The sequence below is a fragment of the Kitasatospora sp. NPDC015120 genome (assembly GCF_043080305.1).
GTDB lineage: Bacteria > Actinomycetota > Actinomycetes > Streptomycetales > Streptomycetaceae > Kitasatospora.
The window spans coordinates 236,503-347,299 of sequence record NZ_JBIBVJ010000003.1; the positions used below are offsets into that span (position 1 = coordinate 236,503).

Sequence of the window (110,797 nt, forward strand, 5' to 3'; positions counted from 1 at the left end):
GGCCGGGGCGCGGGGGGGGCGGCCCCGGGGGCCCCCCCCCCCCCCGCCCCCCCCGGGGGGGGGGGGCGGGGCGCCGGGGGGGGGGGGGGGGGGGCCCCCCCCCCCCCGCCGGCACCCGTTTCGGAGGTGTGCGAACCGATCGGCGCGGCAATTGGCGGACAAATGTCCCCGTTGATCTATGTTTGGAGGGCAAGGGAGCACGTCGAGCAAGGAGCAGCGGCATGGCCAACAGCGCGAACCCCAGGATCGTCGTCGGTGTGGACGGCTCGCCCGCCTCGGAACGGGCGCTGCGCTGGGCGGTCGACTACGCCCGGCTGAGCGGCGGCACCGTCCACACCGTCGCCGCGTGGGAGTACCCGGCGTTCTACGGATGGGCCGGGGCGAGCGTGCCCGCCCCCGAGTTCAACCCCGAGGAACTGGCCGGCAAGACCCTCTCCGACACCGTCGCCAAGACCGTCGGCGACCGGTCCGACGTGCGGATCACCGAGTCGGTGGTCCCCGGCAACGCCGCCCAGGCCCTGCTGGAGGCGGCACGCGGCGCCGCGCTGGTCGTGGTCGGCAGCCGCGGCCTGGGCGGATTCACCGGCGCCCTGCTCGGCTCGGTCAGCCGCCACCTCACCGAGCACGCCCCCTGCCCGGTGGTCGTGGTCCGCCACGGCGCGGGCGGCGAGGAGGCCGCGGCGTAGGCGCACCTGCGACGGGCCGCCGGGCGGGGGGAGGATGGAGGCATGCCAGAAGGTGACTCCGTCTACCGCGCGGCGGCCCGCCTGCACGCCGCCCTCGCCGGGCAGGTGCTGACCACCGGCGAGCTGCGGGTGCCCGCCCACGCCACCGCCGACCTCGCCGGGCGGCGGGTGCTGGAGGTCGTCCCGCGCGGCAAGCACCTGCTCGCCCGCCTGGAGGGAGGCCTCACCCTGCACACCCATCTGCGGATGGACGGCCGCTGGGTCGTCTTCCGCCCCGGCGAACGGTGGACCGGCGCGCCGCTCCACCAGGTCCGCGCCGTCCTCGGCACCGAGCGCGGCACCGCCGTCGGCTACCGGCTGCCCGTCGTCGAACTGCTGCGCACCACCGACGAGCAGCGCGCCGTCGGCCACCTCGGGCCGGACCTCCTCGGGCCCGACTGGGACCCGGCCGAGGCGGTCCGCCGGCTGCTCGCCCATCCCGGGCGGCCGGTCGCCGAGGCCCTCCTCGACCAGCGCAACCTGGCCGGCATCGGCAACGTGTACGCCAACGAGCTCTGCTACCTGGCCGGTGTCACCCCGTGGACGCCGGTCGGCGAACTGGCGAGCGCCGACCGCCTGGTGGCCCGCGCCCACCAGCTGCTGGACGCCAACCGGCTGCGCTCCGGCCACGTCACCACCGGTGACACCCGGCGCGGCCACCAGCAGTGGGTCTACGGCCGGGCCGGCCGGCCCTGTGCGCGCTGCGGTGCCACGGTGCTGACCGCGGACCACGGCGCGGCGCCGCGGGAGCGGCCCGCCTACTGGTGCCCGTCCTGCCAGCGCGGCCCGGCCCCGGCGGTCCGGCCGGGCCCGCCCGGACGGCGCGGGCGCTGAGGGCCGGGCCGCGCCCCCGTCAGGAGCGTTCGACCAGGGCAGGGTGGCGCGGGTCGTCCAGCCGGACGGTGAGGTCGGCCGCCCCGGCCGGTCCGGTCTCGGCCTCGTAACGGGCGAAGGCGGGCAGCGTCCACTGCTCCTGCGGCGCGGTCCGCCGGGCCAGCGCCGCGGGGGAGAGCGCCAGGTGGACCGTCAGCTCCAGCGGCAGCCACCGGCCCAGCAGCAGCGCGCCGTCCAGCAGCAGCACCCCGCCGGGCGCCAGCTCGGTGTACGGCGCGCGGGTGGCGCGGTCGGTCACCGGGTCCCACAGCGAGGGCAGCACCCGGCCGGAGCCGCCCGGCTCCAGCGGGTCCAGCACCTCGCGCAGCAGTGCGCCGTCGTCCAGCCAGAGGTCGTGGAAGGCGTCCGCGTCGTACCGGCCGTACTCCAGCCGGACCGAGGCCGGGCGCAGGAAGCCCGCCGCCGAGACCCGCAGCGCCGGCAGCCCGCGCAGCCGCAACGGCTCGACCAGGGCGTCCGCGAGCACCTCCGGCCGGGCGGCCGCGGCGCCGTCCACGGCCACCCGCAGCCACCGGTCCCCGGCTCCGGGCAGCGCGGTGATCCGGTCGGCGAGCAGCTCGACGAGACGGTCGGGCGAGATCGGGCGAATCGACACGGCATCATCCTGCGGTCGGGGACGGCGGGGGGTTCCGGGGCGGCGCGGGATCCGGCGGCGCGGACCGGGAGGGCCGGCGCTCGTCGTCGAACGCCCCCGGCGTTCACGGCACGGGCAGCGCGCCCAGGCAGTAGAGCGTGCTGTCGTGGCCCGCGAACAGCCGGGTGCCGTCGCTGGCGACCGACCAGACGTCGACCCCGGGACCGGAGTCGGTGAAGGTCGTGAACGCCCGCCCGGACTCCGTCGCGACGAAGTGCACGCCCGCGTCGGCCGGGCCCGGCACCACCAGGGTCGTGCTGGTCAGCAGCGGGCGGCAGCGACGGTCCAGCCGGAACGGCAGCCGCAGCCGCCAGACCTCCTCGCCGCCGTCCGCCGCGTGGGCGGTGACCAGCCCGTTGTCGCGCAGCACGTACAGCCGGAAGTCGTCGCTCACCGGCGGCAGCGCCCGCCACTCCTCACCGGCCGGGGGGAGCACCGACCAGCGCGGCGAGCCGTCCTCCAGCCGCAGCGCCCGGACGCCCCCCGAGCCGGCCGGGAGGTAGACGTGCCGCTGGTCGACGCCGGACCAGGCGGTCCCGCTGTTCTCCGCGGTCCACAGCGGGCGGCCGGTGGTGCCGTCCAGCAGCGAGACACCGGCCGAGGGGTCGCCGTCCACGGTGAGCAGCCGGCCGGCGCCGGTGTCGAGCACGGTGACCGAGGTCTCCCCGCGCTCGGCGGCCGGGCGGGACCAGACCAGGGCGTTGCCGGTCGCCTCCACCGCGAACAGGCTGCGGCGCAGGGTGCCCCTGGTGGCGACCGAGCCGTACACCAGCCGGCCGTCGCAGCCGTACAGGGTGATCAGGTCGCCCAGCTCCGCGGGCAGCGGCAGGCTCCAGCCGGCGGCGGGGCCCACCAGCGTCCGGGCGTCGACGTGGCCCGGCGAGGCGGTGAACAGCCGGCCCGCGCCGACGACCAGCGGGGAGTCGTCCGGAAAGCCCTTCGGCGGGCCCGCCTCCACGGTGGCGGTGACGTCCCCGGTCGCCGGGTCGAGCAGCCGCACACCGCCGCGGGAGACGTAGACGGGGGCGAACAGCCGGCCGTTCAGCCGGCCCGGCGTCATCGGCTCGGAACCGCGGTGGACCCACGCCGGCTCCGGCCCGCCGACCCGGGTGGGCAGCGGCTGCGGCTTCGGCGGCGCGGGCCGCGAACCGCCGAGGGAGCGCGACACCCCCCAGACGGCGGCACCCGCCGCCAGCACCCCGGCCCCGGTGAGCAGCCGTCGCCGGGTGGTCCACGGCCCGCCGCCGTCGCTATCCGCACCCCCGGTCAGCACGTCACCGGGGGCACCGGCGGCGCGGTCCCCGTCGTCCCCGTCCCACTGCCAGGACGCCTCACCCGCCGGACCCTCGGACGGTGTGGTCCCCATACGTCGCTACTCGTCTCCCCCGGGGCAGCCGTTTCGCGCTGCGCTGTCCAGGGAGAATACCCAAGTCAGCGCTCCGTCCCCCGGTCGTCGCCCGGGGCCGGCGGCCGGGTGGGGCGGCCGGGGAGGCCGTGGTCGGCGAGGTCGGCGAGGACGTCGGCGTGGCAGGGCAGGGGCGCGCACCAGCAGCCCAGCCGGTGGCCGCGCAGTCCCGGGACGAGGGCGAGCAGCTCGGGGTGGCCGAGCAGGTGGTCGCGGTACCTGACCAGCATCTCCTCGCGCGAGAGGCCGGGGCCGGGGCGGTAGGGGCAGTGCAGCGGGGAGGCGTCGAGGTGCCAGCCGCCGCGGTGCATCGCCCGGCCGACGTAGACCACGTCGGCGAACGCGGGGTCGTCGCGGTGGCCCTTGAGGTTGACCACGGTGGTCGGGCCGGGGCCGGAGGAGCGGGGCGTCATGGGGTCGATGGTCGCGCGCCGGGGGCCGGCGGGCACCCCGGGGCGGGCCGGGGGCTCGCCTTGACAGCCCCCGGGGCCCGGCGTAGCAAGGGAAGATGCGCGAGGGTGTGCCCGCGGACCCGCCCGGTCCGCGACCGAGCGGCGGCGGTGCCCGGGCGGGGCGACCCGGCCCGCACCGCCTGCACGAGCACGCCGCGCCGTCCCCGCAGGAGCAGCTGGTCCGCGACCGGGACACCCTGGTGACCTCCGCCGTGCGCACGGTGCTCGGCGGCACGGACGCCCACGGCGCCACCCTCCACCTGCGCTCCCGCGACCGCCGCTCACTGGTGCTGTGCGCCGTCGCGGGCGTGCCGCTGTCCGTCCTCGGCCCGTTCCGGCGGATCGCCGCCGCCGGGCCGCTGCCGGTCGCGGTCGGCTACCGCACCGGCCGCACGGTGCTGCTCGCCGACACCGAGGACACCATGCGGCGCTTCCCGCAGTTCGCCCTCGGCCTGCCGTACGACTTCGCCTCCGCCTGGGTCCCGGTCCGGGCGGGCGAGGAGACCTACGGGGTGCTGGGCGTGCTGTGGCCGGCCTCGGGCGACGGCGTGCCCGAGGGCGCGCGCCGCCACCTGCGCGCCGTCGCCGACCGGCTGGCCGCCGGCCTGGCCGGGCTGGCGGCGGACGGCCGGCCGGTGGAGCCCAACGGCGACACCACGGTCGTGGAACTCACCCCGCCGTCCGCGCCGACCACCCGGGTGGGCCTGTTCGACTGGGACGTGCTGGCCGGCGCGGTCACCGCCGACGACCAGTTCTGCGAGATCTTCGGCCTGGCCCCCGGCGACTTCGACGGCCGCGCCGACACCCTCTCCGCCCGGATCGCCCCCGGCGACCTGCCCGAGTTCCGGGCCGCCGTGCGCACCGCCCTCGACGGCGACCGGGTGCTCGCCGCCCGGCTGCGGGTGCTGGACCGCGACGGCCACCCCTATCCCGTGGAGCTCTGGGCCCGGGTGCCGCACGACCGCCCGGACACCTGGGGCCGGCTGGTCGGCGCCGTCCTCGACACCCGGACCGGCACCGCCGCGGCCGCCGCCGTGGAGCGGCTGCGCGAAGGCGTCTTCTCGCTCGACCCGGACGGCCGGATCACCTACGCCAACCACAGCGTCGAGCTGCTGCTCCGGGCCCGCCGCGAGGACCTCGTCGGCCACCAGCCCTGGCAGGTGCTGCCGTGGCTCTCCGACCCGGTGTACGAGAACCGCTACCGGGCCGCGCTGCTCTCCCAGCAGCCCACCGCCTTCCTCGCGCTGCGCCCGCCGGACAGCTGGCTGGCGTTCTCCCTCTATCCCGACGCGCACGGCGTCACCGGCCGGGTGGTCGCCGCCGAACCGCCGCCGGACGCCGCCGCCCCGCCCGCCGAACCCGCCCCGCCCGGCGCCTGGACCGGCCTCGGCGCGATGTACCACCTGCTCCAGCTGGCCAGCGCGCTGAGCGAGGCGGTCACCGCCCGCGAGGTGTTCCGGGCGGTGGCCGACCAGATCCTGCCGGCACTCGGCGGGCAGGAGCTCGCCATCTACGCGGTGCGGGACCAACGGCTGCACCTGGTCTCGGAGAGCGGCTACCCCGACGGCTTCCTGGACCGCTTCGAGGGCATCCCGGCCGCTGCCCGGGTGCCCGGAGCGGAGACGATCAGCAGCGGCACCCCGATCTTCTTCGAATCCGTCGACGAACTGGCCGCCGCCTATCCCGGACTCACCCTGGACGACATGGGGGCATGGGCGTTCCTGCCGCTGATCGCCTCCGGTCACCCGGTCGGCAGCTGCATCCTGGGCTTCGACCGGCCCCGGGTCTTCACCCCGGAGGAGCGCGCGCTGCTCACCGCGCTGGCCGGGTTCATCGCCCAGGCGCTGGAGCGGGCCCGGCTGTACGACGCCGAGTTCACCCTGGCCCGCGGCCTCCAGCAGGCGCTGCTCCCGCACCGGCTGCCGCGCGTGGAGCAGGTCCGGATCGCGGCCCGCTACCTGCCGGGCACCCAGGGCATGGAGATCGGCGGCGACTGGTACGACGCCATCGTCACCGGCAGCGACCTCTGCCTGGTCATCGGGGACGTCGAGGGCCACAGCGTCGGCGCGGCCGCCACCATGGGCCAGCTGCGCAGCGCGGTGCGCGCCTTCGCCACCGGCGGCCACCCGCCGGACGAGGTGCTGGCCCGCACCAACCAGCTGCTGCTCGACCTCGACCCCGGGCTGCTGGCCAGCTGCTGCCTGGTGCGGCTCACTCCCGGGGACGGCACCGCCCTGGTCGTCCGGGCCGGGCACGTGCCGCCGGTGCTGCGCCATCCGGACGGGCGGGCGGAGGCGCTGGAGGTGCCCGGCGGGCCGCTGCTCGGCGTGGACGCGGCGGCCTCGTACCCGGTCAGCCCGTTGACGCTGGAACCCGGCTCGGTGCTCGCGCTGTACACGGACGGGCTGGTCGAGGACGCGTCGGCGGCGATCGACGTGGGGGTGGAGCGGCTGTGCGCCGCGCTGGCGGGCCCCGCCGCCGGCCGGCCGGCGGCGGAGGGGCCGGACGGGCTGGCCGAGCGGGTGCTGCACGAGCTGGGCTCGACGCACCGGGTGGACGACATCGCGTTGATGCTCACCGCCTACCGGTGAGCGCCCACCGGTGAGCGCGTCGGCGGGACCCCCCCGGGGCCGCGGCGCAGCGACTTTCGTCGGCCCCGGTCGCGACGAACGGTGGCGGTGGCCGGCGCGGCCGCTTCGTTAGCCTCGACGGGTGGACGTCATAGCGAGGGCCTGGTCGAAGGCGGTACGGACGGCGCTGCCCGGGCCCTGGCGGTTCGGGACCGTGGTCCGCGAGGCGGTGGGCGCGCTGCTGCTCGGCGGGCTCGCCGCGCTGATCGAGGTGGCCAGCCGCTCCGGCCTGGCGCCGGAGATGGGGGCGGCGGTCGCCGTCCTCTTCCTCCTGCGCCGCGGGCTGCCCGCGCCGGTGCTGGTGCTGACCGCGGCGGCCAGCGGGTTCGGCGGCGGGCCGCTGCCGCTGATGGTCTGCGCCGGCTGGTCGGCCGGGGCCCGGGTGCGCCGGGTCGGGGTGCTGGTCGGCTCCTTCGCCGTCGGCTGGCTGCTGATGACGGCGCTGGGCGTGACGAAGGACGCCGGTGAGCTGCCGGCCAAGGTCATCGTCGGGTTCTCGCTGGGCGGCTACCTGCTGTTCGCCGTGCTGCCCGCGCTCTGGGGCCGCTACCGGGCGCAGCGCCGGGAGCTGCTGGACGCGCTGCGCGAGCGCAACGCGCAGCTGCTGCGCGAGCGCACGATGGTCGCGCACCAGGCGCGGCTGCGCGAGCGGCACCGGATCGCCCAGGACATGCACGACAGCCTGGGCCACCAGCTGGCCCTGATCTCGGTGCACACCGGGGCGCTGGAGGTGGACCGGACCCTCACCGACCGGCAGCGGGAGGCGGTCGGGGTGCTGCGGCTGGCGGCGGTCGCGGCGATGCGCGAGCTGCGCGAGGTGGTGGGGGTGCTGCACGACGAGTCGACGGCGGCGCCGTCCGCGCCGGGCGCCGCGCCGGCGGGGGCCGGTTCGCCGGCGGCCGCGGCGGGCGCCGGGGGCGCCGGGACGGGCGGGGTGGACGGGATCGAGGGGCTGGTCGCCTCCTCCCGGGCGGCGGGCACCGTCGTCGCCCTGGTCCGGGACGGTGAGCGCCGTGCGCTGACCGCGTCCGCCGGTCACGCGGCGTACCGGGTCGTTCAGGAGGCGCTCACCAATGCGCACAAGCACGCTCCCGGCGCGCCGATCACGGTCGCCCTGCGCTACGAGCCGGACGCGCTGGTGGTGGAGGTGGTGAACCCGGCGGCGCCCGAGCCGGCGGGGGTGCGCGCCGGCGGCGCGGGGTCGGCGGTCAGCGGCGGCCAGGGGCTGACCGGTCTGCGCGAGCGGGCCCGGCTGGTGGGCGGCATGGTGCACGCCGGTCCGACGGCGGAGGCCGGGTTCCGGCTGGCGGCCGTGCTGCCCTACGAGGGCGCGGAGGGACCTGCCGGCCCCGGGAGCGCGGAGGCGGACACCGGCGCGGACGGCGCGTGGAGCGCGGAAGGGGCGCCCGCCTGGGCGCTCGACGGCGTGCCGCCGGCCGGGGCCGCTCCGGCGAAGCGGCGCAGCCCGGCGATCGGCTGCGCGGTGGGCGGTGTCGCGGTGCTGCTGGTGCTCCTGGGACTGCTGGTCTGGGGCATCGTCGGGTTCGTCCGCTCCGCCCAGGACTCCACGGTGAAGCAGTCGGTCTACGAGCAGATCCAGGTCGGCACCCCGGAGGAGGCGGTGAAGCGGCGGCTGCCGCCCGGCAGCTCCTTCTTCACCGACAACCTGCGGGGCACCGGCCCGACCCCGCCGGAGGGGTCGGTCTGCCACTACTTCCTCTCCGACGGCACGGGGGACTCCTGGGACGAGGAGAGCGCCATCCGGTTCTGCTTCAGGGACGGCGTGCTGGCCGACAAGCAGCACTACCGGGTGAAGCAGTGACCGGGGCGGGTGTGAGGATGGTCCCCGGCGCCGCCGGCCGTTCCGGTGGCGCGCCGTCAGGACCAGCGCAAGGGGATGACCAGCAGTGATCCGAGTCCTCGTCGCCGACGACGAGCCGCTCATCCGGGCCGGGATCAGGATGATCCTGTCCTCCGCCGACGACATCGACGTGGTGGCGGAGGCCGCCGACGGCCGGCAGGCGCTGGAACTGGCCCGGGCGCACCGGGCGGACGTCGTCCTGCTGGACATCCAGATGCCGGTGATGGACGGGCTGACGGCGCTCGCCGAGCTGCCGAGGGCCGCCCCCGGCGCGCGGGCGCTGATCCTCACCACCTTCGGAGAGCGCGAGAACGTGTTGCGCGCCGTGAGCGACGGGGGCGCGGGTTTCCTGTTGAAGGACACCGCGCCGGCCGAGCTGATCCAGGCCGTCCGGGCGGCGGCCACCGGGCACGCCTTCCTGTCGCCCGCCGCGACCCGGCACATCGTGGACTCGCTGGCGGGCGGGCACGCCGGGCCGGCCGCGGCCCGCGGGGCGCGGGCCCGGCAGCGGCTGGAGGTGCTGACCGAACGCGAGCTGGAGGTCCTGGCGCTGCTCGGGGAGGGTCTGTCCAACGCGGACGCCGGCGCCCGGATCCACATGAGCGAGGCGACGGTGAAGACCTACGTCAGCCGGATCCTGGCCAAGCTGGGGTGCGACAACCGGGTGCAGGCGGCGTTGCTGGCCCGGGACGCGGGGCTGGACGGCGCCGGCTGAGACGGTCCCCGGGCCCCGTTCGGTCCGTACCCGGACGGATCGTGTGCCATGCGCTGAGCGATTTTTCGCTGACGCTGCGTAGCGGAGGTGGTGAACGCCACATCGACGGCGGATGGAATCGGGAACTCCGATCCGTGCGGTGACGGCGCGTCAGGCGGCCGTAGCGATTTGTCGACGACGGGGCCGGCGGGGCGGCCGGCCGGGTGTGAGTGACGGCACGGATTTCGACCGTTTGGGCCGGGAAATACGGTCAAAGCCGGTCGTTTCCCGGTCGATTACATGATCGATACCGCCGGTAACCGTCAACTGACCTGCGGCGTCCAAGAATTGCTTGATACGGCCCGGCGGCCGCCCTTAGCTTCTTTGGCGGTGCAACGAGCACCACCCGGGTTCACCCCCGACGCACGGCCCGCCGACTGACCACCGGCGCGAGGGCGGTGCCCGTCGACGCGACCGGCTCGAACAGGCCGTCGGCGAGCGGAGGGTGGCCGGGGCGGCGCGGCACGTCGGACACGTGCCCGGCCGCCCATCGAGTGAGGGAGCGACAACCGGCCCCGGCAGGGGCCTGGTTCCGCACGCCTGCCCGGGGCTTGTCGAGAGGACTTCCATGAATCCCCGTCACGAGACCGCCGCTTCCACCACCGTCGACAGCTCCACCTCCGGCACCAACGGCACCGCCAGGCGCAACCGGGTCCGGCTGGCTGTCGCGGCGGGCGCCGCCGTGGCGGCGCTGCCGGTGGCCGGCCTCGTCACGGCCACCTCGGCCTCGGCCGCCCCCACCTCCTCCTGGGACGCCGTCGCCCGGTGCGAGAGCGGCGGCAACTGGAGCATCAGCACCGGCAACGGCTTCTACGGCGGACTCCAGTTCACCCCGTCCACCTGGCGGGCGTACGGCGGCACCGCGTACGCCCCGCAGGCCCACCAGGCGAGCCGCGAGCAGCAGATCTCGGTCGCCGAGAAGGTCCTGGCCAAGCAGGGGCCGGGCGCCTGGCCGGTCTGCTCGGCCAAGGCCGGCCTCAACCGGGGCGGCGCGCCCGCCGTCGCCGACGCCCCCGCCCCGGCGCCCCAGGCGCAGCAGCCGGCCAAGGCCGCCCCGGCCCAGAAGCCGCCGGCCCGCAGGGCGCCGTCCCAGGCGCCGTCCCAGGGCTCCTCGCAGGGCGCCGCCAAGCCCGCCGCGCCTGCCGCGCCCGCCGCGCCCTCCACGGGTGCGAGCTACACCGTCCGCAGCGGTGACACCCTGAGCAGCATCGCGGCCAAGTTCGGCCTCGGCCCGGCCGGGCTGCACGCCAAGAACCTCAAGGTGATCGGGACCAACCCGGACCTGATCTTCCCGGGCCAGACCCTGTCCTTCTGACGCCGTCCGGAACTCCCTCCGGCCGACCCCGCACTCCCCGGCACCCCCTGCCCGGGGTCCCGCACGGCCGCCCCGGCCCCCGGGGGCGGCCGTGCGGCGTGCACGCGGAAGAGCCGGAGCCGTGCCGGACCGACGGTAGTTGAACGTTGAACGCGACGTCCGAATACCGCCGGAACCGCAGGTCCCGCGGGCCGAGGATCGAGTCATGTCCGCGAACGACCTGAGGAGTTCTGACACCATGACGACGACCACGCCCGCGAAGCTCGACGGCAAGGCTGCCCTGGTGACCGGCGGCAGCCGGGGGATCGGAGAGGCCGTGGCGCTGCGGCTCGCCGAGGAGGGCGCCGATGTGGCGGTGACCTACCTGGGCGGCGCCGAACGGGCCGAGGCGGTCGCGGCCAAGATCACCGCGATGGGCCGGCGCGGCTGGGCGGTCCGGGCCGACAGCGCGGACCCGCAGGAGGTGCGCGCGGCCGTCGCGGCCGTCGCCGAGCGGTTCGGGCGGCTCGACATCCTGGTCAACAACGCCGGGGCCGGCTTCGTCGGGCCGATCGAGGAGACCGGCCCGGCGGACGTCGACCGGGTGCTGGAGGTCAACGTCCGGGCGCCGTACCTGTACGCCCAGGCCGCCGCGTCCCGGCTGACCGAAGGCGGCCGGATCGTGACCATCGGCAGCTGCATGGCCCAGCGGGCCGCGTTCCCCGGCGGCAGCCTCTACGCCACCAGCAAGGCCGCGATGACCGGGCTCACCAAGGCGCTGGCGCGTGAGCTGGGCCCGCGCGGGATCACCGTCAACCTGGTCCACCCCGGCCCGATCGACACCGACATGAACCCGGCGGACGGTCCGTCCGCCGCGTTCCAGGCCGGCTTCACCGCGCTCGGCGGCTACGGCCGGCCGTCCGACGTCGCCGCGACCGTCGCCCACCTGGCGGGCGAGGAGGGCCGCTACATCACCGGCGCCGAGATCGCCGTGGACGGCGGTTTCGCCGCCTGACCCGCCGCACCGGCGGCCGGCCCGGGGTGTTGCTCCGGGCCGGCCGCCGGTGCCTCCGTCTACGATCGGCCGGTCAGACCCTGTGGGCGGGCGCGTGCCGACGGCGCGCACCGGCGCACGGGTCCCGAGCGCGGGCCGGTGCGGCCCCGACGACGGAGAGGTGGGTCATGACCGGAACGGAAGACCCGATCGAGCTGCTCGCCCGTGCCCTCGCCCAGACGGCCGGCCTGATCGACGGCGTCGGCGCCGAACTGGCCGGCCACCCGACGGCGTGCCGGTCGTGGGACGTCGGCCGGCTGATCAGCCATCTGCTGCACGACCTGCGGCAGTTCACCGTCCGGGCGGAGGGCGGCACGCCCGACTGGGCGGAGCCCTTCGAGCGGGTCGAGGACGACTGGCTGCACCGCTTCGAATCCGGCGCCGAACGGCTGGTGGCCGCCTGGCGCGAGGCCGGGGACCTCGACGGCGTCATCGAGCTCCCCGGCGGCGGCGAGCTGCCGGCCCGCTTCCCGGTGGACCAGCAGACCGCCGAGTTCGCCGTGCACGCCTGGGACCTCGCCCGGGCCACCGGCCAGTCCACGGCCGGGCTGGACCACGAGGTGGCCGAGGCCTCGCTCGCCTGGGGCCGCGGCGCGCTGCGGCCGGAGTACCGGGGGAGCGACGAGGAGCGGCACGCCTTCGGCCCGGAGGTCGCGGTCGCCGAGGACGCGCCGGTGTACGACCGGCTCGCCGCGTTCTTCGGCCGCGACCCGTGGGCCGCCGGGTAGGGCGGCTCAGCCGCGGCTCCAGACGAAGGACATCTCCGGGTAGCGCGGGGAGGGCGCGTCCAGCAGCGGCGACGGGCGCCCGCGCAGGAAGCGGTCGAAGTGCGCGCGCACATAGGCGCGGGCGAGCGCGGTGGAACGCGCCGGGCTGATGGTGCCGAACAGCGCGGCGTAGAGCTCGGCCGGCATGCGGTCGGCGGCGTGGCCCGGCCCGGCCGAGTACGGCCGGTCGGTGAAGCTGAGGTGACCGGAGTCGCGCTGGTGCAACTGCCGCCCCCAGCCCTGCTGGTGGGAGCGCCAGCGCTTCCAGGTGTAGTGGTCGGCCAGGGAGGTGATCAGCAGGAACGGCCGGTCCAGCCCCTCGTCCGCCACCGGCGAGCCGAAGAAGCCGCCGTCCAGGTCGAGCCCGGCCGCGAACCGGCGGTCCTGCCGCACGGCCTCGGCGGCGGCCGCACCGCCCATCGAGTGCCCGAACACGCCGATCCGCCGCGGGTCGGCGGACGGCAGCCCCGGCTGCCGGAGCGCCGGGCGGCCGGCGGTCAGTTCCGAGGCGACGAAGCGGAGGTCGGCGACCCGGGCGGCGACCTCCTTCCGCTCGGCGGCGTCCCAGTCGGCCGGCTCGTCCTCCAGCACGCTGCGCACCACCCGGCCGTCCGGGAACTCGACGGCGGATGCGTCGTAGGTGTGGTCGAGCGAGGCGACCAGGTAGCCGTGCGCGGCCAGGTCCTCCGCCAGCGCCGTGCAGTTGCTGCGCCCGCCCTTGCGGCCGTGGCCGAGCAGCAGCAACGGCAGCGCGCCCGGGAGCGCCGGCGCGCCGGTCCGCGCCGTGGGGCGCAGCCGGGTGAGGGTTCCCGGGTCCAGGAAGGAGTCCTGCTCCATCACCTCCGCCACGCGCGCCGTGGTGTACGGCGCGCGCGGGCGCCCGGCGGCGCCCGCCGCGGGGTACCAGAGCTGCACCATCAGCTCGCGCGGCCGCGGTGCGGGGGCGAACGGGTCCTGCCGGCCCTCGTCGACGAGGTGCAGCGACACCGTGCCGACGGGGCGCCCCGCGGTCGGCGCCGGAAGGCCGACCGGCGCCGGAAGGCCGACCGGCGCCGGAAGGCCGACCGGCGCCGGGGCGCCGCCCGGCCCGGGCGGCGCGGCCCCGGCGGCCGAGGCGGGCAGCGCGAGCGCCACACCTCCGAGCCCTGCGGCGGTCAGCAGCGAACGGCGCCGGATCATCGTCATCCACCCCTCGGGTCCACGCTTGTGACGTCGGATCACCCTAGGGGCGACCGCCGCCCGGGGGCCAGGGGCGCCCCACGGGCCGTCGTTCGCCGTTCGCCGCTGCTCGCTCGTCGCGCGTTCCGGGTGGTGGCGGGTCAGGCGCCGGTGAGGGCGAGGCGGATCCAGCGCTGGGCCTCGGCGGTGGCGCGGTCGAGGGGGAGGGCGCCGGGGGCGGTGGCGGCCTGGACGATCAGGCCCTTGAGCAGGCCGACCACCGCCGTCGCGGCCACGTCCGGGTCGACCTCCGGCCGCACCTCGCCCTCGGCCACGCCCTGGCGGACCACCTCGGCCGCCCAGGCGCGCATCCGGGCGTCCAGCCGGGCGACGGCGTCGGTGAGTTCGGAGGAGCCGGCGAGCGCCTCGGCGCCCAGCACGACGAAGGCCCGGCCGAGGTCGGTCGGGTGCCGCACGCCGTCGAGGCACGCCTGGGCGAAGGCGCACAACTCCTGCACGGCGCCCGCGCCGCTGCGCTCCGGCGCGGCGGCGGCCATCGCCTCGGCGAGCGCCTCCTCCTGGAGCCGGGCGAGCAGGGCGCCCTTGGAGCCGAAGTAGTGCGAGGCCAGGCCGCGACTGAAGCCCGCCTCCTCGCCGACCCGGGCGAGGGTCACCCCGGCGCTGCCGTGCTCGGCGACCAGGCGTGCGGCGGCGGCGAGCAGCGCGTGCTCGGCTCGCGCGCGCCGTTCGGCCTGGGTGCGGCGCGCCGGCCCGGGGTGCTCCGCCGGCGCGGGGGAGGGGGCTGTCGGGGAATCGTGCGTGGGCATACCACCATGCTAGAGTGGAACTTGCTTGTCGAACAACAAGTAAGTTGGATGGTGCGGCCGCCGACCGCGCCACCCCTGTGGAAGGGAACAGGGATGACCGCCACGATGCTCGCCGGCCGGCTCAACGTCGCGAAGGGCGCCTTCGCCGTGGAAGAGGTGCCGGTGCCCGCGCCGGGGCCGGGCCAGGTCCTCATCAAGGTCGGCGCCGCCGGCGTCTGCCTCTCCGACGTCCACCTGATCGAGGGCATGCTCAAGCCGCTGCACCTGCGGGGCGACAAGGTCACCCTCGGCCACGAGGTCGCGGGCACCGTGCACAGCCTGGGCGAGGGCGTCACCACCGCCGCGGTCGGCGACCGGGTGCTGCTCCAGGCCGGGGAGACCAGGGACGGCGTCGTCCTCACCCGGGGCGTCGACTACGACGGCGGCTGGGCCGAGTACGCGCTGGCCACCGTGGACACGCTGGTGCCGATCCCCGACGAGCTGCCCTTCGAGCAGGCCTGCTTCATCCCGGACGCGGTCTCCACCCCCTGGGCCGCGATCACCGGCACCGGCGCCGTCCGCCCGGCCGAGGCCGTCGGCGTCTGGGGCGTGGGCGGACTCGGCGCCCACGGCGTCCAGCTGCTGCGCAGCATCGGCGCCCACCCGATCGTGGCGGTCGACCCGCTGCCCGCCGCCCGCGAGCGGGCGCTGGCCTTCGGCGCCGACGCCGCGCTCGGCCCGGGCGACCCGGAGTTCGCCGACCGGCTGCGGACCGCGACCCGGGGCCGTCCGCTGGCCGCCGCGTTCGACTTCGCCGGGGTGGCCCCGGTGCGCGAGCAGGCGATGGCCGCGCTCGGCGAGCACGGCCGCCTGGTGCTGGTCGGCCTGACCAACCAGCCGCTGACCATCACCAACGGCACCCTCGTCAGCTACCTGCGCCAGCAGATCCGCGGCCACTACGGCTCGGAGGGCAAGGACGTCGTGGACCTGGTCGACCTGGTCCGCGGCGGCCGCCTGGACTTCGCCCGCTCGGTGAGCGGCACCTTCCCGCTGGCCCGGGCCGCCGAGGCGGTCGAGGCCCTGGAGCAGAAGCGGGGCAACCCGATCCGGCTGGTCCTCACCCCCTGACCGGCCGGGTGGCGTAGCCTCCCCCCGTGGTGCAGTGGGCACCGCGGGGGGAGGCTCGCATGCTCGGATGGTGGTTCGTGGTCACGGCTCCGGCCGAGGGGGAGGCCGAGGGCGAGGTCCTCGCCAAGTGGGAGACCGGGCTCGGCGGCCTGGACTGGATCGCCGACCTGGCCGCGGCCGGCCGCGCCGACCAGCTGCGCTTCGACGGCTACCCCCTGCGCTACACCGCCCGGGCCGGCGACGTCCTGCCGCTGCTCGCCGACGGCTCGGCGTTCGACACCGGCGCGGGCGCCGGCCACCGCCCGCGCGAGCTGCACGCCGGGCGGATCGCCGCCTGCCCGCCGGACGCGCTGCTCACCGTCGACGCCTGGGACCAGTCCTAGGGTCCGTCGTCAAACCCCCGCCCTGCGGGCGGACGACGGGGGTGCGACGACGGCTCCTCAGCGCCCCGTGGCGGCCCGGGCGGCGGCGCGCTTGATGGCCTCGCGGATCCGCGGGTAGCTGCCGCAGCGGCAGATGTTCTGGATCTGGTCGATGTCGGCGTCGGTGGGTGCCGGGGTGCGGCGCAGCAGGGCGACCGCCGTCATGATCTGGCCGGGCTGGCAGAAGCCGCACTGGGCGACGTCGCACTCCAGCCAGGCCTCCTGGACGGGGTGCAGGGTGTCGCCGTCGGCGAGGCCCTCGATGGTGGTGACCCGGCGGTCCGCGCAGTCCTTGACCGGCACGATGCAGGGCTGGACCTCCTCGCCGTCCAGATGGCTGGTGCAGGCGCGGCAGACGCCGACCCCGCAGCCGTACTTGGGCCCGGTGACGCCGAGCTTGTCGCGCAGCACCCAGAGCAGCGGCATGTCGTCCGGGGCCTCGACGGTGACCGGTCGGCCGTTGAGGACGAAGGTGTGGCTCGGCATCGGCGGCGCGCTTCCTCGGGGTCGGGGCGGAGCGGGGGCGTGGGCGGCGGGGTCAGAAGTTGACCGGGAAGGAGCGCGGGGCGGTGCCGGTCGCCCGGGCGTAGGCGTTGGCGACCGCCGCCGAGGCCGCCGGGACGCCCAGTTCGCCCGCGCCGCCGGGCGGTCCGCTCGGCGGCAGCAGGTGGATCTCGACCACCGGCGGGCTGTGCTTCTGCCGCGCGTAGTGGAAGTCGCCGTAGCTGCCCTCGCGGACGGCGCCGTGGTCGATGTGGTTGCCGGCCTGCAGGATCACCGAGATGCCGTCGATCAGTGCGCCGGTCAGCTGGGCCTCCAGCCCGGTCGGGTTGATCACCGTGCCGAGGTCGGCGGCGATCACGGCCCTGGTGACCCGGGGCCGGGTGGGCTCCGAGGCGTCGAGTTCGACCAGGTAGGCGGTGCGGCCGCCGTTCTCCGCGTGGTAGCCGATGCCCTGGGCCCGGCCGGGCGGCATGGCGCGGCCCCAGCGGCCGGCCCGGGCGACGGTGTCCAGGACGGCCCGGCCGGCCGTGTCGCGCAGCCGGGCGCGGCGGAAGGCCACCGGGTCCTCGCCGAAGCGGCGGGCCAGCTCGTCCGTCATGATCTCGTCGGCCACCCGCACGGTGCCGGAGTAGACGGAGCGCCAGCTGCCGGTGGGGATCGCGAGCGGCACCTCGGAGAGCACCTGGGTGGGGATGCCGACGTCGTACGGGTTGTTCTGGCTGAGCAGGAAGAACGCCTGGGCGACCGAGAGCCCGGCGACCTGGAGCTGGAAGCCGGCGGCGGTGAGCGCCTCGCCGAGGCCGTGGCCGAAGTCGGTCCGCACGGTGGCGGCGCGGTGCTCGTAGCTGAGCACCTGGCCGAGCCCGTACGTGGCGCGGATCCGGTGGTGGGTGGCGGGGCGCATCCGGCCGTGGCGCATGTCGTCGTTGCGGGTCCACATCAGCTTGACCGGGCGGCCGGCCGCGCGGGAGATCTGCGCGGCCTCCAGCGCGGCGTCGTAGAACAGCCGCCGGCCGAACGATCCGCCGCCGCGCACCACGTGGACGGTCACCGCGTCCTGCGGCAGGCCGAGTTCGGCGGCGATGGTCTGCTGGGCGACGACCGGCGTCTGCGCGGCGAACCAGAGCTCGGCCCGGTGGGGGCGGACGTCGGCGATCGCCGTCAGCACCTCCATCGGCGCGTGGTTGACGAAGGCGAAGTCGAACTCGCCGTCCACGTACTGGGTGAGCAGCGGCGGCACCAGGAACGGCGCGTGCGCGGCGCGGAGCTGTCGGCGGATGTCGGCGTCGGAGAGCGCGGCGACCGGCCCGGGGTGCCAGCTGGTGCGCAGCGCGTCGCGGGCCCGGAGCGCCTGGTCGAACGTTTCGGCGAGGACGGCGACCCCGCTCGGGACGGTCACCACGGCGAGCACCCCGGGCATGGCGCGGGCGGCGGACGCGTCCAGGGTGGCCAGGGTGCCGTTGATGGTGGTGGGGCGGGCGACGACGGTCGGCACCGCGCCGGGCACGGCGAGGTCGCCGGTGTACCGGGCACGGCCGGTGACGATGTCGCGGGCGTCGATCCGGCCGGTGGGACGGCCGATCACCCGGCGCTGCCCGTCCGGCTTCGGGTTGGCGGGGACGGCGGGTGCCCCGAGGGCGGCGGCCGCGGCGGCGAGTTCGCCGTACCCGGCGCGGCGGCCGTCGGGGGCGAGCACGGCGGAGTCGGCGGTGCGCAGGGTGCCGGCCGGCAGCGACCAGCGCAGGGCGGCCGCGGTGACCAGCCGGGCGCGGGCGGCGGCGGCCACGGCCCGTACCGGGTCGTAGAGGGTGCGCACCGAGTTGGAGGCGCCGGTGAGCTGATTGAACAGCAGATCGGGGCGGCTGTCGGAGAGCGGGACGTCGACGTCGGTCAGCCGGGCGTCGAGCTCCTCGGCGACCATCATCGCGACCGTGGTGGTGAGGCCCTGGCCGACCTCCAGGCGGGGCAGGTGGAGGACGGCGCGGCCGGCGGCGGTGATCTCCAGGACGAGCAGGTGCGCGGTGGGCAGCCCGGCGACCTGGAGGGCCTGGCCGAGGTCGACGATGTCGGGGATGCCGGGCAGGCCGAGCAGCGGCGAGGCGGGGGCCCCGCTCCCGCCGGCCGTCCCGCTCCCGCCGGCGGCTTCCCCGGCCCCGGTGGCCTCGGCGGCCCGGGCGGCGGCGGCGGGGGCCGCGGCGTCCAGTGCGGCCCGGGCGGCGACGGTGAGGGTCGGCGCGGCGAGCAGGTAGGTCAGGAAGCGGCGGCGGGCCGTGGCGGTGGCCCGCGGCTCGGCGGCGGGGCCGGTGCCGCCCGGGGGCGCGGTGGAGGTGCTGATGGGGAGAGCCCTTCTCGCCGGGTGACGGCTCCCGCCGGGCGGGAGCCGCGGCGGTCCCGTCCCGGTGCCGGACGGCGCACGCGGGGCGTGCACCTCTTCCGGACGTGGCCTCTGGTCGTGTCCACGATCGCGGACGAGAACGCGGACGAGCATAGGAGGGCCCTACTGGCCGGTCAACACGGCTTTCCGGCAGGCCGTCGGACAGGTGACCGGATGGCGGACGGGACGGACACGGAGGGCGCGGGAGGCGCCGGGCGCGGCGCGAGGTACCGCCGTCCGGGTGACGGCAGGCCCGGGGGCGCACGCCCGGCGAAAGGGGCGGACGGAGGCGCGGGCCGGCGCCCGACGGGGTGCCGGGCGCCGCGGCGGACCGAAGTGGCCCAAGATCATCGGCCGCTACTGGCCCTGTTGAACGGTCCGCCGCCGACCGAGACTGGGGGTTCCCCGACGCCCCGTCACCCCGACGCCCCGTCACCCCGGTGCCCCGGTGCCCCGTCGCGCCGGCGCCCCGTCACCCCGTCAGCCCGTCACCCAGGGAGAACCGTGCCGTTCCGCCCCCGCCCCGCCTCCTCGGCCCCACGCACCCTCGCCGTCGCCCAGTTGGTGAGCGCGATCGGCGACGGCGCGTACTACACCAGCTCGGCGCTGTACTTCACCCGGATCGTCGGCCTTCCGCCCGCCCGGCTCGGCCTCGGCCTCGCGGTGGCCTGGGCGGTCGGTTCGCTCGCCGGGGTGCCGCTCGGCCACCTCGCCGACCGGCGCGGACCACGCGGTACGGCGGCGGCGCTCGCGCTCGGCACGGCGGTGGTGGTGGCCTCGTTCCTGGCGGTCCGCTCCTTCCTGCCGTTCCTGGCCGCCGCCTGCCTCTACGCCACCGCGCAGTCCGGGCTGGGCGCGGCCCGGCAGGCGCTGGTCGGCGGGCTCGTCCCGGAGGGGGAGCGGACGGCGGCGCTCGCCCGGCTGCAGGCCGTCCTCAACGCCGGGCTGGCGGTGGGCGCCGCGCTCGGCGGCGTCGCACTGACGGTCGGGACCGGGGAGGCCTTCCTCGCCGCGTTCGCGCTGACCGCCGCGGGATTCCTGGCGACCGGCCTGCTGCTGCTCCGGCTGCCGGCGGTCACCCCCGCGACGGCAGCCGCGACGGCGCCCGCGGCGATGCCCTCCGGCGGGGCGGCGGGCGGCCGGCCGGGCCGGGGCGGCGGGTTCGCGGTGCTGGCGGACCGCCGCTACGTGGTCGTGGCCCTGGTCAACACCGTCCTGCTGCTGCGGATGCCGCTGCTCAGCCTGGTGATCCCGCTGTGGATCGCCGACCGGGCCCCGCAGCTCGGCTGGCTCGGCTCGGCGCTGTTCGTCCTCAACACCCTGGGCGTGACGCTCTTCCAGGTCCGCACCGCCCGCGCGGTCACCGGCCTGCGCTCGGCCGCCCGCACCGTCCGGCAGGCCGGGGTGCTGCTGCTCGCCTCCTGCGCGGTGTTCGCGCTCTCCGCCGCGACCGTCCCGCTCTGGGCGACGGGAGCACTGCTGGTGGCCGGCGCGGTGCTCCAGGTGGCCGGGGAGATGAAGCAGTCCGCCGGGTCCTGGCAGATCGCCTTCGACCTCGCCCCGGCCGACCGGCTCGGGCAGTACCAGGGCTTCTTCGGCACCGGTGTGGCGGTGGCCCGCACCGCCGGACCACTGCTGCTGACCACCCTGCTGCTGGAGGGCGGCGGCCCGGGCTGGCTGCTGCTCGGCGGACTCTTCCTGGCCGCCGGCTGCGCGATGGGCCCCGCCGTGCGCCGGGCCGGGCGGGACCGCCCGTGGCGGGCCCCGGTCACCACCGGGGCGCTCACCGGGGCCTGCCGGCGGCCGGAGGGCCTGCCAGGCCATACGGTGAATGATGATCTTCGGCCACCCACCGCACTGTTTCCCGTCAATCCGTCCCCCTGAGAGGGGATTGACGCCCCTTCCGGCCGGTCCCGCAAGAATCTCCGGTCGCACACGTCTTCCCCTGTTGATCGCGGGCTGACAGGCTGTCCGGGTTTGCAGAACCGGAGGAGGTTTCGTGTCCCGTATCACCAGCGCGGCACTGGCGGTCACCAGTGCCCTCGCCCTCGTCGCCGGCTCGGCCGCCGCGGCCGTCGCCGCACCGGCCCCCGGCCCGGCCGCCGAGGCCAAGGTGGCACCGGTCGACTGGAAGCCGTGCAATCCCGATCCGACCCAGCCGGACCCCAAGATCTACGACTGCGCCGTCTACCAGGTGCCGCTCGACTACGACCACCCGAACGGCGAGACCGTCGGCATCGCGATGATGCGCCGGCGCGCGAGCGACCCGGCCAAGCGGATCGGCTCGCTGTTCCTCAACCCCGGCGGCCCGGGCGGCAGCGGCTACCTCTGGGCCACCACCACCCGCTTCGGCAAGGACGTCCAGGACCGCTTCGACCTGGTCGGCTTCGACCCGCGCGGCGTGGCCCGCAGCAACCCCCTCAAGTGCTTCACCACCGACGAGGAGGCCGCCGCCGTCAACGACCGGATGACCGGCGTCCCGGTGACCAGGGCCGAGATAGCCCGGACCATCGACGCCACCGAGGACTACACCGACGCCTGCTCGCGCAACGCCGGCCCGCTCATCGAGCACATGTCGACCATCAACGTGGTCCGCGACCTCGACCGGATGCGCCGGGCCGTCGGCGACGCCAAGCTCAACTTCGCCGGCTTCTCCTACGGCACCCTGATCGGCGCCACCTACGCCGGCATGTACCCGGACAAGGTCCGCACGCTGATCGTCGACGGCAACGTCGACCCCAACCTGCGGATGCACAACGGCGTCGAGTACGACCGCCAGCGCGCCACCGGCTTCGAGGTCTCCCTCGCCGAGTACCTCAAGCGCTGCCAGGCCGCCGGCGCCCCGCGCTGCGCCTTCGGCGACGGCGACACCCGCACCAAGTTCGACACCGTCCGCGACCACCTGCGCACCAGCCCGGTCACCCTGCCGGACGGCACCCAGGTCACCCTCTCCAGCTTCACCAGCCAGGTCGCCAACGCCCTGTACTCGCAGAGCCGCCAGGCGCCGCTGGCCAAGTCCCTCCAGGCGCTGTACTCGGTGATCCAGGCGCCGGCCGCCGCCCAGGGCCTGGCCGCCCCGGCGACGGCCGACCCGGCCGCCGTCGAGGACGCCAAGGTGCTCGCGACCACGGTGCCGAACGCGCTGCGCGAGGCCCTGCCGGAGACCCCGTACTCGGGCGACGACTCCTACTACGGCGTCAACTGCCAGGACAAGCCGTACCCGTCCGACCCGTGGAGCTTCGTCAACGTGGCGAAGAAGTGGGAGAAGGAGTCGCCGACCTTCGGCCGTTACCAGGCCTTCGACGGCCCCACCTGCTCCACCTGGCCGGCCCCGGCCCGTGACGCCGAGCGCTTCACCGGCCCGTGGGGCAAGAAGACCGCCACCCCGGTGCTGGTCGTCGGCAACCTCTACGACCCGGCCACCAACTACACCTTCTCCCAGCGCATGCAGCGCCAGCTGGGCAACGCGGTGCTGGTCTCGGTCGACGTGGTCGAGCACTGCGCCGTCGGCCGCAGCAAGGAGCTGGGCAAGCTGGTCACCGACTACCTGGTGAACCAGAAGGCCCCGGCCCCCGGCCAGCTGCTGAAGCCGGACGCCGAGGCCTTCCCGCCCGTCGCCTGACACCCGGCCGGCCGCCTGAGGACGACGACCTGAGGTCGACGACCTGAGGAGGGCCCCCTGAGGATCCGAACGGCCCGCCCGCGGAAACAGCCTTCCGCGGGCGGGCCGTCCGGTTGCCGGGCGCCCGGCTCAGACCTCGGCGGCGTCCTTCGCCGGCCGCGCCGCGACCACCGGCGCGGCGGACGGCTTCGCCGGGGTGCGCAGCACCGTCATCGCGACCACCGCGGCGCCGAGGACGAAGCAGGCGGCGATCCGGAAGGCGAGCTGGTGGCCGCCGGCGTAGGCGGTCCCGGCGGGCGCCCCGTGGGCGGGCAGGCCGTCGGTGCGCGAGGCGGCCAGGGTGCTGAGGACCGCCGGCCCGAGGGCGGCACCGACCTGCTGGAGGGTGTTGAACCTGCCCGAGGCGGGGCCGGAGTCCTCCGGGGTCGCGCCCGGCATGGCCAGGCCCGCCGGCGCGGGCATCGCCATGCCGAAGCCGATGCCCAGGGGCAGGGTGGCGGGCAGCACGTCGGTGAGGTAGCCGCCGTCCGCCGACACCCGGCCCAGGAGGCCGAGCCCGGCCGCGATCAGCACCAGGGCGGTCAGCAGTTCCCGAGGAGCCGCCCGGCGGCGGAGGAACGCGCGGAGCCCCCGGCGGCAGCACCTGCCGTCGGGGGCTCCGCGCCGTGCCGCGCTCCCGGCTCAGAGGTCGGTGAGGGGGACGGCGGGGTCGGCGAGGGCCTTCAGGTCGACCGCGCGGCCGGAGCGGACGAGATCGCGGACGGGGTCGGTGACGTCCCAGACGTTCACGTTCATGCCGGCCAGGACGCGGCCCCCGGAGAGCCAGAAGGCGATGAACTCGCGGGTGGCCGGGTCGCCCCGGAACACCACCCGGTCGTAGCCGCCCGGCTCCACCCAGCCGACGTACTCCATGCCCAGGTCGTACTGGTCCGAGAAGAAGTAGGGAACGCGGTCGTACACGGCGTCCTCGCCGAGCATCGCGCGGGCGGCGGTCTGCGGCTGGTTGAGGGCGTTCGCCCAGTGCTCGACCCGCAGGTGACGGCCGAACAGCGGGTGGTAGGCGTTGGCGACGTCGCCCGCCGCGTGGATGTCCGGGTCGGAGGTGCGCAGGTACTGGTCGGTCTTGACGCCGTTGTCGACCTCCAGGCCGGCCGCCTCGGCGAGGGCGGTGTCCGGGGCGATGCCGATGCCCACCACCACCGCGTCCGCCGGCACCGTCGTGCCGTCCGCCAGCCGCACCCCGCTCACCCGGCCGTCGGTGCCGGTCAGCTCCGCGACCCGGGCGCCGAACCGCAGCTCCACCCCGTGGTCGCGGTGCAGATCGGCGAAGACCTGCGCCACCTCGCGGCCCAGCACCCGCAGCAGCGGCAGCTCGGCCACCTCCAGCACCGTCACCTCGGCGCCCGCCGCCCGCGCCGCGGCCGCCGTCTCCAGCCCGATCCAGCCCGCGCCGACCACCACCACCCGGGCGCCCGCGCGGAACGCCTCGCGGATCCGCTCGCTGTCCTCCACCCGGCGCAGGTAGTGCACGCCCTCCTGGTCCGCACCGGGCACCGGCAGCCGGCGCGGCGACGAGCCGGTGGTCAGCAGCAGCTTCGCGTACTCCACCCGCCCGTCGTCGGCCAGCGTCACGGTGTGCGCGGCCGGGTCGATCGCGACCACCGCGGTCCCGAGCCGCAGCGTCACGTCGTTCTCGGCGTACCACTGCGGCGGATGGACGTAGATCTTCTCCCGGGCCGTCGTGCCGAGGAGATAGCCCTTGGACAGCGGCGGGCGCTCGTAGGGGCGCTCGTGCTCGTCGCCGATCAGCACGATGCCCCCGGTGTGCCCGGCCTCGCGCAGCGCCTGCGCGGCCTTCGCGCCCCCGAGGGAGGCGCCGACGATCACGAAGGGGCGCCCCCGCCCGCCGTCGTCCGTGCCGTTGTCGTCCGTGCCCATGGTGAACTCCTCGCTCTCCGGCGGAAATCACGGACAGCCTGCCGCCGCCCGGCGGGGCTGTCGAGAGCGCGTCCGGCGCGCCGCGACGGCTCCCCCGAACGGGTGACGCGGAGCTCAGGGCGTCATCGCGTCCCGGACCAGGGCGGTGTCGGTGAACTGCTCGAACCGCACGATCCGCCCGCCGCGCACCGTGAAGTGGTGCACCACCCGTACGGCGAGCGGCCGCCGGGTCGCCTTGTGCACCGCCGTGTACCGGCCCAGCACCACCACGTCCTCCCCCTGCACCACGTACCGGTCGTCGTGCGCCGTCCAGTCCTCCCAGTCGGCGGCCAGCCGCTCCATCACCCCGCCGGTGACGCCCTTGGGCGTGCGGTAGGTGCCGGCCAGCGGGAAGCCGGCCATCTCCGTCCACTCCACGTCGTCGGCGAGCGTCGCCCGCAGCGCCCCCAGGTCACCGCGCGCCGAGGCCAGGTACTGGCGGCGCACCACGTCGGCCGGGGCGTCGGACTCGGCGAACGCGGCCTCGGTCCTCGGAACCTCGATCATCGCGCTCAGCCCCAGCTCAGCTCGCCCTTGGCGACCTTGGTGCCGAGGTCGACCGCCAGCGTCATGCCCAGCCCCGGGAAGCGGCGCTCCAGCGCGGCGCGGGCCGCCGCCGCGTCCGGCGCCCGGCCGACCTCCGTCTCGAAGGCCCGCAGGTAGTCCCGGGTGTGGTCGATCGAGGAGGTGTCGGTCGGCGCGTCCGCCGTCCGGTGCCCGGCCACCACGAAGGCCGGCTCCAGCGCGGCCATGCCGTCCAGCAGGTCGATCCAGGCGGCCCGCTGCTCCGGCGTCGGCGTGTCCGCCGTCCACACGTGCAGCCCCTGGAACAGCAGGACGCCGCCGAGCACCGTGCGGTGGTGGTGCTGCCACAGGTAGTGCCGGTCCGGCAGGTGGAAGTCCGCGCCGCGCAGCTCGAAGCGGTGCCCCTCGAAGACCAGCTCGTCGCCGTGCAGCACCTCCGGGCGCACCAGCCGGGTCGGCAGCTCCGGCCCCAGGTGCGCCCAGGACCGCAGCTTGGCCTCGAAGGTCTCCTGGATGTGCTCGACGGTCGACGCGGTGGCCAGGAACCGGGCCTGCGGGAAGACGTCCTGCACCTCCTGGGCGCCGAAGTAGAAGTCCGGATCGCCGTGGCTGACGAACACCGTGGTCAGCCGCTTTCCGGAGGCCTTCACCCGCTCCGCCAGCCGCCGGCCGTCGGAGCGGGTGAACCCGGCGTCCACCAGCAGCGCGTCCTGCGGCCCGGTGACCAGCACGGAGGTCTTGTTGAGCGAGCTGTCGGGGGTGTCGATGACCTCGAAGTCGAGGGCGCTCATGCGGTGTCCTTCCTCACGACGGGGCCGGGCGCGTGCGGGCACGTGCCCCGCCGCCCAGGATCGGCGACCCGGGGCCCGGCCGCACCCCGGGCCGGGCGGAGGCGGGCGACGGCGGCCGCCGCGAACAGGGTGGTGACGGCGAGGACGGGCCACAGCACGTGCGGGCCGGCGGCCAGCAGCGCGGTCAGGGCGGCCGGGGCGAGCGCGCGCCCGACACCCGAGGAGAACTCCCAGCGGGCCAGCGCCCGGCCGAGCAGGTGCGGCGGGGCGCTCGCCGCGACCAGGGCCGTCCCCGAGCCGGAGTAGAGGATCTCGCCGAGCGTGAACAGCACGGACACCGCCGCCACCCCGGCCGCCCCGGCCGTGCCGCCGAGCGACCCGGCGGCCCAGAAGCCCAGGTAGGACAGGGCGAGCGCGGTCCCGCCTGCGGCCAGCACGAGGTGCCGGGCCCGGCCGGCGAGCCGGACCACCACGGCCAGCTGGAGCGTGATCACCAGCACGGTGTTGCCGACGAACACCCCGGAGGACCAGGCCGGGGAGGCGTGCAGGTGCAGCACCAGCAGGGCGGGCAGGGCCACCTCCAGGACGTCGAAGGCGAAGGAGTAGGGGAGGTTCGCCACGCTGAGCAGGGTGATCCGGCGCAGCGCCGGGCCCCCGGCGCGCCCGGACCCGGCGGGCGGGGGCGGGGCCTGGGGAGCGGTGACCCGCAGCGAGTGCACCAGCGCCGCCGCGAGCAGGCAGGCCGCCCCCGTCACGGCGGCGAGCAGCCGCAGTGCCCCCGAGCCGCCCGCCACCGCGAGGGTCGCCAGCAGCGCGCCCGCGCCCAGCCCGGCGTTGCGCAGCGTCCGACCGGCGGCCAGCGCGGCGTCCCGCGTCCGGCCCTCGGTGAGCGTCGAGACCACGGCGGCGTGGGTGGCGGGCCAGGACTGGCCGCCCACGCCGAGCAGCACGGCGGCCGCCGCGAAGCCGGCCGGGCCGTCGGCCAGCAGCAGCACCACCGATCCGGCCGCCCGCACCAGCAGGGTGGCCGCCGCCGGCAGGCTGCGCGCGCCCCGGTCGATCCACCGGCCGGTCAGCGGGAGGACGAGCAGGCCGGCGACCATCCCGGCGGACATCGCGAGGCCCGCCGTCCCCGCGTCCAGTGCGAGCACGCCGATGCCGTAGAGCAGCAGGAACGGCCGCAGCAGACCGGTCCCGAGGGCGTCCACCAGCAGCGCGGCCGCGTAGCGCGGGCCGCCCGCGGCGGTGAGCAGGCCGAGCAGGGCGGCCGGGCCGCTGCGGGATGCCGGGTCGCTGCGGGATGCCGGGCCGCCGCCGGGCGCCGGATGGTCGTCGTGCTGCCGCTTGGGGCTCCGGATCAGGCTCATGGCCGGTACCGTCCACGAGCGCCCGGCCCGCGGGCACGTCGATTGACGAGGAGCGTCAACCGGTGAGGGGGCGTGTCGCCGCAGGTGACAGGATCGGGAGCGTGAGCCTGACCATCGACATCACCGGCCTGCCCGACACGCGCCTGCTGTTCACCCCCTCCCCGCTGGCCGAACTCAGCGCGATGCTGCACGTGCTCGCCGAACCCGCGCACCACCCGGCCCTGCACGGCTGGGCGGCGAGCACCACGGCGCTCGTGCCGCCCGCGCTCGCCGAACGGCTCGCCGAGGCCGACTTCCTGTGGCGCTCCTCGCGCGCCGACTTCCTGGTGCCCGGCCTGCCCGGGGCCACCCTCGCCGAGGAACTCGACGCCGTCGACCGGATCGACGACGAGCAGTACGTCCGGGCCGCGCTGGTGACCACCTGCGGCGTCTCCCGGATGGCGGACCGCTTCGCCTCCCCGCTCACCGACCCGGTCGCGCAGGAGCGGGCCCGGGAGCTGGCCCTGGCCCGGGGCCCCCGGCAGGCCGAGTTCGCCGACCGGCTGCTCATCGACCCGCCCGCCGTCCGGGCGCTGGTGCGGCGGATGCTGGAGGACTGCGCGGAGGCGTTCTTCACCGACGCCTGGCGCCGGGTGCAGCCCGAACTGGCCGCCGACGCCCGCCGCAAGACCGACCTGCTGGTGCGGCACGGGGCGGCCGGGGCGCTGGCCGCCGTCTCGGCCTCGGTCCAGCTGGAGGACGCCGGGGAGGGGCGGCGGCGGATCGTCGTCGACAAGCTCCAGGACAACACCACCAGCGGCGCCGTCGCCGGCGGCGTCACCTTCGTCCCGACCGCGTACGGGCGGCCGCACCTGCTGGTGGTCTCCGCCGCGGGCTGGCGGCCCGTGGTGCAGTACCCCGTCGCCGAGGAGGGCACGCCCGAGCCGGTCTCGCTCGCCGTGGTCCAACAGCGGCTGGAGGCGCTCGCCCACCCCGTCCGGCTCCGGCTCGCCCGCACCATCGCCCGCGGCCCGCACACCACCGGCGAGCTCGCCGCCGCCTGGCAGCTCAGCGCGCCCGAGGTGTCCCGGCACCTGGCGGTGCTCCGCAGGGCCGGGCTGCTGACCACCCACCGGCGCGGGCGGTACATGCTCTACCAGCTCGACCTGGCCTGCAGCGCCCGGCTGGGCGCCGACCTGCTGGAGGCGGTGCTGCGCTGAGGGGAACACCGGCCCGGCCGGGCACGTTCGAGCGGTCATGACCAGTGACGACGCCGCTTCCGGCGCCCCCGGCATCCTCCGCTACGCCGCCTTCGCCACCGACCCCGGGGGCGGGAACCCGGCGGGGGTGGTGCTCGACGCGGCCGGCCTCTCCGACGGGCGGATGCTCGCGATCGCCGCCGAGGTCGGGTACTCGGAGACCGCCTTCCTCACCCCCGACCCGGCCGGCGGCTACGCGGTGCGCTACTTCAGCCCGCTGACCGAGGTGCCGTTCTGCGGCCACGCCACCGTCGCCTCCGCCGTGGCGCTCGCCGAGCGGGCCGGCCCGGGGCGCTTCCTCTACCGCACGGCGGCGGGCGAGGTGCCGGTCGAGGTGGCCGAGGGCGCGGACGGCGCCCTGCGCGCCACCCTCACCAGCGTCGAGCCGCACGTCACCGAGCCGGACGCGGCGGACATCGCCGAGGCGCTCGCCCTGCTCGGCTGGGCACCCGGGGACCTCGACCCCGCGCTGCCGCCCCGCTACGCCTACGCCGGTGCCCGGCACCTGGTGCTGGCCGCCGCGACCCGCGAGCGCCTGGCGCGCCTCGCCTACGACTTCGACGGCCTCGCCGCCTTCATGACCGCCCGTGACCTGATCACCGTCCAGCTGGTCTGGCGCGCCGCTGCCGACGTCTTCCACGTCCGCGACCCGTTCCCGGTCGGCGGGGTCGTCGAGGACCCGGCCACCGGAGCGGCCGCCGCCGCCTTCGGCGCCTACCTGCGCGACCTCGATCCCGCCGGGGCCCCGGCCGTCCTCACCCTCCACCAGGGCGAGGACCTCGGCCGTCCCGGCCTGCTCCACGTCGACCTGCGCACGGCGGCCCCGCGGGTCCGGGTCTCGGGCACGGCGGTGGCCATCCCGTAGACGCGGGGGTCCGGCGGCTTCAGGCCGAGGCGCCGGCCTGCGCCGCCTCCTGCGTCCAGACGCCCTGCGGGTGGTCCCCGACCGGCAGCCAGAGCCGCGGCTGCGCCCGGCAGCCGGGGGAGGCCCGCGGGTCCCAGGGCCAGCGGTGGTCGCGGTCGGGCCAGACCAGCTGGAGCACCGGGACGGGAACGCGGCGGTGGAAGCCGACGGCCGTGCCGAGCAGCGGCCGGTGCCAGGTGGGGTCGACGGGCTTGAGCAGCACCGGGTAGCCCTCGATCACGCCGTCGAGCAGGCCGTCCGGCTCGGCGGACGCGCCCTCCCGCAGCCGGCGCACGGCCTCGTCGAGCCAGTGCATCTGGCCGTGCGCGTCCAGGCCGGCCATGACCAGCTCGGGGCGGCGCGCGGTGTGCCAGTGGCCCACGGTGAAGGCCCAGTCCGGGAGGGGGCCCTCGCCGGGGATGCCGACCAGGTGGTGGCCGTGGGCCAGGACGTCCGCCGCCTCGCGCTGCCAGTGCGCGGAGACGCCGGGCACCCCGTCCCCGCCGGACGCCGGGCGCGCGCGGGAGCGCTTCGGGCCGTCGGCGGCGCAGATCACACAGGGACACGGTCCGGCGGCGGCGGGGACGGGGGGAAGATCCATGCGGATCATCAGATCACGCAGGTCGGCGGGGCGGTCGGGCGGGACCGGGGGCGGGGGCTGCCCGGGACGCGTCGGCGGCCGGAAAACCGGTCGCGGGGGAGGGGGCGGCCAAGGGATGCTGCGCGGATGGATCAAGGGAACGGGCGGACCGTCAGCGTCCACCTCACGCATGACGGCGGGTACTTCGGAACGGTCGGGCCGTTCGGGCTCGGGGAGCCGTGGTGGTCCTCGGCGGGGCCGGTGGCCGAGCGGGTCTCGGCGGAGACCGGGGTGCCGGTGATGGTGGTCCGGCTCGTCGGGGTGACCGGCGGGGAGGGCGGCCGCGGCGGGCACACGGTGTACCACGTCGAGGCGCTGGAGCGTCCGGACGGGCGGGCGGTGCGGGCACCGGACGCCGGGGCGGGGGCGCTGCTGGGGCCGGCCGAGCGGCGGGCCGCCTGGGCCACGCCGGAGGGTCTGCGGGCGGCGGTGGACTGGGCACGGCGGGCGCTGGCGGCGGCCGGACGGCCGGTCACCGGAGGCGCCGAGCAGGTCCGCACCTGGAACCTGTCCGGGCTGTTCCGGCTGCCGACGGCCGCCGGTCCGGTGTGGCTGAAGGTGATCAACCCGGCGTTCAACGCCCGTGAGGGGGAGGCGATCGCGCTGTTCGGTGCGGCGGACCCGGCGCTGGTGCCGGTGGTGCTGGCCGCCGACCCGGAGCACGGGCGGGTGCTGCTCGACGAGGTGCCAGGGGAGGACTGCTGGGGCCCGTCGGAGGCGGCGGTGGCGGACGTCGTGCCGCGGCTGGTCGCCGCGCAGGCCGCGCTCGCCGCCGACGGCCGGGCCGCCGCGGCCGGGCTGCGCGACCGCACCCCGCGCGCCCTCGCCGCCGCCGTCCCCGCGCTGCTCGACCGGCTCGCCGCGGGCCCGGAGCTGACGGCCGGGGAACTGTCCGCGGCCCGGGCACTGGCGCAGCGGCTGCCCGCCCTGGTCAAGGAGCTGGCCGCGTGCGGGCTGCCGGAAACCGCGGTGCACGGCGACTTCCACCCGGGCAACTGGCGCTCCGACGGCGGCGGCCCGGTCGTCGTCGACTACGCGGACGTCTGCCTCGGCCACCCGGCGGTGGACGCGCTGCGGCCCCGCGCGTTCGTGGACGAGGAGCGCTGGTCCCAGGTGGCGGCGGTGTGGGCGCGGGCCTGGCGCGAACGGGTGCCGGGCTGCGCGCCGGAGCGGGCGCTGGAGCTGACCGGGCCGCTGTTCCACCTCGGGTACGCGCTGCGGTACCAGGAGTTCCTGGACCACATCGAGGACAGCGAGCGCCCGTACCACGAGGGCGATCCGGCGGCGGAGGTCCGGCGCGCCCTGGAGGCCGCCGGATGACACGCGGTGCCGCCGGCTGACGCCCGGTGCCGCCGGCGCCGCGCCGCAGGGGCACGGTGCCGACGGCGGTCCGGGCGGTGGGCCGGCGGCCGGCGGGCCGGTCAGCCCACCGGGTCGATCCGGCGGCCGTCGCGGGCGCCGTACAGGGCGAGCGCCTCGACCGGGCAGTACTCCACGGCGTCGGCCAGTTCCGGGGTGAGCGGTTCCCCGCCCGCGCCGGTGGGCTGTTCGCGCAGCGGACGGGCCAGCCCGTCGGCGCCGAGGGCCAGCGAGCCGGGCGCGGTCAGGGCGCACATGCCCGAGCCGATGCAGCGGTCGCGGTCGACCTGGACGATCACCTCCGGCGCGGTGCCGGCCGTGCCGTCGCCGCTCACCAGGAGACCCGCAGGTGCTGCGGGCTGCGGGTCAGCAGGCCGCGCCGCCAGTCGATGGCGTCCTCGGGCGCGGTGAGCCGCAGCGCGGGCAGCCGCCGGGCCAGCCGGTGCAGGGCGAGTTCCAGCTCCATCCGGGCCAGCCAGGCACCCAGGCAGTGGTGCGGCCCGGCGCCGAAGGTGTACGAGGAGCCGGCGAGCGGGGCGAACAGCTCGGTCAGCAGGTCCCCGGTGAACACCCCGGGGTCGCTGTTGGCGGCGGTGACGTCGGCGGCGACGACGCTCCCGGCGGGGATCCGCACCCCGCCGATCTCGATGTCCTCGACCGCCCGCCGCAGCAGTCCGGGCAGCACGTCGGCGTCGCCCAGCGGGACGGCGCGCAGCAGCTGTTCGGTGGCGGCGGCCGCGCTCTGCTCGTCGGAGGCGAGCCGGAGCCAGGCGTCCCGGCCGTCGCCGAGCAGGTAGACGAGGGCATTGCCGAGCGCGGTCATGGTGGTCTCGTGCCCGGCCACGACCAGGCCGATGACGAGCGTGACGATCTGCTCCTCGGTGATCCCGGGGGTGTCGTCGGCGGCCGCGAGCAGCCCGCTGACCAGGTCGTCGCCGGGGCTGGCGCGGCGTTCGGCGACGAGCTCGGCGCCGAAGCCGGCGAACTCGCGCATCGCCGCGCGGACCTCCTGCGCCGTGAACGCGGTGGTGGCCAGCGCGTGGTCGCTCCAGTGCTCCAGGCGCACGGTGTCGAGGTGGTCCAGGCCCATCAGCCGGCTGATCACGGCGACCGGCAGCGGCCGGGTGTAGCCGGCGACGATGTCGGCGGGCGAGCCGCGGTCGAGCAGCTCGTCGATCAGGCCGTCGACGACCGAGGCCACCCAGGGGCGCCAGCGGGCGATCGCGCGCGGGGTGAACGCGCGCTGCACGGTGCGGCGCAGCCGCTGGTGCTCGACGCCGTCGATGTTGAGCAGCGCGGTGGGGTCGTCCAACAGGTTGGGGGTGCGGGTGACCTGCGGGGCGTCCGGCGCGTAGAGCGGGGCGCGGCCCAGCCGCGGGTCGGTGAGCACCTGCCGGACGTCGGTGTGCCGGCTGACCAGCCAGACCGGGGTGCCGGTGGGCAGGGCGGCCAGCCGGGGCGGACCGGGTTCGAGCAGGCGCAGGCAGTGCAGCGGCGGCAGCACGGTCAGGGCCGTGCCGGGGTTCGGGACGGTACCGGTTCCGGCACCGGTGGCACTGTTCTCGGCGGACATCCGTACTCCAGACTCCAGAGCGACGGCCGCGCGGGGGCGCGGCCTGCGGGGGGTGGATCCGGGTGGTGCGCGGGGGACGGGCGGGGCGGTCGACGGGTGTGCCGGGTGGGCCGGGTTTCGCTTCGACCGTACGTGGGAGACGGGCCGCAGTCAGCGACGATTCCAGCCAACGCCCGGGGGCCGCGGGCACGGTGAGGGCACGGCGGCAGCCGGGGGCGCTCGCCGAGGTCCATGCGCCCCCGCAGTGCGCCCCGGGGCGGGCGCCCCGGTGAGACGGATCACCCGGGACGCTCCCCGGCCCCCGGCCGGGGCGGGCGCTACGCTTCGTGGGCGAGTCACCCGACTCGTGTCGACCGACCGCGTCGACGCAGGTCACGCCGGTGCAGAGCGGCACCGGCCGACGGAGGTGGAACGGATGGCCCAGCAGGTCAAGGCAGTGATCGCACGCGCCAAGGGCGCGCCCGTGGAGGTGACGACGATCGTCGTGCCCGATCCCGGGCCCGGCGAGGCGGTGGTGCGGATCCAGGCCTGCGGCGTGTGCCACACCGACCTGCACTACCGCGAGGGCGGCATCAACGACGAGTTCCCGTTCCTGCTCGGCCACGAGGCCGCGGGCATCGTGGAGACGGTCGGCGAGGGCGTCACCGAGGTCGCGCCCGGCGACTTCGTCGTGCTCAACTGGCGCGCCGTCTGCGGCCAGTGCCGCGCGTGCAGGCGCGGGCGTGCCCAGTACTGCTTCAACACCCACAACGCCGAGCAGCGGATGACGCTGCTGGACGGCACCGAGCTGTCCCCGGCCCTGGGGATCGGCGCGTTCGCCGAGAAGACCCTGGTCGCCGCCGGCCAGTGCACCAAGGTGGACCCGGCCGCCGACCCGGCCGTCGCCGGGCTGCTCGGCTGCGGCGTGATGGCGGGCATCGGCGCCGCGATCAACACCGGCACCGTGGGCCGGGGCGACACGGTCGCGGTGATCGGCTGCGGCGGTGTCGGCGGCGCGGCCGTGCTGGGCTCCCGGCTGGCCGGCGCGTCGAAGATCATCGCGGTGGACATCGACGACCGCAAGCTCGCCACCGCCGGGAAGCTCGGCGCCACCCACACCGTCAACTCCCGGACCACCGACCCCGTCGAGGCGATCCGCGAGCTGACCGGCGGCCACGGCGCGGACGTCGTGGTCGAGGCGGTCGGCCGCCCGGAGACCTACCGGCAGGCCTTCTACGCCCGCGACCTGGCCGGCACCGTCGTCCTGGTCGGCGTGCCGACGCCGGAGATGAAGCTGGAGCTCCCGCTGCTCGACGTGTTCGGGCGCGGCGGCGCGCTGAAGTCCTCCTGGTACGGCGACTGCCTGCCCTCCCGGGACTTCCCGATGCTGATCGACCTCTACCTCCAGGGCCGCCTGGACCTCGGCGCCTTCGTCAGCGAGACCATCGGCCTGGACGCGGTGGAGCAGGCGTTCGAGCGCATGCACCACGGCGACGTGCTCCGTTCGGTGGTGGTCCTGTGAGCGCCGGGTCCGTCCGCGTCGAGCGGCTCGTCACCGCCGGGACCTTCGAACTCGACGGCGGCAGCTGGGAGGTGGAGAACAACGTCTGGATCGTCGGCGACGACACCGAGGCCGTGGTGATCGACGCGGCCCACGACGCCGCCGCGATCGAGGCCGCGCTCGCCGGGCGCCGGCTGCTCGCCGTCGTCTCCACCCACGCGCACAACGACCACATCGACGCCGCCCCGGAGCTGGCCGCCCGCACCGGCGCGCCGGTGCTGCTGCACCCGGACGACCTGCCGCTGTGGAAGCTGACCCACCCGGACCGCCTCCCGGACGGCGAACTCGCCGACGGGCAGCGGATCGAGGTCGCCGGCACCGCGCTGACCGTCCTGCACACGCCCGGCCACGCCCCGGGCGCGGTCTGCCTGTACGCCCCGGACCTCGGCACGGTGTTCACCGGCGACACCCTCTTCCACGGCGGCCCGGGCGCGACCGGCCGCTCCTTCTCGCACTTCCCGACCATCATCGACTCCATCCGCGACCGGCTGCTGACCCTGCCGGCCGACACGGTGGTGCGCACCGGCCACGGCGACCCGACCAGCATCGGCGCCGAGGCCCCCGCCCTCCCGGAGTGGATCGCCCGCGGTCACTGACCGCGCGGGAGGCGACCCGGGCCCGGCGGACGGCCGCCGGGCCCGGGCACGTACGATCGCGGGCATGGCCCACGATCCGCGCGCGCTCGACGACGCCTTCCTCGCCTTCTGGCGGGAGCGGCACATCTCCACCCTGACCACCCGGCGGCCGGACGGGTCGCCGCACGTGGTGCCGGTGGGGGTGACGTTCGAGCCGGAGCGCGGTGTGGCGCGGGTGATCAGCAGCCGCACCAGCCGCAAGGTGCGCAACGTCCTGGCGGCCGGCGCGGGCGGGCAGCGGGTGGCGGTGTGCCAGGTGGACCGGGCGCGCTGGTCGACGCTGGAGGGCGTGGCGGTGGTCCTGGACGCGCCGGAGGCGGTGGCCGACGCGGAGCGGCGCTACAGCGAGCGCTACCGCGAGCCCCGGGTGAACCCGGACCGGGTGGTCATCGAGATCACCGTCGACCGGGTGCTCGGGCGCGCGTAGCGGGTGGACGGTGTTCCGTTTATCCGGCGTTGATCGCCACGTCCTACCGTCGGGGCATGAACGAGGGAACGACGGGGGACCGGGGCGTGCGGGCCCCGGCCGAGGGCGGCCGGATGACGGCCGAGGACACGGACCGCTTCCGGGTGCTGCTGGCCCGGCTGGAGGACTCGCTGGCGGCCGACCGCCGCACCCGGACGGTGCCGGGCCGTGAGGGATGAGCGCCGCCCGGCCGCGCGCGTCGCGGTGCTGCCGCTGTGGCAGCGCGGCGCGCGGACGGGCGACTCCTACCGGAGTGCCGTGGCCGGCGGGCTACTTGGTGAAGCGCACCTCGGGGAAGGCGCGCGACGGCCGGTCGAGCAGCGGGGCCGGGCGGCCGAGCAGGTGCCGGTCGAAGAACGCGCCCAGGTAGGCGCGGGTGGCGGCCAGTGCGCGGCTTCCGGCGATGGTGCCGAAGCTCTCCCGGTAGGCGTCCGGCGGCAGTTGGTCACGCAGGCCGAGGTCGTCGACGATCCAGTGCTCGTCGGAGAACGACAGGTGCCCGGCGGTGGGCAGGTCCACCCAGTAGCGGGGGCCGGTGAACCGCTTCCAGTTGTCCTCCCAGTTCTGGGTGGCCTCCGGTGAGGCGCCGACCCCGGCGCTGAACAGCAGGGCCGGCCGCCCGGTGTCGTCGCCCGCCGGGATCCAGATGCTGCCGTCGAGGTCGGCGGCGGCCTTGATCCGCGGGTCCTCGCGCATGGCCTCCAGGGCGGCCGCCCCGCCGAGCGAGTGCCCGGCGGCACCGATCCGCGAGGGGTCCACGCTCAGTCCGCGGACCGGGCCGCCGTGCCCGGGGGCGGTCAGCCGGTCGAGCACGAAGCGCAGGTCGGCGGCCCGGGCGCGGGAGGACTTCACGCCGAACTCCGGGTCCGCCGCCTCCTGTCCGCAGGCCAGGCAGGACTCGATGCGGCCGTCGGGGAACTCCACCGAGGTCTCGTAGGTGGAGTCGACGGCGGCCACCGCGTAGCCCCGGGCGGCGAACTCCTCGCCGAGGGCGGTGAGCGAGGTGCGGCTCATGCCGAAGCCGGGGGAGAGCAGGATCAACGGATGGCGGCCGGGGGCCGGCCGGGCGTCGGCCACGGCGTTGGACCGCAGCGTGGCGGGCTCGTCCAGGCCGTACAGGGCGCGGGACAACTGTGGTGACACGTACGGCGCGTGGGCGCCGCGCGGCGAGGCGGCCGGGTACCAGAAGGTGACCATCAGCTCGCGGCTCGCGGTGTCCGGACGCCAGGGATCGGGCCGGGTCGGGTCGACCAGCCGGGCGGAGGCCGTGCCGACCGGCCGGTGCGCGGTCGGTGCGGGAACGCGGGGCCCGGCCGTGGCGGTGGCCGTGGTGCCGGCGCCGGCCGCGCCCTCCCCGGCGAGGCCGGTCGCGGCGGTGGCCGGACCGGCCAGGGCCAGGACGAGGGTGGTGGACACGATCGTCAGGGCGGCGCAACGCCGCCGTCGGTTCTTCGACATGACGCCACGCTAGGTTCGCCGCGGGCCCCGGCACGTCGCTCCGCCGGTGGAGCGGCGCTACGCCGCGAGGGGGAGCCGGCCCGGCCGCCGGTACGCCGTCGGACCGGGGGCAGGCTCCCCCTGAGGGTGTGCGCGCCGGTCGTTCAGCAGTCGCAGCCGCAGCTGCAGTCACCGCAGTCGCAGCAGCCGCTGCAGCAGTCGGAGCCCTCCCCGCAGCACTGGCAGGCGTCGCAGCAGTTGCCGCAGTCGCAGCAGTCGTGCCGGGCGCAGAAGCCCTCGCGGCGCTCGCCGCTGAACGGGTGGTCGTGCTCGCAGCAGAGCAGCTGGCAGGTGCAGCCCATCAGGGCCCACAGCGCGCAACCGGCCAGCAGGTTGCGGCGGTTCGGCGGCGGCGCCCCGGGCGGGGTGAAGCCGGGACCCTGCGGGACCCAGGGCGGGACCGGCGCGCCGGGGCCCTGCGGCGGTGCCTGGTCGGGGTCGTGCCGCGGCGGCGCCTGGTACGGATTGCCGGCGAGCGGGGCGCCGCCGCCGTGCTCGGCCCCGGTCCGGCAGGCGGTGTGGCCGGGCCGGCCGAAGACCCGCTCGACGGCGCGCTCGGTCTCGTGCGCGAGCAGGACGTGCACCAGGGTGCGGTCGGCCAGTTCGACGTCCCGCAGGGCGAGCCGGATGCCGTGCACGGCGTCCCGGCAGAGCCGCTCGGCCTCGGCGCGGTCGGTGCCGGTCGCGGTGAGCGGGTTCCACGCGCCGCTCGCGGCGTCCGCCTCCTGGTCCTCGGCGGCGTCCAGCAGGTGCGCGAGGCGTCCGAACAGCCGTCCCGCCTCGGCCAGCGGCGCCGCGTTCCCGGGCCGGCCGGCCAGCGCGGCGGTGTGCGCGAACGCGGCGGCGGTGGCGGTCTCGGTGGGCTCGGTGACCAGCAGCACCGACCCGCCGGCGGGCAGCGCGCGCTCCAGCTCGCCCTGCCGGGCGGCCGCGTCCAGCAGGACGGCGGTGTCGAAGCCGACCACCGAGGCGGTGCCGGCGCTCTTGCGGTCCCAGCGCCGGGTGACCGCCCGGGCGCCCGCCGCCACGGACCGCCGGGCGAAGACGCCGTCCCGGTCCTCGACGTGGTCACGGATCTTCACCGAGGCGAGCGCCAGCGAGACGGCCGCGGCCAGCCGGGCGCCCTCGCCCCGGGCGACGGAGGCCGTGCGCATGCCGCGCAGCGGGCACGGCCCGGCGGTCCGCCGCCCGGCGCCCTCGCCGGCGGCGGCCTGGGCCTCGACCAGCACCGAGATGATCAGCCCGTCGTAGTTGGTGGCGGTGCGGGCCAGTTGACCGTGGTCGTCCCGCAGGGCGAGGCAGAGCCCGCAGAGGTGGGCCACCCAACTCGCCTGCAACCGCTCGGAGAGGCGGTGGCGGCAGGGTCTGATGATGCCGAACATGTGGTTCCCCCGGTGTTTCGCGTGGGCCATGCGGGCCCGTGATCGCGCACATCATATGATCGCGAGCCCGCCCGTCCGGAACCCCTGCCTGCGGCGCGTCCCCGCCGTCCGGACGCCGCCGGACGACCCCGACGCTCCCGCCGCTCCCGGCGGTCGAGCCGGCGGCCGTCGTCCCGGAGAGGGGCGGACCCGTTGGTCACGCCCCGGCCGGCCACCCCACGTGACGCCGAACCCGCCGAAGGCCGGCGGCCGGTGGCAGCCGGAACCCGACGCTGCGCGGGCGCCCGGAGCAGTGGCCCCGAAGGCCCTCCCGTATCCGGGATAGCATCACGGATATGGGAATCGAGAGGGCCGCCGACGAACGGCTGGCGGAGCGGCTCGCCGAGTTGCGGGTCGAGCGCGGGTGGACGCTGGAGGAACTGGCGCGGCGGGCGGACGTCAGCCGCTCGACGCTGTCGCGGGTCGAGCGGGCGGAGGTGAGCCCGACGGCGGCGCTGCTCGGGCGGCTCTGCGCCGTGTACGGGCGGAGCATGTCGCGGCTGCTCGCCGAGGTGGAGGCGGCGCCGGCGCGGCTGGTGCGGGCCGCGGACCAGCGGGTCTGGCGGGACGAGGCGACCGGGTTCGTGCGGCGCTCCGTCTCGCCGCCGCACGGCTCGCTGCGCGCCGAGGTGATCGAGGGGCGGCTGCAGGCCGGCGGCGACATCGCCTACGACAAACCCTGCGACACCGGCCGGGAGCACCACCTGTGGCTGCTGGAGGGCCGCCTGGCGCTCACCGTCGACGGCGTCGAGGACCTGCTGGAGGCCGGCGACTGCCTGCGGTTCGTCCCCGGGACCACCCGCTTCCGCTGCCCCGGCCCGGACGGCGCCCGGTACGCGCTGGTGGTGGTCGAGCCGTGAGCGGGACCGGCGCGATACCGGCGCCACCCGTCAAGGAGACGTTCGACGCGGCCGGGCGGCGGGTGCTGCTGGTCTGCGTCGCGGGCGGCTTCACCACCCTCCTCGACCAGTCGGTGCTCAACACCTCGATCCCGGCGCTGCGCGAGTCGCTGCACGCCCAGCCCGCGCACCTGCAGTGGATCGTGGCCGGCTACTCGCTCGCCTTCGGGCTGGCCCTGATCCCCGGCGGGCGGCTCGGCGACGTCCGGGGCCGCAAGTGGTTCTTCGTCGGCGGCCTCGCCCTGTTCACCGTCGTCAGCCTGCTCTCCGCGACCGCCACCGAGCCAGGGGTGCTGATCGCCTCCCGGCTGCTCCAGGGCGCGGGCGCCGGACTGGTGAACTCCCAGATGATCGGCACCCTCCAGGACGTCTTCCAGGGGCAGCTGCGGGCCCGGGCGCTCGGGATGTACGCGGTCACCGGCGGCCTCGCCTTCGCCCTCGGGCCACCGGTCGGCGGGGCCGTGCTCGCCGCCGTCGGGCCCGAGCACGGCTGGCGGCTGACCTTCCTGCTCAACGTCCCCTTCGGCCTCGTCACGGTGCTGCTGGCGGCCCGCCACCTGCCGCGCCCGCGCCCCAGCACCCGGCACGCCGACCTGGACCTGGTCGGGCTGCTGCTGGTCGCCGCGCTGACCCTGGTGCTGATGCTGCCGTTCGTCCAGCCGCCCGGCTGGGCGGGCCGGTTCGGCTTCGCCGCCGCCGCGGTCCTGCTGCTGGGCGCGCTGGCCGGGTGGCAGCGCCGCTACGCCAGGGCCGGCCGCCACCCGCTGATCCACCCGGCGCTGACCCGCTCGGCGCCGTACGCGCTGGGGACGGCGGTGGCGATGGCCCAGTTCGGCTCCTCGCTGGCCGCCGGGCTGGTGCTGACCATGTTCCTGCAGGACGGGCTCGGCCTGTCGCCGCTCGGCGCGGCGCTGGTGTCGCTGCCCTCGGCGGTCGCGATGGGCTTCGCCTCGGCGGTCGCCTGGCGGGTGGTGCAGCGCTTCGGCCGGCGGACCGTCACGGCGGGCATGACCGGCTCGGCGCTGGTGATGCTGGCCGGCGGCCTGCTCGCGCTGCGGGCACCGGCCGGTGCGCTGCCCTGGCTGCTCGCGCTGCTGCAACTGCTGGGCGGCGCCTCGATCGGGCTGATGGGGGCGCCCAACCAGGCCTTCGTGCTGCGCCACGCGCCGGCCGAGGCGGCCGGGGTGAGCGGGGCGATCCTGCAGATGGCGCAGCGGATCGCGGCGGCGGTCGGCGTCTCGGCGCTCTCCGGCGTCTATCTGCGGGCGACCGACGGGGGCGCCGGGCACCGGGCGGCGTACGCCTGGGCGAGCGGCGTCTGCGCGGCGTTGGCCGCGCTCGCGGTGCTGGCCTCGGTCCTGGCGGGCCGGGCGACGGCGCGCGCGGAGGCGGCCGCCGCGGCCGCGGCACCGGGTGCACCGGCGCCCGGGCCGGTCCGGGAGGGGACCCGGGCGTCCGGTTGACCGGCCGGGTGCGCGGCGCCGGGCTCGGCGGCGCGGTGACGGCCGGGAGCGGCCGGGTTTGAGCGGTGAGCGAACGCCGGGTCCGCGGACGTGACGCCCGGCCTACCGTGGTCGCCATGACCGATCATCGGACGGTGGAACTGCCGGGCCTCACCCTCGCCTACCGGGAGAGCGGCCCGGCCGACGGCCCGCCGCTGGTCCTGCTGCACGCGCTCGGCGAGCGGGGCGCCGACTGGGAGCCGGTGCTCCCCGCCCTCGCCCCGCGCCACCGCGTGCTGGCCCTCGACCTGCGCGGCCACGGCGACAGCGACCGCCCGGGCGACTACGCCCTGGAGGCGATGCGCGACGACGTGCTGGCCTTCCTGGACGCGCTCGGGCTGCCCCGGGCCGACCTGGTCGGACACTCGATGGGCGGCGTGGTCGGCTACCTGGCCGCCCAGGAGCGGCCCGGGCGGATCGGCCGGCTGGTGCTGGAGGACGTCCCCGCCCCGCGCCCCCGCCCGGCGAGCCCGGTGGCCGACGCCCCCGACGGGCCGGTGGACTTCGACTGGGCCGTGGTCCGGGCGGTCAAGGGCCGGATCGACCGCCCGGACCCGCGCTGGCTGGAACGGATGACCGCGATCACCGCGCCCACCCTGCTGGTGGCCGGCGGCCCGGCCAGCCATGTGCCGCAGGCCGGAATGGCCGAGCTGGCCGGGCTGATCCCGGACTGCCGGGTGGTGACCGTCGAAGCCGGACACCTGGTGCACCGCACCCGGCCGGCCGAGTTCGTCGCGGCGGTGGCGCCGTTCCTGGACCCGGCCGGCCGGGAGCGCTGAGCCCCCGGGCCGCCGGTCAGACGCCGTGCTCGGCCGGGAGCCGGCCCGAGCGGATCGCCGCCACCAGGTCGGCGTGGTCGGCCTCGGTGCGGTCCGCGTAGGCCACCGCGAACGACGCCAGCGCCTCGTCCAGCGCCTCGTTCTTGCCGCAGTAGCCGGTGATCACCCCCGGGTCGGCGGTGTGCGCGTGGGCGCGGGCGAGCAGCGCACCGGTGATCCGGGCGTAGTCGTCGAGCTGTGCGGGCAGCAGCGCCGCCGGGTCCACGCTGCCCTTGCGGTTGCGGAACTGCCGCACCTGGTAGGGGAGTCCGTCCACCGTCGTCCAGCCGAGCAGGGTGTCGCTGACCACCTGCATCCGCTTCTGGCCGAGCACCACCCGGCGGCCCTCGTGGCTCTCCGGCGTGCTCACCGGGTAGCCGGCCCGGGCCAGGTACGGCAGCAGCACCGACGGGCGGGCCTCCTTCACCTGGAGCACCAGCGGCTGATCCCGGTGGTCGGTCAGCAGCACGACGTAGGAGCGGGTGCCGACGCTGCCGGTGCCCACCACCCGGAAGGCCACGTCGTGCACCCGGTGGCGGGACAGCAGCGGGTGCAGCTCGGCCGGAACCGTCCGGACGTACGGCCCGAGGGCGGCGGCCACCGCCGCGGCGGTGTCGTCCGGCACCTCGCTGAGCACCGGGGGCGCCGCGGTGAACCGCCAACCACCTTCCTCGGTGCGGACGGTGGACTTGGCGGCGAAGCGCGCGCTGGTGTTGCCGAGCGCCTTGGCGGCCACCTTCTCCAGCACCCCGGCGAGGTCGTGCGCCTGGGCGAAGGAGACCAGTTGCTCGTCCGCGACGGCGTTCCAGGCGTCCAGCGCCGACAGCTTGGCGAGCGCGCGCATGGTGCGGCGGTACGCCCCGGCCGCGTCGAAGGCGGCCTGACGGGCGGTGGCCTCGTCCGCGCCGACCTCCCGGCCCGCCAGCACCAGGCTCGCGGCGAGACGCTTGAGGTCCCACTCCCACGGGCCGGGCACGGTCTCGTCGAAGGCGTTGATGTCCATCACCAGCCGGCCGCGGGCGTCGCCGTACAGGCCGAAGTTGGCCGCGTGCGCGTCGCCGCACAGCTGCGCCACGGTGCCGCTGGTCGGGGTGGCGGCGAGGTCGGCGGCCATCAGACCGGCCGAACCGCGCAGGAAGGCGAACGGGGTGGCGGCCATCCGGCCCAGCCGGATCGGCACCAGCTCGGTGAGCCGGCCCGCGTTGGAGGCCTCGATCGCCTCGACGGCGGTCGGACGGTCGGTGGCCGGGGCGAACTCGGCGTGCCCCTCGCGCGGGCTGCGGGCGCGCAGCGCCTTGCCACGCGCCCGGGCACCGCCGTCCTGGCCCGGCGCGAAGCCCTCGACCGTGAACCGCCGCCCGGGCCCGCGCCCGCCCCCCGCCGCGTCCGCCGGTATCCCGGACCCGATCACCGTCTCGGTCAGCTGCGTCACTGCGCCCCGCCCTGTTCTGAGTCGTTCCCGCCCGCGACCGGCGCGGACCCGGCCGCGTACGGGCCGGCCAGCAGGCTACCGGGCCGTCTGCGCGGCCTTCCGGCAGGGAGGGACGCCGGAGGGCCGGCAACGGTTCCGGGGGCGGGGCGGGTGCTGCGGACCGGGCCGGCCGAGGGCGTGACGGGGACCGTGCGGCGAGGGCGCCCGCCGCCGGGCCGGGCTGGGCGCGCGTGCCCCGGTCGCACGCCCCCCCCGGCCCGATCCACGGGCCACGCCCTACGATGCGACGGTGGAGGATCTTCGGGGGTGGTGGGCCGTCCGGGGCCCGGCCGCGGTGGCGGCCGGGCTGACGGTGGCGGCGGGGCTCGGGGTGCGCGCGGTGGCCGGCGGCGACGCCGCCAAGGCCGCGGGCGACGCGCTCTACACGGTGCTGCTGTACGCGCTCGCGCTGCTGGTGACGCCGCGCCTGCGGCCGTGGACGGCGGCCGCCTGGGCCGCCGGGCTGAGCTGGGCGGTCGAGCTGTTCCAGCTCACCGGCGTCCCCGACGGCCTCGCCCGGCACAGCGCGCTCGCCCGGCTGGTGCTCGGCTCCGCCTTCAACCCGCCGGACCTGCTCTGGTACCTGGCCGGCGCCGCGGCGGCCGCCCTGACGCACCTGGGTGCGTCGGCGGCCCGGCGGCGTCTCCTGACCTGACGGTACGTCAGAGCGGCAGCAGTTCGGGCCGCTTGGCCTCGACGTGGTCGCCGGAGGACTCGCCGCGCAGCCGGCGGCCGACCCACGGCAGCAGGTACTCGCGGGCCCACTGGAGGTTCTCCCGGCGCTGCTCGGCGGGGGAGGGCACCGGGACGGCCGGCCACGGCGCCTCCGGGTCCTGCTCGGTGCGCAGGCCCAGCGCGCGGGCGGCCAGCAGTGCGACCCGCTGGTGGCCCTCGGGGGAGAGGTGCAGCCGGTCCTCGCTCCAGGCGCGGCGGTCCCGGACCGCCCGCAGCGACCACAGGTCCGCCACCTGGCAGCCGTGCCGGTCGGCGACGGCCCGCATGTGGCCGTTGTAGGTGGCGATCTTGCCGCGCAGGTGCTTGAGCAGCGGCACGCCGCGGGTGTCGAAGCCGGTGCAGATCAGCACCGTGCCCGCCGAGTCGGCGAGTTGGGCGACGGCGGCCTCGAAGCGCTCGGCGACCTCGTCCGGGTCGCTGCCGGGGCGCAGGATGTCGTTGCCGCCGGCGCAGAAGGTGACCAGGTCCGGCTGGATGCGGCGGACCTGCGGCACCTGCTCGGCCACGATCTGGTCCAGCAGCCGGCCGCGCACGGCGAGGTTCGCGTACCGGAACCCGCCCGGCGGCCGGCCCGCGGCGAGCAGCACCGCCAGCCGGTCGGCCCAGCCGGCGAAGGCGCCGTCGGCCGCGGGGTCGTTCAGCCCCTCGGTGAAGCTGTCCCCGAGGGCGACGTAGGAATCGAGGTCAAGAGTCTCCTGGAGGTTCGGCATGAGAGAGATAGTTCACCGTCTGAAGTGACCTACGCCACCGTAGGTGCCCGGTTGCGGTACGTGAGATCGGCCACGTGCGGTTCCGCGCCCCCGTGCGCCGGGTGACTGCGCCGTCCGGCCGCCCGAGAGGGGTGTGCGAACGGTCCTGCCGGGGCAGCCGCCCTCTGGGTCGTGGACGCCGGGTACGGCTGCCGCCCGCGCCCGCTCCGAAGCCCCGTCCCCGAGCCCCGTCCCGCAGTCCCTTCCCGATGGCGGAGGTCGCCGCATGTCCCACCGATTCCCGGAGCGCACCGCGAGGCCGCGGCGCTACCTCATGTGCCGTCCGACGTACTTCACCGTCGAGTACGCGATCAACCCGTGGATGGACCCCTCGAAGCCGACCGACACCACGCTCGCCGTCCGCCAGTGGGAGCGGCTGCGCGCGCTGTACGAGGAGCTCGGCCACACCGTCGAGCTGATCGAGCCGGTGCCCGGTCTGCCGGACATGGTGTACACGGCCAACGGTGCGACCGTGCTCGACGGCCGGGTGCTGGTGGCCACCTTCCGCCACGCCGAGCGGGCCGCCGAGTCCGACGCCCACCACGCCTGGTTCCGGGCCGGCGGCTACCGCGAGGTGCGGCGCGCCGCGCACGTCAACGAGGGCGAGGGCGACCACCTGCTGGTCGGCCGCCGGGTGCTGGCGGGCTCGGGCTTCCGCACCGACCCCGCCGCCCACACCGAGGCCCGGGCCGTCTTCGGCCTGCCGGTGCTCGGCCTGGAACTGGTGGACCCGCGCTTCTACCACCTGGACACCGCGCTGGCGGTGCTCGCCGACGACCACGTCATGTACTACCCGCAGGCGTTCACCCCGGACAGCCAGGCGCTGCTGCGCAGCCTCTACCCGGACGCCATCCTCGCCGAGCGGGAGGACGCCGAGGCGTTCGGCCTGAACGCGGTCTCCGACGGCCGCCGGGTGCTGCTCCCGGAGGCGGCGAAGTCCCTGGCCGCGCGGCTGGCCGACGCCGGCTACGAGCCCGTGCCGGTCGACCTCTCCGAACTCTTCAAGGGCGGCGGCGGCCCCAAGTGCTGCACCCTGGAGCTCCGCCCGGCCTGACGCGCGGGGCCGCCCCGCGCCGGCCCGGCCGGCCGCACGCGCGCCGCCCGGGCACCGGGGCTCAGTCGCCGCCCGTCACCAGGACGACCTCCAGGGTGCGGGGGCCGTGCACGCCCTCGACGCGGTCGAGTTCGATGTCGCTGGTGGCCGAGGGGCCGGAGATCCAGGTCTGCGGGCGGGCCGGGTCGAGGAGCGGGAGGGCGAGCGGGACGGAGGCGACCACCTGCTCGGGCGCGCGGACCACGCAGACGTGGTGGTCGGGCACGAGCGTCAGCAGACGGCGGCCCTGGCCCGGGCCGGCGTCCAGGACCAGGGTGCCGGTCTCGGCGATCGCCAGGGCGCAGCCGGTGAGCACGCTGTCGACGGTGTCCAGCCGGGCGGCGGTGAGCGGGCCCCCGGGGCCGTCGTCCGGGAGCGCGCGGGCCCGGGTGACGGTGAGCCAGTCGGACGGCAGACCGGGCGGGACGGCCACGGTGCGGGTGCCGCGGGCCTCGAACAGGGCGGCGAGCAGCAGCGGCAGCCGGCCGGCGGTGCAGCGGTGGACCAGGGCGCGGTAGTCCGCGAGGTGGCGCTCCAGCAGGTCGAGCAGCGCGCCGGGATCGTCGGCGGGGACGTGGCTGCGCAGGTAGTCGCGCGGCACGGGCGCCGGCTGCGGCCCGCCGCCGCGCAGCGCGGCCCGGATCCGGGCGAGCACCAGGTCGCGCGAGCCGGTGGACGGGGGCGGGTGGCCGCTCACGGGCGGTTCCTCCGCCACCAGTCGCGGAACGGTTCGGCGGGGACGGCCGGCAGCTCCCGGGTGTCGGTCCAGGCCCGGCCGGGGCCGGGGAGGCGGCGCGGGTGGAGCCGCCGGGTGCGGGCGGCGGCCCGTTCGGCGGCCCGCAGCAGGGCGGGGCGGTCGAGGACGTAGCCGGCGGCGGCCATCGCGGCCCGCTCCAGCCGGTGGCCGCGCTGCCCGGCGACCCGTTCGCGCAGGTGGACCAGCACCTCGGGGATGTCGATGGCCACCGGGCAGACCTCGTAGCAGGCCCCGCAGAGCGAGGAGGCGAACGGCAGCGAGGCGTCCAGGGGGGTGGTGGTGCCGCGCAGTTGGGGGGTGAGGACGGCGCCGATCGGCCCGGGGTAGACCGAGCCGTAGGCGTGTCCGCCGGCCCGCTCGTAGACCGGGCAGACGTTGAGGCAGGCCGAGCAGCGGATGCAGCGCAGCGTCTGGCGGCCGACCCGGTCGGCGAGCGCGTCGGTGCGGCCGTTGTCGAGCAGCACCAGGTGGAACTCCTCGGGCCCGTCGCCGTGCGGGCCGTCGGCGTGGGTGCCGGTCCAGAGCGAGGTGTAGGGGTTCATCCGCTCGGCGGTGGCGGAGCGGGGCAGCAGTTGCAGGAAGACCTCCAGGTCCTGCCAGGTGGGCAGGACCTTCTCGATGCCGACCACCGAGATCAGGGTGCGCGGGAGGGTCAGGCACATCCGCCCGTTGCCCTCCGATTCCACGACCACCAGGGTGCCGGTCTCGGCGATCATGAAGTTGGCGCCGGAGACCGCGACCCGGGCCCGCAGGAACTTCTCCCGCAGGTGCAGCCGGGCCGCCTCGGCGAGGTCGCCGGGCGCGTCGGTGAGCCCGTCCGGGGCCGGGCGGCCCCAGTCGGCCATCCGCCGGGTGAAGATCTCCCGGATCTCGCCGCGGTTGCGGTGGATCGCCGGGACGAGCAGGTGGGAGGGCCGGTCCTCGCCCAACTGGACGATCAGCTCGGCGAGATCGGTCTCGTAGGCGCGGATGCCGGCCTCGGCCAGCGCCTCGTTGAGCCCGATCTCCTGGGTGGCCATGGACTTGACCTTGACCACCTCGCTCTCGCCGGTGGCCCGGACCAGGCCGGTGACGATCCGGTTGGCCTCGGCGGCGTCGGCGGCCCAGTGCACCGTGCCGCCCGCGGCGGTCACCTTCTCCTCCAACTCAAGGAGGTAGCGGTCGAGTTGCAGCAGGGTGTGATCCTTGACCGCCTTGCCGGCGGCGCGCAGCTGCGCCCAGTCGGCGAGCTCCGTGACGGCGCGGGCCCGCTTCTCCCGGATGGTGCGGGTGGCGCGCCGCAGATTGCCGCGCAGCCGTTCGTCCCGGACGGCCCCGGCGGCGGCCTGCGGGAAGGGCACCTCGGGGGAGACCCCGGGCGGGAAGGCGGGCATGCCGAGGAACGTCCCGCTCACGGTGCCGCCCGCCAGGGCGCGGCCTCGGTGCTGGCGAGGATCTCGGCGAGGTGCAGCGGGCGCAGCGGCGCGCCCTGGCGGCGCAGGGTGCCGCCGAGGTGCAGCAGACAGGAGTTGTCGCCGCCGCAGAGCACCTCGGCGCCGGTGGCCAGGGCGTTGGCGGTCTTGTCGGCGGCCATCGCGGCCGAGACCGCCGGGTTCTTCACGGCGAAGGTGCCGCCGAAGCCGCAGCACTCCTCGGCGCCGGGCAGGTCGACCAGCTCCAGTCCGCGGACGGCGCGCAGCAGCCGCAGCGGGCGGTCGCCGAGGCCGAGCAGCCGCAGGCCGTGGCAGGAGGGGTGGTACGTCACGGTGTGCGGGAACCACGCGCCGACGTCCTCGACGCCCAGCACATCGGTGAGGAACTCGGCCAGTTCGTGCACCCGGGGCGTCAACGCGGCGACCTCGGAGGCGAGCGTGCCGCCGGCGCGGGCGGCGATCCGGGGGTGGGCGTCGCGGACCATGGCCACGCAGGAGCCGGACGGCGCCACCACGTGGTCGTACCCGGCGAAGGCCCGCACGGTGCGGCGCACCAGCGGTTCGCAGGCCTTCACGTAGCCGCTGTTGTACTGCGGCTGGCCGCAGCAGGTCTGTGCGGGCGGGAAGCCGACCTCGACGCCCAGGCGTTCCAGCAGCCGGACGGTGGCGATCGCGGTGGACGGCAGCAGCGCGTCGTTGACGCAGGTGGCGAACAACGCGACGCGCAAGGGTCCTCCCGAGCCCGGGGTGCGGGGTGCCGGAGCGGTCCGGTACGCCGGTGATCGTACCGAGCCGCCGCTGCGGACGGCGGTGCACCACGCCGGGCGCGCCGCCCCGGACAGCGCTCTCCGGGGCGGCGGCACCGGCCCGCCGGGGCCGACGGGTCAGGCGTCCCGGCCGAGCCAGAGGTCCGGGCCGAACACCTCGTAGTGGATGTCGGCGGCCGGGACGCCGGCCGCGAGGAGCTGGCCGCGGACGGCGCGCAGGAACGGCAGCGGGCCGCAGAGGTAGGCGGTGGTGCCCGCCGGGACCTCGACCGAGGCCAGGTCGACCAGGCCGGTGCGGTCGGCCGGCCAGTCGCCGAGCGGCCGCTCGTAGAAGACGTGGGCGGTGGCGTTCGGCAGCTCGGCGGTCAGCCGGGCGAGCTCGGCGCGGAAGGCGTGCGACAGCTGGTCGCGGTCGCCGTGCACGGTGATGACCCGGCGGGCCGAGCCGGTGGCGGCGAGGTGGGCCAGCATCGCGGTCATCGGCGTGTTGCCGATGCCGGCCGAGGCGAGCAGCACCGGACCGTCGCCCTCGGCGAGCGCGACGTCGCCGAACGGCGGGGCGATGTCGAGGACGTCGCCGGCCCGCAGGGTCTCGTGCAGGTGGTTGGAGACCTCGCCCTCCGGGCCGCCCGCGACCTCGGCGGTGGCGCGCTTCACGGTGAACTGGAGTGCGCCGGCCGGGGCGCCGGAAAGGCTGTACTGGCGGATCTGCCGGGCGCCGTCCGGGAGTTCGGCGCGCACCGAGACGTACTGGCCGGGCTTGGCCGGCGGCAGCGGCCGGCCGTCGGCCGGGCGGACCAGATAGGTGGTCACGTCGTCGGTCTCCTGGTGGCGGGCGACCACGGTGAAGGGGCGCCACAGGTCGGCCGGGTCGGTGCCCTGGGCGGCGGCGGCCTCGTCGCGCAGCCGGCCCTCGATGGCGATGAGCGCGTTGGCCATCAGCCAGTAGACCTCGTCCCAGGCGGCCGCGACCTCGGGGGTGACGGCCTCGCCGAGCACCTCGGTGATGGCGGCGAACAGGTGCTCGTGGACGATCTTGTACTGGTCGTCGGTGATGCCGACCGAGACGTGCTTGTGGGCGATGCGGGCGAGCAGCGCGTCCGGACGGCTGTCCGGGGCGGCGAGCAGCGCGGTCGCGAAGGCGGCTATCGAGCCCGCGAGCGCCTGCCGCTGGCTGCCGTTGGCCTGGTTGCCCCGGTTGAACAGGTCGCGCAGCAGCTCCGGGTGGGCGGCGAACATCATGTCGTAGAAGAGCGGGGTGATGTCGCCGATCGCACCGCCCACGACGGGCAGGGTGGCTTCGACGACCTCGGCGGACTTGGCGGACAGCATCGGAGGCGCTCCAAATTGGAATATGAGAGTCGTATTTTCGGCCGTGCGGAAGCGCGGACCGGCGGGGGGAGGCGGCGCGGGTGCGACGGTGGGCCGTGCGGTGCGGTACTGCGGTGGGGTGTTGGGGCGTCGGGGTGTGCCGGAGCGCGTCAGCCGGTGGGGCCGGCGACGGGTTCGGGCCTCGCGGCGAGGCCCGGTCTCAGGGTGAGGCCGAGCAGGACGGGCCCGGTCGGCGCGGTCACCAGATCGCCGATCGAGAGCGGGTCGAGGGTGGCGAAGAACGCCTCCTGCGCGCTGCGCAGGATCCCGCGCAGCCGGCAGGCCGACCGCAGGGGGCACGGTGGTTCGTCCTCGCAGCCGACCACGTCGCCCACCCCTTCCAGTTCGCGCAGCAGCGCCCCGAGCGAGCCGGTGCGGCCGAGCGTGGTGAGGGACAGGCCCCCGCCGCGACCGCGCCGCGCCGACACCACGCCGAGGTGCTGCAGCCGGCTGACCACCTTGGCGGCGTGGGTGTACGGCACGCCGACCGCCTCGGCCACCTCGCGGGTGGTCGGGTCGGCCTCCTCGTCGAGGACGGCCAGCCGCATGGCGATGCGGAGGGCGATGTCGGTGCTCTTGGTCAGCCTCACGTTCGAGAGGCTAGCGAATGCGACTCCAGGACTCCAATTTTCTGCACGCGGCACGGACCGGAGCCGGGCCGTTACGTGTCGCGGCCGGCGGGAAAGCTGTCCGGTGGACACCCAACTGCTTTACGGTCCGAGCTCGTTCGCCGGAAGGCGACCTGAGAGATGGGGGACGTCATGGACAGCGGTGCCCAGCCGCCACCTCCGCCACCGGAGCCCTTGCCTCCGCCGCTGCAGAAGCCCGTCCCGCCGCCGGAGGCCGCGCCGCCGCAGTCGGCCGGGCCGCAGTGGGGCGCCGTCCCGCTCGGGCCGGTCCGCCCGGGGCCGCCCGCCGCCCTGCCGCCCGCCACCCTGCCTCCGGTCCCGACGGGCGTCGTTCCGCCCGCCGCCGTTCCACCCGCCGCCGTTCCGCCCGCCGCTCCGTGGGCCGCCCCGCCGCCGCCGAGTCCTGCCCCGCCCGTTCCCGCCCCGCCGGCCCGGCCCGCGCTGCCCGCCACGCCCGAGAACCTCCGCCGGCAGGTCGGCCTCGTCCCCGGCGACGCCACCCGCTACCTGTGCGCCGCCGCCTGGCTGGACCGGCACTTCCGCGGGGCGCTGATCAGGGAACTCGTCGAGCACTCGGTCCGCATCCCCGCCCCCTCGCCCGGCACCGACGTGGTCCGGGTGCTGCACGAGGCCCTCACCGCCCGCCGCTGGGAGGCCTGGACCGGCGCCGTCCTCCTGATCGTCCTCGTCCTCGGCTTCCCGCTGTTCGGCGTCGCGGCCGGTTCCGTCGCGGTGCTGGTGGCCCTGCTGCCGGTCCTGTTCCTCGGCGCCGGCGCGGACCGGATGGACCACCGGCTCGGCCTGGAGGTCGAGGAGACGGAGTTCCCCGCCCCGCGCCCCCGCAGCCGCGTCGTGCGCACGGAGGGTCTCGTCCTCGGCTGCCTGCTGGCGGTCGCGCTCGTCGGCGTCCTCGCGCACGAGCTGCCCTCGTACGACGCGGACTGGGCCGGCCTGCTCGGGCCCGTCTTCGCCGAACTGCTGATGCTCTGCCTGGTCGCGGCCGCCCTGCGGTACGGGATCCGTCGCCGGCTGGTCGCCCTCGGCGGCCTCGGCCCGGCTCCCGTGCCCCCGGTGGAACCGCAGGGCGGCGTCGCCGCCCGGCTCTACGAGCGGCTGCGCGAGCAGCAGGGCGGACCCGAACTGCTCTACAGCCGGCAGGCGCCGCTGGTCGGCCTCGGCGTGCCGGGGCGCGCCTGGCGGATGACCTTCGAGCTGCGCCCCTCCGCCGAACGCGACACCGAGGGGCGGGCGCCCGATCCGCTCGACGCGGCCGTGCTCTACCGGGCCATCGCCCAGCAGGTCCGCGCCCTGGCCCAGGACCCGCGTTATCCGGAGGACCCGCTGCGCGGACTCTCCGTCACCGACCGGGTGTACCGGCCCGGTCTGCGGGACGACCACCCGGCGGACTGGCTCGGCGCGATGTCCGTCCGGGCGGGCGACCGCTTCCAGCTCGAACCCGCCTGGGCCGACCTGCTGAGCCGCACCGGCCACGAGCGGCTGCGTCACTACCTGGCGGTCAGGGTCGGTTCCTGGCAGGAGGAGGTGGTCGTCACCGTGCTGGTCCGCGCCAGTACCCGGGGCGGCCTGCTCTACCTGGAATGGCTGCCGTACGTGCTGGGCCCGGTCGCGCACCACTACCACGTGGTCGACCTGCTCGGGGAGCGCTCCGACCTCGGCCACGCGGTGAACGCGCTCGGCTGGGCCGCCCGTCGGCTCAGCAGCGACGTCGGCGCCGCCGTCCGCCAGCTGTGGGAGGTGCAGGCCTCGAACAGCCGCGGGGCCAGGCACCGTCAGCACTACGCCGCGAGCGTCCGGGCCGGCCGCGCGGTCGACTACGCGCCCCGGACCAGTGCGCGTGAACTCGGCTCCGCCGGGGTGTACGAGAACCTCTTCCAGGAACACGACGTGCAGCGCTTCCTCAACACCGTCACCCAGCGGGTGTTCAGCGCCGTCGGCGGCGAGCTGCGGGCGCGCGGCTACGACAACGCGGCCTTCGAGGAGCAGAGCCAGAGCATCACCAACATCAACAACGGCGGCGTCCAGGTGGTCAACTCCGCCGTGGACGGACCGGTCGTGGGCGGGGCCGGCGCGAACATCAACCTGCCGAAGGGGAAGAACACATGACGGAGAAGCAGCCGCCCGCCGGCAACCGCAACGACGGCGGCGTCCAGGTGGTCGGCTCCACCGTCCGCGGTCACGTGGCCGGCGGCCGGGGCGCGACCGTGTCGATCGGCGCCGGGGCCGCCGGGCCCCAGGGGCCGGGAGGCCCCGAGCAGCTGCGGGTCGAGGCCCGGGCGTTGCGCGCGGCGCTCGCCCGGCTGCGCGCCGAACAGCCGGGCGCCGTACCGGAGGAGGACGCCGAGGACGCCGACGCCGCGCTCGCCGGGATCCTCGACGAGACGGCGCTCGACGAGCCCCGCGAGGGGCCGCTGCGCCGCCGGGTCGGCACGGTGGCCGACGCGCTGCGCACGGTCGCGGTGCTCGCCGCGGCGGTGAGCGGCCTGGAGGCAGCCTTCGCGGCCCTGTTCGGGCAGACCTGAAGGCCCGCCGGGCCGCCGTTCCCCGGGTTACGGTTACCATGCGCACCAAGGCGCGGCGCCTGCGGAGTTGACGCGGGCCCGGAGCGCCGACGGAGCACGGACGGAACATCAACGGGGATGTACGGAGGGGTGGGCATGGCGCGCGCTGACCGGGTGGCGGGGGAGCGGACGGGCGGACGGGGCGAGGACGGCTGGACGGGGGTGGACCTCCGGATGGACGTCCCGCACTCGGCGCGCGTGTACGACTACCTCATCGGCGGCAAGACCAACTTCGAGCCGGACCGGGCCGCCGCGCACGCCTCGGTCAAGGCCTGGCCGGCGCTGCCGACCTCGATGCGCACCACCCGCGGCTTCATGGAGCGGGTGGTCCGCCACCTCGCCGAGGAGCACGGCGTGCGGCAGTTCCTGGACATCGGCGCGGGCATCCCCGCCGCGCCGAACGTGCACGAGATCGCCCAGGAGGTGGCGCCGAGTTCGCGGGTGGTGTACGTCGACAACGACCCGATCGTGCTGACCCACGCCCGGGCGCTGATGTCCAGCCGCCCGGAGGGCCGCACCGCCTACCTGGACGCGGACCTGCGCGACGTCGACTCGATCCTGCACGCGCCGCGGCTGCGCGAGGTCCTCGACCTGACGCGGCCGGTGGCGCTCTCGCTGATCGCCATCGTGCACTTCGTCCTCGACGAGGACGACCCGCAGGGCATCGTGCGCCGGCTGATGGACCACCTGGCGCCGGGCAGCTTCCTCGCCCTGACCGTGTTCACCGGCGACACCGACCCGGTCGGCGTCGGCGGAGTGGGGCGCGAGTACAACGCCCGGGGCATCCCGCTGCAGATCCGGGACCGGGCCGAGACGCTGGCCTTCTTCGACGGCTACGAGCTGCTGGACCCGGGTGTCACGCTGGTCCACCGCTGGCGCCCGGAGCCGGGGGCCGCGCCGGTGCGCGACCAGGACATCGCGATGTACGGCGGCGTGGCCGTCAAGCGCTGAGCCGCCGGGCGCCGAGCCGTCCGCTCCATCCGGCGGGCGCGGGACCGTCCCGCCGCGCCGTGGTGGCGGTTCAGGCCGTCCGCGGCTCGCCGGTGATCTCGGCCATGACCTCGTCGTAGCGCTGGAAGAACCGGGGGCCGGGCCCGGGGGCGTCCCGCTCGGCGCGGCGCAGCAGGCGCCAGCAGTCGGCGGTGAGCGCCCGGGCCTCGGCGCCGGGCCAGGGACGGGGGAGCAGTTCGGGCGGGAGCAGCGGGTCGTCCGCGGTGGCCCGGGTGAACGCGGCGGCCAGCTCGACGGCGATCGCCATCCGCTCGATCCGGGCGGGGGCGTCCGCCGGGTCCGGGGCGGTCAGCCGGGCGAGGCACGCGGCGGCCAGTGCGGCCAGCCGGCGGTGGCCCTCGGCGAGGTCGTCGAGCGGCCACAGCCGGCGGGCCAGGGCGGGCGGGGCGTCCTCGCCCGCGATGCGCAGGTCGGTGCTGGTGAGCAGGGTGACGCAGTCCCGGACGCCGAGGTGGGCGGCCTCGGCCTCGACGAGGGGTTCCCAGTCGTTGGCGCTGACGTAGAGACCGCCCTGGAGGGCCGCGCCGCCGAGCCGGACCAGCGCTTCGCGCAGCGCGTCCCGCGCGGCGCGGGCGGCCTCGGGGACGGCGAAGGCGACCAGGTGCCAGCGGCCGTCCCACGGGGCGAGCCCGGCGTCCTGGGCGTACATGTGGCGGACGAACGCGGCCTCCGGCTCGGCGGAGCGGCGGGCCCGGTCGGTCTCGCGCAGCACGGCGCGCCGGCCGCGGCCCTCCTGGACGAGGAGGCCGTCGGCCGCCATCCGCTTGATGCACAGGCGCACCTGCTGGTCGGTCATGCCGAGCTCGCCCGCGACGCCGTACAGCTCCCCGGCGTCGATGGTGCCGTCCGCCCGGACCATGCCCTCGACCAGCGTGCGGGTGGGCACCTCGATGCGTCCGTCCTCGGCCATCGTCGCCGTTCCTCCCGCCGTGCCGCGTACCGTCTCCTGCCCAGGAGTGTAGCGGCCTTGAAACGATCGCCGTCCGGACGAGCGTTGGGTACCCGGCGGCTCCGGGTGGGCGGCCGGTGGTCCTCGGCGGTCCCTGGTGATCCCTGGTGATCCCTGGTGATCCCTTGTGGCCGACGAAGGTTCGAATGATGACCATCTGCCCGAATTTGAACGGCTGATGACAATCCCGGTCATCCGCTGATGATCCGTCAGCCGGGCTTCTACGCTTCGGGCGACCCGGGGGGACCGCCCGTCCCTCCGACGAGCCTGGAGACCCCGTTGACCAGACGCCCCTCCCCGCGCCGCTCCTGGACGGCGGTGGCCGCCGTCGGCGCGGCCACCGCCGCACTGCTGGCCCAGCCCGCCGCCGCTGCCGCCGCCGCGGCGCCGCCCACGGTGACGGCCACCGTCGCCGTCGCGCCGTACCCGGCGGGCGTCGCGCTCGCGCCGGACGGCGGGCGGGCCTACGTGACCAGCCAGAGCAGCGGCACGGTGACCGTGCTGTCCACTGCCACCGGCGCGGTCACCGGCACCTTCACCGCCGGCACCGGCTCCTACGCGGCGGCCTTCACGCCCGACGGCGCGCACGCCTACCTCACCCACCACCTCACCGGCACGGTCAGCGTGGTGGACACCGCGACCGGCACCGTCACCGCCACCGTCCCGGTCGGCGCCGGAGCCTTCGGCGTGGCGGTCGCCCCCGACGGCGCCCGCGCGTACGTGAGCAATGCGGACGCCGGTACGGTCAGCGTGCTCGACACCGCGAGCGGCAGCGTCACCGCCACCGTCCCGGTCGGCGCCGAACCGCACGGGCTGGCGGTGGCCCCCGGCGGCGGGCGGGTGTACGTGGCGGCCTCCGGGGGGCAGCGGGTCGACGTCATCGACACCGCCACCGCCACCGTGAGCGCCTCGATACCGGTCGGCCACGGCGTCTTCGGCCTCGCCCTGGCCCCCGACGGCTCCCGGCTCTGGACCGGCAACGGCGGGGACTCCACCGTCAGCGTGGTGGACACCGCCGCCCTGGCCGTGACCGCGACCGTCCCGGTCGGCACCAACCCGTACGCGGTCACCGCCGCCCCCGACGGCCGCTCCGTCTACGCGAGCAACTACGCCGACGGCACGCTCAGCGTGCTCGACGCCGCGAGCGGCAGCGTCACGGCCACCGTCCCGGTGGGGGCGGGCCCGTTCACACTGGCGCTCACGCCCGACGCCCGGCGCGGCTACCTGGCCGATTTCGACGGCGGCGCGCTGAGCGTCCTCGCCTTCCCGCCGCCGGTGCCCGCGGTCACCGGGATCAGCCCCGCGAGCGGCCCGCAGGCCGGCGGCACCGTGGTCACCGTCACCGGCACGGACCTGGCGGGCGCCACCGCCGTGAGCTTCGGCGCCGCCGGCGATGCCCCCTCCTTCTCCTGCACCGCCACCTCCTGCACCGCCACCGCACCGCCCGCGGCGGCCGCCGGGACGGTCGACGTCCGGGTCACCACGCCCGGCGGCACCAGCGCGGTCACGGCCGCCGACCGGTTCGGCTACCAGGCGCCCGGCGCGGACCTCGCCGTGGCGCTCTCCGCCGCCCCGGGGTCCGGCCTGCTCGCCGGACGCGTCGACTACACGCTGACCCTCACCGACCGGGGCCCCGGCGAGGTGACCGCCGCGACCGTCGAGGCCGCCCTGCCCGCCGGGATCGTCGCGAGCAGCACCGACTGCACCGTCGCCGCCGGGCGGCTGACCTGCGCACTCACCGCCCCGCTGGCCGCCGGCGCGAGCACCACCCGCCACCTCACACTCCAGGTGGGCCTGCTGGTCAACCTCGGCCGGACGTTCACCGTCACCGCCGCTCGCACCTCCGGCGCCCCGGTCGACCCGGTCGCCGCCGACGACGCGGCCGGCCGCACCTGCCGGGTCGCGCTCCTCGCGGTCACCTGCGACTGAGCCGCCCTCCTCGGCAGCCGGGCGGGCCCGGTCCCGGGGCGAGCACCCCCCGGGACCGGGCCCGCCCCGCGATTTCCGGCTGGAAACGCACTTCTCCCGCCGGGAGTCCACCGCCCGCCACCACCTCACCGGGTCCGGCGCGCAGACCATGGCGATGTCGGAACTGCTCGCCCTCGCGGACCCCGGGGACCGGCAGGCCTGGGGAGACCCTCGCCCTCGGCCGCACCGAGACCCTCGGCGACCCGGGCCTGCGGGAGGCGGTCGCCGGCACGTACGAGCCGGCCGGCCCGGAGGACGTGATCTGTCTCGGCGGCGCGCAGGGGGGGCTCGACCTGGCCGTGCAGACGCTGCTCGGCCCCGACGGCCACGCCGTGGTCGTCACCCCCGACCACCAGTCCGCCGAGACCCTTCCGCTCCCGCTCCGCGAGGGCGCCGGCGCTGCTGAGCCGCCGGACCGGCGACCCGGGTGCCGGCCACCGGGTGCGGACCCGGTGGCCGGCCGGGGCCGGTGCGCGCGAGGCACCGGCCCGTCAGTTCCCCGTCCTCGGACGGGGCGTCAGAACGGGCCGGTACAGGTGGTCACCTGCTGCGCCGCCTCCAGGGCGGGGCCCGCGGTGGCGCAGACCATCTTGAGGTCCGTGGTGACGACGCGGGGCGTCACGGCCTGGGCCGAGCCCCGGGTGACGGTGGTCGCGGAGGCGGCCGTCACCCACGGGCTGCCCCAGGCGCGCTGGGTGCGCACCTCGACCGTGACGACCGTCACCTGGCCCGGGTCGGCGGAGACCTGGGCGATGCCGACGACGCCGCCCGCGCCGTCCCGCTGCTGCCAGACGCAGGGCTGGTTCAGCACGGTCGCGCACGCGGCGGCACCGGTCTCGGGGGAGGGCGTCGCGGCTGCGGCCGGAAGGATCGTGGCCGCCGTGATCCCTGCCGCCGTCACCATCAGGGCTGCGATCCGAGCGCGCATGATGTCAACCTCCTTGGAATGAAAGGGAATCTCACTCTGTGGGATGAGTCTTGCACAAATCCGGGACATGCCCTATGTGTGTTGCATCACACCCATGGTGACCGTTCAACTACCCACTGCGATCCCGCCGGTGACGTCGTGGTTACCGTCAGGTGTCGGCGGTCCGGCGGACCGGAGCTCGGGCCGTCCGGCGGTCCGGCGGGCCGGTGCGGTCGGCGGGCCGGTGCGATCGGCGGGCCGGTGCGGTCGGCCGTGGCCCCGGTGGGCCGGTCCCCGGCAACTCGCCCGCCCCGGCGCGCCGTTCACTCGTCCGGGTGGCCTGGCGCCGACGGGTGGTTCGGACGGCTACGATCGGGCCGACCCACGGAGGTGACCTGGATGACCACGGTCATCGTGCAGTTGCCCGATCCCCGTCCGACCGCCCCGTCCGACCGCCGCTTCGCCCGGCTGCCGAGGCCGCCGCGCGGCGCCCCGCCCAGCCGTCCGGCCCTGCTGCACCTCGGGCCGGGCGACACGGCCGCGTTCGGGCGCGGCGAGCCCGGCCGCCCGCCTGCCGTGCCGATCCCCGACCCGGGCGTGTCGCGCCGTGCCGGCGAGATCACCGCGGCCGAGGACTACTGGCGGCTCTCCAACTTCAGCGCCACCGCCACCTACGTCGTCGAGAACCTCGAAGGCGCCGGCGAGCACGTGAAGGTCGCGCCCGGACGGCTCGGCGCGCCCGTCCCGTTCGAGATCTCCCGGATCCTGCTGCCCGCCCACGGCGAACCGGTGGCGTTCAAGGTCTTCGCCCCCCAGCACGCCTACCTGGACGCCGGTTCGGCCGAGGCGGACGGCGAGTGCACGGTCAGCCCGTTCGCCCTGGACCCGAGCGCCAAGTACTTCCTCGTGCTGCTGGCGCTCTGCGAGCCGAGGCTGCGCTCGCCCTCCGCGGCGGCCGTCCCCGGCGCGACCGAGGTGGTGGCGCGGCTGCGCGAGCTGCCCGCCTGCCGGGACCTCAGCCGCTCGGCGGTCAACTACCACATCGACTACCTGGTCGGCAGCAAACTCCGGCTGCGCGACCCGGTGGAACCGGCCGAACCGGGCGGCAAGCGGGAGGAACTCGTGGCACTGGCCCTGCGGTTCGACCTCGTGCGGGAGGAGCACCTGGCGCTGCTCCCGCCCCGGCGCGGCGGGTGATCCGACGGTGGCAGCGCGCGCGGCGCAGCCGCACCCGGCCGGGGCACCGTACGGCGGCCCCGCCTTCGAGGTGCCGCCCGGCTACCCGGTCGCGGGCTACCGGGTGGGCGAACGGATCGGGGCCGGCGGCTGGGGCTGCGTGCACGCCGCCCGCCGCGACCCGGACGCGGAGCCCGCCACCGGCCCCGACGAGGCCGCCGTCAAGTTCCTCCACCCCGGCCGGCTCAGCCCGGGCCAGCGCGACACCATGCTCCGGCTCGCCCGCAGCGAACTGTGCTTCAGCCGGCGCGCCGACCACCCCCACCTGATCCGCACCCTCGCCGCGGTCACCCTCGCCGACCCCGCCCACCCGGCACTGGACGGCGCGCTCGCCCTGGTGATGGAGCGCGCCGAGCGCAGCCTCCAGGACCTCCTGGCCGCCGGCCGGCCGCCGCACCCCGTCCCGGACGCCGGCCGGATCCTCGCCGAGGTCGCCGCCGGACTGCGCCACATGCACGCCGCCGGCTGGGTGCACGGCGACCTCAAGCCCGCCAACGTCCTGCTGATGCCCGACGGCACCGCCAAGCTCGCCGACTTCGGCCTGACCGCCGAACTGGACGGCACCCACGCCTACGCCCCGCCGCTCGGCTCGCCCGACCACGTGCCGCCCGAGTGGTGGTCCCAGCGGACCGGCACCCACGGCGTGGCGCTGCGCCCGAGCGCCGACCTGTGGGCCTTCGGCGTCCTCGCCCACCAGGTGCTCACCGGCGGCCTGCACCCGTTCCTCGGCGCCACCGCCCGGGCCCGCTCGCTCGCCGCCCTGGCGTACGCGCGCGGCAGTGCACCGCTGCGCCTGGACGCCGCCCTGCCCGAGCGGTGGCGGCCGCTGGTCACCGCCTGCCTGGCGGCCGACCGGCGGCGCCGCGCGGAGGTGGACCTGGCGGCGCTGCTCGTGGACGCGCTCGGTGACGACGCGTCCGTCCCGGGGCCGCCGTCCGTCCCGGCCTCCGGGCGGACGCGGCGGGCCCGGCGCGCGGCCGTCGGCGCTGCGGCGCTGCTCGCCGGGGCGGCGGCCCTGCTCACGCTGACCGGCGCGCCGGAGCCCTCCGCGTCGGATCCCTCCGCGTCCGGCGCCCCCGGCGGGGCGCGGACGGCCGGGGCGCCCCCACCGGCGCGCGGCGCGGTGCGGGTCGGAGCGATCCCGCCGGACGCCGACGTCCCCGCCGCGCTGCGCGGCCCGATCGAGGACGCGGCCCGCCGCTGCCCGGAGCCCGAGGTGACCCCGGCGCTGCTGGCCGCGATGATCAAGGCGGAGTCCGGATTCGACCCGGCCGCGGCCGACACCCGGAGCGGGGAGTACGGCGTGGCGATGTGGACGCCCACGGTCTTCAACGCCTGGGCGCAGGACGGTGACCACGACGGCGTCAAGGACTACCTCGACCCCGACGACGCGATCGCCTCGATGGGCGGCTACGTCTGCTGGCTCGCCCAGCGCTTCAAGCTGCGCGGCTACCCCTCCGCCGACCTGCCCGCCCTGGTGACGGCCGGCTACCGGACGAGCGACAAGACCGTCGCCGATGCCGGCGGTGTACCCGATCGGGTGAAACCGCACGTCGGGAGGGTCCTCGCCTACCTCGCGGAATACGGCGGGAGTACGGTGGCCGGGTCATGAGGTCGGCCACATCCGTGGCCTCCCCGGTGGCGCCGCCACGGAACCCGTGCTTCCGGATGGGATGCTCGGCGGCATGTTCACCAAGCTCCGACCAGTCGTCTCGCAGTGGACCGTCGTCGTGCCGCTGTTGGCCTTCGCCGTCCTGGCCCTGACCTGGCACCGCGAACTCCCCGGTTGGGTGGTGGGCGTGGTGTCACTGTTCCTGGCGGGCGCGGTGCTCTCCGCCGTGCACCACGCGGAGGTGATCGCCCACAAGGTGGGGGAGCCGTTCGGTTCCCTGGTGCTCGCGGTCGCGGTGACGGTGATCGAGGTCGCGCTGATCGTGACGCTGATGGCGGACGGCGGCGACAAGGCCTCGACGCTCGCCCGGGACACGGTGTTCGCCGCGGTGATGATCACCTGCAACGGCATCCTCGGCCTGTCCATCGTGGTCGCGGCCAGCAAGTACCGGGTGGCGGTCTTCAACGCCGAGGGCACGGGCGCCGCGCTGGCCTGCATCGGAACCCTCGCCACCCTGAGCCTGGTCCTGCCGACCTTCACCACCAGCTCGCCCGGCCCGCAGTTCTCGCCCGCGCAGCTGGCCTTCGCGGCCGCCGCCTCGTTGGTGCTGTACGGCCTGTTCGTGGCCACCCTGGCGGTGCGCCACCGGGAGTACTTCCTGCCGGTCACTCCGGAGGGCAAGGTGGTCGAGGAGGAGGACCACGCCGAGCCGCCGACCGTGCGGGCCACCGTCATCAGCCTGGTCCTGCTCGGCGTGGCGCTGGTCTCGGTGGTCGGCCTGGCCAAGGGCGTGTCGCCGACCATCGAGTCGGCGGTCGAGTCGGCGGGGCTGCCGAACTCGGTGGTCGGTGTGGTGATCGCGCTGCTCGTCCTGCTGCCGGAGACCATCGCCGCGCTGCGCGCCGCCAAGCGCAACCGGGTGCAGACCAGCCTCAACCTGGCGCTCGGCTCGGCGCTGGCGAGCATCGGCCTGACCATCCCGGCCGTGGCCGTCGCCTCGTACTGGCTCTCCGGGCCGCTGGTGCTGGGGCTGGACTCCTCCCACCTGGTGCTGCTCACGCTGACCATCGTGGTCGGCACCCTGACGGTCATCCCGCGCCGGGCGACGCCGCTCCAGGGCGCGGTGCACCTGGCCATTCTGGCCGCCTACGTGGAACTCGCGATCACGCCGTGAGACTCCTACCTGCTGCTGCGGCGGCGGCTGGAGGCGGGACGGACGAACGGGCCGGCGACCCCTCGGGGGCGCCGGCCCGTTCGCGTGTCCGGGGGTGCCGGATCAGGAGGAGCGGCGGGTGCGGCGGGTGTACACGACGGCGCCGGCGCCGCCGAGCAGCAGGACGGTGCCCGCGCCGGCCATCAGCAGGGTGCTGCCGTCGCTACCGGTGGACGCGAGGTCCTTGCCGACCGGAGCGGCCCCGGCGATCGGGGTGGGCACGCTGACCTCGGTCGGCATGATCAGCGGGTTGGCCGGGTCGATGACGGTGCCGGGCGCAGCGGTGTGCACCGGGACGGTCGCGGTCGGCCGGGCGGCCGACCCGCTCGGGGCGGGCGCGGGGGCCTGGCCGCCCGGCGTGGCCGACGGGCTCGGCGAGCCAGTGGCGGACGGGGCCGGGGTGGTGCTCGGCGTGGCCGACGGGACGGCGGTCGGCGTGATGGTCGGCACGACGGTGGGCGGGACGGTCGCCGGGACCGTCGGGACCGTCGGGATCGGCGGCGTCGGGTTCGGGGAGGCCGGCTGGGCCGGCGTCGTGGTGGGGGTCGCGCTCGGCGTCAGCGTGGGCGTCACGGTCGGCGTGGTACTCGGGGTCACCGACGGGGTGGTGGACGGCGTCACGGGCGGCGTGGTGGCCGGCGTCGTCGGCGCGGTGGTGGTCGGCGTGCTGCTCGGGGTCACCGACGGCGTGGTGGTCGGCGTCGGCACCGGCAGGGTGGTGGGCGGGCCGCTGGGGGTGGGGGGCAGCGGGACCGGAGTCGTCCTGGTGGGCGTGGCCGTCGGAGTCGGCGTCGCGGTCGGCGTGGGGGTGCGGCCGCCGCAGTCCACCTTGAACACCTTCTGCTTCGGGTGGTTGAGCTTCGGCGGCGTGGCCGGCAGCTTGCCGCGCTCCAGCTCGATCGCCTCCCAGTACAGCTTGTACTGGCCGTCCGGCAGGTTGATGTCCTCGGTGCGGACGTGGCCCTTGCCGTCCACCGGGATGTCGCCGTAGACGACGGCGGTCTCCTTGTCCCCGTGCATCCGGGCGATCGTCCAGACGATTTCCTGGCCCGGGTCGAAGCCGAACGAGTCCAGGTAGAAGGTGCAGACCTTGGGCTCGTTGTTGGTGGGCTCCTCGCCCGTGGCGGAGTCGTGGATCTTGACCGTGCCGTTGTTGCCCTTCGCGGCCTGGCCACCGGCGGCGGCCTCGGCAGCGGGAGCGGCGATCAGCAGGGCGGCGACGGCGGGGACGGCGACGAGGGATCTCGCCGTGGTGGAGCGAATGCGCATGGCTGTGTCCAACGGGAGTCGGCGGCCGGGGGCCGCGCGGGGAGGTGGGAGCCCTCAGCCGACGACGGTCGGCGGATGAGACGCATCAAAATCCCGCAGCGGGTCCGGCCCCGCAAGGAAGGTTTGGCCGCATTGCGACGGAGCGGAGCCGATTGTCCGACAAGTCCAACACAACGATTCGGTCACTCGGATGTGAGGGACCGGTGTGCCGGATCGGGCCGGTGGAGCCGGGCGCGGCGTCCGATGCCCGCGTGTCGGGTTCGACGGGGCGTCCGCGGTCCATATCGTCTGTGTCCGCTGAATCCGCCGAATCCGCCGAGTCCGCCGCCGGACCGACACCCGTGGGAGCGCCGCATGCCCGGCCCAGCACAGCAGTCGTCCACCCCCCGTCCCGCCCGGCCGGAGCCCGCCGTTGCGCCCGGCGGCGCCGGGGCCGTCGCCGACCCGGCCGCCGCCGCCGTCGCCGAGGCTGCCGCGGCGGCCGACGCGTCCGGGAACGGTGTGGAGACGGCCGATGTGATCGTGGTCGGTGCGGGCCCGGCCGGCTCCACCGCCGCCTACCACCTGGCCCGCACCGGCCTGGACGTCCTGCTGCTGGAGAAGTCCGCCTTCCCCCGCGAGAAGGTCTGCGGCGACGGCCTGACCCCCCGCGCCGTCCGGCAGCTGATCGACCTCGGCATCGACGTCTCGGAGTCCGCCGGCTGGCTGCACAACCGCGGCCTGCGGATCGTCGCGGGCGGGCGACGGGTGGAACTCGACTGGCCGGAACTGTCCGCCTTCCCGGGCTTCGGGCTGGTCCGGCGCCGCGCCGACTTCGACGAACTGCTCGCCCGCCGCGCCGCCGCGGCCGGCGCCCGCCTGGTGGAGCGGGCCAACGTCGCGGGCCCGGTGCTCGACGAACGGACCGGCCGGATCACCGGCGTCACCGCCCGGCTGGGCGAGGAACGCCGGCCCGTCGGCTACCGGGCGCCCCTGGTGGTCGCCGCCGACGGCAACTCCACCCGGCTCTCCCTGGCGATGCAGCGCTACCGGCGCACCGATCGCGCGATGGGCGTCGCCTACCGCACCTACTTCACCACCCCGCGCCACGAGGACCGCTACCTGGAGGCCTGGCTCGACCTGCGCGACCCCGCCGACCCGGCCCGCCGGCTGCTGCCCGGCTACGCCTGGGTGTTCGGCATGGGCGACGGCACCGCCAACGTCGGCCTGGGCGTCGTCGACACCGGTGCGGTGCCCCGCGAAGTGGACTGGCGGCACCTGCTCCGGCGCTGGTGCGAGGACCTTCCCGCCGAGTACGGCTACCACCCCGAGGCCGTCACCGAGCCGATCCGCGGCTCCGCCCTCCCGATGGGACTCAACCGCCAGCCCCACTACGCCGACGGCCTGCTGCTGGTCGGCGACGCCGGCGGCACGGTCAGTCCGGCGACCGGCGAGGGCATCGCCTACGCGATGGAGTCCGGCCGGTACGCTGCCGAGGCGATCGCCCAGGCCCTCGCCCGGCGCACCGACCGCGGCCGCGACCTCGCCCTGCGCGCCTACCCGCAGGCCCTGCGCGCGGCCTACGACGGCTACTTCGCGCTCGGCCGGCTCACGGCCGCGGCGCTGAGCCGCCCGCGCCTGATGGGCGCCGCCGGGGCGGCCGGACTGGGCAGCCCGGCCCTGCTGCGGGCGGCGTTCCGGCTGATGGTCAACCTGACGGAGCCCAACTCCCGCGACGCGCTGGACCGCCTGCTGCACCTCCTCGGCCGCCTGGCCCCCAGCAGCCGGGGCTGACCCCACGCCGGAGGGGAGCCATGCCGGAGGGGAGAACCCGATCGCCGTCCCGGGAGCCGGTCCGCGCACGCCGCCCCCGGCCGGGGGCGCTCCCCATCGCGCGGACTCCGCCGCCCGCCGATCCGACGCGAACCGCCGGGCCCCTCGGGGCGTGGCTCGTGCATCAGCCCGGGGCCGCGACGCCCGGGCACGCGCGCGCCCAGCCTTCGGCCAGGGGCTGCCCCCGTGCTGCATTGGCGTCGGTTGCCGATGGCTCCCGGCGCGGCGGCTGGGAGGTGCCCCCGTCGCCGTCGACTCCGCCCGCCGGCCTCGTCCGACCTGATGAGTGTTGGCGGAGACCCGGCTCGCCCCACCCGGCTGGCCTCACCCGGCTCGCCTCACCTCGGGTGGATCACGGAGCAGGTGACGGAGAGCGCCCGGGTGCAGTGACCTCCGGACACTCGGCCCTGCCGTCGGGATCAGGGCGGGCGGAACGCACCCGGAGCCGGAGGGGCCGCCCGGGCGGCCCCTCCGGCTCCGGGTGCGCTGGTGGTTCAGGTGTCGAGGAGGCGGTCCAGCAGGGACCGGTACTCGCGCAGGGTGAGGCGCAGGTCCTCCGTGCTGGCAGCCGGCGCGCCGCCCGGTGCCGTTTCGGCGCCGCGCAGCCGGTGGCGCCGCTCGGTGACGGCCTCGGCCAGCAGGCCGACCGACTTCTCGATCAGGGCGTCGGCCTGCTGCACGGCCTGACGGGGATCGTCGACGAATCCCGCCTGGACGGAGTGCCATTCGGCCCGCAGCCGCTGCGTCCGCTCCACGCCGAGCCACCCGCCCGATCCGCTCCCCGCGGGTGCCGCCGATGCCGGTTCCGGGTCACCGAGCCGGGGGCCCGGCAGCGGGCGGGCGGGCCGGGCGGGCTCGGACGGCCGTTCTGCGGCCCGGTCGCCTCCCGGGACGACGGCGAACCGGCCTCCGGCAGCGCGTCGTTCGGGCGGAGCTGCCGGGCGCCCGGTCTCCGGACCGGCCGGGTCCGGGCGGGCCGTGCCGGCGCGAGCGGCGTCGGTGCGGGCGCCGTGCGGGCGGGCGGTGTCCGGCTTGCCCAGGTCCGCCGGACCGCTGCGGGGGTCCGGGGCCGGCGCGTCGTCGTCGGGGTTGTTCCGGGCTGCGGAACCGTACTGGGACATGGTCATCCTCTCCTTCGTGGGGTCGTCGGCGTCATCGGGTGACGTGGCGCGGGCCGGAGTGGCGGATGGCAGCGGTGGAGTTGCCGGCAGGGGCCGTCCTCCCCTCCTCGTCGCCGCCGGAGCGGGCCACCTCGCGGCACAGGTCGCGCACGGCCAGCAGCGCCGTCCGCAGTTCCTCGGTGCCCACCCGCTCCGACCGGCTGCGCTCCAGCACCTGCCGCGCGGACCGGTAGCCGGGCACCAGGGCGGCGTGGTCGACCGAGAGCACGGCAAGCCGGTTCTCGGCCGGGAAGCCGATCTCGTCGAGCGTGCCGTCGAGCAGGGTCACGGCCTCGTCCAGCGAGCGGGCGGGGTCGTCGACGAACAGCTCCTGGAGGGCGGCGAGCTGGTTGCCGACCTCCTCGGCGCGGCGCTGCGGCAGCCGGGTGAGCGCCAGCTTCCGGGCCTGTCGCAGCCGGTCGGCCAGCTCGTGCTCGGCCTCCCTGGTGCGGCCGCCGTGCGCCCGCACCGTCCGGTCGTACTCCGGACCGAACCGCTGCTGCAGCCGACGGGTGTTCAGCCGCGGCAGCAGCACGGCGAGGGCCGCCGCGGCTGCCAGCACGGCCACTACCAGAACGATCCAGATGCTCATACCGCTCCTCCTTCGGTTTGACCACGGCCCGGAGTGGCGGGTCCGGTCCCGTCATTCGGATTCCCGCTCACGCGAGTCCAAACAGCCAGTCCCCCGAAAGCATTGGCCGCCCGGTTCGGGGAACCCGGTCCGGCGGGCCAACGGACGCTCATATGACCTACGAGTCAGTGAAGTTCACCCCGAAGGAGGCAGATCGCCGTGTTCCGCCACTCCCGCCGGAGAGCCACTCCGGACACCCAGGACCCCGCACCCGCACCCGCACCCGTGCCCGCACGCCGCCGGCTCCCCTGGTACGTCAGCCTGCCGATCACTCTTGCCGCGCTCGCCGCGGTCCTGGTCGCCGCGGCCTCGCTCCACCTGCTGCCGGGCCTGCCCAACCCGTTTGCCGAGAAGACCACCGACCGCAGCCAGCCGGTGCTGCTCAGGTCCATCCAGGACATGAGTCGCTACACGGCCGCGAGCGGCAACTTCCAGCTGGTGGTCGACCTCGACCGCGAGGCCGTCTTCCTGCCCTCGGGCCTGCTCGGCCGCCGGACGCTGTACGTGGCGGCCGGGAGCGTGGAGGCCTACGTGGACCTCGGCAAGGTCCCCGGCTCCGGCGTATGGGTCTCCGCCGACCGGCGCAGCGCCACGATCTCGCTGCCGCACGCCGAGCTGGGGCAGGTGGCGCTGGACCCCAAGCTGTCCTACGTCTACTCCCAGGAGCGCGGTCTGTTCGACCGGATCAGCGACTTCTTCTCCGGCAACCCGGGCAACCAGCAGCAGGTGGAGCAGCTGGCCTCCCAGCGGATCCAGAACGCCGCGCAGTCCTCAGGCCTGCTGCAGCGCGCGGAGCAGAACACCAGGGACGCGCTCCAACAACTGCTGCGCTCGCTCGGCTTCACCACGGTGGACGTGCACGTCGGCTGACCGAGGCGTTCGGGCGGGCAGCCCGGCCGCCGGGTGTCAGCAGACCGTTCCGCAGCGAGTTGCCGCGGAAGCCGTGTGCCGGCGGCCCCCGTTCGTTCCCACGCGCGTTCCAGGCGGACGACCCGGGCCCCGGCATCCGTGGCCGCCCTGTGAGCCCTTCGACAGCAGACCGGCGTCGGCCCGGGGCGGCCGCTGGGTTCGAAGAACCAGCGGCCCACCCCCCGCTACGAGGTGGGCAGAGTCCTGGCCACCGGCGAGGCATACGCCCGGCCCGCCCATCATCAGAAGGGCACCAAACCCCGACGATCAAGCTGACACGACGACCAAGGCCCGGCACACTGCCGTCATGCGCATCGACGAACCGGCCAGACTGATCGCCAGCAGGGCCCTGATCTATGTGGGGATCATCGCGGCCTCGCCGGTGTTGTTGATCGCCGGAGAACCGATCCGCCGCCGGTACCTCCGCTACGTCTACCGGGACGGCGCACCCCTGATCGTCGACAAGGAGAACGGATGGGTCAGCTTCCACTACTACGTGGTGCTGAATCGGCTCCTGTACTGGCTCTGCTGCCCGACAGCGTCCCTCATCGATCTCGCCCGACGAGGTCGTTAAACGACAAGCTGAACTTGACGTTTAACCAGCTTGCACGCCGGTCTACCAGTCGACTCTTCCGTCGCCGGGCAGCATCGGCTGGTGAACCGGCTCCAAGCGACTGCGGTTGTCGTGGTGCAGCATCGCCTGCACGACGCAGTGGAGCCAGGCTGCCAGGCTCGGCCAGCCGAGGAAGCAGGCGGAGTCGTCGTGGGCGGCGCGCCCGAGATGGTCGCGCCACAGACCGGGTCCCGCGTCGATGAAGTGCTCATCGCCATCGCTTCCCGCAAACGGTACCCACAGAGTCCCCCACCACGGTTCGTCGCGCTGGTCCGGGTCATCGGCATCCCAAATGCTCATCCGCATGTCGCGGATTTCCAGGATCCTCTCAGTGGAGTACAGAGGGCCGCAGGGAAGAACACCCAGGTAGGAGCTGTCCCCGTCGTGGCACCGCAGCGACTCGCGCAAATCGGCGGGGAGCGTGAAGCCGAGCTGTTCCTCGGTCCGGTCGATCGCCTCGGGCGACGCTGGCGGGCGGAGCGCGGCCCGGCTGGCTGGTGCGTGCTCCGCCAGCCAGCCGTCGATGAGGCGCCAGGACTCGGCCACGGGCGCGATCACCGGACTGACACCGATGCGTGGGGGCTCGATCATGGACCCATAGCTTGCCCGATCGCTGTGACACCGAAAGAAGCGGCCCAGATTCAGTCGAGTTGCCTCGCCGCGGCCTGCGTGGTTCGTCGTGGTTTGGTGCCCTTTTGGTGATGGGCGGGTCGGGCGTATGCCTCGCCGGTGGCCAGGACTCTTCCGACCTCGTGGCGGGTGGCGGGCCGCTGGTTTTTCGAGCCGGGCGGTCGGCCTGGTCCGGGGCGGGTAGGTTTCGGTGCTTGCGCTGGTGTGGGGGCCTTCGCGCGGAGGTTCCTGAACCCGCGTCGGACACGGGCGGGGGTGAGTTTGTTCGGTTCCGCCGGCTTCTCCCAGGGGTGGCGAAGGTCGGCGACGAGCGGGCGGGCGAGGCGGAGCTGAGTATGTGCGGCGATTATGATCCAGGTCCAGCGGTCGGCCGCCGCCGAGTCCCGCAGGCGGGGCCGGGTCCAGCCCAACGTCTGCTTGAGCAGGCGGAACGTGTGCTCCAGGTCGAACCTTCGCAGGAACGCCTGCCAGCAGCGGTCGACGTCGGCCGGGCCGGCGCCGGTGCGCGACCACCAGAGCCAGACCGGCCGGTTCACCCCGCCGCTGGGCAGCTTCTCGACGGCCAGGCGGATCACCGTGCCTTCGAGGAGCGGCAGCTCGCCGTCGTGGTCCAGCCAAGCCGCCCGTCGGGTCAGCCGGGGGTGGAGCCGGTCCCAGGCCCTGGCCACGGCGGTGCCGTAGCGGCGGGTCTCGGTGGTGGTGACCACCTGCTCGTCGCCCCGGGTGGCGGGGTCGCCGAAGACGAACACACCACCGTGCTTGGGCGGCCGGCCACCGGCCGGGTTCGCCGCGTGCCACTCGGCCCGGGTCGGCGCCGGGCGGCGCATCACCCGGTCCGAGCGGAGCCGCCCCAGGACCTGGACCGGCAGGTCACCGAGCAGGTGCGCGATGCGCGGGGCGTCATAGCCGGCGTCCATCACCACCAGAACCTCCGGATCACCCGCCGTCCACTGCCCCGAAGTGATCAACCGAGCTACCACGTCGCGGAGTTGGGCGGCGGTGACGGCCGCGACTTCGGCGCCGGGCTCCAGCCGCACCGCGTCCAGCACCGCCGTCCACGACGTCCGTCCGGTCAGGCAGTCGTAGAAGACCCCCCGGAAGCGTGACAGTTCCGCGAACGGCTCGCCCCGCACACCCTGTTCCAGCACACTCACCACTGCGGCCTTCGCATCAAGTCCTGTGCCTCTTGGTCGAGTTCAGGATCATGCGAAGGCCGCATCGCCGTCCCGGGAACACCCGAACGAGTGATCACCGGTCCCGTCTGTTCGAAGCCGGACGTTAAACGACAAGCTCAGGGTCCGTCGTCGTGCTCCCGTCTGCCGGTCGGCGCGTCGGCCCGCGCGCTTCCAGCTTTCGGCCGGGAGGTGCCCCCGCCTCCGCCTCGTGATGCACGCGCCCGCGTGCCGCCCGGCTCGCCCTGCGAGCGGACGACGGAGGTCTGCCGGCCGACCCTAGTCGCTGAACCAGGCGCGGCCGTCGGCGGACAGGAACGCCCGCAGCACGAAGCCGCCCAGGGCGATGCCGGTCAGCGCGGCGAACGAGCCGGTCACCAGCAGCAGCACGCCGGCGGCGACGGACAGTGCCTCGATCACCACCACCGTCGTCCTGGTCCAGGCCGCCCGGCGGGAGGCGAGGCCCGCGCAGGTGCCGAGCAGCAGGGCGAGCAGGACGGAGGTCATCGCGACGAAGCGCACCAGCGCGACCTCGTCGCCCTGGTTCCGGCCGAGGGCCCCGAGCAGCAGGAGGCCCGAGCAGCCGCTGAGCACGGCGTGGATCCACACGCACACGACCGCCCGCCGGATCGACGTCGGCATCCGCCGCGCGGCGCACTGGTCCGTCATCGCTGACCACCCCCGGTCGTCGGGCGGCCGTGGCCGGTGGCCGGGCCGTATCGGCGAGGATCGGGCCGGCCCGGGCGGCTGTCAATGGAACTGATGCGTTGTCCGGCGGCTCCGGCGCGGTCCGCCGCTGGTTGCGGCGGCTGCGCCGGGTCCGAGGCTGGGGGCGCGACCCTCCAGTGTGCGCGCCCCCGACGCCTGGCGTGCGCGGTTGGCCGAAACCGGGGGATCCGGATCCGTTGCGGGTTCTTCTTATTGACGCATGGTCAGATGATCCGCTTGCCTGGTGTCGGCCCGGACGCGGAGGGTGACGGATCGCGCTCCGGCCCGCCCCCCATCGCCATCACCTCACGACGGAGAAGACGTGCGCCTTCGCCTGTTCGCCGTGCCGCTCGCCGCGGTCGTCGCCCTGCTCGCCCCGACCACCCCGGCCCTCGCCGCCGGGGCGGCCGCCACCCCGTCCGGTGAGTGCTCCACGGCGGACTTCCACGGCGACCCCCGCCTCGGCCCCGCCGACCTGCCGACCACGGGCACGGTCGGCCGCGAGCTGATCGGCTACCACCGCACCGGCGGCCTCGCCGAGGACAAGTTCCTGGCCACCTACCACAGCCCCACCGCCAACAACGGCAGCCCGGGCTGGATATACCCGCCCGCCAACGGCTACGTCACCCTGCCCGACGGCACCCCGGTCGAGTTCGAGATCACCCTTTACCCGAACCAGCGGATCGACCGCTACGGCAGCGAGTACGGCTCCTTCCTCGCCCCCGAGGGCCTGCCCTACGCGAGCCGCTCGATCCCGCCGCAGAGCCTGGACAGCAACCCGGCCGCGAGCTGCAACTACCACGACTACAAGGTGCTGAAGCCCCTCCGGGTGCACGCCGGACCGATCGCGCCCTGGTTCGGCCAGCCCGGCTACGGCCTGCAGTACCAGCTGGACGCCGCGCTCGTCCCCGGCGGCCCGGAGCGGCTGAACGTGCTCTGGCTCGTGGACCACGGCTACCTCGCCCGGATCTGACGCCACCGGGGCGCCGCCGCCACCGGCGCGGCGGCGGCCCCGGGCCCGGCCACCGGGGGCCGCCGTCGCGCCGCGCCGCACCGCGACGGCGTCCGCGCCCGCAGCTCGCGCCGGTCCTCCGTCGGCGGTAAATCCGTTGCCGGGCAGGACGGCCCGGAGGTAGGAAGACCGGATGAGCACCGCACCTGCCACCACCCCGGCCACCGCACCCATGACCGAACCGCCCGCGGACGGCCGCGCCTTCGTCCCGGTCACCCTCGACCTGGGCGACTTCGCGCTGCGCCCCTGGGGCCCCGGACTGGAGGTGCGGGGCGGCGCCGTGGCACGGCTGACCGAGGCCGCCGCCGACCCGGAGATCGCCCTCTGGAACCCGCTGCGCGCCTCCGACCTGGTCCAGGCGCAGGCGTCCATCGACCGCTGGGCCGCCGGCTGGGAGAACGGCAGCCTCGGCTACTTCGCGATCCTGGACGCCGCCGACGCCGACCTGCTCGGCACCATCGCCCTGCGCTGGACCGACCGCGCCGACGGCCTCGCCATGGTCGGTTACTGGCTGCTCCCGGCCGCCCGCGGCCGCGGCGTCGTCACCCGGGCCACCCGAACGATCACCCGCTGGGGCTTCGACACCGCCGGTGCCCGCCGGATCGAGCTCGCCCACGCGGTCGGCAACCCGGCCTCCTGCCGCGTCGCCGAACGCTGCGGCTTCCCCCTCGAAGGCACCCTCCGGGCCTCCTTCCGCTTCGGCGACGGCCTCTACCACGACGAGCACCTCCACGCCCGCCTCGCCACCGACCCCTGGCCCGCCGAGTCCGCCGAGTCCGTCGAGGCCGCCAAGTCTGTCGAGGTCGTGGAGTCCACCGCCTGAGCGCACCGGGCCCGGCGTGTCCGCGCCCCCGCCCCGGGTGGGCGGGGGGCGGGGTGAGGGGCGCGGGCCTAACCTGGAAGGGCGCGCCCGGTAGGTGGTGCGGAACGGGAACGGTGGGCCATGACGGTCATCTCGGCGGCACTCTTCGGAGCCGATTGGCGTGGAACGCCACGCGGTTCCGCCGCGTTGCCGCGCGAGTGCGCCGCCCGCGGGTGGACCGTGGTGCTGACCGCCCCCGGGCCGGCCGAGGCGCCCGCGCTCGTCGTGACCGATCCCGGCCACGACCCGGTCCGGGCCGCGCTCGACCTGGTGGACGGCGAGCCCGCGCACGCGGTGTTCGTCGCCGGGAGCGTGTCCGAGGTCCGGGCCGCGCGCCGGGCCGGGGTGGCCTGCGTCGCCGTGCTCGGCACCGGTGCCACCGCACCGGAGCTGCGGGCGGCGGGCGCCGTCGAGGTGCACCGTGACGCCGCGGCCCTGTTGCGCGCGTTGGACGACAGCCTGCTCGCCCGCCCCCGGGCGTTCGGTGACCGCCGTCCGACCGCTTCGACCGCCTCCGCGGGCCGGAGCGGTTAGCCCGCACCCCGCCGGGCACTCGCCCGGACGGGAGGACGTCGTCACCGGAAGTGCCGGAGGTGACCGAGATGGACGGACCCGCGCTGAGCGGACGGGAGCGTCGGCTCCTGGCCGAGATCGAGGGTGAGCTGCGCCGGGACACCCGGCTCGACCGGCGGTTGAGCACCATGGGTGCCAAACGCCCGAGCCGGTTGGGGAGCGCGTTGCGCGGCCTCGGCCGCCGGGTGCCGGTCGGTGTGCTGATGACGGCACTGGTGATGTCGGCGATCTGCCTCAGCATCGCGGTGCGCAAGCCCACCGCGACCATGGCGATCGCGGCGGCCGTGGTGTGGGTCGGCAGCGTCGCGCTGGCGGCCGGACTCTCGGCCGTGCTGCACCACCGTCGGCGCGGCGGCGCGGAGACGGCGGACGACCTGCTGGACGGCGGGTACCGGGAGCCGCGGAGCCGCGGGTGGCCGGGGGAGCCCACGGACGGCGGCCGCCGGGACGAGCGCCGTGACCGTCCGGACCGCCGCGAACGACGGCCGTGGGACTACCCGGAGATGTGACCACCCGGAGTTGTGATGACCACCGATCTGTGGGAGTACCGTCCGGGCTCCCACCATGCCGCCGACCTGACGCTGGTCGGCTACGACGTCGAGGCGACCGACGGCCCGCTGGGCCACGTCGACCAGGACGCCGGGGACCACCTGCTGGTGGACACCCGGCCGTGGGTGCCGGGCGCCCCGATCCTGGTGCCGGTCGGGCTGGTCGCCCGGATCGACCACCTGGAGCTGGTCGTCCACCTCGACTGCCCGCGCGCCCGGGTGCGCTCGGCGCCGCCGCCCGCCGCCATCGACCGGGCCGGCCGCGAGCCGGCCGTCCACGGCCTGTCGCAGGAGGGCCGCGCCGCGCTGGACGCGCACTACGCGCGAGTGGCGGCGGCCGGCCGGGGAGGGCGGCGGCCGGGGTGAACCGGGTGGAGTTCGTCGCCCTCACCGGCCGCACGGTCGCCTTCCTGGTCGCGCCCGAGGGCGTCGAGCAGGCCGAACTGACCTCCTCGTGGCAGGCCGTCGCCGAGGCGGGCGGCACGCCGCGGCTGGTGTCCACCCGGCCCGGACGCGTCCAGGCGTTCCGGCACCTGGACCGGGCGGACACCTTCCCGGTCGACGACGTGGTCGGCGTGACGGAGCCGGCCGGCTACGACGCACTCGTCCTGCCGGGCGGTGTCGCCAACCCCGACGCGCTGCGGCTGCACCGGGCGGCCGTCGCGTTCGTCCACGAGCTGGCCGCCTCCGGCCGGCCGGTCGCGGTGATCTGCCACGGTGCGTGGACGCTCATCGAGGCGGACGCGGTGCGCGGCCGCACCCTCACCTCCTGGCCGAGCATCCGCACCGACCTGGTCAACGCCGGCGCCTTCTGGGTCGACGAGCCGGTCCACGTCTGCCGGGACGGCCCCGGCGTGCTCCTCTCCGGCCGGAAGCCGGCCGACCTCCCGGCCTTCAACGAGGCACTGGTGACGGAGCTGGCCCACACCCACCCCCTCGGCGGCCCGCACCCGCCCTGGCCGGTCGCCCATGAGGCGGCCCCCTCCCGCCACGTGGCGGCGCCGGACGAGGCCGGCCGGGCCGGCGGCCCGCGCCCGTCCTGAGCGGTCCTCGTCTTCTTGGGGGAGCGCATGCTCCGGTCGGCGGCCTGCGGCGGTCCTGGGCGGTGGCTCGTGTGGTGGCGGGGTCGGGGAGGTCAGCCGAGGAAACGGTGGACCGGGGCCAGGCTGACCGGCAGCTCGTCGCTCACGTCGACGGTGTGGACGTAGGTGACGGGGGACCGTCGTCCGTCGGCCGGGTCGGAGAACCGGATCATGACGTCCTGGCAGTCGGAGCCCGCCCGGCAGTGCGGCGTCCTGGCGACGGTGATCGTCTCCAGGGTGTAGAGGCCGGGCGGGGCCGGGCTATCCTCGGGGCCGCCGGGCACCAGGGCGGCGGAGAGCGGGCCCTCGCCGAGCAGGCCGCCGCTCACGAAGGACTCCGTCACGGCGTGGTTCAGGGCCCGTTCGGCGGCGCTCCGGCCCGGGTTGCGGAGGTGGTGGTAGACCCTGGCGAGCAGCGCGCGGACGTGCTCGGTCAGCCGGTCGTGGTCGTGGACGTGGTCGTGATGGCGTTGCTCCTCCGCGGCGTGCACGGCTGCCACGGCGGCGGTGATGAGCGGGGTCTCCGCCCAGCGGGCGAGCCCGACCGAGCTCACCCGGACCACCGGCACGACCTCGCCCGAGAACAGCTGCGCGGAGCGGTCGGTGAGCCGTCCGGGCACGGTGAGGCGGCCGATGCGGCCCGGGTCCCCGGCCGGGAGCGACTGGCCGAGCAGGGCGTCGCGCAGCGCCCGGTGCACGGGGTGCACCGGCGGGGCGGCGGCGATCCGGCGCAGCAGCGCGAGCCGTTCCTCCGCGCTCCCGCCCGGTTCGGGGTCGGGCAGGGGGCCGGACCAGTCCATCGCCACGGCGGGTTCGGCCTCCAGGGCGTAGACGGGGGTGCTGTCGGGAGAGAGCGTCCAGGTCAGCCGGGACGCGGCCCAGGGGTGGCGGACGAGGTGGTCGTACAGCTGCCGGACGTCCCCGGGGTCCGGGGGAGGCCCGTCGGGGGCGGCCTCGCCGAGCTGCCGGCGGAAGCCGTCGCGGCGGGCCTCGGAGCGGAAGTCGACGCCGATCCGGCCGACCGCGTGGACGGGCGCGCCGCCGTGCGGGTCGATGGCTCCGGGGCTGGGTGTGGGCTCCATGGCGGCGTTCCCTCGGTGTCGGGTCACGGTGGGTGGCTCCGGTGCGGTGGGTGGCTCCGGACGTGCGGGCCCGGAGCGCGGGCGGGGCTCAGTCGCCGCGCAGCCGGACGAAGAGCGCCGTCGGGGGCCGTCCGGTCACGGTGACCTCGGCGCGCAGCGGGGTGCCGAGCGGGCGGACGGAGCCGTACTGCGGATCGTGGACGGGTGCGCCGAGCCGTCCGGCCGCCGCCTCCGCGACCTGCCGGGACTGCGGCGGCGACAGCGGGGGCGAGGAGAGCAGGACCCGGCCGTCGTCCAGCTCCAGGACCACCGCCCTCGGCCGGGCGGGTGGCCCGGTGACGGCGCGCACGGTCGCGTCCACGGTGTCGCCGCGCCGGTACTTCACCCAGACCCGCCCGGCGCCGCGGGCCCGGTACGTCGAGCCGGCCGCTTTGCAGACCAGCCCTTCCACCCCGGTGTCCGCCAGCCGTTCCATCCAGGTCAGCGCCTCGGCCCGGTCGGTGGTCGCCAGCACGGCCTGGACCGGGGGCGGGACGTCGGCCAGCGCCGCCAGCAGCAGCCGCCGGCGGTCGGCCAGCGGCAGCCCCCGGACGTCCCGGCCGGGCAGGGCGAGCACGTCGAAGGCGACCAGCCCGAGCGCCACGTCGTCGGCGGCCCTGGCCTGGCGGGTGCGCAGCAGTTCCTCGAAGGCGAACCGCCCGCCGCGCCAGGCGACCAGCTCCGCGTCCAGCACCAGCCCGGCCGGCAGCCGGGCGACGGCGGCGGCGATCGGCGGGAACTCGGTGGTGAGGTCCCGCCCGGAGCGGGACTGGAGGAACGGCGGACGCTCCGGACCGCGGGCGAAGGCCACACAGCGGAAGCCGTCCAGCTTCAGCTCGTAGACCACGCCTGAGCCGCCGAGGCCGTCCGCCGGCGGCACGGCGGGCACCGCCGCCGGGCGCATCACCTCCACGGGGGGCTCCAGGACCACCGGGTCCCGGGCGGGGGCGGGGACGGGGGCGGGGCGCGGCGTCTGCGTCGGCGGGGGCGCTTCGGCGCGGCCCGCCGCCGGTTCCTCGCGGGACGGACGGGACGGTCGGGAAGGCCGGGACGGTCCGGTGGGGCGGGCCGGGCCCGGTGGGGTGGCGGTGGGCAGCGGACGGGCGCGTGCCGGGTCGAGGAGGGGCGCGAACAGGTCGCCGTGCGCGGCCAGCCGCTCGGGGACGTCGGCGATCGTGAAGACCAGATCCTCCGCCGAACCGGCCTCGTCCAGCTCGGCCCAGGAGAGCGGGGCCGACACCGTCGGCCGCTGCTGCGCCCGCACCGTGTACGGGGCGGCGGTGGTCTTCTTCGCCGCGTTCTGCGACCAGTCGACCAGTACCCGGCCGGTCCGGCGGGCCTTCGCCATGGTGTGCACCACCAGGTCGGGGTGGGCGGTCTCCAGCTCGGCGGCCAATTGCTTGGCGTAGGCGGAGACCTGCGCGCTCGGCGTCGGCTCCAACGGCACCAGCAGGTGCAGGCCCTTGCCCCCGGAGGTCTTCACCCAGGCCTCCAGGCCGTCCGCCGCGAGCCGCTCGCGCAGCATCCCGGCCACCGTGCGGCAGGTCAGGACGGTCGCGCCGGTACCCGGGTCGAGGTCCAGCACCAGCCGGTCCGCCAGCCCGGGCGCAACGGCGTGCCACTGCGGCACGTGCAGCTCCAGACACCCCAGGTTCACCAGCGAGAGCAGGGCGGCGCCGCTCTCCAGCACCACCTGGCGCAGCTCGCCGCTGCTGCTCGGCACCTCGACCGTGCGCACCCAGCGGGGTGTCCCGGGCGGTGGGTTCTTGGCGATGAAGACCTCGGCCGCCACGCCGTCCGGGGTGCGGAGGAAGGAAACCGGGCGGTCGTGCAGATGGGGCAGCACCGCGGCGTGGACGGCCGCGTAGTAGCGCAGCACCTCGCCCTTGAGGGTGCCGGTCTGCGGGTAGTACACCTTGTCCAGGTGCGAGAGCGCGAGGGTGCGCCCGTCGACCACCATCTGCGGCATCGCCGCCTCCGAGGCTGCGCGCGTCCTGGCCGGGCCGAGCTGGGCCGGGCCGGGTCCGTTGCGGCCAGTCTGCCCGCGGCGGGGGCGCGGCGCGAGCCGTTCCGGGCCGCGCGGGTCACGGCCCGATCAGGTCCAGCGCGGTGCGGAGCAGCGTCTCGTCGGTGTCCGGCGCTCGCTCGCCCGCCACCCCGGAGCGGAACAGCGAGGCGCCCTCGACCAGCATCAGGAACACCCCGGCCCGGGCCCGCCGCTCGGCCTCCGGCAACCCGGGGCGGCGGCGGGCGAGGAACGCGGCCACCTGCTCGCGGTAGTCGTCGTAGAACGCCCGTACGGCACCGGCCACGGCCGCGTCCCGGGCGGCCAGGGCCCACAGCTCGGCGAACAGCCGCACCAGCCGGGCGTCCTCCTGCTCCGCCAGCAGCGCCTCCACCACCGCCGAGGCGGGGGCGTCGGCGCCGAGCAGCGGGGCCAACCGCTCCGCCGACCGCCGCAGCACGCGCTGCAGCACGGCCGCCACCAGGTCGGCGTGGGTGGGGAAGTAGTACTGGAGGTGGCCCAGCCGCACCCCGGCCGCCGCCGCCACGGCCCGCATCGTCAGCTCCGGCCCGCCCTCGGCGACGAGCACGCCCTCCGCCGCGTCCAGCAGGGCCTCCCGCCGCTCCGTCCCCTTCCGCCCGCGCGCAGGGCCTGAGGGCGCGGTGGCGGGGGCCCGGTCGGCGCCGGGGGTGTCGGGTGGGGCGGTGTCGCGTATCCGCGCCGCCTTCGGGCCGGGGGCCCGCCCCGGGGGCGCACCGGCGGTTCCGGCGGGGGCGGGCGGGGCGGGGTGGGCCGGGGTGCCGGCGCCGGGTGTGGTGCTCATGCGGCAGCATTCAAGCCCGTGGCGGGGCGGATGTCGACCGTGACGCCGAGGGCGGCGAGGGCGGCCGGGACCTGCGAGGGGCTGGGCGTCTGTTCCGGGAAGGAGACACCGGCCGGGGCCGGTGCCGAGCCGTCCGTGCCGAGGGCGCGGCGCAGGGCGAGCAGGCCGCCGACGGCGGTGAGGTGGGCCTGGCCGGCGCGGTCCTCGACGACGGCGGCGAGGGTGCGGTCGCCACGGGTGACGTCGATCCGCAGGAGCGCGGTGCCGCCGTCGCCGGGGGAGTACAGCAGGGCGCGGCGGGCGGACTGCCAGCGCTCGCCCCGGCCCCAGCGGAAGAAGCCGGTGTGCTTGGCGGCCAGCAGGGCCCGGGTGCTGAGACCGGAGCTGAAGCCGATCCGGGTGGTGGCGGTGCCGGTGCCGAGGGTGAGCGGCAGGCTGAACTGCTCGGGCGTGTCGATCCGGGCCACCCGGGTGGGACGGTCGCCGATCAGGACGGTGCCCACGTCGCCGAGCGGGGCCACGGTGCGGCGGCTTCCCTCGCGGACGACCTCGAAGTCCAGCCCCAGCCGGTCCATGAACTCGACCGAGTCCGCGCCGGCCCGGTCGGCGAGGTCCCAGCGGATGGCGGTCTCGACCCGGTCCGCGCCGCCGAGCCGCTCCGCCAGCGCGGCGGCGACCAGGCTGACGACGCCGCCCATCCAGGCGGAGGAGAGCAGCACCGGTGCGGTGGGGCGCAGCAGGGCGGTCACGGTGGCGGCGCGCTGGAGCCGCACGGTCCAGCGGGTGACGTCGGCGTACGGCACGCCGCCGGCGGCCGCCGCCCGCAGCACCCGGTCGTTGGGATCGTTGACCACGCCCACGACGGCCCGGACCGCCGCCTCGAACGGCTCCGGGTCGGCGAGGTCCCAGCGACGGACCGCGGCGTGCGGGGCTCCGCCGAGCTCGCGGACGAGTGCCGCTCCCCGTTCCACGGAGCGGCCGGTGAGCAGGACGGGGTCCTCGGCGGCCACCAGCCGGGCGAGCTCGGCGCCGACCGTCCCGTAGCCGCCGACCAGCAGCACCGGCCCCTGCGGGTCGTGGGTCAGCGTGTCGGCGGTGGCGGTGGCGGTGGCGGTGGCGGGAGCGAGGACGCCGGCGTCCGGGGAAGGGATCATGGAGCAAAAGTAGGTCATATGACCTAAAAATATTGTCAAGGTGCTCGACCGGTCACCAGGGCGTGGGCGTCGGCGACCAGGTCCTCGATCCGCTCCCAGTCGAGCGGAGTGACGTCGAGGCGGACGCCGACCCATCCCCGGTGGCCGACGTAGGGCGGCCGGAAGAACCATTCCGGTTCCTCGGAGATCAGGAACTCCTGCGCTCCGGCGGCCGCCGGACACCAGAACGCAAGACGGTCGTCGTGATGGTGGTCGGAGAGCATCGCGAACACCCGCGCCCGGCGGCCGGCGCCGGCGAACCAGGTCGGTTCGCCGTGGCTGACCCGCTCCTCCACCTCGGGCAGCGCCAGGCAGACGGCCCGCAGCCGCTCCACCGCCGCCGGCCCGTCCGGCGGCCCGCCCCCGGACCGATTGCCCCGCAATCGGTCCGGCGGCCCGCCCCCGGACCGATTGCCCCGGAGCGGCCCGTCTTCGGGTGGCACCTCCTCGGATGCGTCGCGAGGGCCCACGGCTCAGCCCGCCGGGGGTCGGGGCGCACCCCGGTAGGTGCCGAAGTACCAGCGGTTGCCCTCCGGATCGGCGGCGGCGAAGTCGCGCGATCCGTAGTCGGTGTCGAACGGTGCGGCGGTGATCCGCGCCCCGGCGGCGACGGCCCTCGCGTGCAGCGCGTCCGGATCCGCCGTGACCACGTACGCGGTGAACGTTCCCGGGCCGCCCGGCCACGGCTCGCCGCCCTCCGGCGTCGGCCGGTCGGAGCCCAGCATCACCCCGCCACCCTCCGGCCAGGCGAGTTCCGCGTGGGCCACGAACTCGCCTTCGCCGTAGGCGACGACCTGCTCGAATCCGAACGCCTCCGCCAGGAAGCGGATCAGCGCGCGGGCGTCGCGGGCGCGCAGGCTCGGCCAGACCTGCGGCGCGGGCGCCGTGCCGCCCTCCGTGGTGTCCGTGCTGCTGGTGTCCATGGCGGCTACCTCCTCGGCTCGTGTGGCGACCGGCCCCGGACGGGCACCGGGCCGGACCGCCGTCATGCCTCCCACTCTGGCGCGGGCCCGGTGGCCCCGCCTTGAACGTTTCGGAACTTGGCCGCGCCCGGCCCCTCCTCGGCGAGCCAGACGCTCGGTGCACACCCGGCCAGCGCGCGGAACTCGCGGGCCAGATGGGCCTGGTCGGCATAGCCGCAGTTCGCCGCCAGCTCCGCCAGTCGGGGCGCCGGGTCGGGCGCGGCCAGCAGCCGGCGGGCCCGGTCGAACCGGACCACCCGGGCGGCGGCCTTGGGACTGAGGCCGGTCTCCCGGCGGAACCGGTCCAGCAGGTGCCGCCCGCTCCACCCGGTCTCCCGGGCGAGCGCTGCCACCGGCAGCACCCCGCCGCTGCGCCGTAGCGCGTGCCACGCCTGGACGACCTCCGGCGGCACCTGGCCGGACGGGCGCGCCAGCCGCAGCAGCGCGCCGTCCAGTGCCGCGAACCGCTCCGCCCAGCCGCGGGCCTCCTGGACCGCCTCCTGGAGGTGCGCGACCGCCGCCCCGAGCACCGCCTCGCCCGGGACGTCCAGCCCGGACAGCTCCCCGGCCGGCAGCCCGAACAGCGCCCGGGCCGCCAGCGGGTGGACGGCGAGCTGGATGCCGGACTGCCGGCCGTCGTGGCTGATCAGGGCTGGAGCGGTGTGCAGGCCGCCGAGCAGGGTGGCGTACCGGCCGGGCGGCTGTCCCGGATCCGGGTGGCCGGCCATGGTGATCGGCTCGTCCAGGGTCAGGATGAAGGTCAGGTACGGGGACGGCAGGCCGCGGTGCAGGGCCGGCGGCAGCCCGCGCTGGCGGTAGCCCGAGTACCAGGCCACGTACGGGCGCAGTGCCGGGGCCGGCCGCACCCGGACCGCCTCGTCGACCAGGTCGTGGCCGGCCGTCGTCGTGCCGGGCGGCGCCCCGGCGGACTCCTCCGTCACGCCCCCAGTATCGGCCCGGCGCGCGGTCCCGGCACCGGCCCGGAGCCCGGGCGGGCGGTGACCGCGGGTAGCCCCGGGCCCGATGCGCTAGCGGACCGTCGGCGGCGTGCATAGCGTGGGAAGACCGGAACAGCCGGTGCTCGGGGGACGACCCGGAGGAGGAGTCACCGTGACCACTGCCCGAGACATCATGCATCCCGGCGCCCAGTGCATCGGCGCCGAAGAGAGCCTCGCCGACGCCGCCCGGATGATGCGCGACCTGGGTGTCGGCGCCCTCCCGATCTGTGGTGACGACCAGAGGCTGAAGGGCATCATCACCGACCGCGACATCATCGTCCGATGTATCGCGGAGGGGAAGGACCCGTCCACCACGAAGGCCATGGAACTGGCCGGCCACCTGCACTGCGTCCGTGCCGAGGACGGCATCGACGCCGTGCTCCAGAAGATGGAGCAGCACCAGATCCGCCGGATCCCGGTGATCGACGGCGACCGGCTGGTCGGCATGATCAGCGAAGCGGACCTGGCGACGGGACACCGCGAGGGCCAGCACCTGACGGACCAGCAGATCGTCGACTTCATGGACAGCGTCTACATGAAGCGGTGACGCCGGCCGCCCCGGAGGACTCCCGTGTCGAGCCGCGCGGGAGTCCTTGCCGCTGCTGCCCCCGCTGCCGCCTCCGTCGCCACCGCTGCCGCTGCCGCCGTGGCGGTGGCGGACACCGGGGCGCACGTCCTGACCCACCGTCATCGAGCTGGTCCTCATGGGCGATCCCTCCTCCGTCGGCCGAACCGGACACCCAAGACGCTAGACGTCGGCCGAGGGGGCCAAGAAGTGCCGAATTGCACATGTTCGCGAGGGCCGGGCGAGGGCTGCCCATGACCTTCGGCCTGTCTTTCGGCCGGGGAGGGGAGGGGGCCGGGAATGCGGGTACAGTCCCCGGCGGTGGTCGGGACCGGCCCGGTCGGCACTCGGGGAGGGTGGATGGAACAGCGCGCAGTGCGGTGGATCCCGCCCGTGCTCTACACGGTGGTCCTGGCCGGCGGCTTCTCCCACGCGGCGGTGGCCGCAGGGGATTTCGGCGGTGCGCGGCTCGCCCTCTTCGCCGCGGGCCTGCTGGCCCTGCTCGCCCTGGAGTCCCCGGGACCGGGCCGCGCGCCGGCCGCGGCGCTGCCCCCGGAACTGCTGCTGGCGGTGCGGGTGGTGCTGTTCGCGGCGGTCGCGGTGGTGGACGGCTCCGGGGTGTCGTGGGTCCTGTTCGTGCTGGTGCCGTTCACCGTGTACCCCGCCTTCGGGCGGCGGGCCGCGTTCGGCTGCGCCGCCGGCTGCGTCGCGCTGCTGCCGGCCGCCCTGACCGTCCTGGAGCCGGGGTGGTGGGCGCGGCCGGCCCACGGGTCGGACCTGCTGATGTTCGGCCTCGCCCTGGCGCTGGCCCTGACGACGGCCGGGGCGGCGGTCCGTGAGCAGGAGGCGCGGGCCCGGTTGGAGGAGTCGCGCGAGCGGCTGGCCCGCTGTGCGGGGCGGGTCGCCGAGCTGTCCGCGGCCGAGGAGCGCTACCGGCACGCCCGGGAGGTCCACGACAGCCTCGGCCGCCACCTCGCCCTCCTGGGTGCGCAGTTGGAGCGGGCCGAGACGTTGCGCACGCTGGATCCGGCGGCTTCGGCGCGGGCCGTGGCGCAGGCGCGCCGCTCGGCCGGCCTGGCGCTCGCGGAGGTCCGGGGGTCGGCGGGCGGGCGGGACGAGGGCCGTCCGTTCTCGCTGGTCCGCTCGCTCACCGGCCTCGCGCGGAATCCCGACGACGACCGGCTGACCGTGGAACTGACCGTCACCGGGGACGAGTCGGGACACGACGCCGGGACGCTCACCACCCTCTATCGGGCCGCCCGGGAGGCAGCGGCCGACGCCCGCCGGCACGGCCGGGCGGCCCGGGTGGAGATCCGGCTCACCCTGGACGGTCAGGCCACCCGGCCGGCCGTCACCGACGACGGGGGGAGGACCGCCCGGGGCGCCGAACCGGGCCGCGGTATACGCGGGATGCGCCGGCGGTTGGCGCGGCTCGGCGGCCGGGCGGATGCCGGGGCGGACATCGGGGCGGACGCCGGCCTCGGGAGGCAGCGGCACCGCGGCCGTCGGTGAGAACGATCAGGTGCGGAGCCGCGCCGTCCGGGCCGAGGGCCGGTGATCTCACAGCAGGAAGCTGAGCCGCTCGTCCGCCACGCCCGGTGCGATCTCGAAGATCTCCGCCGTGACGACGTCCTGGGCGACGAACGGGTCCTCGTCGACGCGCTTGCGCAGTTCCTCGGGCGAGGTGTTGTGGGCGAGGACCGCGCCACCGAGGCCCGGCTGGATGCGGCCGACCAGCAGGAAGACCCCGTCGTCCAGACCGCGCTTGATCCACTCCTGGTGGCCGTCCATGTGCCGGTCGGCGGCGGCTCGGTTGTCGGAGAAACGAAGCAGGACGATGAACATGCTTTCTCTCATCTCTGGGAGGTGTAGGTGCGCAGCCAGTCGTGCATCCGGTCGACCTCGCGCCGGATGAACTCCTCGTCGTGGAAGGCGTTGGCCAGGACGGCGACGCCCTGGCTGAAGGCGAGGACGTGCATGGCCAGTTCGTCGGCCTGCTCGGCGTGCCCGAGCTGTGTGAACTGTTCGCGCAGCCAGGTGCGGAACAGGGTGAACAGGCGGCCGGCCCGGTCGTGCAGGGCGTGTTCCAGCTTGGCCAGCTCGGTGGTCAGGGTGCCCACGGGGCAGCCGTGGTCCTGGATGTCGGTGCGGTTGGCCAGCACGATCTCGATGTACCGCGCGATGCGCCCGGCCGGGGTGGGTGCTTCGGCCTCCCACTGCTCCAGCATCCGCGTGGTGTCGGCGAGGCGAGCGTCGATCACCGCCTCCAGGATCGCGTCCTTGGACTTGAAGTGGTAGTAGAAGTTCCCCCTCGACAGGCCGACGGCTCCGGCGATGTCCGCGAAGGAGGTGTGCTCGTAGCCGTGCTGGTAGAAGAGCCGGTCGGCCGCCGCGACGATCTGTTCACGGGTCGCCACAGCAGGCACGGTGATCCCCCTTGGACGCCGTAGGACAGTTGACCTAGAGCCACAACGTAGGTCAACCGTCCTAGATCGTCAAGCCGTTGACACCGCCGAGACCACGGCCCGGCGGCCGGCAGCCGGCCCGGCGGTCGGCCCGGCGGGCGGGTGCGGTGCCGGGGACCACCCGGCACCGCACCCGCCCCGGCCAACCGGCCAACCGGCCCGCCGGTCAACCGGTCAGCACGTGAGCACCGGCGCCGCCCAGTCGGCGTGGTCGCTGTTGGTGCCGTCACCGCCGTCCGTCACCACCAGCCGCACCTCGCTGGCCCCGGCCAGCGCCGCGGTGAGGTGTCCCACCCCGGAGGCGGCGGTCATCCGTCCGCTGTCGGCGACCTTGGTGTCGTCGGCGTAGATCTGGAAGGAGACGGAGCCCCGGCCCTGCGCCTCGGCGTCCACGCCCACATCGGTGCTGAGCGCGGAGCAGGAGCCGCCGAGGTAGTAAACGATCTCGCTGAACGCGTTGACGCCCAGGCCCTTGGCGTACGTGGTGGTCCCGATGGTGATCGCGGAACCGTCACGGGCCTGGTTGCCCCCGTTGCTCATGTCCCGCTCGACCGGGCCCCAGCTGTTCCCGGCCGCGGACCAGGCGAGGTCGGACAGCTGGTGCGTGCCGGCGGCCGGGCCGCTGCCGCAGGCGATCCGGACGTCGGCCCAGTCGGCGTGGTCCCAACTGGTGCCGTCCCCGCCGTCGGTGACCACCAGACGCAGCTCCTGGGCCCCCGTGAGGTCGGCGGTGAGCCGTTTTGCCGCGTCCCGGCCGGTGACCGGTCCGCTGTCGGCGGCCTTCACGCCGTCCGCGTAGACCTGGAACGCCACCGAACCGTTGCCGTAGGCGTCGTCGTCGATCCCCACGTCGGTGACCAGGTTGCGGCAGGTGCCGCCGAGGTGGAAGCCGATGTCGCTGGGGGCGTGCACCCCCAGGCCGTAGGGGTACGCGGCGCCGCGGACGGTGATGGTCGTCCCGTCGCCGGCCAGGTGGTCGCCGTTGCTGCGGTCACGCTCCACCGGACCCCAGGAGTTGGAGACGGAGGTGAACGGAAGGTCGCTCAGCCGGGTCACCCCCGTGGGCGGGGCGACCGGCGAGCTCGGGGTGACCCGGAACATCGCCGTGCCGTGCCCCGGCACGACGGCGCTGATCGCCCCGCCACTGGTCGTGGTCTGCCTGGTCCACAGGTCCTTGACCGCGTAGGACGCGGCGCCGCCGATGCCGACGGCCTGCGCGGTGGTGCTGATGGTGGCGTCGTAGGAGCCCTCGTTGGTGAGGGTCACCGAACGGCTGCCGTCCGCCAGCGGCTTGCTCATCACCACCAGCCCGTTCTCCCGGGAGACCACGGCGCCCTGCCGGCCCAGTGGGTCCTGGTCCACCGCGATGACGTCCTTGTTGGTGAGGATCTCCAGGGTCTCCGGCTCCGCGGTGCGCAGATCGGTGCCGATCATCAGCGGGGCGGCCATCTGCGCCCAGAGGCTGAAGTGGGTCCGGTACTCGGTGCCGGTCATGCCGCCGTTGCCGACCTCCAGCATGTCCGGGTCGTTGAAGGCGCCGGGCTTGGCGTAGTTGGCCAGGCCCTGGTTGGCCTGGGCGATGGAGATCATGCTCTGCCAGTTGTCGCTGATGTCACCGGTGGTGCGCCAGGAGTTGCCCACCGGCTGCGCCCAGTTCCACGGCCCGGTGCTGCCCCACTCGCAGATGCTGTAGAGGATCGGCCGCCCGGTCCGCTTCAGCGCCGCGCCCATGGTCCGGTACCGGGTCTGCGCATCGGCGCCCTGGTTGTGGCAGTTGTCGTACTTCAGGTAGTCGACACCCCAGGACGCCCACAGGTCCGCGTCCTGCTGTTCGTGGCCGAGGCCGCCGGGGAAGCCCTTGACGTCGCAGGTGTGGTCGCCGGCGCTGGAGTAGATGCCGAACTTCAGTCCCTTGCCGTGCACGTAGTCGGCGAGCGCCTTGATGCCGTGCGGGAAGCGGACCGGGTCGGGCACCAGGTTGCCCGCTCCGTCGCGCTGGGGCAGCGCCCAGCAGTCGTCGAGGTTGATGTACTGGTAGCCGGCGGCCTTGAGCCCCTTGTCGACGAAGAGATCGGCGATGCCCTTGATCATCACCTCGTTGAACTGGTCCCCGCAGTAGGTGGAGTTCCAGTTGTTGAAACCCATCTGCGGGGTGAGGTTGAGCCCGTTGTCGAGGGCCGCGGCCGGTGGTGCGGTGGCGAGTTGGAGCCCCACGGTGAGGGCGCCGCCGCCGGTCATCAGGATGAGCGCGGTCAGTGCGGCCGCGAGGCGGCGGCCCGGCCGGCCGGGTGGGATGCGCAAGAGTCCTCCAGGTGAGAGAACGAAGGGCGGTGCGGGAACCGGAAGGGCGGCCGGGCCGGGGGAGTCGGCCCGGGATCGGAAGACGGAGGTGGGGGCGGGGGACGGGGCCGAAGGGCGACCCGGGGGCAGAGGCGGGGAGGGCCGGTCAGTTGAGCAGCGTCCAGGCCTGTCCCGCGGCGGCCGGGTCCGGCGTGCTCAGCACGACCGCCGACGTCGGCGCGGCCTGCGGGGCGCCCAGGACCAGCCCGGTCGCGACGTTGGTGATGGTCAGCGCACCGGTGGCGGTGTTCTGCAGCACCCGCCACTTCTGGTGCGGGCTGTTGGGGTCCCAGCGGTTGAGCACCCAGGCGGCCGAGCCGGTCCCGTTGCCGCCGGTCAGCGTGCCGTGGACCTGGGTGGGCGTGTCGCAGTTGTCGGTGATGTGCACGGTGCCGTCGGGGTTGGGGCTGAACGTCCACTGCTCCGAGGTGTGCCAGTCCCACCAGGTGTTGATGTCGGTGGTCGAGCCGTCCGGCGCGGCGCACATGCCCCGCACCTCCAGGGCCTGCCCGCCGGTGCCGCCCGCGGCGATGCCGTGGTAGCGGCCGTCGCCGACGACCGCGGCCGGGACGGTGGTGGGCAGCGCCCGGAGGCGGTAGAACGCGACGCCGTGCGCCGGCACCCACGAGCCGACGGCGCCGGTGAAGACGCCGGTGGCGCCGGTCCAGAGGTCCTTGACGGTGTAGCCGGGGCCGGTCAGCCCGAGGTCGGCGAGCGTGCTGGTGATGTACTGCCAGCCGGACGGGTCCTGGTTGACCAGCAGGACGGCGGTGTCGCCGTCGGCGAGTTGCCGCTTGAGGACGACCGGCGCGGTGGCGCTGCCGGGCGGGGCACCGACCAGGGTGGCCGGCTTGCCGAGGCGGTCCTGGTTCACCGCGATGACGTCCGCGTTCTTGTACATCGCCAGGGCGGTGTCGCTGACGCCGGTGCTCCAGGTGACGCCCCGGTCGGTGTGCCGGGAGTCGGCCGCGGTGCGCAGGTCGGCGCCGAGGATGAACGGGGAGGCCATCATCGCGACGATCGACATCTCGCTGCGCGCCTCGTCGTCGGTCATCGGCTTGTGGCAGAGGCAGGTGTCGGTGGTGCCGTAGACGCCGTAGGGGGACAGCCAGCCCGCGAACAGCATGTCCATGTCGTTCCAGCTGCCCGGTCGGACGTTGCCCGGGTAGGCCAGCGCGGTCCGCAGCTGGCCGTTGTAGAGCACGCCGTCCAGGTCGGGGCCGCGGTCGCCGCCGATCCGGCACAGGTTGGCGACCTGGCCGCACCACTTCCCGGTCGGCGCGTAGCCGGGCGCCTCGCGCTCGGGCGTGCCGGCGGCGACGACGACCGGGTCGGTGCGGGCCGGGTCGTCGGCGGCCAGCAGGTACGGGACGCCGGTGTGCACGGGCTGGGCGGAGACGCTCAGGGTGACCCGGGGCCGGTTCTGCGCGGCGGAGGCGGCGTCCAGCGCCCGGCGGAAGTCCTGGGCGCGGGCGTAGAGGGAGCGGGTGAGCTCCCGGCCGGTGCCCTGGGTGTAGTAGTCGTGGCCGTCGGGGCCGACGATCCTCGGCCCGTAGGGGCAGTCGTCGTACTTGACGTAGTCGACGCCCCAGGCCACGAAGTCGGCGGCGTCGGTGCCCTCGTGGCCCAGGCTGCCGGGGCGCCCCTGGCAGGTGGTGTAGGTGGTGGTGGCGTAGAGGCCGAACCTCATGCCCTTGCTGTGCGCGTACCAGGACAGGTAGGCGATGCCGTTGAGCGTGCGGCCGCCGACGGTGCGGGAGGGGAAGCGTGCCGGGTCGGGCACCAGGTGTCCGCTGGTGAGGTCGAGGCCGGTGCCGTCGGTGCCGCTGACGGGGTTGCGGTCGGCGTCGTAGAGCTGCATGGCGCCTTCGGCGGTCTTGGCGAAGTCGGCGCTCTGGCCGTCGCGGTGGCCCAGTGACCAGCCGTCGTCGACGGTGACGGTGTCGTAGCCGGCCGCGACCAGGCCGCGGGCGACCATGAAGTCGATGGTCTGGACGACCTGCTCCTGGGTGACGGCGGTGCCGAGGGTATTCCAGGAGTTCCAGCCCATGGGCGGGGTGAGGGCCTGTCCGTTCTCGACGGTGACGGCCGCGTTGACGGCTGCGCTGACGGCCGCGTCGACGGCCGTGGGGGCGGTCGTCGGGGCTGCCGTGGAGGTGGCCGCGGCGGGTGCGGCTGCGGGGCCGAGGGCGAGCGTGCCGAGGCCGGACGCGGCGAGGGACAGGGCGAGCAGGGTCCGGGACGCGAAACGGGGCGCGGTTCTGCGCATGAGCGCTCCAGGGGGCGCGGGTGGGGGCGCATGAGGTTCGCTGGTGAAGGGGAGCAGCGATGGTGCTTTCTGTCTCATTTTCAAACAGAAAGCAACGCAGCATAGTCACGATCGGAGCCGACACTCAAGAGGGCCTTTCGCAGTCAAGGGGCTTGACGACCCGTCAGGATCGAGTGTGATATTTCACATCGCGTTGAAATCTGTTCGATTCTGCTTGATGAGGAGTGGCCCCCTCCATGACCAGAAGCACCAGCCGCCGCGCCGCGGCAGGCTCCCTCCTGCTGGCGCTCGGCCTGACCGCGGCATGCTCCGACGGGCAGGAGACGACCACCGGCAACGCCTCGGTGGCGCCCGTCGGCGGCAAGATCTCGATCACCTACCTGCAGAAGCAGGGGGACCAGGAGTACTTCATCGGCGAGGCCGCCGGTGCCAGGGCCAAGGCCGCCGAACTCGGCGTCGACCTCAAGGTGGTGAACCTCGGCAACGACGCCAACAAGACCGTCAGCGAGGTCCAGGCGGCCGTCGCCCGCAAGGCCGGTGGCGTGATCGTCGTCGTCCCCGACCCGGCCGTCGGGCCGCAGGTCGTGCGTACCCTCCGGGACGCCGGGATCGCCCTGCTCACCTCCGACGACCAGGTCTGCGCGACCGGTCCGGACCCGGCCGCCTGCGCCAAGGCCGACCTGGTGCCCCGGATCGGCTTCAGCGGCGCCCAGATGGGTGCCGAGGTCGGCCGCCGCGCCGCCGAGGAGTACGCCAGGGCCGGCTGGACGGCGGCCGACACCCGGGTCCTGTCGGCCTGGAAGCAGGACGTCACCGTCTGCGGGGACCGCGTCAAGGCGGCCAAGGAGGCCTTCGACGCGGCCGCCCCCGGCGTGCGGAGCATCGACGTCGCCACCGACAACACCCCGACCGGCGCGCAGGACAAGGTCGCCGCGACCGTCACCGCCAACGCGGGCGTCAAGCACTGGGTGGTGTGGGGCTGCAACGACGAGAACGTGCACGGCGGCGTCACCGCGCTGCAGAACGCCGGCATCGGCGCGGACGACGTGATCGGCGTCGGCCTCGGGGCCTACCTCGCCTGCAAGGACTGGGGCGCGGGCAAGCCGACCGGGATGAGGGCCGCACTGTTCATCAACGGCAAGGAGGTCGGCGCGCTCGCCGTCCAGGCCATGTACGACAAGCTCAGGAGCGGCAAGGAGCTCCCGGCCGAGCTGTTCGCGCGCGCCACCATGGTCGACGCCGCCACCTGGCAGGGCGCGGGGGTCACCTGTGGCTGACCGGGCCGCCCAGGGACCGGCCGCCGAGGGGCCGGCCGCCCAGGGACCGGCCGCCGAGGGGCCGGCCGCCGGGGGACCTGTCGCCGAGGGCCCGGCCCCCCGGGACCCGGCCACCGAGAGGCCGCCCGCCCCCGAACCGCCGGCCGGCACCGGCGTCCTGGCCGTCACCAAGTCCTTCGGCGCCGTCCGGGCCCTGAGCGGCGTCACCCTCGACTTCCCCCGCGGCACGGTCACCGCGCTGATGGGCGAGAACGGCGCCGGCAAGTCCACCCTGCTGAAGGTCCTCACCGGTGACCACCGGCCCACCGAGGGCCGCGTCCTGCTCGACGGCCGCCCCGTCGACCTACGCTCCCCGGCACAGGCCCGCGCCCTCGGCATCCGTCTCGTCCCGCAGGAACCCGAGATCGTCCCGCACGTCCCGGTCGCCGAGAACGTCTACGCCGGCGCCCTCCCCACCCGCCGGGGCCGCCGGCTGGACCGCGCCGCCCTGCGCGCCCGGATCACCGCGGACCTGGACCGGCTCGGCTTCACCGGCCTGCTCGACCCCGACCTCCCCGGCTCCCGGCTCACCGCCGCCCAGCGCCAACTCGTCGAGATCATGCGGGCGCTGACCGGCGAGGCCAAGCTGATCGCCTTCGACGAGCCCACCTCCTCGCTGTCCGAGCACGAGGCCGACACCCTCTTCGCACTCATCGGCCGGCTGCGCGCCCAGGGCATCGCGGTCGTCTACGTCTCGCACCGGATGCGGGAGATCCTCCGGCTCGCCGACCGGATCGCCGTCCTGCGCGACGGCGAACTGGCCGGGGTCCAGGACGCGCGCGACACCACCGAGGGCGAGCTCGTGCGGCAGATGGTCGGCCGCGACCTCTCCGCCCTGGCGCTGCGCGCGGAGGCCGCCACCGACCGCGTCGTGCTGCGGGCCCGGGGCCTCACCACCGACCACGTCCGCGACGTCGACCTCACCGTCCGGGCGGGGGAGGTGGTCGGTCTGGCCGGACTGATCGGCGCCGGGCGCTCGGAGCTCGCCCTCGCGCTCGCCGGGGACCTGCCGGTGCGCTCCGGCACCGTCACCCTCGACGGGCAGCCGCTGCCCGCCGGCAGCCCCGGCCGGGTGATCCGGGCCGGCCTCGGCCTCGCCCCCGAGGAGCGCCGCACCCAGGCCCTCTTCCTGGAACGCTCGATCCGCGACAACACCTCCATCGCCGTCCTGGAGCGGCTGCGCCGCGGGCGCTTCGTGCGGCGCGCGGCCGAACGCGACCTGGTCCGCGCCCACACCGGGCGGCTGCGGGTCCGCGCCCCGTCGATCGAGCACGAGGTCGGCAAGCTCTCCGGCGGCAACCAGCAGAAGGTGGTGCTCGCCCGCTGGCTGGCCCGCCGGCCCAAGCTGCTGATCCTCGACGAACCGACCCGCGGCATCGACGTCGGCGCCAAGGCCGAGATCCACCGGATCATCTCCGACCTGGCCGAGGAGGGGGTCGCCCTGCTGGTCATCTCCTCCGAGCTGCCCGAGCTGCTGAGCCTGGCCGACCGGATCGTCGTCCTGCAGAACGGACGGGTCACCGGCGAACTCGACCGCGCCGACGCCACCGAGGAGGCCGTCCTGCAGCTCGCCATGGCCGACGACATCACCGCGGCCGGTGCCACCGCCCGCCCGACCACCCCGGGAGCACCCTCATGAGCAGCGCCACCACCCCGCCCGCCGTCGGCCGGCCCGGTCCCGGCGGGGCCGCCGGCGGGGGCGGCACCGGCCGCACGCCGCGCGGGGGCGGCCGCCCGCTCGCCCTGCTCACCGGCATCGGCGGCCAGAACCTCAGCCTGCTCGGTGCCCTCGCGCTCGTCCTCACCGTCTTCGGCCTGCTCGACGACCACTACCTCGGCTGGACGAACATCCGGGTGATCGCCGAGGCCGCCACCATCACCGGCCTGCTCGCCGTCGTCCAGACGGTGGTGATCATCTGCGGCGGCCTGGACATCTCGGTCGGGTCGCAGGCCGGTCTGGCCTCCGTGGTCAGCGCCATGGCGTTCACCTCGGCCGGGTCGAACGCCCTCCTCGGGACGGCCGCCGCGGTCGCCGTCGGCGTCCTCGTCGGTACCGTCAACGGCCTCGTCATCGTCCGGGGCCGGGTCAACGCGACCATCGCGACCCTGGCCGGCCTCGCCGCCTACAAGGGCATCGCCCAACTCCTCTCGGACGGACGGGCGCAGGGCTACGTCCTCGGCGACCCGGTGTTCGTCTTCCTCGGGCGCGGCCGGATCGCCGGACTGCCGGTGATGGTCTGGATCCTGATCCTCGTCGCGCTCGCCGTGCACGTCCTGCTCACCTCCACCGACCTCGGCCGCAACCTCTACGCGATCGGCGGCAACGACACCGCCGCCCGGCTGGCCGGCATCGCGATCAACAAGTACCTGGTCGCCGTCTACGCCCTCATCGGCGCGGTCGCCGCGGTCGCCGGCATCCTGCTCACCGCCCGCACCGGCTCCGGCCAGCCGGTCTCCGGCAGCGAGGGCCTGGAGCTCAAGGCGATCACTGCCGCCGCCCTCGGCGGCTGCGCCCTCAAGGGCGGCCGGGGCGGCATCGGCGGCACCCTGCTGGCCGTCGCGCTGCTCGGCGCCCTGGAGAACGGGCTCACCGTCCAGGGGGTCAACGCCTTCTGGCAGAACGTCGCCCAGGGCTCGCTCCTGGTGGTCGCGGTGGTCGTCCAGCAGTCCCGCTCCGGCGACCGCGCGATCGGCCTGCCGGGCTGAGGCGTGCCGTGCGGACCGGGCCGGTGAACGGACCCGGGCCGGGCCGGTAGACGGGACCGGGCCGGGCCGGTAGACGGGACCGGGCCGGGCCGGTGAACGGGGCCGGGCCGGGCCGGTAGACGGGACCGGGTGGGTGGACCCTCCGCCCGCCCGCTCGCCCGTCCGCGGCCCGCCCGTCAGGAGAGCGTGGCGGCGAGCAGGGCGACGTTGCCGCCGCCGTACTCGTGGGCCATGGTGAGCCGGACGTCGAGGAGCTGGGCCACGTCGCCCGGGCGGTAGCCGAGGGTGTAGACGAGGTAGTAGTTCGCGTTGAGCCGGTCCGGCTCGATGTCGGCGTAGTCGGTGAAGGAGACGAGGTCACTGCCCCGGAAGGTGACGGTGCAGCGCAGGGCGGCCTGGTGGTACCCGGCGTACAGGCGCAGCGTCCGGATGCCCGTGCCGCCGGGCACCAGCAGCTGGAAGCCCGCGCCGGGCCCGCCCTGGTAGACGGCGGACCGGGCGCCGCGGGCGGCGGCGTACGGGGTTCCGTCGTGCCAGGCGAAGGAGACGGGCTGCCCGGCGTCGTGGATCCGGACGGCGGGATCGGTGCCGAGGGTGGCGAAGTTCCCGATCAGGAAGGTGTCGGTGCGGCGCACGACGCAGTACGGGTTGTCGGTGCACCGGGCGACGGGGTTCTGCGGGAAGCGTTCGGCGGCGGTGTCGTCGGACGGCAGGTAGCCCCACTGCGCCCAGTCCAGGGTGCCCTCGGCGGAGAGGTCCACGTCGGCGGCGGTGATCGAGGTGCGCGAGCCGGACAGCGTGGCGACCAGCACGGTGTCCGTGCGGCCCCCCGGGTCGTCCGGGAGCCGCAGGTAGACCGTGGTGGCGACGAGCGTCGCCGCCACCAGGGCCGCGAGCCGCCGCAGCCGGGTGCGGAGCCGTCGCCGCGGCACCGGGGCGGCGGGCGTCGTGGGCGGGGCGGGCGGCGCCGTCGCGGCGGCGTTGCGGGCGAAGACGAACTCGCCCGCGGAGCCGCTCATGATGCCGGTCGGCGAGGGCTTCCCGGCGCGCAGCAGCCGCTCCCGCAGCAGCCGCAGGAGCAGGTCCACGGTCAGCACCTCGGGCCCGCCCGCGACCCCCTCCTCGACGATCTCGGCCAGGCAGCGGGTGAACACGGTGTGCGGGCGCCCGTCCGCGGACCGCTCCTCGAACCGCGCGCTCTCGTAGGGCCCGGCGGCGCCGATCAGCGCGCCGCCCGGCGTGCGGGCGAGGCCGATGAGGTGGTCGCCGGGGGACAGCCGTCCGTCGGGGGAGACGGCGAGTCCGGCGTGGCAGCAGTCCAGGAGCACGATCGTGGTGGTGGCGCGGCTCGCCCGGAGCGCGTGGCGGACGGCGGAGTACGGGAGGCTGGTGGTGGCCCGCCGGTCCGCGTCGTCCCGGGTGCCGGGCAGCGCCAGGCACAGTTCGTCCCGGTCGTCCGCCTGGCCGTGTCCGACGTAGTAGAACAGGGCCGTGTCGTCGGCCCCCTGGAACAGCTCGACCAGCCGGTCGGGCAGGTTGACCCCCGAGGGCACGTCCGCCAGCACCGCCACCCGGTCCTCCGGCCAGCCGCACAGCTCGCCGGTGAGCAGCCGGCGCATCCGGTCGAGGCTGTGCGCGGCGGCCGGGACCGGACGCAGGTGCTGGTAGCCGGCGGTGCCGACGAGGACGGCCATCGAGCGCGAGTGGTCGCGGACCGGGCGTGCGGCCGGCCCGCCGACCGGCCCTGCGACGGGCTCGCCGGTCGGACGTTCACTCACCGAGCAGGCGCTCCAGGAGCGGCATGACCTCGTCGACGTTCTCCGCGTGCAGGGTGATGGTGCGCCCGTCGCGGACGATCTCCACCCGGAGGCCGGAGCGGCGCGAGCGGATGAAGTCGGGGAGCACCCGGATCGCCGCGACGATGCCCGAGGCGCCGCCCAGGACCGTCAGCACGTCCAGGACGCCCTGCTCGCCGGGCCCGGGGACGCCGGGCCGCCGCGCGACCTCGACCCCCGTCGGGCCGTGGGTCAGCCACCTCTCCAGTGCGGAGAGCTGGGAGGGATCCGAGAGCACGATGTCGATGCTCCCGGGCACCGCCCCGCCATGCTCGGACGTCGCGGACGATTCGGAACTCATGGCACCCCCCACGGCCGGCGCCCCCGCCGGACAGCCGACAGTGTGGCAGAACCCCGCCCCTCGGGGAGCGGTGTTCGTCGCGAAATCCCCGCCCGGACAAGGGTCGTGCCCGCCCGGTCTCAGTCCTCCGGGACCGGTGCCACGACCAGCTCCCCGACGGTCTCGGCCAGGGTGGTGCGGGCCTGGGCGTCGAGACCCGCGTCGGTGACGAAGACGTCGATCTCGTCGAGCGCGGCGAACCCGCTGAGCGCGACCACGCCCCACTTGGTGTGGTCGGCCACCACGGCGACCCGGCGCGCGGCGGCGATCAGCGCCCGGTTGGTCTGCGCCTCCGCGAGGTTGGGCGTGGTCAGACCGGCCCTCTCGCCGACCCCGTGCGCCCCGAGGACCAGCAGGTCGACGTGGAGCGAGCGGATCGCCTGGTCGGCCAGCGGGCCGACCAGCGCCGCCGACGGGGTGGGCGAGCCACCGGTCAGCAGCAGCGTGGGTGCGCCCGCGGCCGTCTGCTCGCCCGTCGAACGGACCAGCTCCGCGACCGGCAGCGAGTTGGTGACGACGGTCAGGCGCGGGACGTGCAGCAGCCGGGCGGCGACCGCGTACGCCGTGGTGCCCGCGGCGACGGCGACCACGCTGCCGGGCTCGACCAGGGTGGCCGCGGCCTCCGCCACGGCGGCCTTGGCGGCCGACTCCAGCGCCGACTTCGCCTCGAACCCCGGTTCGTCGACGGCCGTGCCCGAGGCGGAGACGGCGCCGCCGTGCACCTTCTTCACCACGCCCGAGCGCTCCAGGGCATCGAGGTCGCGGCGCACCGTCATGTCGGAGACGCCCAGCTGCTCGACCAGTTCGGCCACGCGCACGGCTCCGCTGCGGCGCACCATCTCGGCGATCATCGCCTGCCGCTGATGGGCCAGCAGCCCGCTGTCGGCCAAGGCCCCCACTCCCTCACACTGGTCCGCCCCCGAGGACCGGGCGGTCCGCGAGTCCGTCAAGGATACTGGCCGGTCGCACGCGGCCGGCCGCCGAGGCGCGGTGGCCGTCCCGGATGCTGGAAACCGATTTCCGGCCGGGTCGCCCGAAGGCACAATCACCCCATGGGAAAGACCTACGAGAAGATCGACGACCGCCTGCGCGCGTTCATCGAGGCCCAGCCCGTCTTCTTCGTCGCGACCGCACCGCTCGCCGCCGACGGGCACGTCAACGTCTCGCCCAAGGGCCGTTCCGGGACGCTCGCCGTCCTCGGCGAACGGACCCTCGCCTACCTGGACTTCGGCGGCTCGGGGGCGGAGACGGTGGCCCACGTGCGGGAGAACGGGCGGATCACCCTGATGTGGTGCGCCTTCGAGGGGCCGCCGAAGATCCTGCGGGTGCACGGGCAGGGGGCGGCGGTGTTTCGGGACGACCCGCGCTTCCCCGCGCTGCTCGCCCGCTTCGACCCGGCCGTGGACGGGCCCTCGCTGCGGGCGATCGTCCTGGTGGAGGCGGAGCGGGTCAGCGACTCCTGCGGATTCGCGGTCCCGCTGATGGACTACCGCGAGGACCGGGGCCTGCACGCGGAGTACTTCGGGCGGAAGACGGAGGAGGAGTTCAGCAGGTACTGCGAGGGCAAGGAGCGCGTGGCCACCAGCCTCGACGGCCTGCCGGCGATCCCGCTGCCGCTCCCCGCCCGCCCCGGGCCCCTCGGCTGAGCGGGCGCGACGTCCGCACCGAACGCGACGTCCGCGCCCGGTGCCCGCGCACAACGCGCCCGCACCACGCACGACGCCGCTGGACTCCGACCGGCCCTTCGGGGCCCGGCCGGGTGCAGCGGCGTCGTCGTGCTGCCCCCGGGAAAGGGGCGGAGCGGTCTTACTTGGTCAGACCGGCCTTGACGGAGCAGACCGGCCAGGCGCCGGGGCCCTGCGCGGCGAGGACCTTCTCGCCGATGGCGATCTGCTGCGCCTTGGTGGCCTGGTGGGCCTGCGGCGCGTAGGCGGTGCCACCGAAGGCGGCCCAGGTGCTGGAGGTGAACTGCAGGCCGCCGTAGAAGCCGTTGCCCGAGTTGATGGCCCAGTTGCCGGTGGCCTCGCACGCCGCGACCTTGTCCCACACGGAGACCGGGGCGGCGGAGGCACCGTTGGCCGCGACGAGGCCGGCCACCGGCAGGGCGGTGAGCGCCCCGGCCATCAGCGCCATCCGGACGCGGTTGCGACGCTTGGTGGCGGTGGTGGTGGCAGCGGTGGTCTCGTTACGGAAGGTCATGGGTTTCCTTTCGGAGAGGGTGTGCGAGCGCGCGGAACCAGGCCCTCGGAAGGCCGTCGGTTTCGGGGACACGTCGCTCGCGTGGTTCGGCACCGTGCTCGCTCCTGGGCGGTGAGGCCCTGGTGAGCGGCTTGCTCGGTGCAACGCATTCGAAGTTACGGGGGCTGGGGGGCGGTTTCAAGGAATCGCAGGTTTAGCCACGTCAGAGCGGGGTTACCGGGCGTAAGGATCAAGAAAATGGGTGGATTTGAAGGTAAATGTCCCGATTTTCAAGATCAAACCTCCCGGGAAAGTGGCCTGGGCCACGTCCGGGGCCCTGTGAGGCCGCGCACACGGTCGACGGGGGGTGACGGTCGCTCGCCGCGTCGTGCACGATTCCGGCCCTCCGGCGGACCGTCGTCCGCGGTCCGGGTGGCCCGGGCCACAGGCCTCACCCGTCGTGCCCCCTGCCGTCACCCACCGTGTCCGGCATAGCCTCGGCGCATGAGCAACGAGAGCGATGCGGAGCGGGACGAGGCGGCCTTCGACGCCGCGGAGCCGGGTGCGGCGGTCGCCCCGGCCGGGTTCGAGCTGGGCACCGACGGCCCCAGGATGATCCTCGCGGGCCTGGACGGCTCGGACTCCTCCTGGCGCGCCACGGCCTTCGCGGCCGGGCTGGCCCGGCGGCAGGGCGCCACCCTGGCGATCGCCTACATCCAGCCGGTGCTGGGCGCGGCCACCGCCCTGGCCGGCGCGGCCGTCGAGGAGACCACCCGGGAGATCGCCGAGGAACTGCTCATCGCCCTCCGCGAGGCCGAGGACCGGCTGCGCGACGTGTGGCGGGTGGACTGGCGGTTCCTGACCGTGCGCGGCGACCCGTACACGGGGCTGGCGCGGCTGGCGGACGAGCTGCGGGCCGACGGCGTGGTGGTCGGCGCCTCCGAGCAGGCCGGACACCGGGTGATCGGCTCGGTCGCGGTGCGACTGGTCAAGGCGGGCCGCTGGCCGGTCACGGTGGTCCCGTAGCGGCCGGGCGGGGGCGGCGGTACGAGGAGAGGGCTGCGGCCCCGGGGGTTCCCGGGACCGCAGCCCTCGTGCGGTGCGGAGGGGGCGCCGGCGCACGGCGCCGGCGCGCGGGCGTCGGTCAGAGGATCGAGAGACCGTTGCCGCAGACGTTGATCGGGATGCTGATCGGGATCTGGATCTGGTTGCCGGACAGCACGCCCGGCGAGTTGGCCACCACGCCGCTCGCGTAGGCGCCGCCCTCGTTGATACAGGTGGTGCCACCGCCCTGGAGGGACGTGGGGGACTGGTGCGCGGGGGCGTGGTGCCCGGGAGCGTGGTGCTCGGGCTCGTCGCAGTCGCCCGCGAAGGCGGGGCCGGCGGACAGGACGGCCAGCGCGGCGCTGAGACCGGCGGCGAGCAGGTACTTCCTGGTGTTGGTCATGTCGAAGGAATAGCCAGCCGACACGCTGAGGACGACACGATCCGACCACAGGACCACCCGATCGCAGTCGGATCCGCACACCGATGCAGGAACGCCGCCACCCGCGCGGCGCACCCGCCTGGCGCAATCGCCCCCGTCCGCCTCCGGCCGTCCGCCTCCACCCGCCCGCGCCCACCCGCCCCGCCGTCCCGGCCGGGATCCGGGCCACGAACAGGACCCCGGCCCCGTGCGGCCGGGACCGCCGCCCCCCGACCCTCGATGCACGGCGGACGGCCGGGACCGCGTCACCCCGGTCCCGGCCGCCGCCACCACCGCACGAACGGGAGACCCGCATGTACGCACACTGGGGCACCTTCACCAAGGACGACACCCTCTCCGACTGCCTCGGCCTGGCCCGGAGCGCGCTCCTGCGCCAGGGCTTCCAGATCTGGGACGGCGCGGCCGACGGCGACTACCAGGTGATCGGCGGCACCGCCGACGTCATCGCGACCGTCGTCTGCGTCCCGCAGTCCGGGAACACCTGGCTGAGCGTCAGCGCCTACTCCACCGACTCGGCGCTCGCCGAACGCACCCGCAACGAGGTGCGGTCGTTCATCGTCGAATCGGTCCGCATCGACTGAGCGGGCGGCCGGTGGCGGCGCACGCACCGCGGGCCCCGGGCCGGCGGACCCGGCCCGGGGCCCCGCACGGACCCGGCGATAGGGTGCGTGACCATGACGGACAGCTCGGTCGATCCGCCCCGGACACCCCGGACGACCCCCCGCCCCGCCGGGCCGGCGGCCGGGCCGGGCGGCGGGAGCGCCACCGCCGCCGCCCGCTGCGACGCGGGCCCGTCCGGCACCGATCTGCACCTCGACCTGCCCGCCGCCGGCAGCCGCCGCTCCGCCCTGATGGCCGCCCTGCGCGAGGCGATCCGCAGCGGCCGGCTCGCCCCCGGCACCCGGCTGCCGCCCTACCGCGCCCTCGCCGCCGACCTCGGGATCGCCCGCAACACCGCGGCCGACGCCTACGCCGAACTGGTCGCCGAGGGCTGGCTCACCGCCCGCCAGGGCTCGGGCACCGCCGTCGCCGAACGGGCCGAACCCGTCCCCGCCCACCGCGCCCGGCGCTCCTCCCGGCCGCCGCGCCCCGTCCACGACCTGCGCCAGGGCCGGCCCGACGCGGCCGCCTTCCCGCGCGCCGCCTGGCTCGCCGCCGGGCGCCGGGCGCTCACCGCCGCGCCCAGCGAGGCGTTCGGGCCCGGTGACCCGCAGGGCCGGCGCGAGTTGCGCCAGGCCCTCGCCGACTACCTCGCCCGGGCCCGCGGGGTGCGCACCGACCCGGAGCGGATCGTGATCTGCTCCGGTTTCGCCCACGCGCTGCGGCTGCTGTTCGACGGCCCGCGCGCGGTGCTCCCCGCCAGGAGCACCGGACCGCTCGCCGTCGAGGGCTACGGGCTGGCCCACCACCGCGGCCTGCTGGCCTCCGCCGGGGTCACCGCCGTACCGCTGCCGCTCGACGAGGACGGCGCCCGGGTCGGCGTGCTGGCGCAGCACCGGGAGGTCCGCACGGTGCTGCTCACCCCCGCCCACCAGTTCCCCACCGGGGGGCCGCTGCACGCGGGCCGCCGGGCGGCGGTGGTCGACTGGGCGCGCGGCCGCGGCGGGCTGGTGCTGGAGGACGACTACGACGGCGAGTTCCGCTACGACCGGCAGCCGGTCGGCGCGGTGCAGGGCCTGGACCCGGAGCGGGTGGTCTACCTCGGGACGGCGAGCAAGAGCCTCAGCCCGGCGCTGCGGCTCGGCTGGATGGTGCTGCCCGACCACCTGGTGGACCGGGTGCTCGCGGTCAAGGGGGAGCGCGAGGGGTGGGCGAGCGCGCTGGACCAGCTGACCCTGGCGGAGTTCATCGACTCGGGCGGCTACGACCGGCACGTGCGGCGGATGCGCCGCCGCTACCGCGACCGTCGCGACCGGCTGGTCGGCGCCCTGGCCGGGCGGGCCCCGCACGTCGAGGTCACCGGGATCGCGGCCGGACTGCACGCGGTGCTCCGCCTCGCGCCCGGCACCGAGCGCTCGGTGCTCAAGGCGGCCGCCTACCGCGGGCTGGCCGTGGACGGCCTGGCGGACTTCCGGCACCCGCGGCTGGCGCCGGAGGCGATGCCGGCGGTGGACGGCCTGGTGGTCGGCTACGCGACCCCGCCCGACCACGCCTACCCGGCGGCGCTGGAGGCGCTCCTCGCGATCCTGCCGCCGCCGCTCTGACGGACCGTCGTACGGGCCGGCGTCCCGTACGGGCGGCGGCGCGGCCGGAGGTGCCGGCGGCGGGCGGAGGCGGGGACGGGCGGCGTGGAGGGTAGGGCTCCGGTCGCCCGGCGGCGGGGGAACCGGAAGGTAATGGCCCCGGCGTCCGCTCGCCGGTCATCCGCCGGTACGGACCGGTGCGGAGGCCGCCGCCGGCGCCGGGACGGCCCCCTACGCTCCTTGGTCATGCGCACATCACTGCTGAGCCGCTCCGGCCTCCCCGCGGTCCTCGCCCTCCTCGTCGCCCTGCTGCTGTCGGCCACGCCCGCCCACGCGGGCACCCCGGTGCTCGCCGTCTCCGTCGACCGGGCGACCGCCACCCCGGGCTCCGACGTCACCCTGACGCTCACCCTGACCAACCCGCACGACACCGCCGCCCAGTTCGTCTACGAGTCCATCCAGCCGACCTACGCCACCACCCTGAACACCGGCCTGAAGTACGCCTTCTCCGCCTGCGGCGGCAACGTCACCGGCTGTGACACGGGGGCCACCAACGGGCTGGTCCACCACTCCGTGCCGGTCGCGGCCGGCGCCACCACCACGGTCACCCTGACCTACTCCATCGGCGCCGACTCGGTCTGCGGCAGCGGCGCGCGGATCGACTTCTACACCTACCTCTACTACGAGTACGCGAACGGCACGGCCAACGACTCCGGCATCTTCCAGGTCCCCGGCAACGAGGTCGTCTGCTCCTGACGGCCGGCGCGCCCTCCCCCCGATGACTCCCCGTCAGGTGCCGGTCGCCCCCGTAGCGGCACCTGGCGGGGCCCTCGCCGGTCCCGGTGCGTTCCCCGCGGCCGCCGCCGGCCCGGCGCTGTCGGACCCTCGTGACAGGCTTGGCGCATGGCCGAACTCGTGACCACCGACACTCGTGCGACCGCCCCCGGTGAGGACGTGCCGCCGATACCCGGCGAGGTCGCGGAGCTGATCCGCGCCCGGGCCGGCGAGCAGCTGGCACCGCTGGTGCAGGGGCTGTTCCGCTCCTCCCTGGTCCTCGACCCCGTGCCGGGCGGGGCCGGTACGGACGGCGGGTCCGCCGGGAGCGCCGGACGGCTCGGCGGGCTCCCCGCGCTGCCCGGGGGCACGGACTGGCCGGAGTTCTCCGGCCGCCCGATGCAACTGCTCGCCCAGCTGGACTGCGCCGCGCTCGCCGAGGCCCACGGGACCACCGGACCGGACACCGGCGGCTGGCCGCTGCCCGCCGACGGGCTGCTGCTCTTCTTCCACGACGAATGGCTCGCCGACTTCACCGGCCGCGGCTGCCGCGTCCTGCACGTGCCCGCCGGAGCGCCGCCGCGCCCCGCGCCGGCCGTCGGGCGGGGCATGCCCGCCCTCCCGGCCGTCCCAGTCCGGGCGGCCCGGGCGCTGTCCGCGCCGTCCTACCAGGACCGCGAGCTGGAGCGGCTGTTCCCCGACGACTTCCTGGTCGCCCTCGACCTCGCCCAGGACCTCGCCGAGCACCTGCCCCGCCCCGCGGTCCGGCTGCTCGGCTGGTGCGACACCGACACCGGCCGCCCCGAGGGCCACCGCCCGCTGCTGCAGATCGACAGCGGCGTGCTGGCCGCCGACTGGGGCGAGTGCGTCAACGTCTCCTTCTGGATCACCGACGAGGACCTCGCGGCCGGCCGCTTCGACGAGGTCCGGCACGGCTTCGAGATCGCCTGACAGGCGGGAGGCCGGGCCGGGGACCTACTGTGGAGACAGGCCCGGGCGCGGCCGGAGCGCGCGGCGGAGCGGTGGGACGGACGTGGCCCCGACGACAGAACCGGACCCCGGGGGCCGGGTGGATCCCGGGCCGGACGGGGCGGGTGACGGCGCCCCGCTGGCCGAGCTGATGCGCTCGATGCGCGACCACCCGGCCCGGATGCCGGAGCTGCTCGCCGTCTTCGGCGTGCGCCACCGCGGGCCGCGCGCCGCCCGCCGGGTGGCGGCACTGCGGGAGGCCCATCCGCAGGCCCCGGAGCACGAGCTGGCCCGGCGGGTCGTCGACCACGCGCGGCGGGTCAGCCGGAACGAGGGCGCGTTCGTCGCCGGCCCCTTCCTCTGGATGGCCCCGTTCGCCTTCTGCACCGCGCTGCTGGCCCAGGGGCAGATGCTGCTGGAGATCGCCGCCCTCACCGGAAAGGACCCCACCGCCCGGGAGCGCGCCCCCGAGCTGCTCGTCCTCCAGGGGGCCCACCCGGACCTCGCCGCCGCCGACCGCGCCCTCGCGGCCGGTCCGCCGCCCAGGAGCGGGCGGACCGGCCGGCTGCGGGGGTTCGGCACGCTGCTCTGGCGGATGGCCCGGCTGCTCGGACTGACCAGCGAGGACGTCGTTCCGCCGCCGTCCCGCTGGCGGACCGCGGGGGAGTGGGCGCTGCTCGCCCTGGTGCTCCTGATGGGCACCGTCGCCCCGCTGATCTGGCTCCCCTACATGGCGTTCTCCTACAACCGGGCCACCGACCGGCTGGCCGCCCGTGCGCTGGCCTTCCACTTCGGCGGGGAGCCTGCCGACTGGCCCGGCACCGGCCGGGGCCGGACCGACGCCGGGATGGCGGCCGCCGCCGGCCGGGTCCTGCTGGCGCTGCTGGTCCCGGTCGCGGCGGTGGGCGTCCTGCTGGTCGCCGACATCCGGCTCGCCGACAGCCGCTGGCCCGTCCTGGCCCTGGTGCTGATCGGCCTCGCGGTCGTGGTGAGCGGGCTGTGGTGGATCGCCCACCGGCACGAACTGCACCCGCCCCGGGACCGCTCCGTCAGCGGCCGGGCGGGCCCGGCTGGCCCGCCGCCGAAGCCCCCTGACTGACCGTCAGGGCGCGGAGGCTAGGCTGCCCGGAGGGCCGCGTGAGGCGGCCGGGAGAGGGGTGACACGGGTGCGAACCGGACAAGACGAGGGCGTGAACGACGACCCCGCGGGCGGCCGGCGGCCGAAGCTGCGCGCGGTCCCCGGCCACCGGCTGGCCGCCCTGCCGCAGCTCGCCGGGGCGGGCGAACGGCTGCGGCACGAGATCGCGGTGGTCGCGGCCGTCCTGCCGTTCAAGGTGAACAACCACGTCCTGGAGGAACTGATCGACTGGGGCCGCGTCCCCGACGATCCGATGTACCGGCTGACCTTCCCGCACCGGGACATGCTCCCGCCGGAGGTCTTCGACCGGATCTCCGCACTGCTCACCGCCGGCGCCCCGCGCGAACGGCTGGCGGAGGCGGTCGCCGTCGCCCGGCGGGCGCTCAACCCGCACCCGGGCGGGCAGCTGGAGGAGAACATCCCCCAGCTCGACGGCCGCCCGGTCCCGGGCCTCCAGCACAAGTACCGGGAGACGGTGCTGCTCTTCCCCGCGCAGGGCCAGAGCTGCCACGCCTACTGCGGCTACTGCTTCCGCTGGGCGCAGTTCGTCGGCGAGCCGGACCTGCGGCAGAGCCTGCCGGGCCCGGCGACCGCGCTGGAGTACCTGCGCGCCCACCGCGAGGTCTCCGACGTGCTGATCACCGGGGGCGATCCGCTGATCATGTCCACCGCCCGGCTGGCCGGCTACGTCGAGCCGCTGCTCGGACCCGGCACCGACCACCTGCGCACGATCCGGCTGGGCACCAAGGCGCTGGCCTGGTGGCCGCACCGCTTCACCACCGATCCGGACGCCGACGACCTGCTGCGGCTGTTCGAACGCGCGGTCGCCGCCGGCCGGCAGGTGGCGGTGATGGCGCACCTCAGCCATCCGCGCGAGCTGGCCGGGGAGGCGGTGCGGGCGGCCGTGGCGCGGATCCGCTCGACGGGGGCGGTGATCCGCGCCCAGGCGCCGCTGATCCGGCACGTCAACGACGATCCGGCGGTGTGGGCGGCGCTCTGGCGGGACATGGTGGGCCTGGGCATCGTGCCGTACTACCTGTTCGTCGAACGGGACACCGGGGCCAGCTCCTACTTCGAGGTGCCGCTGGCACGGGCGGTGGGGATCTACCGGGACGCCGTGCGGCAGGTGTCCGGGCTGGAGCGGACGGCGCGGGGGCCGGTGATGTCGGCGGGGCCCGGGAAGGTCTGCCTGGACGGGGTGGCCGGGATCGGCGGCGAGCGGGTCTTCGTCTGCCGCTTCCTGCAGGCCCGCGAGCCGGACCGGGTGGGCCTGCCGTTCTTCGCCCGGTACGACGAACGTGCCACCTGGTTCGACCAGTTGAGGCCCGCGTCGTTCGAGCGCAGGCCCTGGTTCAGCGCCGAGCCGCGGTTCGCCGAGGAGCCCGCGCTGGTCTGATCCGGACCCCCGCCGCAGGCCTCACCGGCATCCTGTTCGAATGTTGGACACGCGTTCGATGAGCCCGCGCCCCGCCGGTCGGGGGGCGGGCTCGCGCGCTCCTCCGTTCGAGTGGGGTGGATCGTTCCCGCGTCCGGGCCATTCGTGTGCGCAGGAACATCCGGCCCTGGTGGCTCACACCGCGCGGATTCAAACCTTCCGGTCGGAGAGATTCACCCTATCGGGGGGCGCTCGGCTGCGGTGCGGGGTTGCCGGGCCCTTGGTGATCTAGGGTTCCGGATGGATCGCCCGAGCGCGGCGCACCGCATCGCGAAGGCCGCCAAACCTCCCACCGATACGCGTATCTGATGATCCGTCCGAATCGATCCCCCGGCTGCTTCCGGCTGCCGCCGGTCGTACGACGGGTCGGCGTGACCCGATCACACGAAGGAGAGACCTGCCGATGTCCGTGGAGACGACCACCCCGGAGACACCGCAGGTGGCCCAGCAGTCCAGCCTGACGACGGCCGCTGCCCGCAATCTTGCGACGACCACCAAGTCCGCACCGCAGATGCAGGAGATCACCTCCCGCTGGCTGCTCAAGGTGCTGCCCTGGGTGCAGGCCGCCGGTGGCGCCTACCGGGTCAACCGCCGCCTGACCTACACCGTCGGCGACGGCCGGGTCGAGTTCATCAAGACCGGTTCCGAGGTCCGGGTCATCCCGCAGGAGCTCGGCGAACTCGCCCTGCTGCGCGGCTTCGAGGACGAGGAGGTGCTCACCGCCCTGGCCGACCGCTGCGAGCAGCGCGACTTCGGCCCGGGCGAGGTGCTGGCCGAGCGCGGCGGGGCCGCCGACCGGATCTACCTGATCGCCCACGGCAAGATCAACCAGATCGGCACCGGCAAGTACGGTGACGAGACGGTGGTCAGCGTGCTCGGCGACGGCGACCGCTTCGGCGAGCACGCGGTGCTCGACCCGTCCGCCGTCTGGGAGTTCACCGCCAAGACGGTGACCGCCGGTACCGTGCTGTCGCTGCCCCGCCGGGACTTCGAGCAGATCCGCGCCAACTCGCCCGCGCTGCAGGAGCACATCGAGGCCTTCCTCGCGCTGCCCCTCCAGGCCCAGAACGAGCGCGGCGAGGCCGAGATCGCCATGTCGGCCGGCCACCACGGCGAGTACCAGCTCCCCGGCGCCTTCGTGGACTACGAGCTCAAGCCGCGCGAGTACGAGCTGAGCGTCGCCCAGACGATCCTCAAGGTGCACACCCGGGTCGCCGACCTCTACAACCAGCCGATGAACCAGGTCGAGCACCAGCTGCGGCTGACCATCGAGGCCCTGCGCGAGCGCCAGGAGCACGAGCTGGTCAACAATCCGGAGTTCGGCCTGCTCAACAACGCCGACTTCGACCAGCGGATCCAGACCCACTCCGGTCCGCCCACCCCGGACGACCTGGACGAGCTGCTCAACCGCCGCCGCGACCCCGACTACCTGCTCGCCCACCCGCGGACCATCGCCGCGATCGGCCGCGAGCTGAACGCGCGCGGGCTCTACCCGCACCACATCGACCTCGGCGGGCAGCAGGTGCCGGCGTGGCGCGGCGTGCCCATCCTGCCGTGCAACAAGATCCCGATCAGCAAGGAGAACACCAGCTCGATCCTGGTGATCCGTACCGGTGAGGACAACCAGGGCGTCATCGGCCTGCACCAGACCGGCATTCCGGACGAGTACCAGCCGAGCCTGTCCGTCCGCTTCATGGGCATCGACGAGAAGGCGATCATCTCCTACCTTGTGAGTGCCTACTACTCCGCCGCGATCCTGGTTCCGGACGCGGTGGGTGTGCTGGAGAACGTCGAGATCGCGCACGGGCGCCGCTGAGGCGCAGCCCGGACGGGCCGTCCCCGGAGGGCCCGCCCGGGGCCGGGCGTAACCCGGTCCACCGCATGATCGTTTCACCGGATGCCGGACGGCCCGCCCCTGCGGCGGGCCGTCCCGGTGTCGGCCCCCTTCCCGGCGCGGCCGACTCCCGCCGACACGAGAGGTGCACGGAGCCCATGCCGCAGCCCCAGCCGCCCCGGCGGATACCGATGGACGGGTCGTCGTGACCACGGACCCGCGCCCGGTGCCCGTCGCCGCCGGACACGGTGCTCCCGGCGGCCCCCGCGAGCGGCGGATCCGGCTGGCCGGCGCGGCCGCCGCGGTGGCCGCGCTCTGCGCGCTGGTGAGCGGCTCGGCCGCGGCCCGGCCCACGGCGGCCCAGCACGGGGGCGGGCGGCCGCACGGCCCGGTGGTCGAGACCTGCGTCCGCACCGGGGCGGACGTCGCGGTGGGGGCCGGCCGGGGCGGTGTGGACGTCGAGGTGGACGTGGAGGTGGAGGTCGGCGTGGACGTCGACCTCTCCGGGATCCTGCACCATCCGCATCACCCGCACCATCCGCATCACCCGCACTCGCCGTGGCCGACGCACCACCACCCCTGCCCGTCGCCGTCGCCGACCCCCACGCCGAGCCCGACCCCCACGCCCACCGCGACGCCCACGCCCACGCCGACGACCCGGCCGACGCCCACGCCCGTCCCGACGCCCACCGTCACGCCCACACCGACCCCGACGCCGACCCCGACGCCGATCGTCACGCCCACCCCCACGCCGGCGCCGACCCCGCCCCCGAGCCCGGCCCCGGTGCCTCCGGCCCCGCCCGTGCCGCCCGCGCCCACTCCGCCGCCGCGGCCCACCCCGCCGCCCGCGTCGCCCAGGCCGCCGGCGCCCGGCCTCGCCCCAGCCCCGACGCCGAGAGCGGCGACCCCGCCGCCCGCGCCGGTGGTCCCGCCGCCCCCGCCGCCGGAGCCCGCGCCCGAACCGCCCGCGCCGATCCCGCCCCCGGCACCCGCCCCCACGCCCCCGGCGCCCAGCCCGGTGCGGTCGGCCCCGACGGTGCGCGCCGTCCCGCAGGCCCCGCCCGTCCAGGCGCCGGAGCGCCACCACGGCGGTGCGACGACCCGGACCATGCTGGTCGTCACCGTGCCCGCGGTGCTCGCGGCAGCAGCCCTGAGGCCGCGCGGCCGGTCCGGTCGCGGTGGTGGCGGCTCGCGCGGTTCCGGCGGTAGCGGCGGATCCGGTGCCTCCGGCGGCTCCTGAGGCCGCCGCCCCTTCCCCGTCTCCCCTCCTGCTTCCCGTTCGTCGGGCCGCCCCCGGCCCGACGAACGGTCCCGACTGCTTCCGATCGACCCCGTCGATCCCCGACCGAGAAAGGAGTTCCCATGTCCGAGTGGTTGGCGCTGGCCATCGCCATGCTGGCGGCCGGTGCCGTCGTGGTGGCGGTGGTGCTGCTGAGGCACCGCCGTGCCGGTGAGGACGAGGACACCGACGAGACGCCCGACGTCATCGAGTACATGACGATGATGATCGGCGTGGTCTACGCGATCGTGCTCGGCCTCGCCATCGCCGGTGTCTGGGAGGCGCGCGGCGTGGCGCAGGACGACGTCTTCCGCGAGGCGCAGTCGCTGCACGAGGTGAGCGAGCGGGCGCAGGTCTACCCGGTGGAGTTCCGGGACAAGGTCCGCGCCGACGTCGACGCCTACGTCTCCTACGTGGTGGACGTGGAGTGGACGTACATGCGCGAGAACGGCCGGCTCTCCGACCGGGGCACCGAGTTGCTGGAGAAGCTGCGCACCGACGTCGCGACCCGTACCCCGGCCTCGGACCTGGAGGCCCAGGCCTACCAGCCGATCATGGACCGGATCAGCACCGCCGACGACGCCCGCAACGCGCGCGGGCAGAACGCCGGCCCGACCATGCCGGGCGTGGTCTGGTTCGGCCTGATCGTGGGTGCCGTGGTGACGGTCGGCATGGTGTTCGCCCTGCAGATCAGGCGTTCCCGCCGGGAGCTGCTGCTGGCCGGGGCGTTCAGCGCGCTGATCGCCTTCCTGCTGTTCCTCATCTGGGACTTCGACGACCCCTTCGGCCGCAGCGTCTCGGTCACCACCGAGACCTTCACCGATCTGTTCCCGCACCTGGGCGGCGGCGACTGAGCGCCTGAACGATCCTTCCAGGGGGCCGGCCCCGTGGTCTTCGATAGTCTGATCGGGCCGCTGGGGGCCGGCCCCGGTGTGCGTGCGCCGAGAGGAACCGCCAGCGTTGTCCCGTCAAGAGCCCGCCCAGGGCGATCAGTTCCCGACGACCCAGGACCCTGGACGCGCCTGGTGGTGGCTGCCGGCCGAGGAACGGCGCCGGCGCAAGCGCCGGCAGCAGGAGTGGAAGGCCTACCTGCGCCGGCACGGGCAGAAGAAGAAGGACAGCGACCTGGAGGACTACCTCCCGCCCGGCTGCAGCGGAGGCGGCAGCACGGGCGGGGGCTGCCGGGGCGGGGGGAGGAACGGTGACGGCTGCGGCGGTGGCGGCGGGTGCGACGGCCCCTGCCTGATCGGCCTCTTCCCGGTGATGATGGCCGCCGGCCTCCGGTTCGCCCTCGGCGGCGGCCGGACGCGGCGCGCGGCGCAGCGCACGGACCCGGCCGCCCCTCCGCCGCGGGGCCTGGTCGCGGGGGTGCTGTACGGCGCGGTGCACCACTACCGCACCGAGATCAGCCCCGGGCGCGCGGCCTGCTGCCCGTACACCCCGACCTGTTCGACCTACGCCGTCCAGGCGCTGCACCGGCACGGCGCCCTGCGCGGTGCCCGGCTGA

The 110,797-nt window shown here is 75.8% G+C and carries 103 protein-coding genes and 3 pseudogenes (1 of these 106 cut by a window edge); 56 read left to right on the forward strand and 50 right to left on the reverse strand.

Features of this window, described 5'->3' with window-relative positions:
• Window positions 1-221 precede the first annotated feature (221 nt).
• Window positions 222-686, forward strand: coding sequence for a universal stress protein (locus ACF1AK_RS09785; protein ID WP_391498226.1), 465 nt, complete (start codon window positions 222-224; stop codon window positions 684-686).
• A gap of 42 nt (window positions 687-728) precedes the next feature.
• Window positions 729-1,559 carry a DNA-formamidopyrimidine glycosylase family protein gene (locus ACF1AK_RS09790; RefSeq protein WP_391498227.1) on the forward strand — a complete coding sequence of 277 codons (831 nt, stop codon included), beginning with the start codon at window positions 729-731 and terminating at the stop codon, window positions 1,557-1,559.
• Between the two features lie 19 nt (window positions 1,560-1,578).
• Here ACF1AK_RS09790 and ACF1AK_RS09795 read toward each other — a convergent pair whose 3' ends face one another.
• From ACF1AK_RS09795 to ACF1AK_RS09805, 3 genes are all read right to left on the reverse strand, one after another.
• Window positions 1,579-2,214: a uridine kinase gene (locus ACF1AK_RS09795; RefSeq protein ID WP_391498228.1), complete on the reverse strand. Its 636-nt coding sequence runs from the start codon at window positions 2,212-2,214 to the stop codon at window positions 1,579-1,581.
• Window positions 2,215-2,317: 103 nt separating this feature from the next.
• Window positions 2,318-3,619 (reverse strand): PQQ-binding-like beta-propeller repeat protein, encoded by a 1,302-nt coding sequence (locus ACF1AK_RS09800; RefSeq protein ID WP_391498229.1) that lies wholly within the window; start codon window positions 3,617-3,619, stop codon window positions 2,318-2,320.
• A gap of 65 nt (window positions 3,620-3,684) precedes the next feature.
• Complete coding sequence (locus ACF1AK_RS09805) at window positions 3,685-4,071, reverse strand: DUF4326 domain-containing protein (RefSeq protein ID WP_391498230.1); 387 nt, start codon at window positions 4,069-4,071, stop codon at window positions 3,685-3,687.
• 95 nt (window positions 4,072-4,166) lie between these two features.
• Here ACF1AK_RS09805 and ACF1AK_RS09810 point away from each other — a divergent pair, with 95 nt between their 5' ends.
• The 6 genes from ACF1AK_RS09810 to ACF1AK_RS09835 all read left to right on the forward strand — a co-directional run bounded on the left by ACF1AK_RS09810 (window position 4,167) and on the right by ACF1AK_RS09835 (window position 12,431).
• Complete coding sequence (locus ACF1AK_RS09810) at window positions 4,167-6,701, forward strand: SpoIIE family protein phosphatase (protein ID WP_391498231.1); 2,535 nt, start codon at window positions 4,167-4,169, stop codon at window positions 6,699-6,701.
• Window positions 6,702-6,822: 121 nt separating this feature from the next.
• Window positions 6,823-8,562 (forward strand): sensor histidine kinase, encoded by a 1,740-nt coding sequence (locus ACF1AK_RS09815; RefSeq protein WP_391498232.1) that lies wholly within the window; start codon window positions 6,823-6,825, stop codon window positions 8,560-8,562.
• Between the two features lie 85 nt (window positions 8,563-8,647).
• On the forward strand, window positions 8,648-9,316 hold the full coding sequence (locus ACF1AK_RS09820) for a response regulator (protein WP_391498233.1): 669 nt from the start codon (window positions 8,648-8,650) through the stop codon (window positions 9,314-9,316).
• Between the two features lie 607 nt (window positions 9,317-9,923).
• On the forward strand, window positions 9,924-10,670 hold the full coding sequence (locus tag ACF1AK_RS09825; RefSeq protein ID WP_391498234.1) for a transglycosylase family protein: 747 nt from the start codon (window positions 9,924-9,926) through the stop codon (window positions 10,668-10,670).
• A gap of 205 nt (window positions 10,671-10,875) precedes the next feature.
• Window positions 10,876-11,664 (forward strand): SDR family NAD(P)-dependent oxidoreductase, encoded by a 789-nt coding sequence (locus ACF1AK_RS09830; protein WP_391498235.1) that lies wholly within the window; start codon window positions 10,876-10,878, stop codon window positions 11,662-11,664.
• A 167-nt stretch (window positions 11,665-11,831) separates the two neighbouring features.
• Window positions 11,832-12,431, forward strand: a complete 600-nt coding sequence (locus ACF1AK_RS09835) for a TIGR03086 family metal-binding protein (RefSeq protein WP_391498236.1) — start codon at window positions 11,832-11,834, stop codon at window positions 12,429-12,431.
• 6 nt (window positions 12,432-12,437) lie between these two features.
• On the opposite strand, the gene ACF1AK_RS09840 is transcribed toward ACF1AK_RS09835, so the two are convergent.
• Window positions 12,438-13,655 carry an alpha/beta hydrolase gene (locus ACF1AK_RS09840; RefSeq protein ID WP_391498237.1) on the reverse strand — a complete coding sequence of 406 codons (1,218 nt, stop codon included), beginning with the start codon at window positions 13,653-13,655 and terminating at the stop codon, window positions 12,438-12,440.
• A 134-nt stretch (window positions 13,656-13,789) separates the two neighbouring features.
• Complete coding sequence (locus tag ACF1AK_RS09845) at window positions 13,790-14,455, reverse strand: TetR/AcrR family transcriptional regulator (RefSeq protein ID WP_391498238.1); 666 nt, start codon at window positions 14,453-14,455, stop codon at window positions 13,790-13,792.
• A gap of 93 nt (window positions 14,456-14,548) precedes the next feature.
• On the opposite strand from ACF1AK_RS09845, the gene ACF1AK_RS09850 reads away from it, so the two are divergent.
• Together ACF1AK_RS09850 and ACF1AK_RS09855 are read left to right on the forward strand one after the other, a co-directional pair.
• Window positions 14,549-15,562, forward strand: coding sequence for a zinc-binding dehydrogenase (locus ACF1AK_RS09850; protein ID WP_391498239.1), 1,014 nt, complete (start codon window positions 14,549-14,551; stop codon window positions 15,560-15,562).
• A 59-nt stretch (window positions 15,563-15,621) separates the two neighbouring features.
• The gene (locus tag ACF1AK_RS09855) at window positions 15,622-15,945 is read left to right on the forward strand and encodes a hypothetical protein (protein ID WP_391498240.1); all 324 of its coding nucleotides are present in this window, start codon (window positions 15,622-15,624) and stop codon (window positions 15,943-15,945) included.
• Window positions 15,946-16,002: 57 nt separating this feature from the next.
• Here the strand turns inward: ACF1AK_RS09855 and ACF1AK_RS09860 are convergent, their stop codons facing one another.
• Together ACF1AK_RS09860 and ACF1AK_RS09865 are read right to left on the reverse strand one after the other, a co-directional pair.
• Complete coding sequence (locus ACF1AK_RS09860) at window positions 16,003-16,470, reverse strand: (2Fe-2S)-binding protein (protein WP_391498241.1); 468 nt, start codon at window positions 16,468-16,470, stop codon at window positions 16,003-16,005.
• Window positions 16,471-16,522: 52 nt separating this feature from the next.
• Window positions 16,523-18,916, reverse strand: a complete 2,394-nt coding sequence (locus ACF1AK_RS09865) for a molybdopterin cofactor-binding domain-containing protein (RefSeq protein WP_391498242.1) — start codon at window positions 18,914-18,916, stop codon at window positions 16,523-16,525.
• 450 nt (window positions 18,917-19,366) lie between these two features.
• On the opposite strand from ACF1AK_RS09865, the gene ACF1AK_RS09870 reads away from it, so the two are divergent.
• Both ACF1AK_RS09870 and ACF1AK_RS09875 read left to right on the forward strand, forming a co-directional pair.
• Window positions 19,367-20,746 carry an MFS transporter gene (locus tag ACF1AK_RS09870; RefSeq protein ID WP_391498243.1) on the forward strand — a complete coding sequence of 460 codons (1,380 nt, stop codon included), beginning with the start codon at window positions 19,367-19,369 and terminating at the stop codon, window positions 20,744-20,746.
• A 115-nt stretch (window positions 20,747-20,861) separates the two neighbouring features.
• Window positions 20,862-22,484: an alpha/beta hydrolase gene (locus ACF1AK_RS09875; RefSeq protein ID WP_391498244.1), complete on the forward strand. Its 1,623-nt coding sequence runs from the start codon at window positions 20,862-20,864 to the stop codon at window positions 22,482-22,484.
• A gap of 129 nt (window positions 22,485-22,613) precedes the next feature.
• On the opposite strand, the gene ACF1AK_RS09880 is transcribed toward ACF1AK_RS09875, so the two are convergent.
• From ACF1AK_RS09880 to ACF1AK_RS09900, 5 genes are all read right to left on the reverse strand, one after another.
• Entirely contained in the window at window positions 22,614-23,057 is a 444-nt protein-coding gene (locus ACF1AK_RS09880) for a hypothetical protein (RefSeq protein WP_391498245.1), read from the reverse strand.
• Between the two features lie 108 nt (window positions 23,058-23,165).
• Window positions 23,166-24,422: an NAD(P)/FAD-dependent oxidoreductase gene (locus ACF1AK_RS09885; protein ID WP_391498246.1), complete on the reverse strand. Its 1,257-nt coding sequence runs from the start codon at window positions 24,420-24,422 to the stop codon at window positions 23,166-23,168.
• Window positions 24,423-24,536: 114 nt separating this feature from the next.
• Entirely contained in the window at window positions 24,537-24,968 is a 432-nt protein-coding gene (locus ACF1AK_RS09890) for a nuclear transport factor 2 family protein (protein WP_391498247.1), read from the reverse strand.
• A gap of 5 nt (window positions 24,969-24,973) precedes the next feature.
• Window positions 24,974-25,777 carry an MBL fold metallo-hydrolase gene (locus ACF1AK_RS09895; RefSeq protein WP_391498248.1) on the reverse strand — a complete coding sequence of 268 codons (804 nt, stop codon included), beginning with the start codon at window positions 25,775-25,777 and terminating at the stop codon, window positions 24,974-24,976.
• Window positions 25,774-27,144, reverse strand: coding sequence for an MFS transporter (locus tag ACF1AK_RS09900; RefSeq protein WP_391498249.1), 1,371 nt, complete (start codon window positions 27,142-27,144; stop codon window positions 25,774-25,776). The genes ACF1AK_RS09895 and ACF1AK_RS09900 overlap by 4 nt, the downstream gene beginning before the upstream one ends.
• 101 nt (window positions 27,145-27,245) lie before the next feature.
• On the opposite strand from ACF1AK_RS09900, the gene ACF1AK_RS09905 reads away from it, so the two are divergent.
• Both ACF1AK_RS09905 and ACF1AK_RS09910 read left to right on the forward strand, forming a co-directional pair.
• Window positions 27,246-28,343, forward strand: a complete 1,098-nt coding sequence (locus tag ACF1AK_RS09905) for a DUF5937 family protein (RefSeq protein WP_391498250.1) — start codon at window positions 27,246-27,248, stop codon at window positions 28,341-28,343.
• A gap of 37 nt (window positions 28,344-28,380) precedes the next feature.
• The gene (locus ACF1AK_RS09910) at window positions 28,381-29,247 is read left to right on the forward strand and encodes a PhzF family phenazine biosynthesis protein (RefSeq protein WP_391498251.1); all 867 of its coding nucleotides are present in this window, start codon (window positions 28,381-28,383) and stop codon (window positions 29,245-29,247) included.
• A gap of 19 nt (window positions 29,248-29,266) precedes the next feature.
• Here the strand turns inward: ACF1AK_RS09910 and ACF1AK_RS09915 are convergent, their stop codons facing one another.
• Window positions 29,267-29,887, reverse strand: coding sequence for a DUF4262 domain-containing protein (locus ACF1AK_RS09915; protein ID WP_391498252.1), 621 nt, complete (start codon window positions 29,885-29,887; stop codon window positions 29,267-29,269).
• 126 nt (window positions 29,888-30,013) lie between these two features.
• On the opposite strand from ACF1AK_RS09915, the gene ACF1AK_RS09920 reads away from it, so the two are divergent.
• Window positions 30,014-31,246, forward strand: coding sequence for a phosphotransferase (locus tag ACF1AK_RS09920; protein ID WP_391498253.1), 1,233 nt, complete (start codon window positions 30,014-30,016; stop codon window positions 31,244-31,246).
• Between the two features lie 101 nt (window positions 31,247-31,347).
• Here ACF1AK_RS09920 and ACF1AK_RS09925 read toward each other — a convergent pair whose 3' ends face one another.
• The gene (locus tag ACF1AK_RS09925) at window positions 31,348-31,620 is read right to left on the reverse strand and encodes a ferredoxin (protein ID WP_391498254.1); all 273 of its coding nucleotides are present in this window, start codon (window positions 31,618-31,620) and stop codon (window positions 31,348-31,350) included.
• Entirely contained in the window at window positions 31,617-32,858 is a 1,242-nt protein-coding gene (locus tag ACF1AK_RS09930) for a cytochrome P450 (protein ID WP_391498255.1), read from the reverse strand. Before ACF1AK_RS09930 ends, ACF1AK_RS09925 begins: the two co-directional genes overlap by 4 nt.
• A gap of 415 nt (window positions 32,859-33,273) precedes the next feature.
• Between ACF1AK_RS09930 and ACF1AK_RS09935 the strand changes: the two genes are divergently transcribed.
• The 4 genes from ACF1AK_RS09935 (at window position 33,274) to ACF1AK_RS09950 (ending at window position 35,678) form a co-directional block, all read left to right on the forward strand.
• A complete protein-coding gene (locus ACF1AK_RS09935; protein ID WP_391498256.1) occupies window positions 33,274-34,359 on the forward strand; it encodes an S-(hydroxymethyl)mycothiol dehydrogenase in 1,086 nt (361 codons plus the stop codon).
• On the forward strand, window positions 34,356-34,994 hold the full coding sequence (locus ACF1AK_RS09940) for an MBL fold metallo-hydrolase (RefSeq protein WP_391498257.1): 639 nt from the start codon (window positions 34,356-34,358) through the stop codon (window positions 34,992-34,994). Before ACF1AK_RS09935 ends, ACF1AK_RS09940 begins: the two co-directional genes overlap by 4 nt.
• 64 nt (window positions 34,995-35,058) lie before the next feature.
• Window positions 35,059-35,460: a pyridoxamine 5'-phosphate oxidase family protein gene (locus tag ACF1AK_RS09945; RefSeq protein WP_391498258.1), complete on the forward strand. Its 402-nt coding sequence runs from the start codon at window positions 35,059-35,061 to the stop codon at window positions 35,458-35,460.
• A gap of 56 nt (window positions 35,461-35,516) precedes the next feature.
• Window positions 35,517-35,678: a hypothetical protein gene (locus ACF1AK_RS09950; RefSeq protein WP_391498259.1), complete on the forward strand. Its 162-nt coding sequence runs from the start codon at window positions 35,517-35,519 to the stop codon at window positions 35,676-35,678.
• A 91-nt stretch (window positions 35,679-35,769) separates the two neighbouring features.
• On the opposite strand, the gene ACF1AK_RS09955 is transcribed toward ACF1AK_RS09950, so the two are convergent.
• Both ACF1AK_RS09955 and ACF1AK_RS09960 read right to left on the reverse strand, forming a co-directional pair.
• Window positions 35,770-36,957 carry an alpha/beta hydrolase family protein gene (locus ACF1AK_RS09955; protein ID WP_391498260.1) on the reverse strand — a complete coding sequence of 396 codons (1,188 nt, stop codon included), beginning with the start codon at window positions 36,955-36,957 and terminating at the stop codon, window positions 35,770-35,772.
• Window positions 36,958-37,100: 143 nt separating this feature from the next.
• Complete coding sequence (locus tag ACF1AK_RS09960) at window positions 37,101-38,378, reverse strand: DUF5685 family protein (protein WP_391498261.1); 1,278 nt, start codon at window positions 38,376-38,378, stop codon at window positions 37,101-37,103.
• A gap of 335 nt (window positions 38,379-38,713) precedes the next feature.
• Between ACF1AK_RS09960 and ACF1AK_RS09965 the strand changes: the two genes are divergently transcribed.
• The 3 genes from ACF1AK_RS09965 (at window position 38,714) to ACF1AK_RS09975 (ending at window position 41,597) form a co-directional block, all read left to right on the forward strand.
• Complete coding sequence (locus ACF1AK_RS09965; RefSeq protein ID WP_391498262.1) at window positions 38,714-39,277, forward strand: helix-turn-helix domain-containing protein; 564 nt, start codon at window positions 38,714-38,716, stop codon at window positions 39,275-39,277.
• Window positions 39,274-40,779 carry an MFS transporter gene (locus ACF1AK_RS09970; RefSeq protein WP_391498263.1) on the forward strand — a complete coding sequence of 502 codons (1,506 nt, stop codon included), beginning with the start codon at window positions 39,274-39,276 and terminating at the stop codon, window positions 40,777-40,779. Before ACF1AK_RS09965 ends, ACF1AK_RS09970 begins: the two co-directional genes overlap by 4 nt.
• Window positions 40,780-40,895: 116 nt before the next feature.
• Window positions 40,896-41,597, forward strand: coding sequence for an alpha/beta fold hydrolase (locus tag ACF1AK_RS09975; protein ID WP_391498264.1), 702 nt, complete (start codon window positions 40,896-40,898; stop codon window positions 41,595-41,597).
• 16 nt (window positions 41,598-41,613) lie between these two features.
• On the opposite strand, the gene ACF1AK_RS09980 is transcribed toward ACF1AK_RS09975, so the two are convergent.
• Window positions 41,614-43,068, reverse strand: coding sequence for a DUF2252 domain-containing protein (locus tag ACF1AK_RS09980; protein ID WP_391498265.1), 1,455 nt, complete (start codon window positions 43,066-43,068; stop codon window positions 41,614-41,616).
• Between the two features lie 289 nt (window positions 43,069-43,357).
• Between ACF1AK_RS09980 and ACF1AK_RS09985 the strand changes: the two genes are divergently transcribed.
• Window positions 43,358-43,762 carry a DUF2809 domain-containing protein gene (locus ACF1AK_RS09985; protein ID WP_391498266.1) on the forward strand — a complete coding sequence of 135 codons (405 nt, stop codon included), beginning with the start codon at window positions 43,358-43,360 and terminating at the stop codon, window positions 43,760-43,762.
• Window positions 43,763-43,769: 7 nt separating this feature from the next.
• Here ACF1AK_RS09985 and ACF1AK_RS09990 read toward each other — a convergent pair whose 3' ends face one another.
• Window positions 43,770-44,552 (reverse strand): SGNH/GDSL hydrolase family protein, encoded by a 783-nt coding sequence (locus ACF1AK_RS09990; protein WP_391498267.1) that lies wholly within the window; start codon window positions 44,550-44,552, stop codon window positions 43,770-43,772.
• Window positions 44,553-44,817: 265 nt separating this feature from the next.
• On the opposite strand from ACF1AK_RS09990, the gene ddaH reads away from it, so the two are divergent.
• Window positions 44,818-45,645, forward strand: a complete 828-nt coding sequence (gene ddaH, locus ACF1AK_RS09995) for a dimethylargininase (RefSeq protein ID WP_391498268.1) — start codon at window positions 44,818-44,820, stop codon at window positions 45,643-45,645.
• A 61-nt stretch (window positions 45,646-45,706) separates the two neighbouring features.
• On the opposite strand, the gene ACF1AK_RS10000 is transcribed toward ddaH, so the two are convergent.
• From ACF1AK_RS10000 to ACF1AK_RS10020, 5 genes are all read right to left on the reverse strand, one after another.
• On the reverse strand, window positions 45,707-46,381 hold the full coding sequence (locus ACF1AK_RS10000) for a lactate utilization protein C (RefSeq protein WP_391498269.1): 675 nt from the start codon (window positions 46,379-46,381) through the stop codon (window positions 45,707-45,709).
• Window positions 46,378-47,835, reverse strand: a complete 1,458-nt coding sequence (locus tag ACF1AK_RS10005; RefSeq protein WP_391498270.1) for a lactate utilization protein B — start codon at window positions 47,833-47,835, stop codon at window positions 46,378-46,380. Before ACF1AK_RS10005 ends, ACF1AK_RS10000 begins: the two co-directional genes overlap by 4 nt.
• Window positions 47,832-48,581 (reverse strand): (Fe-S)-binding protein, encoded by a 750-nt coding sequence (locus ACF1AK_RS10010; protein WP_391498271.1) that lies wholly within the window; start codon window positions 48,579-48,581, stop codon window positions 47,832-47,834. Before ACF1AK_RS10010 ends, ACF1AK_RS10005 begins: the two co-directional genes overlap by 4 nt.
• Before the next feature lie 156 nt (window positions 48,582-48,737).
• On the reverse strand, window positions 48,738-49,952 hold the full coding sequence (locus tag ACF1AK_RS10015) for a globin domain-containing protein (RefSeq protein ID WP_391498272.1): 1,215 nt from the start codon (window positions 49,950-49,952) through the stop codon (window positions 48,738-48,740).
• Between the two features lie 149 nt (window positions 49,953-50,101).
• On the reverse strand, window positions 50,102-50,581 hold the full coding sequence (locus tag ACF1AK_RS10020) for an RrF2 family transcriptional regulator (RefSeq protein ID WP_391498273.1): 480 nt from the start codon (window positions 50,579-50,581) through the stop codon (window positions 50,102-50,104).
• 213 nt (window positions 50,582-50,794) lie between these two features.
• On the opposite strand from ACF1AK_RS10020, the gene ACF1AK_RS10025 reads away from it, so the two are divergent.
• The 3 genes from ACF1AK_RS10025 to ACF1AK_RS10035 all read left to right on the forward strand — a co-directional run bounded on the left by ACF1AK_RS10025 (window position 50,795) and on the right by ACF1AK_RS10035 (window position 54,150).
• Window positions 50,795-52,744 carry a hypothetical protein gene (locus tag ACF1AK_RS10025; protein WP_391498274.1) on the forward strand — a complete coding sequence of 650 codons (1,950 nt, stop codon included), beginning with the start codon at window positions 50,795-50,797 and terminating at the stop codon, window positions 52,742-52,744.
• Entirely contained in the window at window positions 52,741-53,160 is a 420-nt protein-coding gene (locus ACF1AK_RS10030; protein ID WP_391498275.1) for a hypothetical protein, read from the forward strand. Before ACF1AK_RS10025 ends, ACF1AK_RS10030 begins: the two co-directional genes overlap by 4 nt.
• A gap of 213 nt (window positions 53,161-53,373) precedes the next feature.
• Window positions 53,374-54,150, forward strand: coding sequence for an SAM-dependent methyltransferase (locus ACF1AK_RS10035; RefSeq protein ID WP_391498612.1), 777 nt, complete (start codon window positions 53,374-53,376; stop codon window positions 54,148-54,150).
• A gap of 70 nt (window positions 54,151-54,220) precedes the next feature.
• Here ACF1AK_RS10035 and ACF1AK_RS10040 read toward each other — a convergent pair whose 3' ends face one another.
• The gene (locus tag ACF1AK_RS10040) at window positions 54,221-55,120 is read right to left on the reverse strand and encodes a PaaX family transcriptional regulator C-terminal domain-containing protein (RefSeq protein ID WP_391498276.1); all 900 of its coding nucleotides are present in this window, start codon (window positions 55,118-55,120) and stop codon (window positions 54,221-54,223) included.
• A 318-nt stretch (window positions 55,121-55,438) separates the two neighbouring features.
• Here ACF1AK_RS10040 and ACF1AK_RS10045 point away from each other — a divergent pair, with 318 nt between their 5' ends.
• Window positions 55,439-57,088, forward strand: coding sequence for a beta-propeller fold lactonase family protein (locus tag ACF1AK_RS10045; protein WP_391498277.1), 1,650 nt, complete (start codon window positions 55,439-55,441; stop codon window positions 57,086-57,088).
• A 556-nt stretch (window positions 57,089-57,644) separates the two neighbouring features.
• Here ACF1AK_RS10045 and ACF1AK_RS10050 read toward each other — a convergent pair.
• Window positions 57,645-58,055 carry a hypothetical protein gene (locus ACF1AK_RS10050; protein ID WP_391498278.1) on the reverse strand — a complete coding sequence of 137 codons (411 nt, stop codon included), beginning with the start codon at window positions 58,053-58,055 and terminating at the stop codon, window positions 57,645-57,647.
• Between the two features lie 378 nt (window positions 58,056-58,433).
• Here ACF1AK_RS10050 and ACF1AK_RS10055 point away from each other — a divergent pair, with 378 nt between their 5' ends.
• From ACF1AK_RS10055 to ACF1AK_RS10065, 3 genes are all read left to right on the forward strand, one after another.
• Window positions 58,434-59,231 carry a serine/threonine protein kinase gene (locus ACF1AK_RS10055; RefSeq protein WP_391498279.1) on the forward strand — a complete coding sequence of 266 codons (798 nt, stop codon included), beginning with the start codon at window positions 58,434-58,436 and terminating at the stop codon, window positions 59,229-59,231.
• 7 nt (window positions 59,232-59,238) lie between these two features.
• Window positions 59,239-60,882 (forward strand): serine/threonine-protein kinase, encoded by a 1,644-nt coding sequence (locus tag ACF1AK_RS10060; protein WP_391498280.1) that lies wholly within the window; start codon window positions 59,239-59,241, stop codon window positions 60,880-60,882.
• A 73-nt stretch (window positions 60,883-60,955) separates the two neighbouring features.
• A complete protein-coding gene (locus ACF1AK_RS10065; protein WP_391498281.1) occupies window positions 60,956-62,056 on the forward strand; it encodes a calcium:proton antiporter in 1,101 nt (366 codons plus the stop codon).
• 102 nt (window positions 62,057-62,158) lie between these two features.
• Here the strand turns inward: ACF1AK_RS10065 and ACF1AK_RS10070 are convergent, their stop codons facing one another.
• The gene (locus ACF1AK_RS10070) at window positions 62,159-63,364 is read right to left on the reverse strand and encodes an LPXTG cell wall anchor domain-containing protein (protein WP_391498282.1); all 1,206 of its coding nucleotides are present in this window, start codon (window positions 63,362-63,364) and stop codon (window positions 62,159-62,161) included.
• 354 nt (window positions 63,365-63,718) lie between these two features.
• Between ACF1AK_RS10070 and ACF1AK_RS10075 the strand changes: the two genes are divergently transcribed.
• Window positions 63,719-65,137: a geranylgeranyl reductase family protein gene (locus ACF1AK_RS10075; protein ID WP_391498283.1), complete on the forward strand. Its 1,419-nt coding sequence runs from the start codon at window positions 63,719-63,721 to the stop codon at window positions 65,135-65,137.
• A gap of 533 nt (window positions 65,138-65,670) precedes the next feature.
• On the opposite strand, the gene ACF1AK_RS10080 is transcribed toward ACF1AK_RS10075, so the two are convergent.
• Entirely contained in the window at window positions 65,671-66,297 is a 627-nt protein-coding gene (locus tag ACF1AK_RS10080) for a hypothetical protein (protein WP_391498284.1), read from the reverse strand.
• A 31-nt stretch (window positions 66,298-66,328) separates the two neighbouring features.
• Window positions 66,329-66,928, reverse strand: coding sequence for a hypothetical protein (locus ACF1AK_RS10085; RefSeq protein WP_391498285.1), 600 nt, complete (start codon window positions 66,926-66,928; stop codon window positions 66,329-66,331).
• 198 nt (window positions 66,929-67,126) lie between these two features.
• On the opposite strand from ACF1AK_RS10085, the gene ACF1AK_RS10090 reads away from it, so the two are divergent.
• Together ACF1AK_RS10090 and ACF1AK_RS10095 are read left to right on the forward strand one after the other, a co-directional pair.
• Window positions 67,127-67,837: a DUF4230 domain-containing protein gene (locus ACF1AK_RS10090; protein ID WP_391498286.1), complete on the forward strand. Its 711-nt coding sequence runs from the start codon at window positions 67,127-67,129 to the stop codon at window positions 67,835-67,837.
• A gap of 346 nt (window positions 67,838-68,183) precedes the next feature.
• On the forward strand, window positions 68,184-68,450 hold the full coding sequence (locus ACF1AK_RS10095) for a hypothetical protein (protein WP_391498287.1): 267 nt from the start codon (window positions 68,184-68,186) through the stop codon (window positions 68,448-68,450).
• 42 nt (window positions 68,451-68,492) lie between these two features.
• Here ACF1AK_RS10095 and ACF1AK_RS10100 read toward each other — a convergent pair whose 3' ends face one another.
• The 3 genes and pseudogenes from ACF1AK_RS10100 to ACF1AK_RS10110 all read right to left on the reverse strand — a co-directional run bounded on the left by ACF1AK_RS10100 (window position 68,493) and on the right by ACF1AK_RS10110 (window position 70,960).
• Entirely contained in the window at window positions 68,493-69,080 is a 588-nt protein-coding gene (locus ACF1AK_RS10100) for an SMI1/KNR4 family protein (RefSeq protein WP_391498288.1), read from the reverse strand.
• 50 nt (window positions 69,081-69,130) lie between these two features.
• Window positions 69,131-70,192, reverse strand: a pseudogene (locus tag ACF1AK_RS10105) (transposase); the annotation flags it as partial.
• Window positions 70,193-70,570: 378 nt separating this feature from the next.
• Window positions 70,571-70,960, reverse strand: coding sequence for a hypothetical protein (locus ACF1AK_RS10110; protein ID WP_391498289.1), 390 nt, complete (start codon window positions 70,958-70,960; stop codon window positions 70,571-70,573).
• 361 nt (window positions 70,961-71,321) lie between these two features.
• Between ACF1AK_RS10110 and ACF1AK_RS10115 the strand changes: the two genes are divergently transcribed.
• From ACF1AK_RS10115 to ACF1AK_RS10140, 6 genes and pseudogenes are all read left to right on the forward strand, one after another.
• Complete coding sequence (locus ACF1AK_RS10115; protein ID WP_391498290.1) at window positions 71,322-71,972, forward strand: TNT domain-containing protein; 651 nt, start codon at window positions 71,322-71,324, stop codon at window positions 71,970-71,972.
• Between the two features lie 172 nt (window positions 71,973-72,144).
• Complete coding sequence (locus tag ACF1AK_RS10120) at window positions 72,145-72,834, forward strand: GNAT family N-acetyltransferase (RefSeq protein ID WP_391498291.1); 690 nt, start codon at window positions 72,145-72,147, stop codon at window positions 72,832-72,834.
• Between the two features lie 222 nt (window positions 72,835-73,056).
• Window positions 73,057-73,407: an HAD family hydrolase gene (locus ACF1AK_RS10125; RefSeq protein WP_391498292.1), complete on the forward strand. Its 351-nt coding sequence runs from the start codon at window positions 73,057-73,059 to the stop codon at window positions 73,405-73,407.
• A 59-nt stretch (window positions 73,408-73,466) separates the two neighbouring features.
• Window positions 73,467-73,955: a hypothetical protein gene (locus tag ACF1AK_RS10130; RefSeq protein WP_391498293.1), complete on the forward strand. Its 489-nt coding sequence runs from the start codon at window positions 73,467-73,469 to the stop codon at window positions 73,953-73,955.
• Window positions 73,956-73,970: 15 nt separating this feature from the next.
• The gene (locus ACF1AK_RS10135; RefSeq protein ID WP_391498294.1) at window positions 73,971-74,360 is read left to right on the forward strand and encodes a PRC-barrel domain containing protein; all 390 of its coding nucleotides are present in this window, start codon (window positions 73,971-73,973) and stop codon (window positions 74,358-74,360) included.
• A gap of 5 nt (window positions 74,361-74,365) precedes the next feature.
• Window positions 74,366-74,917: pseudogene (locus ACF1AK_RS10140) on the forward strand (type 1 glutamine amidotransferase domain-containing protein); the annotation flags it as partial.
• 212 nt (window positions 74,918-75,129) lie between these two features.
• Here the strand turns inward: ACF1AK_RS10140 and ACF1AK_RS10145 are convergent.
• The 8 genes and pseudogenes from ACF1AK_RS10145 to ACF1AK_RS10180 form a co-directional block, all read right to left on the reverse strand.
• Window positions 75,130-76,158, reverse strand: a complete 1,029-nt coding sequence (locus ACF1AK_RS10145) for a hypothetical protein (protein ID WP_391498295.1) — start codon at window positions 76,156-76,158, stop codon at window positions 75,130-75,132.
• 88 nt (window positions 76,159-76,246) lie between these two features.
• Window positions 76,247-77,101, reverse strand: a complete 855-nt coding sequence (locus ACF1AK_RS10150) for a hypothetical protein (protein ID WP_391498613.1) — start codon at window positions 77,099-77,101, stop codon at window positions 76,247-76,249.
• 186 nt (window positions 77,102-77,287) lie between these two features.
• A pseudogene (ligD, locus tag ACF1AK_RS10155) lies at window positions 77,288-78,166 on the reverse strand (non-homologous end-joining DNA ligase); the annotation flags it as partial.
• 115 nt (window positions 78,167-78,281) lie between these two features.
• The gene (locus ACF1AK_RS10160) at window positions 78,282-79,025 is read right to left on the reverse strand and encodes a TetR/AcrR family transcriptional regulator (RefSeq protein WP_391498296.1); all 744 of its coding nucleotides are present in this window, start codon (window positions 79,023-79,025) and stop codon (window positions 78,282-78,284) included.
• A complete protein-coding gene (locus ACF1AK_RS10165; RefSeq protein WP_391498614.1) occupies window positions 79,022-80,086 on the reverse strand; it encodes a saccharopine dehydrogenase in 1,065 nt (354 codons plus the stop codon). The genes ACF1AK_RS10160 and ACF1AK_RS10165 overlap by 4 nt, the downstream gene beginning before the upstream one ends.
• A gap of 128 nt (window positions 80,087-80,214) precedes the next feature.
• Complete coding sequence (locus ACF1AK_RS10170) at window positions 80,215-80,553, reverse strand: MmcQ/YjbR family DNA-binding protein (protein WP_391498297.1); 339 nt, start codon at window positions 80,551-80,553, stop codon at window positions 80,215-80,217.
• 138 nt (window positions 80,554-80,691) lie between these two features.
• Window positions 80,692-81,141 carry a VOC family protein gene (locus ACF1AK_RS10175; protein WP_391498298.1) on the reverse strand — a complete coding sequence of 150 codons (450 nt, stop codon included), beginning with the start codon at window positions 81,139-81,141 and terminating at the stop codon, window positions 80,692-80,694.
• Between the two features lie 62 nt (window positions 81,142-81,203).
• A complete protein-coding gene (locus ACF1AK_RS10180; protein ID WP_391498299.1) occupies window positions 81,204-82,121 on the reverse strand; it encodes a helix-turn-helix domain-containing protein in 918 nt (305 codons plus the stop codon).
• Between the two features lie 169 nt (window positions 82,122-82,290).
• Here ACF1AK_RS10180 and ACF1AK_RS10185 point away from each other — a divergent pair, with 169 nt between their 5' ends.
• The gene (locus ACF1AK_RS10185) at window positions 82,291-82,725 is read left to right on the forward strand and encodes a CBS domain-containing protein (RefSeq protein WP_391498300.1); all 435 of its coding nucleotides are present in this window, start codon (window positions 82,291-82,293) and stop codon (window positions 82,723-82,725) included.
• Between the two features lie 378 nt (window positions 82,726-83,103).
• Window positions 83,104-84,255, forward strand: a complete 1,152-nt coding sequence (locus ACF1AK_RS10190; RefSeq protein WP_391498301.1) for a histidine kinase — start codon at window positions 83,104-83,106, stop codon at window positions 84,253-84,255.
• A 48-nt stretch (window positions 84,256-84,303) separates the two neighbouring features.
• Here ACF1AK_RS10190 and ACF1AK_RS10195 read toward each other — a convergent pair whose 3' ends face one another.
• The 4 genes from ACF1AK_RS10195 to ACF1AK_RS10210 all read right to left on the reverse strand — a co-directional run bounded on the left by ACF1AK_RS10195 (window position 84,304) and on the right by ACF1AK_RS10210 (window position 89,817).
• Window positions 84,304-84,588 carry a YciI family protein gene (locus tag ACF1AK_RS10195; RefSeq protein WP_391498302.1) on the reverse strand — a complete coding sequence of 95 codons (285 nt, stop codon included), beginning with the start codon at window positions 84,586-84,588 and terminating at the stop codon, window positions 84,304-84,306.
• An 8-nt stretch (window positions 84,589-84,596) separates the two neighbouring features.
• Window positions 84,597-85,160: a TetR/AcrR family transcriptional regulator gene (locus ACF1AK_RS10200; RefSeq protein ID WP_391498303.1), complete on the reverse strand. Its 564-nt coding sequence runs from the start codon at window positions 85,158-85,160 to the stop codon at window positions 84,597-84,599.
• A 222-nt stretch (window positions 85,161-85,382) separates the two neighbouring features.
• A complete protein-coding gene (locus ACF1AK_RS10205; protein WP_391498615.1) occupies window positions 85,383-87,446 on the reverse strand; it encodes an NPCBM/NEW2 domain-containing protein in 2,064 nt (687 codons plus the stop codon).
• Between the two features lie 208 nt (window positions 87,447-87,654).
• Window positions 87,655-89,817: a hypothetical protein gene (locus tag ACF1AK_RS10210; RefSeq protein WP_391498304.1), complete on the reverse strand. Its 2,163-nt coding sequence runs from the start codon at window positions 89,815-89,817 to the stop codon at window positions 87,655-87,657.
• 236 nt (window positions 89,818-90,053) lie between these two features.
• On the opposite strand from ACF1AK_RS10210, the gene ACF1AK_RS10215 reads away from it, so the two are divergent.
• The 3 genes from ACF1AK_RS10215 (at window position 90,054) to ACF1AK_RS10225 (ending at window position 93,839) form a co-directional block, all read left to right on the forward strand.
• Entirely contained in the window at window positions 90,054-91,094 is a 1,041-nt protein-coding gene (locus ACF1AK_RS10215) for a substrate-binding domain-containing protein (RefSeq protein ID WP_391498305.1), read from the forward strand.
• Window positions 91,095-91,251: 157 nt separating this feature from the next.
• Window positions 91,252-92,772, forward strand: a complete 1,521-nt coding sequence (locus ACF1AK_RS10220) for a sugar ABC transporter ATP-binding protein (RefSeq protein ID WP_391498616.1) — start codon at window positions 91,252-91,254, stop codon at window positions 92,770-92,772.
• Window positions 92,769-93,839: an ABC transporter permease gene (locus ACF1AK_RS10225; protein ID WP_391498306.1), complete on the forward strand. Its 1,071-nt coding sequence runs from the start codon at window positions 92,769-92,771 to the stop codon at window positions 93,837-93,839. Before ACF1AK_RS10220 ends, ACF1AK_RS10225 begins: the two co-directional genes overlap by 4 nt.
• Window positions 93,840-94,015: 176 nt before the next feature.
• Here ACF1AK_RS10225 and ACF1AK_RS10230 read toward each other — a convergent pair whose 3' ends face one another.
• The 3 genes from ACF1AK_RS10230 to ACF1AK_RS10240 form a co-directional block, all read right to left on the reverse strand.
• Window positions 94,016-95,617, reverse strand: a complete 1,602-nt coding sequence (locus ACF1AK_RS10230) for a caspase domain-containing protein (RefSeq protein ID WP_391498307.1) — start codon at window positions 95,615-95,617, stop codon at window positions 94,016-94,018.
• Window positions 95,610-95,975 (reverse strand): hypothetical protein, encoded by a 366-nt coding sequence (locus ACF1AK_RS10235; RefSeq protein ID WP_391498308.1) that lies wholly within the window; start codon window positions 95,973-95,975, stop codon window positions 95,610-95,612. Before ACF1AK_RS10235 ends, ACF1AK_RS10230 begins: the two co-directional genes overlap by 8 nt.
• A gap of 119 nt (window positions 95,976-96,094) precedes the next feature.
• The gene (locus ACF1AK_RS10240; RefSeq protein WP_391498618.1) at window positions 96,095-96,865 is read right to left on the reverse strand and encodes a DeoR/GlpR family DNA-binding transcription regulator; all 771 of its coding nucleotides are present in this window, start codon (window positions 96,863-96,865) and stop codon (window positions 96,095-96,097) included.
• Window positions 96,866-97,066: 201 nt separating this feature from the next.
• On the opposite strand from ACF1AK_RS10240, the gene ACF1AK_RS10245 reads away from it, so the two are divergent.
• A complete protein-coding gene (locus ACF1AK_RS10245) occupies window positions 97,067-97,660 on the forward strand; it encodes a pyridoxamine 5'-phosphate oxidase family protein (RefSeq protein WP_391498309.1) in 594 nt (197 codons plus the stop codon).
• Window positions 97,661-97,820: 160 nt separating this feature from the next.
• Here ACF1AK_RS10245 and ACF1AK_RS10250 read toward each other — a convergent pair whose 3' ends face one another.
• Window positions 97,821-98,213: a transglycosylase family protein gene (locus tag ACF1AK_RS10250; RefSeq protein WP_391498310.1), complete on the reverse strand. Its 393-nt coding sequence runs from the start codon at window positions 98,211-98,213 to the stop codon at window positions 97,821-97,823.
• A gap of 591 nt (window positions 98,214-98,804) precedes the next feature.
• Between ACF1AK_RS10250 and ACF1AK_RS10255 the strand changes: the two genes are divergently transcribed.
• The gene (locus ACF1AK_RS10255; RefSeq protein ID WP_391498619.1) at window positions 98,805-99,218 is read left to right on the forward strand and encodes a universal stress protein; all 414 of its coding nucleotides are present in this window, start codon (window positions 98,805-98,807) and stop codon (window positions 99,216-99,218) included.
• 118 nt (window positions 99,219-99,336) lie between these two features.
• Here the strand turns inward: ACF1AK_RS10255 and ACF1AK_RS10260 are convergent, their stop codons facing one another.
• Window positions 99,337-99,639 carry a chaplin family protein gene (locus ACF1AK_RS10260; RefSeq protein ID WP_391498311.1) on the reverse strand — a complete coding sequence of 101 codons (303 nt, stop codon included), beginning with the start codon at window positions 99,637-99,639 and terminating at the stop codon, window positions 99,337-99,339.
• Between the two features lie 332 nt (window positions 99,640-99,971).
• Here ACF1AK_RS10260 and ACF1AK_RS10265 point away from each other — a divergent pair, with 332 nt between their 5' ends.
• From ACF1AK_RS10265 to ACF1AK_RS10295, 7 genes are all read left to right on the forward strand, one after another.
• A complete protein-coding gene (locus tag ACF1AK_RS10265; protein WP_391498312.1) occupies window positions 99,972-100,259 on the forward strand; it encodes a hypothetical protein in 288 nt (95 codons plus the stop codon).
• Between the two features lie 93 nt (window positions 100,260-100,352).
• Window positions 100,353-101,882 (forward strand): PLP-dependent aminotransferase family protein, encoded by a 1,530-nt coding sequence (locus ACF1AK_RS10270; RefSeq protein ID WP_391498313.1) that lies wholly within the window; start codon window positions 100,353-100,355, stop codon window positions 101,880-101,882.
• A 225-nt stretch (window positions 101,883-102,107) separates the two neighbouring features.
• A complete protein-coding gene (locus ACF1AK_RS10275) occupies window positions 102,108-102,617 on the forward strand; it encodes a hypothetical protein (protein ID WP_391498314.1) in 510 nt (169 codons plus the stop codon).
• 147 nt (window positions 102,618-102,764) lie between these two features.
• Window positions 102,765-103,586 (forward strand): DUF1963 domain-containing protein, encoded by an 822-nt coding sequence (locus ACF1AK_RS10280; RefSeq protein ID WP_391498315.1) that lies wholly within the window; start codon window positions 102,765-102,767, stop codon window positions 103,584-103,586.
• Window positions 103,587-103,668: 82 nt separating this feature from the next.
• Complete coding sequence (locus ACF1AK_RS10285; RefSeq protein WP_391498316.1) at window positions 103,669-104,703, forward strand: hypothetical protein; 1,035 nt, start codon at window positions 103,669-103,671, stop codon at window positions 104,701-104,703.
• A 91-nt stretch (window positions 104,704-104,794) separates the two neighbouring features.
• Complete coding sequence (locus ACF1AK_RS10290) at window positions 104,795-106,138, forward strand: KamA family radical SAM protein (RefSeq protein WP_391498317.1); 1,344 nt, start codon at window positions 104,795-104,797, stop codon at window positions 106,136-106,138.
• Window positions 106,139-106,580: 442 nt separating this feature from the next.
• Window positions 106,581-107,993 carry a family 2B encapsulin nanocompartment shell protein gene (locus tag ACF1AK_RS10295; protein ID WP_391498318.1) on the forward strand — a complete coding sequence of 471 codons (1,413 nt, stop codon included), beginning with the start codon at window positions 106,581-106,583 and terminating at the stop codon, window positions 107,991-107,993.
• Window positions 107,994-108,554: 561 nt separating this feature from the next.
• Here ACF1AK_RS10295 and ACF1AK_RS10300 read toward each other — a convergent pair.
• The gene (locus ACF1AK_RS10300) at window positions 108,555-109,133 is read right to left on the reverse strand and encodes a hypothetical protein (protein WP_391498319.1); all 579 of its coding nucleotides are present in this window, start codon (window positions 109,131-109,133) and stop codon (window positions 108,555-108,557) included.
• A 240-nt stretch (window positions 109,134-109,373) separates the two neighbouring features.
• Here ACF1AK_RS10300 and ACF1AK_RS10305 point away from each other — a divergent pair, with 240 nt between their 5' ends.
• Together ACF1AK_RS10305 and yidD are read left to right on the forward strand one after the other, a co-directional pair.
• Entirely contained in the window at window positions 109,374-110,144 is a 771-nt protein-coding gene (locus ACF1AK_RS10305) for a hypothetical protein (RefSeq protein WP_391498320.1), read from the forward strand.
• Between the two features lie 106 nt (window positions 110,145-110,250).
• On the forward strand, window positions 110,251-110,797 hold the 5' portion of the coding sequence (gene yidD, locus ACF1AK_RS10310; RefSeq protein ID WP_391498321.1) for a membrane protein insertion efficiency factor YidD. It continues 77 nt past the right edge of the window; 547 of the gene's 624 nt are visible here — the first part of the coding sequence; it begins with the start codon at window positions 110,251-110,253; the stop codon falls past the right edge of the window.

What these genes read in the sequence shown, in the direction of transcription:
- ACF1AK_RS09860 (WP_391498241.1), bottom strand. Translation starts at nt 16,470, where the DNA reads ATGCCGAGCCACACCTTCGTCCTCAACGGCCGACCGGTCACCGTCGAG.
- ACF1AK_RS10050 (WP_391498278.1), bottom strand. Translation starts at nt 58,055, where the DNA reads ATGCGCGCTCGGATCGCAGCCCTGATGGTGACGGCGGCAGGGATCACG.
- ACF1AK_RS09845 (WP_391498238.1), bottom strand. Translation starts at nt 14,455, where the DNA reads ATGCCCACGCACGATTCCCCGACAGCCCCCTCCCCCGCGCCGGCGGAG.
- ACF1AK_RS10270 (WP_391498313.1), top strand. Translation starts at nt 100,353, where the DNA reads ATGACGGACAGCTCGGTCGATCCGCCCCGGACACCCCGGACGACCCCC.
- ACF1AK_RS10260 (WP_391498311.1), bottom strand. Translation starts at nt 99,639, where the DNA reads ATGACCAACACCAGGAAGTACCTGCTCGCCGCCGGTCTCAGCGCCGCG.
- ACF1AK_RS10265 (WP_391498312.1), top strand. Translation starts at nt 99,972, where the DNA reads ATGTACGCACACTGGGGCACCTTCACCAAGGACGACACCCTCTCCGAC.
- ACF1AK_RS09965 (WP_391498262.1), top strand. Translation starts at nt 38,714, where the DNA reads ATGGGAATCGAGAGGGCCGCCGACGAACGGCTGGCGGAGCGGCTCGCC.
- ACF1AK_RS09910 (WP_391498251.1), top strand. Translation starts at nt 28,381, where the DNA reads ATGACCAGTGACGACGCCGCTTCCGGCGCCCCCGGCATCCTCCGCTAC.
- ACF1AK_RS10190 (WP_391498301.1), top strand. Translation starts at nt 83,104, where the DNA reads ATGGAACAGCGCGCAGTGCGGTGGATCCCGCCCGTGCTCTACACGGTG.
- ACF1AK_RS10225 (WP_391498306.1), top strand. Translation starts at nt 92,769, where the DNA reads ATGAGCAGCGCCACCACCCCGCCCGCCGTCGGCCGGCCCGGTCCCGGC.
- ACF1AK_RS10085 (WP_391498285.1), bottom strand. Translation starts at nt 66,928, where the DNA reads ATGAGCATCTGGATCGTTCTGGTAGTGGCCGTGCTGGCAGCCGCGGCG.
- ACF1AK_RS09830 (WP_391498235.1), top strand. Translation starts at nt 10,876, where the DNA reads ATGTCCGCGAACGACCTGAGGAGTTCTGACACCATGACGACGACCACG.
- ACF1AK_RS09960 (WP_391498261.1), bottom strand. Translation starts at nt 38,378, where the DNA reads ATGTTCGGCATCATCAGACCCTGCCGCCACCGCCTCTCCGAGCGGTTG.
- ACF1AK_RS10215 (WP_391498305.1), top strand. Translation starts at nt 90,054, where the DNA reads ATGACCAGAAGCACCAGCCGCCGCGCCGCGGCAGGCTCCCTCCTGCTG.
- ACF1AK_RS09800 (WP_391498229.1), bottom strand. Translation starts at nt 3,619, where the DNA reads ATGGGGACCACACCGTCCGAGGGTCCGGCGGGTGAGGCGTCCTGGCAG.
- ACF1AK_RS10030 (WP_391498275.1), top strand. Translation starts at nt 52,741, where the DNA reads ATGACGGAGAAGCAGCCGCCCGCCGGCAACCGCAACGACGGCGGCGTC.
- ACF1AK_RS10065 (WP_391498281.1), top strand. Translation starts at nt 60,956, where the DNA reads ATGTTCACCAAGCTCCGACCAGTCGTCTCGCAGTGGACCGTCGTCGTG.
- ACF1AK_RS09805 (WP_391498230.1), bottom strand. Translation starts at nt 4,071, where the DNA reads ATGACGCCCCGCTCCTCCGGCCCCGGCCCGACCACCGTGGTCAACCTC.
- ACF1AK_RS09920 (WP_391498253.1), top strand. Translation starts at nt 30,014, where the DNA reads ATGGATCAAGGGAACGGGCGGACCGTCAGCGTCCACCTCACGCATGAC.
- ACF1AK_RS09835 (WP_391498236.1), top strand. Translation starts at nt 11,832, where the DNA reads ATGACCGGAACGGAAGACCCGATCGAGCTGCTCGCCCGTGCCCTCGCC.
- ACF1AK_RS10160 (WP_391498296.1), bottom strand. Translation starts at nt 79,025, where the DNA reads ATGAGCACCACACCCGGCGCCGGCACCCCGGCCCACCCCGCCCCGCCC.
- ACF1AK_RS10205 (WP_391498615.1), bottom strand. Translation starts at nt 87,446, where the DNA reads ATGACCGGCGGCGGCGCCCTCACCGTGGGGCTCCAACTCGCCACCGCA.
- ACF1AK_RS10195 (WP_391498302.1), bottom strand. Translation starts at nt 84,588, where the DNA reads ATGTTCATCGTCCTGCTTCGTTTCTCCGACAACCGAGCCGCCGCCGAC.
- ACF1AK_RS09885 (WP_391498246.1), bottom strand. Translation starts at nt 24,422, where the DNA reads ATGGGCACGGACGACAACGGCACGGACGACGGCGGGCGGGGGCGCCCC.
- ACF1AK_RS10280 (WP_391498315.1), top strand. Translation starts at nt 102,765, where the DNA reads ATGGCCGAACTCGTGACCACCGACACTCGTGCGACCGCCCCCGGTGAG.
- ACF1AK_RS10210 (WP_391498304.1), bottom strand. Translation starts at nt 89,817, where the DNA reads ATGCGCAGAACCGCGCCCCGTTTCGCGTCCCGGACCCTGCTCGCCCTG.
- ACF1AK_RS10075 (WP_391498283.1), top strand. Translation starts at nt 63,719, where the DNA reads ATGCCCGGCCCAGCACAGCAGTCGTCCACCCCCCGTCCCGCCCGGCCG.
- ACF1AK_RS10035 (WP_391498612.1), top strand. Translation starts at nt 53,374, where the DNA reads ATGGACGTCCCGCACTCGGCGCGCGTGTACGACTACCTCATCGGCGGC.
- ACF1AK_RS10095 (WP_391498287.1), top strand. Translation starts at nt 68,184, where the DNA reads ATGCGCATCGACGAACCGGCCAGACTGATCGCCAGCAGGGCCCTGATC.
- ACF1AK_RS09840 (WP_391498237.1), bottom strand. Translation starts at nt 13,655, where the DNA reads ATGACGATGATCCGGCGCCGTTCGCTGCTGACCGCCGCAGGGCTCGGA.
- ACF1AK_RS10255 (WP_391498619.1), top strand. Translation starts at nt 98,805, where the DNA reads ATGATCCTCGCGGGCCTGGACGGCTCGGACTCCTCCTGGCGCGCCACG.
- ACF1AK_RS10080 (WP_391498284.1), bottom strand. Translation starts at nt 66,297, where the DNA reads ATGTCCCAGTACGGTTCCGCAGCCCGGAACAACCCCGACGACGACGCG.
- ACF1AK_RS10055 (WP_391498279.1), top strand. Translation starts at nt 58,434, where the DNA reads ATGACCACGGTCATCGTGCAGTTGCCCGATCCCCGTCCGACCGCCCCG.
- ACF1AK_RS09825 (WP_391498234.1), top strand. Translation starts at nt 9,924, where the DNA reads ATGAATCCCCGTCACGAGACCGCCGCTTCCACCACCGTCGACAGCTCC.
- ACF1AK_RS10150 (WP_391498613.1), bottom strand. Translation starts at nt 77,101, where the DNA reads ATGCGCCCGGCGGCGGTGCCCGCCGTGCCGCCGGCGGACGGCCTCGGC.
- ACF1AK_RS09900 (WP_391498249.1), bottom strand. Translation starts at nt 27,144, where the DNA reads ATGAGCCTGATCCGGAGCCCCAAGCGGCAGCACGACGACCATCCGGCG.
- ACF1AK_RS10235 (WP_391498308.1), bottom strand. Translation starts at nt 95,975, where the DNA reads ATGAGTTCCGAATCGTCCGCGACGTCCGAGCATGGCGGGGCGGTGCCC.
- ACF1AK_RS10250 (WP_391498310.1), bottom strand. Translation starts at nt 98,213, where the DNA reads ATGACCTTCCGTAACGAGACCACCGCTGCCACCACCACCGCCACCAAG.
- ACF1AK_RS09945 (WP_391498258.1), top strand. Translation starts at nt 35,059, where the DNA reads ATGGCCCACGATCCGCGCGCGCTCGACGACGCCTTCCTCGCCTTCTGG.
- ACF1AK_RS09850 (WP_391498239.1), top strand. Translation starts at nt 14,549, where the DNA reads ATGACCGCCACGATGCTCGCCGGCCGGCTCAACGTCGCGAAGGGCGCC.
- ACF1AK_RS10015 (WP_391498272.1), bottom strand. Translation starts at nt 49,952, where the DNA reads ATGCTGTCCGCCAAGTCCGCCGAGGTCGTCGAAGCCACCCTGCCCGTC.
- ACF1AK_RS09785 (WP_391498226.1), top strand. Translation starts at nt 222, where the DNA reads ATGGCCAACAGCGCGAACCCCAGGATCGTCGTCGGTGTGGACGGCTCG.
- ACF1AK_RS10070 (WP_391498282.1), bottom strand. Translation starts at nt 63,364, where the DNA reads ATGCGCATTCGCTCCACCACGGCGAGATCCCTCGTCGCCGTCCCCGCC.
- ACF1AK_RS10120 (WP_391498291.1), top strand. Translation starts at nt 72,145, where the DNA reads ATGAGCACCGCACCTGCCACCACCCCGGCCACCGCACCCATGACCGAA.
- ddaH (WP_391498268.1), top strand. Translation starts at nt 44,818, where the DNA reads ATGTCCCACCGATTCCCGGAGCGCACCGCGAGGCCGCGGCGCTACCTC.
- ACF1AK_RS09955 (WP_391498260.1), bottom strand. Translation starts at nt 36,957, where the DNA reads ATGTCGAAGAACCGACGGCGGCGTTGCGCCGCCCTGACGATCGTGTCC.
- ACF1AK_RS10305 (WP_391498320.1), top strand. Translation starts at nt 109,374, where the DNA reads ATGTCCGAGTGGTTGGCGCTGGCCATCGCCATGCTGGCGGCCGGTGCC.
- ACF1AK_RS10145 (WP_391498295.1), bottom strand. Translation starts at nt 76,158, where the DNA reads ATGGAGCCCACACCCAGCCCCGGAGCCATCGACCCGCACGGCGGCGCG.
- ACF1AK_RS09975 (WP_391498264.1), top strand. Translation starts at nt 40,896, where the DNA reads ATGACCGATCATCGGACGGTGGAACTGCCGGGCCTCACCCTCGCCTAC.
- ACF1AK_RS10040 (WP_391498276.1), bottom strand. Translation starts at nt 55,120, where the DNA reads ATGGCCGAGGACGGACGCATCGAGGTGCCCACCCGCACGCTGGTCGAG.
- ACF1AK_RS09790 (WP_391498227.1), top strand. Translation starts at nt 729, where the DNA reads ATGCCAGAAGGTGACTCCGTCTACCGCGCGGCGGCCCGCCTGCACGCC.
- ACF1AK_RS09935 (WP_391498256.1), top strand. Translation starts at nt 33,274, where the DNA reads ATGGCCCAGCAGGTCAAGGCAGTGATCGCACGCGCCAAGGGCGCGCCC.
- ACF1AK_RS10175 (WP_391498298.1), bottom strand. Translation starts at nt 81,141, where the DNA reads ATGGACACCAGCAGCACGGACACCACGGAGGGCGGCACGGCGCCCGCG.
- ACF1AK_RS09990 (WP_391498267.1), bottom strand. Translation starts at nt 44,552, where the DNA reads ATGCCGAACCTCCAGGAGACTCTTGACCTCGATTCCTACGTCGCCCTC.
- ACF1AK_RS09855 (WP_391498240.1), top strand. Translation starts at nt 15,622, where the DNA reads ATGCTCGGATGGTGGTTCGTGGTCACGGCTCCGGCCGAGGGGGAGGCC.
- ACF1AK_RS10295 (WP_391498318.1), top strand. Translation starts at nt 106,581, where the DNA reads ATGTCCGTGGAGACGACCACCCCGGAGACACCGCAGGTGGCCCAGCAG.
- ACF1AK_RS10240 (WP_391498618.1), bottom strand. Translation starts at nt 96,865, where the DNA reads ATGATCGCCGAGATGGTGCGCCGCAGCGGAGCCGTGCGCGTGGCCGAA.
- ACF1AK_RS09890 (WP_391498247.1), bottom strand. Translation starts at nt 24,968, where the DNA reads ATGATCGAGGTTCCGAGGACCGAGGCCGCGTTCGCCGAGTCCGACGCC.
- ACF1AK_RS09930 (WP_391498255.1), bottom strand. Translation starts at nt 32,858, where the DNA reads ATGTCCGCCGAGAACAGTGCCACCGGTGCCGGAACCGGTACCGTCCCG.
- ACF1AK_RS10100 (WP_391498288.1), bottom strand. Translation starts at nt 69,080, where the DNA reads ATGATCGAGCCCCCACGCATCGGTGTCAGTCCGGTGATCGCGCCCGTG.
- ACF1AK_RS10110 (WP_391498289.1), bottom strand. Translation starts at nt 70,960, where the DNA reads ATGACGGACCAGTGCGCCGCGCGGCGGATGCCGACGTCGATCCGGCGG.
- ACF1AK_RS10245 (WP_391498309.1), top strand. Translation starts at nt 97,067, where the DNA reads ATGGGAAAGACCTACGAGAAGATCGACGACCGCCTGCGCGCGTTCATC.
- ACF1AK_RS09895 (WP_391498248.1), bottom strand. Translation starts at nt 25,777, where the DNA reads ATGAGCGCCCTCGACTTCGAGGTCATCGACACCCCCGACAGCTCGCTC.
- ACF1AK_RS09810 (WP_391498231.1), top strand. Translation starts at nt 4,167, where the DNA reads ATGCGCGAGGGTGTGCCCGCGGACCCGCCCGGTCCGCGACCGAGCGGC.
- ACF1AK_RS10135 (WP_391498294.1), top strand. Translation starts at nt 73,971, where the DNA reads ATGACCACCGATCTGTGGGAGTACCGTCCGGGCTCCCACCATGCCGCC.
- ACF1AK_RS09915 (WP_391498252.1), bottom strand. Translation starts at nt 29,887, where the DNA reads ATGGATCTTCCCCCCGTCCCCGCCGCCGCCGGACCGTGTCCCTGTGTG.
- ACF1AK_RS09950 (WP_391498259.1), top strand. Translation starts at nt 35,517, where the DNA reads ATGAACGAGGGAACGACGGGGGACCGGGGCGTGCGGGCCCCGGCCGAG.
- ACF1AK_RS10275 (WP_391498314.1), top strand. Translation starts at nt 102,108, where the DNA reads ATGCGCACATCACTGCTGAGCCGCTCCGGCCTCCCCGCGGTCCTCGCC.